A 113,528-nucleotide genomic window follows, 5' to 3' on the forward strand; every position below is an offset into this window, starting at 1 on the left:
CGTCTGCGCGGCCTCCGTCGAGTCCGTCCCTCTGGCGGACCGGGTCGCCTGGATGGGCGAGATCCACCCGGACGTCACGGTGGTGGGCGCCGTCGACGACACGCACATGGACGTGCATGATCCGGCGGTCTGGGACGCGCACATGACTGTCTTCAGGGCGGCCGTGCCCGAGCGCGTGGACGCGGTCTTCACGTCGGAGGCGTACGGGGAGGAGCTGGGCCGCCGCTTCGGCGCCGCCTCCGTGCTCGTCGATCCCGACCGCACCCTCTTCCCGGTCTCCGGCACCGCCGTGCGCAAGGACCCCGTCGGCTGCTGGGACTTCCTCCAGCCGCCCGTACGGGCCGGCCTCGCGCGCCGCGTCGTGGTCCTCGGCGCGGAGTCCACGGGCACCACCACCCTCGCCCGGGCGCTCGCCGCCCACTACCGGGCGCGCGGCGGGGTGTGGGCACGTACGGGGTACGTCGCCGAGTACGGGCGCGAGTACAGCGAGGACAAGCTCGCCGACCTGCGCGGACGGTGGCCCGGGGCCGCCTGGGAGGACGTCACCTTCACCACCGACGACTTCCCGCTCATCGCGAAGACCCAGAACGGCCGCGAGGAGGCCGCCGCCCGCGCCGGGTCCCCGGTGCTCTTCTGCGACACCGACTCCTTCGCCACCACCGTCTGGCACGAGCGGTACGTCGGCGGACGCAACCCCCTCGTCGAGGAGATCGCCGACCGGGTCGACCACCACCTGTGGCTGCTCACCGACCACGAGGGCGTCGCCTTCGAGGACGACGGACTGCGCGACGGCGAGGAGCTGCGCCCCTGGATGACCGACCGTTTCCGCGCCGAACTCACCCGTACCGGACGCCGGTTCATCGAGATGACCGGACCGCCCGAGGCGCGGCTCGTCGCAGCCGTCGCCGCCGTCGACGAACACCTCGCCACCGGCTGGGACTTCGCCGCACCTCTCCCGGAGAAGCGATGACCACCCCCGTCCCCGACGGCTACGACCCTCACGCCTACGCCCCGTTCGCCGTCACCGTCGACCTCGCCGTCTTCACCGTCCGCGCGGGCCGCCTGCACGTGCTGCTCGTCGAGCGCGGACAGGAGCCGTACGCCGGACGCTGGGCACTGCCCGGCGGATTCGTGCTCCCCGACGAGTCCGCCGAGACCGCGGCGGGACGCGAGCTCGCCGAGGAGACCGGCATCACCGACAGCGCCGGACTCCACCTGGAACAACTGCGCACCTACAGCGAACCGGACCGCGACCCGCGGATGCGCGTCGTCTCGGTCGCCTTCGCGGCCCTCGTCCCCGATCCGCCCGCGGTCCGCGCCGGCAGCGACGCGGCCCGCGCGGAATGGCTGCCGTACGGCACCGAGGGGTCGCTCGCCTTCGACCACGACCGGATCCTCGCCGACGCCCATGACCGCGTCTGCTCGAAGTTCGAGTACACCGGCCTCGCCACCGCCTTCTGCCCGCCCGAGTTCACCCTCGGCGAGCTGCGGCAGGTCTACGAGACGGTGTGGGGCGCCGACCTCGACCCGGCCAACTTCCGGCGCAAGGTGCTCGGCACCTCCGGCTTCGTCGAGGCGGTCCCCGGTGCCGCGCGCCTGACCGGCGGCCGGGGCAAACCTGCGGCCGTCTACCGGGCGGGCCCGGCCACCGCCCTGCACCCGCCCCTCCTGCGCCCCTCGACCGTCCCCTCGGAAGGAAAGCCCTCATGAAGCGTGCCGCCACCGGATCCCTCATAGGCCTCGCCCTGGGGGACGCGCTCGGCTTCCCGACCGAGTTCAACGACGTGCCGTCGATCCTCGCCAAGTGCGGGCCCTGGCGGGAGATGGAACTGCCCCGGCCCGCGATCGTCACGGACGACACGCAGATGACGCTGGCGCTCGGCCGAGGTCTGCGGACCGCCATGGACCGGGGACTGCTCGGGCCGAAGCGGATGGAGCGGCCGGTGCGCGAGGAGTTCGTGGAGTGGTACCAGTCGCCGGAGAACAACCGCGCGCCCGGCAACACCTGCCTCAAGGCCTGCTACCTCCTGAAGACCGGCAAGCCCTGGGAGGAGGCGAGCCAGATCCACTCCAAGGGCTGCGGCGCCAACATGCGCGTCGCGCCCATCGGGCTCGCCCCGGGCCTGAGCGACGAGCAGCGGGCGGGCGCGGCCCAGCTGCAGTCCGCGCTCACCCACGGCCACCCGACGGCCCTCGCCGCGTCCGACCTGACCGCGCACGCCGTGCGGCTGCTCGCGGAGGGCGCCGAGCCGACGGGCCTGGTCGGGCTGCTGCGCTCGTACGCCTACGAGAACCGGCAGACCTACCACGCGCGCTGGCTCGGCGAGCTGTGGACGCGGGACGACGACCCGACACCGGGGATGTTCATCGCCCGCGGCTGGGACGAGTGCCTCGCCGTCCTCGAACGCCTGGAGGCCGCGCTGAGGGACGCCAACCCGGAGACGGACCCCTGTCTGGCCACGGGCGAGGGCTGGATCGCCGAAGAGGCGCTCGCCACGGGCCTGCTGTGCTTCCTGCAGTTCGTGGACGAGCCCCTCACCGCCCTGCGCAGGGCCGCCTGCACCTCCGGCGACTCCGACTCCATCGCCTGCCTGGCCGGGGCCTTCGCGGGCGCCCACCTGGGCGCGGACGCCTGGCCCGCCGAGTGGGCCGAGCGGATCGAGTACCGGGGGGAGCTGCTGGAGCTCGGGGCGCTCTGGGACGGCGATGGCGCCCAGATCACCTAGGCCGCTGCCGCCGAAGCGCGCCGCACACGGAACAGGAAGTCCGCCACGCGCTCCCGGTCCGGCTCGGCGGGGAGCGGGGTGCGGGTGGCTGCCGCGTCGGCCTCCGCCGCGAGGCGCCGCATCCAGGACTCGACGTCCGCCCAGGACACCTCGCCGCGCTTGACCGCGAGCAGCGGCTCGCGGTCGTCGCCGACGTCGATCGTCAGCCTGCCGGTGCGCAGAAGGTCGCGGCAGCTCGTCAGAAGGCGCAGGAGATGCATGGCGTGCTTCCAGCGGGGTGCGCCGTGCAGGCGTACGTCCGCCTCCAGCTTTTTGTGCTGTCCGAGCGAGTAGCCCACGAAGGTGGTGTGGGCCTGACGGGACAGGAACGCGTCGCGCAGGTCCAGGAGCTCGCGGCCGGTGTCCGTCACGTGCTCCACGAGGGGGGAGTGCAGGCACTCCAGGACGTTCGGGTTGGCGCGCAGGGCCAGCTCGCAGAAGCGCTCCAGCTCCCAGCTGAACTGCTCCGGCGCCGGGCCGTCCACGTGCGTGGGCGGCTTCTCGAAGTGCCAGAAGAGCGGCGTGGGGGCCAGGAAGACGCCCCTGCGGTCGGTGTCACTGCCGTCCGTGGCCAGGCCGAAGGCGCGCGAGCCCATCACGCAGGCGTAGACGGTGTGGTCGCGTACGAGGTCCAGGTCGGTGTCCGTGGGGCGGTGCATGCCGGGAGCGTACGGCCACCGGCTAGCCGCGCGTGATCGAATTTCCGGTGACCTTGATGGTCTCCGGGGCGAGCGGGCGTGGCGCAGGGCCGCCCGCCACCGAGGCGTCCGCCACGCGGTACTTGCTGCCGTGGCAGGCACAGTTGATCGTGCCGTCCGCGACGTCGCTGACCGTGCAGCCCGAGTGCGTGCAGACCGCGGAGAAGGCCTTGAAGTCGCCCTCCTCGGGCTGGGTCACGACGATCTTCTCGTCCTTGAGCACCTTGCCGCCGCCGACCGGGATGTCGGAGGTCTTGGCCAACTCCTCCGCCTTGGGCGGGGGCTCGTCCTTCCCGTCCTTCCCGCCGGACTTCGAGGGCCCGGCAGAGGTGGCCTCCGCCTCCGACTTCGGCGGCTCCGGCTCCGCGCCCTCGTCCCCGTACTTGCTGCACCCGGCGGTCAGCGCGACCACGCCGCCCGCGGCGAGGACGGTGCGCCGTGACGGCGCTGCGCCGCTCATGTCGTCACCCCGAACGTACGGAAGAACCACAGGGCCGACGTCCACCAGACCACCGTGAGGACCACGAACACCAGACCGCCGATCACCGGAAGCAGCCAGCCCGGCAGCTTCTCCGAGCGCAGCAGCAGCATCTTGGCGCTGAACGCCCCGAAGAAGAAGCAGCCGAGCAGCGAGTGCCACATCACCCGCGACGAGTACGTCTGGTAGCCCAGGGCGTAGAGGCAGTGGACCGCCACCGGGACCGACACCAGGAACGCGATCCGCCCCGACCAGCGGTGCAGCGCCGACGACCAGGACGGCCCCGGCAGGCGCCCGTACACCATGAGCGCCGAGACGACCTGGACCAGCGCGAAGGCGAACGCCGTCGTGCCGAGCCAGGCCTTGACCGCGCTCGTGCTGCTGAACCCGGCCAGGTTGAAGGCGGTGCCCTCGGGGTCGTGCGACTTGCCGTACACCCCGAGGCCGACCGCGACCGCCCCGGCGACCAGGGCGGGGACGAGATAGCGCGCCGGGTGCGGGCGGCGGTGCTCACCCGCTCCCGGGGGCGGGCCGAAGCCGCCCTGGGTCGCGGCGTTCGGATCGACGCTCATGGTGGCTCCTGTGCTGGTCAGGGCTCGACGGGGCGGGCGGTGAGACGGTCGCCGTCGACCACGACGACGCCGGTCTCCGGGTCGAGGCGCGGGGCCGGCCGCGGCGTTCCGTCGCGCTTGACGATGCCGACCTGCCGTCCGTCGGGCAGGACGATCCAGCCGCCGTCGATCTCGGCGCCGCGCACCTCGGTGGTCGCGCGGTACAGACCGGACGGCTTCTTCGCCCTGGCGGCGGTGAAGTCCCGTGGCTGGTCGCCGACCTCGACCGTGCCGGTGACCGCGTTGCCGGCGAGCGTGCCCTCCAGCTTCGCGCCCTTCTTGCCGGTCAGGCGCATGGAGCCGTCGTCCTCGACGTTCCCCTTCAGCCAGGACTCCGCGTCGCGGCCGTTGCAGTAGTACGCGATGGCCTTGTCGTCACGGATCGAGATGGAGATCGCGGCGGCGTCGTCGGCCGTGCGGCCCGCGTACTCGGACTTGCCGGCCGGCTTCTTCGCGGGACTCTTCGACGGGCTGTTCGACGGACTTTTGGTGGGCGCGGGCGTGCTCTTGGTGGGCTTCGCGGAGGTGGGCGCGGGTGATGCCGCGCCGCCGGGCGAGTCCCCTCCGTACGACGAGTTGCCCGTCCCGGTCGTCGCGTTGAGCGACAGCATGAACAGGGCGAGCAGCAGCCCCCCGAGAAGCGTGTAGAGCGGTCCTGAGCGCTTCATGCGGCCTCCCCCGAGGCGTGGGCCTTGCCGGCCCCTCCATGCAAGCGGACCGTGCCCCCCGGCGTCCATAGTTGAACGGCCACCAATCGGGCCAAGTGGCGACAGGGGGCGATTCGGGTGACATTGACATGGTCTGAGGCGCGCGGCGTCCGTCTCGGCAGACGGGCGCCGCGCACCCGCCCCCCGGGCGCTGACTACCCTTGGTCCGCACAGCAGTCAGAGACACGCGAGCGAGGAGCAGCACAGTGGCGGTACGAGCGGTCCGGGGCGCCGTCCAACTGGAGCGGGACGCGGCCGACCACATGGACGAGCAGGTCAGCGAGCTGCTCACCGCCATCCTCGAGCGGAACGAGCTGACGCGGGACGACCTGATCAGCATCTGGTTCACCGCGACGCCCGACCTGCACAGCGACTTCCCCGCGGCGGCGGCCCGCAAGCTCGGCATCGTGGACGTCCCGCTGATCTGCGCGCAGGAGCTGCAAATCGACGGCGCCATGCCCCGGGTCGTCCGTGTCCTCGCGCACATAGAGTCCCCCAAGCCCCGCGCCGAGATCACGCACGTGTACCTCGGCGCCGCGGCCACCCTGCGCAAGGACATCGCCCAGTGAGAACCGCCCTCGTCATCGGCACCGGCCTGATCGGCACCTCCGCCGCCCTGGCCCTCGCGTCGCGCGGCGTGACCGTGCACCTCGCCGACCACGACCCCGGTCAGGCCCGCACGGCGGCCGCGCTCGGCGCCGGGACCGACGAAGCACCCGAGGGGCGGGTCGACCTGTGCGTCGTCGCCGTGCCGCCCGCGCACGTCGCCGCCACGCTGGCCGACGTCATGCGGCGCGACGCGGCCCGCGGCTACCTCGACGTGGCGAGCGTCAAGGGCGGCCCGCGCCGTGAGCTCGAAGCGCTCGGCGTCGACCTCACCCCGTACATCGGCACGCACCCCATGTCGGGGCGCGAGCGCAGCGGCCCGCTCGCCGGGACCGCCGACCTCTTCGAGGGACGGCCCTGGGTCCTCACGCCCACCCGCGACACCGACACCGAGGTCCTCAACCTCGCCCTGGAACTCGTTGCCCTCTGCCGTGCCGTGCCGGTCGTCATGGACGCCGACGCGCACGACCGCGCGGTCGCGCTCGTCTCGCACATGCCCCACCTGGTCTCCAGCATGGTCGCCGCCCGTCTGGAGAACGCCGAGGAGACGGCGGTGCGCCTGTGCGGCCAGGGCATCCGTGACGTCACGCGCATCGCCGCGTCGGACCCGCGGATGTGGATCGACATCCTGTCGGCCAACCCGGGGCCCGTCGCCGATCTGCTGTCCGCCGTCGCCACCGATCTCGACGAGACGGTGACGGCGCTGCGGGCGCTCCAGTCGGCGGACGACGCGAAGCGGCGCGAGGGCGCCGCGGGCGTCGAGAGCGTCCTGCGGCGCGGGAACGCCGGACAGGTCCGGGTGCCCGGCAAGCACGGGGCGGCGCCCACCGCGTACGAGGTCGTCGCGGTGCTCATCAACGACCAGCCGGGACAGCTGGCCAGGATCTTCGCCGACGCCGAGCGGGCCGGGGTGAACATCGAGGACGTCCGCATCGAGCACGCCACCGGGCAGCAGGCGGGCCATGTGCAGCTCCTCGTCGAGCCGAAGGCCGTGCCGGTGCTCGCGGCGGCCCTGCGGGAGCGGGGCTGGGCGATCCGGCAGTGAAGGCCCGGGGCATCCGGCAGTAAGAGGTGCGCGCGGGAGCCAGTAACCTTGTGCGGGGCGTGTCCGCGCCCCGCTACCCCGTCCCCGCGTCCTGAGAGAGGTTTCGCACCCCGTGGAAACCGTGGAAACCGCCGGTCCGGCGCCCGCAGCAGTGATCGTCGCCATCGACGGGCCCTCCGGCACGGGCAAGTCGAGCACCTCGAAGGCCGTCGCGGCCCAGCTCGCCCTGAGCTACCTGGACACCGGCGCGCAGTACCGCGCGATCACGTGGTGGATGGTGCACAACGGCATCGACCTGACGGACCCGACCGCCATCGCCGCGGTCGCGGGCAAGCCCGAGATCATCTCCGGCACCGACCCGCTCGCCCCGACCATCACGGTCGACGGCACGGACGTCGCGGGGCCGATCCGCACCACCGAGGTCACCTCCAAGGTCAGCGCCGTCAGCGCCGTCCCCGAGGTGCGCGCCCGCATCACGGAGCTGCAGCGCACCATCGCCGCCTCCGCCGAGAAGGGCATCGTCGTCGAGGGGCGTGACATCGGTACGACCGTCCTGCCCGACGCCGACCTGAAGATCTTCCTCACGGCCTCGCCCGAGGCCCGCGCCGCCCGCCGCAGCGGCGAGCTCAAGGGCGCCGACGTCGCCGCGACGCGTGAGGCGCTCATCAAGCGGGACGCGGCCGACTCCAGCCGCAAGACGTCGCCGCTCGCCAAGGCGGGCGACGCCGTCGAGGTGGACACCACCGAGCTCACGCTGCAGCAGGTCATCGAGTGCGTCGTCACCCTCGTCGAGGAGAAGCGGGCGGCGAAGTGACCGCGGCGCCGTCTCAGCGGGGTGCGGAGGTCGGCCGCCGCATCGGCGTCGGCCTCATGTACGGCCTGTGGAAGCCCCGCGTCCTCGGCGCCTGGAAGGTCCCAGTGACCGGCCCGGTGATCCTGGCCGTCAACCACTCCCACAACGTCGACGGCCCGATGGTGATGGGCACGGCGCCCAGGCCGACGCACTTCCTCATCAAGAAGGAAGCCTTCATAGGCCCCCTGGACCGCTTCCTGCGCGGCATCGGGCAGGTGAAGGTGGACCGTGAGATCGCCGACCGCACGGCGATCACCCAGGCCCTCGGCGTCCTCGACGACGGCGGCGTCCTCGGGATCTTCCCCGAGGGCACACGCGGCGAGGGCGACTTCGCCTCACTGCGCGCCGGCCTCGCGTACTTCGCCGTACGCAGCGGGGCGCCGATCGTCCCGGTGGCGGTGCTGGGAAGCACGGAGAAGCGCGGACGGTTGTGGAAGGGGCTGCCCCCGCTGCGGAGCAGGGTCGACGTCATCTTCGGCGACCCCTTCGAGGCGGGCGACGACAGCGGTCGGCGTACGCGCAAGGCCCTCGACGAGGCGACCGTGCGCATCCAGGAGCGGCTCACCGCCCACCTGGCCGACGCCAGGCGCCTGACCGGGCGCTGAGCGAGACTTTCAGTAGTGGATGGTCGCGAGACGGTCCACCGATCACGAATACGACAGAGGTACGGACTTCATGAACGACCAGATCCAGCCCGAAGGCTCGGCTGAACACGAGCACGGGGCGCTTGGCGACGCCGAGTACGCGGAGTTCATGGAGCTCGCCGCGGAGGAGGGCTTCGACGTCGAGGACGTCGAAGGCGCGATCGACGCGGCGGGCCACGGCCCGCTGCCCGCCCTCGCGGTGGTCGGCCGCCCGAACGTCGGCAAGTCGACCCTCGTCAACCGCATCATCGGCCGCCGCGAGGCCGTCGTCGAGGACCGCCCCGGCGTGACCCGCGACCGCGTGACGTACGAGGCGGAGTGGGCGGGCCGCCGCTTCAAGCTCGTCGACACCGGCGGCTGGGAGCAGGACGTCCTCGGCATCGACGCGTCCGTGGCCGCCCAGGCGGAGTACGCGATCGAGGCCGCCGACGCGGTCGTCTTCGTCGTGGACGCCACCGTCGGCGCCACCGACACCGACGAAGCCGTCGTGCGCCTCCTGCGCAAGTCCGGCAAGCCCGTCGTCCTGTGCGCCAACAAGGTCGACGGACCCTCCGGCGAGGCCGACGCCACCGCCCTGTGGGCGCTCGGCCTCGGCGAGCCGTACCCCGTCTCCGCGCTGCACGGCCGCGGCACCGGCGACATGCTGGACGCCGTCCTGGAAGCCCTTCCCGAGGCGCCCGAGCAGTCCTTCGGCGGCGGCATCGGCGGCCCGCGGCGCATCGCGCTCATCGGCCGCCCGAACGTCGGCAAGTCGTCGCTGCTCAACAAGGTGGCGAACGAGAACCGCGTGGTCGTCAACGAGCTCGCGGGCACCACCCGTGACCCGGTCGACGAGCTCATCGAACTCGGCGGCGTCGTCTGGAAGTTCGTGGACACCGCGGGCATCCGCAAGCGCGTCCACCTCCAGCAGGGCGCCGACTACTACGCCTCCCTGCGCACGGCGGCCGCCGTCGAGAAGGCGGAGGTCGCGGTCATCCTGATCGACGCCAGCGAGTCGATCAGCGTCCAGGACCAGCGCATCGTGACGATGGCCGTCGAGGCGGGCCGCGCCATCGTCGTCGCGTACAACAAGTGGGACACCCTCGACGAGGAGCGCCGCTACTACCTGGAGCGGGAGATCGAGACCGAGCTCCTCCAGGTCGCGTGGGCCCCCCGGGTCAACGTCTCCGCCGAGACCGGCCGCCACATGGAGAAGCTCGTCCCGGCGATCGAGACGGCCCTCGCGGGCTGGGAGACGCGCGTCCCGACGGGCCGCCTCAACGCCTTCCTCGGTGAGCTCGTGGCCTCCCACCCGCACCCGATCCGCGGCGGCAAGCAGCCCCGCATCCTCTTCGGCACGCAGGCGGGCACGAAGCCGCCGCGGTTCGTGCTGTTCTCCTCCGGCTTCATCGAGCACGGCTACCGCCGCTTCGTGGAGCGCAGGCTCCGTGAGGAGTTCGGCTTCGAGGGCACGCCGATCCACATCTCGGTGCGCGTGCGCGAGAAGCGCGGCCGCAAGAAGTAGGCACGGATGGACCAATGGGCCGGGCCCCGCCTTCGAGGAGAAGGCGGGGCCCGGCCCATTGGCGGTGATGCGGGCTGCTCAGAGCCCCCGGCGCGGCCCCGGCGGCAGCGCCGCGGGGAACTGCTGGTGCACCGTGCCGTGCTGCTCGTGACCGTGACGGGACACGTGAAGCTGGCTGAAGGTGTTGTTCCGGGGGTCGTGCCGGTCACCGGCACGGTGCATGCCGTACGACATGCCGCCGAACGACGTGAAGCCCAGGTCCTCCTCGCCGGTCCGGTCTCCCGGAAGGGCCTTGAACGACCTGCGGTACTCCGAGTAGAGCGCGTCGTAGATCGGTGTGGCCGAGTACTCGCCCCCCGTGTCCTGCGGCGCCGAACGCATCGACGGGATGGGGGTCTGGTACGCCGGCCGTGGGCGGGAGGGGTCGTATGTGTGCACGTATGTGCCAACGACCCCGTGCTCGTACGGATGCGGGGGCCGCGCCGCTTTCACGGGGCGCCGGGAGCGTGCCCGGCGCGCTCGTGCCCCGGTTCGGGGTGCCGGCGCGGCCCGCACGGGCTCAGGTGCCCGCGAGCGGCATCGCGGCCGCGACCAGACGCCCGTGCGTCGCCGCCTTGTCCAGGGCGCCGCGCAGCAGGTCCTCGCGGGGCTGGCGGCCGATGGAGCCGACCGGCGCCGCGAACAGGAGCACCGACTGCAGCTTGTTCGCCGCGGACCGCCACGCGTCGGTGACCTGGAGCGGGTGGTGGGCCTGCCACCAGGCGACGGGGGCGCCGCCGCCCGCGGCCGGCTGGAGCACCGCGTGCAGCTGGCCCGCGGCGAGCAGCACCGACCAGCCGTGCAGCACGGGGGGCACGTCGTCCAGCGAGGCCGCCGGGGTGAACCCCTGCTCGACCAGGAGCTGCAGGAAGTCGTCGCCGCCGCCGGGCGCGGACCCCGGGCGGGCGATGGCGCCGGTCGGCTCGACGACGAGGGCGGGATACAGCTCGCCGTCGATGAGGACGAGACCGCTGGTCACGCCGAGGACCGCCTGGTCGGGCACTCCTTCGGCGGGGCCGGGTCCCGCGACACCGGCGAGGCCGGTGCCCTCCTCACCGGTGATCGAGCGCACGGCACCCTGCAACTGCTCCTCGGAGACCTGGACGATCTGGGAGGGCAGGCAGGTGGCGTGCGCGAAGGCGAGTACGGCGGTCTCGTCGCCGATGAACAGGACGGTGCTGGTGCGTTCCTGCTCCGTGTCGCCCGGGGTCCGGCAGGACGTGCAGTCGTAACTGCCCGGGGCGTTCTCTCCGGCGAGCAGCCGGTCTGCTTCTTCGTCGCCGATCTCGGCGCGTACGTCGTCGCCGACGTCGAGCATGCGCGGCACGGGGGGCTCCTCGGAATCGTTGCGTGCGGACCGGGGGTGCCCGGCTCATAAGAAGACAACGGGCGATCAGTGGCGCAAGTCACGCGCGAAGGCGAACGGAATCGAACCATCCGCAGCGGAGGGTGAATCGCCCGACGGAATCCGTCACTCCGCGCCAACATCTGCCGCGTACAGGCAAGTTGTGCCGGTGAGCTGGGTCACAGATCGTCATGCTGACAGGTCGACAAATCGTGAAATCAGTGAATTAAGCGGCTGGCTTGAATTCGCCGATACTCCGGGTAACGGCCAACTGGCCTGGAATGACAAGGAGTTGGTTGATATCGGGGCGAGGAGGCGCCTAGATTCCACCGCCGTGTGCAGCGAGCACCGCTCGGGTACGTCCGCCGGCCGCACCAGGCAGCCAGCTCAAGCACCACGGCACGAACGTGCCGAACTCCGGCGGACGGGGTGGACGGGCCTCCGGCGCCAGATGCGCGCGGAGGTCCGGGCCACCTGGGGGACCCCGGGTCCTTCGAGAGGGATATTCATGTCCGCACGTCCCAAGTGCGTTCGCAGGACAGCAGTGATCGGCGGAGCGGCGTTGCTCGCCCCGCTGGGACTGCTCACCGCCACCGGCCAGGCCGCAGCGGCGGACAGCGGAGTGTGGGATCGCATCGCTCAGTGCGAGAGCGGCGGAAACTGGAGCATCAACACCGGGAACGGCTACTACGGAGGGCTGCAGTTCTCCGCGTCCACCTGGCGGGCGTACGGCGGAGGCGCCTACGCGGCGACCGCCGACAAGGCGTCCAAGGCGCAGCAGATCGCTGTCGCCACGAAGGTCCAGCGGGCCCAGGGGTGGGGCGCTTGGCCCAGTTGCTCGGCGCGGGCGGGTGCGTCCGGCAGCGCGCCGGGGGCGGCGGCCGCTCCGGCGGCCCCCAAGGCGGCCAAGGCTCCGCAGGCCCCCAAGGCGGCCGAGCAGCCCGCGAAGCCGCAGAACCGTACGCCGAGTCATGTCGGCCGGGGATCCGGACGCGGTGACTACACCGTTCGGCAGGGGGACACCCTCAGCCGGATCGCGGCCGCGCACGGCGTGAGCTGGCAGAAGGTGTACTCCGCCAACAAGGCGGTCATCGGCGGGAATCCGAACGTGATCCTGCCCGGGCAGCGGCTCGACCTCTGAGTTCCGCCCCTCCCGGGGCGTGGTCCCGCCCGGTCGTCCGACCGGGTGGGGCCTCGCCTGTGGCGGCGCGGCACGGCTTCTCGCCGCGGTGGCGCTGCCTAGCTTGGGCGGATGTACCCGATGCCGATCAAGAGTCTTCGGTCGCTGTGGCCCGCTGGTCTGGTCATCGCCGCTGTCACCTCACTGCTGCTGCCCGCGCCCGCGACCGCGCAGGCCGCTCCGGCTCCGGCCGCGCCCCTGCCGGGGCCCAGGGCCGCCGCCGAGGCGCTCGAATGCTCCCGGACCAAGGGCCCCTGGAACTGCCTCGCACACTGCGAGAGCACCGGCCGGTGGCATGTGAACACCGGGAACGGCTTCTACGGAGGGCTGCAGTTCCGGCAGTCCACCTGGGAGGAGCACGGCGGGCTCAAGTACGCGCCGCGTGCCGATCTCGCCACCAAGAAGGAGCAGATCAAGGTCGCCGAGGCCGTGGTGCGCAACCAGGGGTGGAATGCCTGGCCCGTCTGCTCCAAGAAGATCCCCAAGGAGGTCCGGGACGGCTACTTCGCCGTGCACGTCGTGAAGGCGGGGGAGACGCTGAGCTCCATCGCGCGGCGGTACGAGGTGCGGGGCGGCTGGCAAGCCCTGTATCAAGCCAACCGCAAGGTGGTGGGCAGCGAGCCGGACAGGCTGGGCGTCGGTACCAGGCTGGTCATCCCGGGGAAGTCCCCGGCGAAGCCGAAGCCTGGGGGGACCGCGAAGCCCGGGGGGCCGGCGAAGCCTTCGAAGCCTGCCGAGCCGACGAAGCCGGCCGGGTCGAGCAAGCCTTCGAAGACTGCCGAGCCTTCGAAGACCCCCAAGCCTTCAGGGACTCCCGAGCCCTCGGAGACGCCCAAGCCCTCAGAGACCCCCCAGCCCTCAGAGACCCCCAAGGCCTCAGAGACCCCCAAGGCCTCGGAACCCCCCAAGTCCACGGGGGCTTCGGAGCCCGAGCCTGCCGCGAGCCCTGAGCCCGTCAGGACCGCCTCCGGCGGCTGAGTTCGGTTGCCTCGCCGCTGAACACGACCTCGCCACGGCGTAGTTCGTGCACCACCACTGCCGTCCGTCCCGCGTGTCCGCGCAGGCCGGGCGGCAGGCGTTGTTCGGCGGTCAGGACGCAGGCGTGCGCGCTCAGGCCCACCAGGAGGTCGTACGTACGTGACGCGACGGAGGGGGACATCCCCTGGGTGGGTTCGTCGATGAGGATGATCCGGGCGTGGGGCTTCAGGAGGGCGCGGGAGAGCGCCAGCATGCGTTGCTCGCCGCCGGAGAGGGTGCCCGCGCGGCGGGAGAGGAGAGGGCGCAGCTCCGGGTACGCGTCCAGGGCCGGGGTGAGGTCGGGGGCGGCCTCGGGGCCCGCCAGGCCGAGGTTCTCGGAGACCGTGAGGTGGCTGAACACGGCTGGTCCGTCCGGTACGAAGCACAGGCCCCGCGTCGCGCGTTCGTGAGCGGTGAGCCGGGTGACGTCGGCTCCGTCCCAGGTGACGGCCCCGGCGGTGAGGCGCGCGGTGCCTGCCAGGGCCCGCAACGCCGTGGTGCGGCCCGAGCCGTTGCGGCCCAGGAGGACGGTGAGGCCGGGGGCGGGGGCGGCGAGGGTCACGCCGTGCAGTGCTTCGAGGGGGCCGTAGCGGACCCGGGCCGTGTGGAGTTCGATGCCGTTTCTCATGGGGCCGCCCTGTGGAGGACTTCGGCCGGGGGGCCTGAGGTGACGATGCGGCCTGCCGCCATGACGTGCACGGTGTCGGCCAGGTCCGCGATGAGGTCGAGGTCGTGTTCGACCACGAGGAGGGCCATGCCGTCGGCGGCCAGGGCGCGCAGTACGCGGACCAGCGCGGCCACCTCGGCGGTGTCCAGGCCCGCTGCCGGTTCGTCCAGGAGGAGGGTGTGGGGGCGGCCTGCGAGGGCTCGGGCCAGTTCCACGCGCCTGAGGGTGCCGGTGGGGAGGTCCGCGGCGGGGTGGTGACGGGTCGTGGGGTAGTGGAGGGCGAGGAGGCGCAGGGCTTGGGCGGTGGCGGCGGTGTTGGTCCGGGGGTACGGGAAACTCTGCTGATCCGCTCCGACTTGGACGTTCTCCGCGATGGTCAGGGACGGGAACACAGCCACCTGCTGGAACGTGCGGGCCAGGCCAAGGCGGGTCCGGGTGTGGGCGGGGGCACGGGTGATGTCCCGGCCCGCGAAGGTGATGCGGCCCGCGGCGGGGCGAAGGGTGCCGGCCAGGCAATGGAAGAGGGTGCTCTTACCTGCGCCGTTGGGCCCGACAACGGCGGTGATGTGACCCGGGGGCACGGAGAGGGACACACCGCCGAGGGCGGTGAAGCCGTCGTCGTAGGTGGCGGTGATGTGGTGGGCGGTGAGGGCGCGCTGCGGGCGTGGGCTTCCGTGACGGGTCCGGCTGGGGCGCGGGGCGGCCTCGGATCGCCCGCCCCCGCCGTCCGAAGGCGAACGCGCGGCTGCCGCGGCTCCGAAGCCCCGCGAACCACGCTCGGGACGAACCTCCGCAACCGCCTCCTCCGACGAAAGAGGCGTCTGCGCCCTGGCGCCACCTTCCGCGGCTCCGGGGACGCTCTGACGGCTCGCCTGCTCACCGTGGGGCGACCGCTCGGACGGTCGGGTGAGGGCTTTCCGCCAGGGGAGCCGTTGGGTGAGGCCGGCCAGTGCCCCGCTGGGGGCCGATCTCAGTGGGTGGGGGATGGGTTGCTGTTTGTTGCGGGGGGATTGGGTGAGGGCGGGGGGAGTTGGGGGCAGGGTCGTTCGGGTTTGGTGGCCCAAGGGGGTCAGTGTGGGGCGGCGGGACAGGCGGGCGGTGAGGGAACGCAGCGCTTCGTAGGGGCCGCCGGGGAAGCGGCCCGTCAGGACCGCGAGGACGCCGATCAGGGCGGCGGCCACACCGCCCCGCGTCCCCGCGTCCAGGCCCACCAGAAGCGCCGCCGCCAGCAGGGCCCCGAGGAGGCTGTCGGCGCCCAGGACCACCACCGCCGCGAACCACAGGAGCCCCCGCACGGGGTCGTACGCGGCGGGGTCGAAGGCCCGTAACCCCATGCCCAGCATCCCGCCCCCCAGCGCGGCGAGACCCGCGCCGGTCACGAACGCCGTGAGCTTCAGGCCCCGTACCGGCACCCCCGCGGCCGACGCCCCCGCCTCGTGATCCCGCATCGCGGCGAGGGCGCGCCCCATGCGGCCCCGGCGCATCCCGGCCGCGAAGAGCAACGCCGCGGCAAGGAGGAGCAGTTCCAGGACGTAGTACGCGCGGTCGCTGACGAAACCCGCCGGGCGGTCCAGGGCGAGGCCCGACGTCGCGTACGGCTGGGCGAACACGAAGCGGCTGACGCCCACGCCGACCGCGAACGTCGCCAGGGCGAGCGCGAGGCCCCGGCGGCTGATCGCGGGCCAGCCGGTGAGGAGGCCGAGGGGGGCCACCAGGAGGACGGCCACGGCCAGGGCGGGGAGGTGGGGGAGTTCGGGCAGGCCCGGGAAGCGGCCCGCAGTGAGGAGCGCCGTGAAGAGCGCGCCCAGACCGGCGTACGCCGCCTGGCCCAGGGAGATCTGGCCGCCCCTGCCGGTGACGACCACCAGGGAGAGGAGCACGACGGCGAGCGCCGGCACCTGCACGGACGTCGTCAGGTCCGAGCCCGCGAAGCCCAGGGGGATGAGGAAGAGGACCGCGGCCACGATCCACGCGCCCGGCGGCGTGGGAACGCGCGCCGTAGCCGTGCGGGGAAGCGTGCTGTGCGAGCCGACGCCCGGAAGCACGAGGGCCGCGACGAGGAGAGCGACGACGAAGAGGTTCGCTCCCAGGGACTGCAGGAGGGGCTCCGCCCAGCCCGACGGGTGCAGGCGGGTCAACTGGCTCTGCGCCACGCCGAGTCCGAGGGCCACCGTGACCGCGACGGACAGGCTCCGCATACGGGCCGCCACCGCCACCGCCACCACTTCCATCACGAGCAGCGGCATGCCGTAGGGGTCGAGGCGTACGAAGGGGGCCAGCAGCACGCCGGTGAGCCCCGCCGTGAAGGCGCCGAACGCCCAGCCCGCCGACGCCACCCGGTCCGCGTCGATGCCGCTGAGGACGGCGAGGGGGCGGTTGTCGACCACCGCCCGCAGCTCGCTGCCGAAGCGGGTCCAGCGGGTCACCGCCCAGACCGAGGCAGCGAGCGCCACCGTCACCGCCAACTGCACCCAGGGGTCCCCCGGCACGAGGGTCGGCGCGTCCGCCTTCGCTCCCGGCCCCCAGACCAGCGCGGCGCCCCCGACCAGCAGGACGAAGACGCCGATGGACGCCACCAGGGTCTGGGCCGGGTCGCTGCCCAGGATCGACAGGGGGCGGAAGACCGCCTTCTCCAGGAGCAGGCCGATGGCCGGGGCGATCAGGAGGAGCGTGACCGCGGCGGCCAGGGGCAGCGGCCAGTCCCACTCCACCGTCAACTGGCGCAGGACGTACGCGCAGAGCATCGCCATCGCGCCGTGGGCGAAGTTGAGGACGCCGGTCGCGCGGTACGTGACGATCAGGCCGATGCCGGTGAGTGCCGCGGCGCTGCCGACCGCGAGCCCGGCCAGCGTCAGGTCGTAGCTCAGGGAGGCCACCGGATCATCGCTCCGGAGACGGGGGAGACGGGGGAGACGGGGGAGACGCGGGAGGCGGGGGAGACGGCGTGATCGGGGTCGGCCGCGGTTCGCAGATGGGGCACGGGCTCAGGTCGCCGGTCGCGAGGATGTGGGCGTCCGCGGGGACCGCTTCCGGCTTCTCCGCCACCAGGGGGCAGTCCGCGCGGTGCCAGAGCGTGCCGCCGGGGATCATCAGGAGGTCGCCGCTGCTCGCCACCGGGGCCGCTCGCTCCGTCGTGGCGGCGGACGAACCCGCCGTCACCAGGAGCTCGTACAGTTCCTCGACGCGGGCCTTGGCCAGCGTGCTTCTGCCGTGCGCGAAGAGCACCGCCCCGGCGACGATCAGCGCCGCGCCGGGCACGGTGCACGACGCGAGATACGGGAGCTGCCGCTCGGCGAAGCGTTCGCCGGACGTTCCGTACCAGCCGACCACGCACAGCACCGCGCCCGCGGCGAGGGCGGCGAAGGCGACCCAGAGGACGGGGCGCACGGCACGGAGCCGGGCCGAACGGTCTGTCTGATCCGGTTGAGCCGCCCGCATCTGCGCCCCCTGGGACACGTTCGTAGCGTCGGTGGGCTGTCCATGTCAGCCGATGGCTTGCACTATGCCTTCTGCAAGCTGACCCTGAAAGCTCCGGGCCCGGGCGGCCCGGACCGACACCGGTGGTGAGCCAGATGGTTTTCTGGACCAGCCCCAAGCGGGGGAGCGATCTCAGGCGGGGAAGGGTGCGGAGCGCGGCCCTCGCGGCAGCCGCGGTCCTGCTGCTCGCGCCGGCCGCCGTGGCATGCGGTGACGACAGCGGCGGGGGCGGCGACAGCGATCCGCCCGAGCCGTCCACGGACCGGACGAGCCAGGAGGCCTCTTCACCGGCGCCCGAAGAGGACGAAACCGAGGAGCCCGCGGAGGACGAGCCCGCCGATCCGGCGGCGGCCGAGAAGGAGGTCAAGGAGAACTTCGAGAAGTTCTTCGACCCTGCCGTCCCCCTGAAGGAGAAGGAGGCCGTCCTGGAGGACGGGGCGAAGATGCGGGGCGTCCTGGAGAGCTTCAACGGCGACGAGCGCGGCAAGCAGGTCAGCGCCGACGTCAACAAGGTCGAGTTCAGCTCGGCGACCGAGGCGGACGTGACGTACGCCCTGACCCTGAAGGGTGCCACCGCGCTGCCCGACGCCTCGGGCACCTCCGTCAACCAGGACGACACCTGGAAGGTGTCGGTCAAGACTCTGTGCGCCCTGGTGAAGCTGAGCGGCAATGAGTCGCCCGGCCCGGGTTGTTGAGGCGCTGGCCGTAGCCGCGCTGCTCGTGGCGGTGGCGGGGTGCGGCAGCCGGCTCCCCGAGAGCGACTTCGAGGGCAGGAGCACGGCGCCCGCCCCGCCGGGGGCGCCGGTCCGGGTCGGCATCATCACCAGCGCGACGAGCCCGGTCGGCGGCTCCGCCTTCACCGGGCCCCGGGACGGGGCCAAGGCGTACTTCGAGCGGCTGAACGCGCGGGGCGGGATCGACGGACGCAAGGTCGAGGTGCGCACGTGCGACGACGGCGGCAGCGGCGTCGGCAACAACGAGTGCGTGGACAAACTGGTCGAGGAGGAGCGTGTCGTCGCGCTCGTCGCCACCAGCTCCCTCGACTACGCGGGCGCCTCGCGCGTCTCCCGCGCGCGCGTGCCCGACGTCGGGGGCCAGCCGATCGGGTCCGCGTACGACACCTATCCGCATCTGTACGGGATCTACGGCAGCCTCGCCCCGCGCGACGGGAAGCCCGGCTGGGGCGGCAAGCTGATCGGCGGGACCGAGGTCTACCGCTACTTCAAGCGGGAGCAGGGGGCGCGGACGGCCGCCGTCGTCTCCTACAACCAGGCCGCCTCCGCCGCGTACGCCCGGCTCGTCACCCGGGGCCTGAAGGCCGAGGGCTACAAGGTGGTCACCGAGCAGGTCGACTTCGCGCTGCCCAACTTCCGCGCGGCGGCGGCCGATCTGAAGGAGCAGGGCGCCGACCTCGTCTTCGACGCCATGGACACGCACGGCAACGCCCAGCTGTGCGAGGCGATGGACGACGTGGGCGCCGACGTCACCGCCAAGGTCACCAACGTCCAGAACTGGACCTCGGCCGTCGCCGACGACTACAAGGACGCCCCGCGCTGCCGCAACGCCCTGTGGGCCACCGGCGCGAGCCGGAACTACGAGGAAACCGGCCAACCTGCCGTACGGGAGTTCCGCGACGCCATGAAGGGGCACAAGGATCTGTCGCAGTGGCAACTGGAGGGGTGGGCGGCAGCCATGTGGTTCACGGACGCGGCGAAGTCGTGCCGGGGCGACGTCACGCGCGCATGTGTCGACCGCTTCATGAACCGCGGCGAGTCCTACACGGCGCGTGGGCTGCTGCTCCCGGTGAGGTACGAGGAGCGGGCGCGGCCGCCCGACACCCGTAGGACGTGTGTGTCGGTGGCCCGCTGGAAGGACGGTGAGGGCTGGGTCACACAGGGAGACATGGACGACAACTGCTTCGACGTGCCGCAGCTCTCCTACCAGCCATGATGCGTGTACCTAGCAGGAGAGTTCCCGAAAGCGGATACCGATGGCACAACTGTTCAAGAACAAGATGATGATGAAACCCAACCCTGTGGCCGTAATCCCCGTCTAACCCTGCGGTAGGCGGACGAGAAGGACTGTCCGCGGGGAAGCGTGGGATACGGGGACGCATGCACATCTCTTTCCTGATTCACAACGCGTACGGCATCGGCGGGACGATCCGGACGACGTACAACTTGGCGAACACACTCGCCGAGCAACACGACGTCGAGATCGTCTCCGTCTTCCGGCACCGCGACGAACCCGTGTTCGCGCCCGACTCCCGCGTCAGGCTCAGCCACCTCGTCGACATGCGCAAGGAAAGCCCCGGCTACGAGGGGGAGGCCGCCGACGCCCTGCGGCCCGCCAGGACCTTCCCCAGTGCCGAAGGGCGCTACGACCAGTACAGCGCCCTCACCGACCGGCGCATCGCCGAGCATCTCTCCTCGGTCAGCGCCGACGTGGTGGTCGGAACGCGTCCCGGTCTGAACGTGCACCTCGCGCGCGAGACCGCGCGCGGCCCGCTGCGGGTCGGCCAGGAGCACCTCACCCTCGACAGCCACTCCAAGGAACTGCGCCGTCAGCTGCGCAGCGTCTACCCCCGCCTCGATGTCCTGACCACGACGACCGAGGCCGACGCCCGCGCCTACCGCCGCAAGATGCGCCTGCCCGGAGTCCACGTCCAGGCCGTGCCCAACCCCGTGCCCGCGCCCGGCATAGAGCCCGCCGACGGCAATCAGAAGTGGGTCGTCGCGGCAGGCAGGCTCGCCCCCGTCAAGCGGTACGACCTGCTGATACGGGCCTTCGACCAGGTGCGCGCCGAGCGCCCCGACTGGCGGCTTCGGATATACGGCGGCGGCAAGCAGAAGGACAAGCTGCGCGCCCTGATCGACGAACTGGGCCTCTACAACCACGTCTTCTTGATGGGACCCGCCCACCCCATCGAGCCCGAGTGGGCCAAGGGCTCCATCGCGGCCGTCACCTCCAGCCTGGAGTCCTTCGGCATGACGATCGTCGAGGCGATGCGCTGCGGGCTGCCCGTGGTCGCCACCGACTGCCCGCACGGTCCCGGCGAGATCATCGACAACGGTGTCGACGGACGCCTCGTCGAGGTCGGCAACCCCGACGCGATCGCGGGCGGACTGCTCGAACTGATCAACAACGACACGCTGCGCAGGCAGATGGCGGACGCCGCCCTGGAGGACTCCGAGCGCTTCGACCCGGCCCGCATCGCCGAGCGCTACGACGCGATGTTCACCGGGATGATCGCCCGCGGCAGCTCCTTCGGCGGCCGGATGCGCGGCACACTGCACCGCACCCGCGGCGCGCTCCTGAACGGCGCCTACGCGGTACGCGACATCGGACACGGGGTACCGACCAGCGGCATACAGACGAAGGGATCCACCGCATGACGGCCTTGGCCACCTCGGACGCCTCATCGCCCTGCGGCACCGGTGCCGATCATGACGTCGCCGCAACCCCGCGCGCCGACTGCATAGCCGACTCCGCGGGCGGTCTGACCTTCGACGTCACCGACCCCGGAGGCGAGGGCGCCGCCTATCTGCTGCTGCGCCGCCGCGACGCCGCCTCCACCGACGAGGACGTACGCCTGCCGCTCTCCCCGGCCGCCGACGGCCGGCTGCGGGCCGCGCTGCCCAGCAGCGTCGAGCTGGCCGAGGGCCGCTGGAACGCCTACGCGGAGGTCGGCGGCGCCACCCCGCGCCGCCTGGCGCCCGGCGTCAACGACCTGCGCTCGCTGGTGGACCGCGCCCCCAGCGGCGCCCGCGGCCACATCGCCGTCCGCATCCCGTACGCGACCAAGCAGGGCAACCTCTCCGTGCGCAGCTGGCTGCGCGCCCCGCACGCGGAGATCGGCGAGCTGGAGATCACCGGTGTCGCGGTGACCGTGCAGGGCCGCGTGTATGGCACCGCGCTGACCGGCGCCGCGTACGCCGAGGCGACCCGCCGCGCCGAGCCCGAGAAGGCCGAGCGCTACGAACTGACCTCGAACGGCGCGGAGTTCAGCTTCGAGCTGCGGTGCGACGTGCTCGCGGACAGCGGCGTCGGCCCCTGGGACCTCTGGCTGCGTCCGGCGGGGGAGAGCGGCCCGCGTATCCGGCTGGCCCGGCTCCTGGACGACATCCCGGACAAGAAGCAGATCTTCACCTACCCGGCGGTCCGGCTCGACACCGCGGAGCACGGCCCGCTGGAGGCGGGGCCGTACTACACGAACGACAACGACCTCTCGATCCGCGTCCGCGAGGCGAACACGGCCGAGGGCTGACCCAGGGGACATGTCTCCAAGGGCCGGAGCCCTCGCGGACCGTGGCTGTCCGCGACGCCGGGCACAATCGGCCCCATGTTGGAGACCTCCGCACGGCTGCTCCGCCTGCTCTCGCTGCTGCAGGCCCACCGCGACTGGTCGGGCGCGGACCTGGCCGACCGGCTCGGCGTCACCCCGCGCACCGTACGGCGCGACGTGGACCGGCTCCGCGAGCTCGGCTACCCCGTCAACGCCAGCCCCGGCACGGGCGGCGGCTACCAGCTCGGTGCGGGCGCGGAGCTGCCCCCGCTGCTCCTGGACGACGAGGAGGCGGTCGCGGTAGCCGTCGGCCTGCGCACCGCGGCGGGGCAGGGCATCGAGGGCATCGGCGAGACCTCCGTACGCGCCCTGACCAAGCTGGAGCAGGTCCTGCCGAGCAGGCTGCGGCGCCGGGTGGCAGCGCTGACGGCGTTCACCGTGCCCATGCTGCGCACCCCGCGGCAGCAGACCGTCGACCCCTCCGTCCTGACCGAACTCGCCCACGCCTGCCGGGACGCGGAGCGGCTGCGCTTCGACTACCTCGACCACGGCGGCAGTTCGACCCGCCGCACCGTCGAACCGCACCGCATCGTCTGCACCGAGCGCCGCTGGTACCTCGTGGCCTGGGACGTCGACCGCGACGACTGGCGCACGTTCCGCGCGGACCGCATCACGCCGAGGCCGCCGCACGGACCGCGCTTCGCGCCGCGCACCCCGCCCGCCGACGACCTCGCCGCGTACGTCTCCAAGGGCGTCTCCACCCGCGGGTACGCCGCCCAGGCGGTGTTCCGGCTCCTGGTGCCCCTGGAGGAGGCGGCCCAGCGGGTCACCCCGTCGGACGGCACCCTGGAGGCCGAGACCCGGCACAGCTGTCTGTTGCGCACGGGCGCCATGAGCCTGGACGTCATGGTGATCCACGTGCTCCTGATGGGCTTCGAGTTCGAGGTCGTCGAGCCGGCGGACTTCACCGAGCGGATCAGCTCGGCGAGGGACCTCCTGAGCCGGGCCCTGGACCGGGGTGTTCGGTCTGCGGGTCCGGATACTGCGACTGGGGCGGATGGAACGCCGCGTACTCCGGATGGTGCAGGTCGAACGCCGGGGACTCCGAGCGGATCCGGGGCAGCGTGACGAAGTTGTGGCGCGGCGCCGGGCAGGCCGTGGCCCACTCCAGGGAGCGGCCGAAGCCCCACGGGTCGTCGGCGTCGACCTTCTTGCCGTACTTGGCGGTCTTCCAGATGTTGTAGAGGAACGGCAGCGTGGACATGCCGAGCAGGAACGCCCCGATGGACGAGACGGTGTTGAGCGCCGTGAAGCCGTCCGCCGCCAGGTAGTCCGCGTAACGCCGTGGCATGCCCTCGGCGCCCAGCCAGTGCTGGACGAGGAACGTCACGTGGAAGCCGATGAAGAGCGTCCAGAAGTGGATCTTGCCGAGTCTCTCGTCGAGCATCTTCCCGGTGAGCTTGGGCCACCAGAAGTAGAAGCCGCCGAAGGTCGCGAAGACGACGGTGCCGAACACGACGTAGTGGAAGTGCGCCACGACGAAGTACGTGTCGGTGACATGGAAGTCGAGGGGCGGCGAGGCCAGGATGACGCCGGTGAGCCCGCCGAAGAGGAAGCTCACCAGGAAGCCGACCGACCACAGCATCGGCGTCTCGAACGACAGCGACCCCTTGAGCATCGTCCCCGTCCAGTTGAAGAACTTCACGCCCGTGGGGACCGCGATGAGGAAGGACATGAAGGAGAAGAAGGGCAGAAGCACCGCGCCCGTCGCGAACATGTGGTGCGCCCACACGACGACGGAGAGGCCGGTGATGGCCATCGTCGCGCCGATCAGGGGCAGGTAGCCGAAGATCGGCTTCCTGCTGAACACCGGGATGATCTCGGAGATGATCCCGAAGAACGGCAGCGCGATGATGTAGACCTCGGGATGCCCGAAGAACCAGAAGAGGTGCTGCCACAGCAGCGCACCGCCGTTCTCCGAGGCGAAGACCATGGAGCCGAAGCGGCGGTCCGCCTCCAGGACGAGCAGCGCGGCGGCCAGGACGGGGAAGGCGAGCAGCACCAGGATCGACGTGAACAGGACGTTCCAGGTGAAGACGGGCATCCGGAACATCGTCATCCCCGGCGCCCGCATCCCGATGATGGTCGTCAGGAAGTTCACCGAGCCGAGGATCGTGCCGAACCCGGAGAGCGCGAGGCCCATGATCCACAGGTCGGCGCCCACTCCCGGTGTCCGCTCCATGCTGTTGAGCGGCGCGTAGGCGAACCAGCCGAAGGAGGCGGGGCCGCTGGGCACCAGGAGCGAGCCGAGCACCATCAGGCCGCCGAAGAGGAACAGCCAGTACGACAGCATGTTGAGCCGCGGGAAGGCCACGTCCGGGGCGCCGATCTGCAGCGGCATGATCTCGTTGGCGAAGCCCGCGAACGTCGGCGTCGCGAACAGCAGCAGCATGATCGTGCCGTGCATGGTGAACGCCTGGTTGAACTCCTCGTTGGTCATCAGCTGCAGCCCGGGACGGGCCAGCTCGGCCCGCATCATCAGTGCCATCAGACCCGCGACGAGGAAGAACACGAACGACGTGACCAGGTACAGGTGACCGATCTTCTTGTGGTCGGTGGTGGTCAGCCAGTCCACGAGCACCCGGCCCGGAGTCCTCTGCCGGACCGGCGGTGCCGTCGCGCTTGCGGTCTCAGTCCCCATCGCTCGCCCCTTCGCCGTCACGCCACCGGTCCTGTTCGAAGCACCCGCCATGATGCTCGCGTCGCACCCGGCTCCGACAGGGGGCGTACGGGCCCGCTGTGCTGGAATCTTGAATTCCCTATGCGTCGTCACCTCTCGCCGAGGGCCCTGCATTCGGAAATGAGGGAGGTGCGAAAAAGGCGAGTCGGCGATCTGTTCGCCGCGCTATTGAGGTGGTATCGGGGCCCCGCCGAAGGGCCCGCCGGAAATCCGCTAATGGCAGGGGAACAACTCCACAACCGCCCGTACGTGTGACGGAGTTAAGGGGAAACGGGCGTCGTGATCCTGTGACAGAAGCGTGACCGGAGAGGGACCGGTGACGCATGGTGTCCGGCTACGGCCTTCCGTGGCCGCGCCGAGCCGCCTAACGTGGCGGCCATGGCACCTATACCGACCCCTCCCGCCGAACCCCAGGACAGCTTGGACGCCTACGTCGGCCTCGCGGCCGACGGCGCCGAGCGGCAGGCCCGCGAGCGTGGCTGGTCCACCGTCAGGTCGCTGCCGCCGGGCGCGATCATCACCATGGAGTACCTCGCGGGGCGGCTCAACTTCGAGGTCAAGGAAGGCGTCGTGATCCGCTGCTGGAAGGGCTGACCCCCGGCGAGGCGTGACCACGGCACGGCGAAAGGCCCCGGTTCCTGGACGGAACCGGGGCCTTCGCGATGCGGGGGATGGTTGTGCGTACCGGCCCCCGCTGTCCTGGGGCTAGCCGCCCGCGACGGGGCGGGGCGACGTGGCGGCGCGTGTGGCGCGCTCGGAGTGCGGCGGGCGGCGGCTGCCCGCCGGGGTGACCGGGCTGCGCTCGGAGCGCGGTGTGTGCGGGCCCGGGGCGAGGTAGGCCGGGGCGCGGGCGGGGCGCGCGGCGCCGACCGGCTCGCGGAGCGGGGGCTCGTCGGCGGGAGCGGGCGTGGGCTGCGGAACCCTGGCCGGGGCGGGGGCCGCCGGTCCCGCGAGTCCGGCGCGACGGGAGCGCCACAGGTCCCGCAGGCTGAAGATCCAGCCCTCGACCTGGGTGAGCAGCGGCTCCACCCAGGGCAGCGCGAGCAGGACGAGCAGACCCGCGGCCCAGCCGAGGAAGACATCGCTCAGCCAGTGCGTGCCGAGGTACACGGTGGTCAGGCCGACGCTGAGGGAGACCACGGCGGAGAGCGCCGAGAGGTAGCGGCGGGTGCGCGGGGTGGAGGCCATATAGGCCAGGATTCCCCAGGTCACGACGGCGTTGGCGGTGTGTCCTGAGGGGAATATGTCGCCGCCGAGCCACATCTCGTTGGCGCCGATCGTGGTGGCGTAGTGCGGGCCGAGGCGGCCCATGCCGATCTTGGCGGCGCCGACCGTGACGTTCAGGAGCAGCAGGGCGGCGCCGAACGTCAGGAGCGGGCGGATCGTGTGCTGACGCCAGGAGCGCCAGCCGAGCCAGGCCGCGACCATCACGGCGGTCGGGCCGCGCTGGCCGAGGACCACCCAGTAGTCGAGGAAGGCGTGGATCTCGGGCCACTGCTGGTAGGGCCGGAAGAACATGACCTGCCAGTCGAACCGCACCAGCCACGACGTGGTCAGCACGGCGACCACGATCGCGAGGTAGAAGGCCAGGGTCGCGCTGAAGAGCACGATCCTGTGCCTGCTCATCCTCGGCAGATCGAGGCCGGCCGGTCGTTCCGGCTCACGGTCGAGCCGGGCGAAGACCCGGTCCAGACGGGTGAGGTTTCGTTCGGTACGCACCCAATCGACGTTACAGCGAGTGAGTGCGGGACTAGGCCGAATCAGTGGCTTTGTGATGACGATGTGATGTGGCATTGATCTCAGGCGGGGGTTTATTCCTGCGGTTTACCTATTCCGAGATCAGGCCTATACCGAATTCGTTGATCATTGGCGTGGCCGTTTTATGGCCCTTATTAATTCGTTCACCGGGGGCTGGTGCGGAATTTCCCGGCCGCTCACCGGAGCCCCCGGAAACGATCATGGCGGACCCGAGCCGTTCAGCCAGAACGCCCCGTAGACCGCGCTCGCCGCCGCCACGGCCCCGAGAACCGGCGCCGACCTGGACGTACGCAGCCGGGCGAGCACCACCGCGAGGGGCAGCAGCAAGGGGAAGGCGGGCAGCAGGAGGCGCGGCTTCGAGCCGAAATAGCCCGCGGCGCACAGCGCGAGCGCCACGACGATCCCGCAGTACACGAGGAGCGGCAGCGGCTGCTTCCGCCGTACGCCGATGACGTACAGCCAGACCACCAGGGCGACCCCGACGATCAGGCCGACCCCCGCGAGGGCCCCCGGGAAGCCGGTGAACTTGTCGGCGACGAAGCGGGCGAAGGCGTAGCCGAAGTCGAAGCCGTTGCCCCAGCCGGCCTGTACGTCGAGATAGCCGAGGACGCCGTCGCCGGTGCGGTGGCCGACCCACAGGACATAGCCCGCGGCGCCGAGCGGGGCGAGGACCACCCCGAGGATCACGCGCGGGTCCGGCCTGCGCTCCCGGTCCTGCCTGCGCTCCCGGTACAGATGGACGGCGGCCGTCACCCAGATCGCGGCGACCACCGCGGCGCCGACCGGCCGGGTCAGGCCCGCGAAGGAGGCCAGCACACCTGCCCACACCCAGCGTCCGGTGAGCACCGCGTACAGCGACCAGGCCGCGAGCGCCGTGAACAGTGACTCGCTGTACGCCATCGACTGCACGACGCCCACCGGGAGCACCGCCCACAGCACGACCGCGCAGACACCGGCCCGGCGCCCGTACAGATGGTCGGCGATCGCGAAGATCCCAGCGGCGGCGCAGAGCGAGGCGAGCCAGCTCACCACCAGGCCGGCATCCGCGTACGACAAGGGGCTGACCGCCGAGACGAGGCGCTCCAGCCAGGGCAGGAGCGGGAAGAACGCGAGGTTCGAGTGGACGCTGCCGTCCGGGAGCGTCACCTCCCAGCCGTAGCCGTGCTCGGCGACGCGGGTGTACCAGAGCGAGTCCCAGCGGGCGGTGAGCAGCGTGTGGGCGCTCTTGCCCGAGGCCGCGCTCCACACGGCGAGCACCGCGAGCCCCAGGGCACGCACCCCGGCATAGGCGAGCAGCGCGGGCGCCGCACGGCGCAGCGCGGCGCTCGCACGGGCGCCGAGGGACGGCGGGGGCGGGCGTTGGTCCAGGTCGGTCACGGGCTCGATTATCGGCGCTGGCGGGAACCGGCCACCCTGCCGGGGGCGTGGTCCATGCGTGGGCAGCGTGGCGTATGCCACACCGTCTCCGCTCAACCGTGAGAGGTCCGCCACGCGCCACAGCCGTGAACTCGCGTACTCTGACGGCTCACTCGCCTTTTCGTTGCCGCCAGCTGGGAGATCACGTCCCGCGGGGCCGCCGATGCGAGGGATCACTGGGAGGTATCGCACATGTCGGGTTCAACCACGGCCACCGCTCCTTCCGGCCGTCGGGTACCCGGGTCGCAGGGCGGCGCCAACCGCTGGCTGGTGCTCGTCGTCCTCTGCGTAAGCCTGTTGCTCGTCGCCGTCGACGCCACCGTCCTGCACGTGGCGGTGCCCGCCGTCACCGAGGACCTGAAGCCCGGTGGCATCGAGCTGCTGTGGATCGTGGACGTCTATCCACTGGTCTGCGCCTCGTTGCTCATCCTCTTCGGCACGCTCGGTGACCGGGTGGGCCGCAGACGGGTCCTGCTCCTCGGGTACGCGCTCTTCGGCGTGGCCTCCGCCGTGGCGGCCATGGCGGACAACGCCCAGGTGCTGATCGCGGCCCGCGCCCTGCTCGGCGTCGGCGGCGCGATGATCATGCCCGCGACTCTCTCGATCCTCCGCCAGGTCTTCCCCGACCGGCGTGAGCGCGCCGTCGCCATCGGTGTCTGGAGCGCCGTGGCCGGCATCGGCGCGGCGGGCGGCCCGCTGCTCGGCGGATTCCTCCTCGAGCACTTCTGGTGGGGCTCGGTCTTCCTGATAAACATCCCGCTGATGCTGGTCAGCCTGCCCATCGGGCGCCTGCTGCTCCCCGAGTCGACGGGGGACCGCGACGGACCGTGGGACGTGGTCGGCGCGCTGATGGCCGCCGGCGGCCTCTTCGGCATCGTCTTCGCGGTGAAGCGGGCGGGCGGCGGCGAGTCGCCGTTCGGCATGACCACCCTTCTCTCGTTCTTCCTGGGCGCGGCCCTCCTGGTCGGCTTCGTCCGCAGGCAGCGGCGGCGCAAGCATCCGCTCATAGACCTGTCGATGTTCGCGCGGCCCGCGTTCAGCACCTCGCTGGGCTGCATCGTGCTCGCGATGCTCGCCCTGGTGGGCCTCGAACTGGTCGCGGCGCAGTATCTGCAGCTGGTGCTCGGCCTCTCCCCGCTGGAGACCGGCATGCGGCTCGTGCCGCTCACCGTCGCCGCGATGGCCGCGGGCCTGGCCGGATCGAAGCTCCTGCACCGCTTCGGCCCGCGCACGATGGTCGCCTCCGGCTTCACGCTGACCGCGGCGGCCGTGGTGGTGCTCACCGGGATGGGCGACCAGCCCAACGACCCGCTCCTGCTCGTCAGCTTCGTGCTGCTCGGCCTCGGTCTGCAGACCACGCTCTTCGGTTCGTACGAGTCGATGCTCAGCGAGGCGCCGCAGGCGCAGGCGGGCGGCGCCGCCGCGATCGGCGAGACGTCCTACCAGCTGGGCGCCGGCATCGGCATCGCGCTGCTCGGCAGCGTCATGAACGCCGCGTACGCGCCGGGCCTCTCGTCCGTCCAGGGCGTGCCCGCCAAGGAGAGTGCCGCCGCCAGTCACTCGCTCGGCGAGGCGTACGAGGTCGCTTCGAGCCTCGGTGGCGGGGCGGGCGCGGCGCTGCGTGACGCGGCGCGCGAGTCCTTCGTGCACGGGCTGCACGTGACGCTGCTCGTCAGCGCCGGGCTGCTGCTGCTCGGCGCGCTGATGGCGCTGAAGCTGCCGCGGACCATGGAGTGCGGGACGCCCGCGGCGCAGCGTGACCAGGGGGTGCCTGCCCCTCGGGGCGAGGCCGCGGTCCCGGCGGAATCCGTCCGCTGACGTGCTTCTCCGGCCTTCGGCCGGGGAATTCCCGCCTTCGGCCGGGGAATTCCCCCACCCGTCCGCCCTTGTTCCTGCGTGACCCCGCGTCGTAACGTCAACGCGAGCCGTAAGTAACTACCACTGCTAGTTTTTGCGCCGCCGGAGGCCCGAGATGTCCGCACGCAGCCGCACGCCCCTGCCGCCCTTCGACCCCACCGACCCGCTCGGCATCGACGATCTCCTGGAGCCGGAGGACCTCGCGATCCGCGAGACCGTCCGCACCTGGGCGGCCGACCGCGTCCTGCCGCACATCGCCGACTGGTACGAGAAGGGCGAGCTGCCCGGCATCCGCGAGCTCGCCCGGGAACTCGGCTCGATCGGCGCGCTCGGCATGTCCCTGGAGGGCTACGGCTGCGCGGGGGCCAGCTCCGTCCAGTACGGGCTCGCCTGCCTCGAGCTGGAGGCCGCCGACTCCGGCATCCGCTCGCTGGTCTCCGTGCAGGGCTCCCTCGCCATGTACGCCATCCACCGCTTCGGCTCCGAGGAGCAGAAGCAGCGCTGGCTGCCCGGCATGGCCGCGGGCGAGATCATCGGCTGCTTCGGCCTGACCGAGCCCGACCACGGCTCCGACCCGGCCTCGATGCGTACCTTCGCCAAGAAGGACGGCACCGACTGGGTGCTCACCGGCCGCAAGATGTGGATCACCAACGGTTCGGTGGCCGGGGTCGCCGTGGTCTGGGCGCACACCGACGACGGGATCAGGGGCTTCGTCGTCCCCACCGAGACCCCCGGCTTCTCGGCGCCCGAGATCAAGCACAAGTGGTCGCTGCGGGCGAGCGTCACCAGTGAGCTGGTGATGGACGAGGTACGGCTGCCCGAAGACGCGGTGCTTCCCGAGGTGACCGGGCTCAAGGGCCCGCTGAGCTGTCTGTCCCACGCGCGCTACGGCATCGTCTGGGGAGCCATGGGCGCCGCCCGCTCCTCCTTCGAGGCGGCCGTCGAGTACTCCAAGACCCGCGAGCAGTTCGGCAGGCCCATCGGCGGTTTCCAGCTCACCCAGGCCAAGCTCGCCGACATGGCGGTCGAGCTGCACAAGGGCATCTTGCTCGCGCATCACCTCGGCCGGCGCCTGGACGCGGGCAGGCTCCGTCCCGAACAGGTCAGCTTCGGCAAGCTCAACAACGTGCGAGAGGCGATCGAGATCTGCCGCACGTCCCGGACGATCCTGGGCGCCAACGGGATCTCGCTCGAGTACCCCGTGATGCGGCATGCGACGAATCTCGAGTCGGTGCTCACCTATGAGGGCACCGTCGAGATGCATCAACTCGTGTTGGGCAAGGCGCTCACCGGTCTTGACGCCTTCCGGTGAGCGGCCTTGCCCGCTAGCTCTGGTTGAAGAAGCCGTCCGTCGGACGGCTCGTGGCCTCCCCGTTGACAATGTGCGTGTCGGCGGGGGTGAGCAGGAAGACCCGCGTCGCCACGCGCTCGATGGAGCCGCGCAGTCCGAACGTCAGGCCCGCCGCGAAGTCCACGACGCGCTTGGCGTCGCCGGGCTCCATCGACGTGAGGTTGATGATGACCGGGACGCCGTCCCGGAAGAGCTCGCCGATGCCGCGCGCGTCCCGGAAGCTGTCCGGGGTCACGGTCCCGATCCGGCGCCCTTCCTCTTCGGCGGCCTCCGCGACCACCCGCACCCGCGGGTCGGTCACCCAGGCTTCGCCGGGCCCCTCGGCCCCGTCGTCGTCGTAGCCGTCGTAGTAACGCTCGTCATTGTTGTTGTCGTCGACGAGGCCAAGCCAGGCACTCGCCTTGCGCACCGATCCCATGGACGCCTCCTCTCACAGCGGGCTTTCTGCGTTCCCTGTCCCCATGTTCGTCCATGATGCGGATAGTGCGCCAAGTGGATAGTCGCCGCGCGGGGTTTTCGTGACGGTACTGGTGCAGAGTCAACACGCCGTGACGCGTGATTCCCCAAGGGTCCAGCTGTGTACGGCTGCTGACAGTGAGTGAAATATGATTCTTCACGGCGTATGGGTGACGACCGGTGCGTACGGGTGAACGGACCCCTCGATACGATGCCCGAGTTGATCGAAGACAGGCTCACGGGGGAGTCGCATGTTCGGAATCGTCAGGCCCTGCAGCCATCGTCTGGGCGAAGGCCTCAAAACGCAATGGATGGCACACCTCTGCGGCCTCTGCCTCGCGCTGCGCGGTGATCACGGGCAGTTCGCCCGGGTCGTGACGAACTACGACGGTTTGATCATCTCGGTTCTGACGGAGGCTCAGGCCGAGAAGTCGACCGGCTGGCGCCGCACCGCGGGCCCCTGTCCGCTGCGTGGCATGCGCACCGCGTCCGTCGCGCAGGGCGAGGGCGCGCGGCTCGCCGCCGCGGTCTCGCTGGTGCTCGCGTCGGCGAAGGTACGCGACCACGTCGTCGACGGGGACGGCCTCTTGGCGCGCAGGCCGGTGGCCGCCGCCGCCCGCAAGGTCGCACGCAGCTGGGACCGAGCCGGCGCCCGCACCGGCGCCGACGTGGGATTCGACACGGCGGTCCTGCTCGACGCGGTCGAACGGCAGGTCGGCATCGAGGGCTTGGCGGGCCCCGGCACCTCCCTGCTCACGGTCACCGAGCCCACCGAGACCGCGACCGCCGCGGCCTTCGCGCACACCGCCGTCATCGCGGGCAGGCCGGGCAACGCCGAGCCGCTGGCCGAGGCCGGGCGGCTCTTCGGCAGGCTCGCGCATCTCCTGGATGCCGTGGAGGACAAGGAAGCTGACGCCGCGTCGGGCGCCTGGAACCCCCTGACGGCCACGGGCACCGGCCTCGAAGAGGCCCGACGCCTCGCCGACGACGCCCTGCACGGCATACGGCTCGCGCTGCGCGACGCCGAGTTCACCGACGGCAAGCTCGCCCACATGCTGCTCGCGCATGAGCTGGGGCGTTCGGTGGACCGCGCCTTCGGGACCGACGCGTGCGGCCACACCCATGAGGTGACGGCCCATCAGGGCGGCTCCTTCGGGCCCCCGCCGGGCGGACCCTACGACCAGCAGGGTGGGGCCTACGGCAGCGGCAATCCGTACGGGGGCAACAATCCGTACGGAGGCGGCAATCCGTACGGGGGCGGGGCGCCCGGTGGGCCGGCCGGCCCCGGAGGTCCGGGTGGTCCCGGAGGTCCGGGTGGCCCCGGTGGGTTCGGGGGCGGGCCCGGGTTCGAGCCGCAGCCGCCGAAGCCGGGCAAGCGCGGCTTCTGGGCGGGATGTGCGGTCGCCATCGGGCTCTGCTGCACCTGCAAGCTGTGCTGCGCCGATTCGTACGAGGGCCCCTGGTCCCGCAAGAAGCGGGAAGGCTGCTGCAACAACTGCGGCGACAGCGGATGCTGCTCCTGTTGCGAGTGCTGCTCCTGCTGCGACTGCGGTCTGTAGACGCGACCGACGCGACCGGCCGGGTTCTCGCGAGCCCGTGTGGAAGGGTTGATCACATGACCACGGACGCATCGACGGACGCAGCACGCGACTGGAAGCACTGGCACGAGCAGCGGACCCGGACGGTGTCCGCGCCCTACGGCCCGCTCTCCCTCACCGGCACCCACTGGCTCGCGGACTACCCGGATGGATCGCTTCCGGACATCCCCGGGCGCTGGACCGAGGCGGGCGACGAGATCGTCCTGACCGCCGACGCCGACGACGGGCTCACCCTGGACGGACAGCCGTTCGGCGGCGAGGCCCGCCTCGCCGCCGACCCCGGACCGGTCGCCGAGGCCCGCGTCGGGCACGGCGACCGCCGCCTGGTCGTGCTGCGCCGCGAAGGCCTCTGGGCGGTACGCGACTTCGACCCGGAGTCCGCCGCGCGCAGCGCCTTCCGGGGCATCGAGGCCGCGGAGTACGACGACCGCTGGGCCGTGCCGGGGCGGTTCACGCCGTACGCCCCCGAGACCACCACCGACGGGGTGCGCACCGTCCGGGTCGGCAACGCGGACGGGGTGGAGCGGGGGCTCGGTCTCGGCGGTGAGCTGGCCTTCGTCCTGGCCGGAAAGGACCACACGCTCCAGGTGTCGGTGGAGGGCGACGGCTCACTCTGGGCGGTCTTCGCCGACGCGAGCAGCGGGGTCTCCAGCTACCGGTTCCGGTTCCTGCGGCCCGCCGCTCCGGACGCCGAAGGGCGCACGACAGTGGACTTCAACCGCGCGCTTCTTCCCCCGTGCGCCTTCGCCGACCACTTCATCTGCCCCTTCCCGCCCCCGGGGAACACCCTCGGCGCCGACATCGCCGCGGGCGAGCGGAACCTGCTCGGCCGCTGACCGCTATGGGCCCGGCGACGGCCGAAAGGCGCCCTTGTGCGCGGTGTCCGTGGCCCGAATACTCCCGAGCAGCGCTTGTCAGGGGCACGGCGTAACCGGAATCCGGCTTGCCTTTTGTCCATTGGCTGCGCCTCACGGGCCCCAACCCACCGGGCCCACTGACTTCCCCTCGGGAGGAACAACAAGTGAGGAACAAGCGCACCACCCCCCGCAGCGGCATAGCGAGACGTACTCGTCTGCTCGCCGTGGCCACCGGACTCGTGGCCGCCGGCGCGCTCGCCGTCCCCGCTGCGAACGCCAATGACGTCACCACCTTCAGCTCGGCGCAGCTCACCAAGGCGAGCGACGCGGTCCTCGACGCGGATGTCGCAGGCACCGCGTGGAGCGTCGACAAGGCGACGAACCGTCTGGTCGTCACCGCCGACAGCACCGTCTCCAAGGCCGAGATCGCCAAGATCAAGGAGGCGGCGGGCAGCAACGCGGGCGCCCTCAAGGTCGAACGCACTCCCGGCAAGTTCAGCAAGCTGATCTCCGGCGGCGACGCGATCTACGCGTCGAGCTGGCGCTGCTCGCTCGGCTTCAACGTCCGCAGCGGCAGCACCTACTACTTCCTCACCGCCGGGCACTGCACCGACGGCGCGGGCACCTGGTGGTCCAACTCGGCGAAGACCACGGTGCTCGGCAGCACGCACGGCTCCAGCTTCCCGACCAACGACTACGGCATCGTCCGGTACACCAATACCGGTGTCACCAAGTCGGGCACGGTCGGCAGCCAGGACATCACCAGCGCGGGCAACCCCACCGTGGGCCAGACCGTGACCCGGCGCGGCTCCACCACCGGCACCCACAGCGGCAGGGTCACCGGCCTGAACGCGACCGTCAACTACGGCGGCGGTGATGTCGTCTACGGCATGATCAAGACCACGGTCTGCGCCGAGCCCGGCGACAGCGGCGGTCCGCTCTACGCGGGGACCAAGGCCCTCGGCCTCACCTCGGGCGGCAGCGGCAACTGCTCCTCGGGCGGCACGACCTTCTTCCAGCCGGTCACCGAGGCGCTGAGCCGGTACGGCGTGAGCGTCTACTGATCCACGTACGGCCAGAACTGATCCACGTACGGCAGTTCGCAGCCAGCGGCTGAGGAGAGCCCCCGTCCGGCAGTCCGGGCGGGGGCTCTCTCCTGTCTCCCGTCTCCCTTTGTGCGCCGTGCGGCGTTACCTTCGAAGGGCACGCCCAACACGCCCAATTCGGACCCTGGGGGGCCGGCATGGTCGAGGAGCTGGTGGCGGCGGGAGTGGCCGTCGGATGTGCCGGAGCGGTCTATGTGATGGCCGCGGCGCGTGTGGTCAAACAGTACGAACGGGGCGTGGTGCTCCGGCTCGGGAAGCTGCAGCGCTCGGTGCGCGGTCCCGGGTTCACGATGATCGTGCCGTTCGTGGACCGGCTCCGCAAAGTGAACATGCAGATCGTGACGATGCCGGTCCCGGCGCAGGACGGCATCACCCGGGACAACGTCACGGTGCGCGTGGACGCGGTCATCTACTTCAAGGTGATCGACGCGACCGAGGCCGTCATCCAGGTGGAGGACTACCGCTTCGCGGTCTCGCAGATGGCGCAGACGTCGCTGCGTTCGATCATCGGCAAGAGCGATCTGGACGATCTGCTCTCCAACCGCGAGAAGCTCAACCAGGGCCTGGAGCTGATGATCGACTCTCCCGCGGTCGGGTGGGGCGTGCAGATCGACCGGGTCGAGATCAAGGACGTGTCGCTCCCGGAGACCATGAAGCGCTCCATGGCCCGGCAGGCCGAGGCCGACCGTGAGCGGCGGGCCCGCGTGATCAACGCGGACGCCGAGCTGCAGGCCTCCAAGAAGCTGGCCGAGGCCGCCCATGAGATGGCGGAGGAGCCGGCCGCGCTGCAACTGCGGCTGCTGCAGACCGTGGTGGCCGTCGCCGCCGAGAAGAACTCGACCCTCGTCCTGCCCTTCCCCGTGGAACTCCTGCGCTTCCTGGAGCGGGCCCAGCAGGCGCAGCAGCCGGCCGCGACCGGGGGCAGTCCTCCCGCCGCGGTCACCGAGTCACCCGCCGCGGTGACCGAATCCCCCGTCGTCGCGCTGCCGGATTTCGGTGCTCCGAATCCAGAAGCCGGTGAACGGGACGCGCCGGGAGCGTCGAAAACCAGACAGGACTAGTCCTTACCCCCTGCCGATCACCCGCTCGCAGGCGGTGTTTGCAGAGGGAACCGAAGTGGTGAGACCGGCGTCGGTGAAGACCCGGGGGGCGCACGGTGTTTGTCGCGTGCGCGTCCTGAAGTAGACCTTGTGTGCTACCTGGCGGTATCGGGATAGTGGGCCGCACCCTTTGGCATGGACGCGGCTTTCGCAGCGTGTGCGTCTCCGTGCCGGTACGCCTTCCGGCCCTCAGGTCCCCACACCGAACGGGCCGACCCCCCACAGGAGGACGTGAGTTGAAGCACCGACGCATATCCAAGCGACGTGCCGCCGTGGCAGGTGCGGGCATCACCGCACTGATCGCCGCCGGAATCACCTTCCAGACTGCGAACGCGAGTGAGAGTGCCCCGACCCCCACGCCGGACACCCTCTCGGTCGCGAAGGCCGGAAAGCTCGCCTCGTCCCTCGGCAAGGACCTCGGCCTGGACGCGGCAGGCTCGTACTACGACGCCAAGGCCAAGAACCTCGTCGTGAACGTCCTCGACGAGAGCGCGGCCGACGCCGTCGAGTCGGCGGGAGCCAAGGCGAGAGTCGTCGAGAACTCCCTGGCCGAGCTGAAGAGCGCCCGCACGACGCTGAGCGACAAGGCGTCCATCCCCGGCACCTCGTGGGCGGTCGACCCGGCCACCAACAAGGTCGTCGTCACGGCGGACCGCACGGTCAAGGGCGCCGACCTCGACAAGCTCGGCGCGGTCGTGAAGGGGCTCGGCTCCAAGGCCGAACTCCAGCGCAGCAAGGGGGAGTACAAGCCCTTCATCGCAGGTGGCGACGCCATCTGGGGTGGCGGGAGCCGCTGCTCGCTCGGCTTCAACGTGGTCAAGGACGGTGCCCCGCACTTCCTGACCGCGGGCCACTGCACCGAGGCCGTGACCAGATGGTCGGAGGAACAGGGCGGCCCGGCCATCGGTGAGAACGCGGGCTCCAGCTTCCCCGAGAACGACTACGGCATCGTCAAGTACAGCGGCGACACCGCGCACCCGAGCGAGGTGAACCTCTACAACGGCTCGACGCAGGCCATCACCAAGGCGGGCGACGCGACCGTCGGCCAGAAGGTGCAGCGCAGCGGCTCGACCACGCAGCTGCACGACGGCACGGTCACCGGTCTCGACGCCACCGTGAACTACGGCAACGGCGACGTCGTCAACGGACTCATCCAGACCGATGTCTGCGCCGAGCCCGGTGACAGCGGCGGCGCCCTCTTCGCGGGGGACACCGCGCTGGGTCTCACCTCGGGCGGCAGCGGTGACTGCAGCGCCGGCGGGGAGACGTTCTTCCAGCCGGTGCCGGAAGCGCTGAGCGCCTTCGGCGCGGAGATCGGCTAAATCGCGGCCGGGAGTAATGGGCAGGGTTGGGGCCGGACCTCTTTGGGGGTCCGGCCCCTCTGCGGGTCGTACGTGGCTGGGCGCGCCCACGCGGCGGAGCCGCATATGTCACAGGCTCGCGCCCCTACGGGCGCTGCTAGCGCTTCGGCCAGTACCACAGCGGTTCGTCCAGGAGGCTTTCGCGGCCCGCCACCTCCGTCTGCCCCGACTCCTTGAGCAGTTCTATGGAGTTCACGTCGATCCGGTGGCGTACCGCGCCCTTGGCGACCGCGTCCGCCAGGGGCTGGGCGTGGGTCACCAGGACGATCTGCGTGTCCTTCGTCGCGGTGAGGATCAGGTCCGCGAGGGGACGCAGGAGGTCGGGGTGCAGGCTCGTCTCCGGCTCGTTCAGGACCAGGAGCGAGGGTGGCCGGGGCGTGAGGAGAGCGGCGCTCCACAGCAGATAGCGCAGCGTGCCGTCGGACAGTTCGGCCGCTCCCAGGGGGCGGTTCAGTCCGCGCTGGTGCAGCTGGAGCTCGAAGCGTCCCCCGCTGTCGACGATCCGCACCCGGCTGCCCGGGAAGGCGTCGTCCACCGCGGCGTCGAGCGCCGCCGGGTCGCCGATCTCGCGGATGGTCTGGAGCGCGGCGGCCAGGTCGGCGCCGTCATGGCCGAGGACAGGCGTACGGGTGCCGATGCGGGCGGCGCGGGCGGGCGCCTCGGCGTCGGTGCGCACGTGGTCGTAGAACCGCCAGGAGCGGATCAGTTCGCGCAGCCTGAGCAGGTCGGGAGCGAGCTGCGGGTCGGCCAGCTCGCCGAGCATGCTGTCGTACGGCCTGATGCCCTGGGTGCGGTGCCAGCCGCCGTCGGCGGTGCGGGTGCGCACGGCGGGGCCCGCGCGGTCGCAGAGCAGCGCGGCGGGGCGCAGCACGGGTCCGGCCCAGGTGCACTCGCGCTTGATCTCCGGGTCCAGGTTGAAGAGGGAGGGCTCGGCGCCGGCGCCCGAGGTGGGGATGGGATGGCCGAAGTCCACCGCGTACCCGAACTCGTCGCCCGCGAAGCCGAGGCGGAGGCTGGTGGCCTCCGCCTTCGCCGGGCCTGCCCACAGGGCCGAGGGGAGGCCGCCCTCGCGGGCCAGGGCGGAGACCGCGCCGCCCCGTGCGGAGTCGGCGAGCAGCCGCAGCGCGCGGTACAGGCTCGACTTGCCGGTGCCGTTCGCGCCCGTGACCACGTTCAGCCGGTCCAGCGGGACGATCAGTTTGCGCAGGGAGCGGTAGTTCTCGACGGCGAGAGTGGTGATCATCGCTCAAGCCTCGCACCCGGGTCCGACAACGCCCGGGGGAAGCGGGTCTTCACCGGCGGTGGGCGCCGGTGTCCGTGTCCGTCTCCGGCTCTTCCATCGCCGGGCGCTGACCCGGCTGGCGGTCCCCGCGCAGCGCGGACATGACCAGGGTGACGACGGTGCCGAGGACCGCCCAGGCGGCGAGCACCAGCATCGGTCCGGTGATCGCGTTGCCCTTGAAGTACGCGATGGAGCGGGCCACCCAGGTACCGGCGCCCGGCGGCAGCCAGGGGCCGATCTCCTTCCAGAACGGCGGCAGCATCGGCAGCGGGAAGGCGCCGCCCGCGCTCGGGTTGCCCGCGATCACCACGAGCAGGACGGCGAGGCCGATGCCCACGATGCCGGTCAGCGACTGCAGGGCGAGCGTGATCATGCCGACCGAGAAGACGACCAGCGAGCCGAGGCCCCACAGGCCCATGACGCTGCCGGGCAGGGCGCCGAGGACCGGCCCGATGATGAGTGCGCCGCCCAGACCGCCCGCGATCGAGTAGAGCGCCATGACGCCGGTCCTGATCAGGGCGCGCTGCCGGTTGGTGGCCCGGGCGCCCGCGCTGATCGCCAGGATCGACGCGCACAGGTAGCCGCCGACGCACCAGCCGACGACCAGGTAGAAGGACGAGAGCCCGTCGAAGTCCTTGCTGGACGCCGGGGCCACGTCCACGGTCTTGACCGTCCGCTTCTCGGCCCCGTCGGCCTCGGTGGCGATCTTCTCCAGCGCGGTGGCGAGGACGGTGCCGCCGCCCGAGCCGACCAGGAGGGTGTCGGTCGTGCCCCGGGGGTCCACGATCAGGGCGCCGTCGATGTCGCGGTTCATGATCTGGTGCCGGGCGGCGGCCTCGTCCTCGACCACGCGCGGGTCGAGCGGGTCGCCGGGGAGCTTGCCGAGCTTGTCCGAGGTCTCCTGGGCCGCGGGTCCCGGGGCGACCACTCCGAAGGGCACGTCCTTCGGCTTCGGGTCGTGCAGGGCCCCTACGTAGGAGGCGATGAACAGCAGCTGCAGGGCCAGTACACCGATGACCAGCAGGGCTGCTCGCGGGGTGACGGCGCTCTTCAACTCATCGGTGAAACTCATGCCCCCACGCTCCGTGCCCCTTGTCGTTCCCGCAGGTGGGCGGGGCCGAATGGGCGAAGAGGGGTGCGGTTCGACTCGGCTGTCGTACACGCGTTCGAAACTTGGTCTATGGTGGAGGCGGGGGATGTGAGGTCGGATCGGTTCAGGGTTTCAGGAGGTGCGTGTGCCCGGGTTCACGCATCTGCACACCGTCTCCGGGTTCTCCCCGCGGTACGGGGCCTCGCACCCGGAGCGGCTCGCCGAGCGCGCCGCCGAGCGGGGCATGGACGCCCTCGCGCTCACCGACCGGGACACCCTCGCGGGAGCCGTCCGGTTCGCCAAGGCCTGCGCGAAGGCGGGGGTACGGCCGCTCTTCGGGGCCGAGCTCGCGGTGGGAGAGCCGGCACCGCCACGCGACGCGCGACGGCGGACCCCGGTGCGCGGAGGTGCCTTCATCGACGAGTCGACCCCCCGCGTGACCTTCCTCGCCCGCGACGGCGCCACGGGCTGGGCCGCGCTCTGCCGCCTGATCACCGCCGCGCACCGGAGCGGCGAGGGGCAGCCCGTGCTTCCGTGGGAGGAGAACCACGGCGACGGCCTGACCGTCCTGCTCGGCCCCACCTCCGACGTGGGGCGCGCACTGTCCGCCGGGCGCCCCGACCGGGCCGCCCGCCTCCTCGCACCCTGGCGCGAGCGCTACGGGGACGCGCTGCGCCTGGAATCCGTGTGGCACGGCCGCGAAGGCACCGGACCCGGTTCGCTCCGGCTCGCGGCCCGCACCGTCGGCTTCGCCGCCGAGCAGGGTGTCCGGCCCGTCCTGAGCAACGCCGTCCGCTACGCCGATCCGGGCATGGGCCCGGTCGCCGACGTGCTCGACGCCGCGCGCCGCCTGGTCCCCGTCGACCCGACCAAGGAACTCGACAGCGGGGAGCGGTGGTTGAAGGGCGCCGACGCGATGCTGGGCAACGCCGAGCGGATCGTGGAGGCGGCCGGATTCCGCCGTGACACCGCCCGCCGCCTCGTCGAACAGACCCGTTCGGTCGCCGCCGAGTGCCTCGTCGACCCCCAGGAGGACATCGGCATCGGCTCCGTCCGCTTCCCCGAGCCGCACCTGGTGGGCGCCGGACGCCGCAGCGCCCAGCGCGTGCTCGCCTCGCGGGCGGCGGCGGGAATGGTGCTGCGGGGCTACGACAGACGCCGTGAGTACTGGGAGCGGATGCACCACGAGCTGGACATCATCGCCCACCACGGCTTCGCCTCCTACTTCCTCACCGTGGCCCAAGTGGTCGACGACGTACGCGACCTGGGCATCCGGGTGGCGGCGCGCGGCTCCGGCGCCGGGTCCCTGGTCAACCACCTCGTCGGCATCGCGCACGCCGACCCCGTCGAGCACGGTCTGCTCATGGAGCGGTTCCTCTCCACGCGGCGGGCCGTCCTGCCGGACATCGACATCGACGTGGAGTCGGCCCGCCGCATCGAGGTCTACCGCGCGATCATCGACCGCTTCGGCGCCGAACGGGTCGCGACCGTCGCCATGCCCGAGACCTACCGGGTCCGCCACGCCATCCGCGACGTGGGTGCCGCCCTCTCCATGGACCCGGCCGAGATCGACAGGATCGCCAAGTCCTTCCCGCACATCCGCGCGCGGGACGCCCGCTCGGCGATGGAGGAACTGCCCGAACTGCGGGCGGTGGCGGGGGAGTCGGACCGGCACGGCCGGCTGTGGGACCTCGTCGAGGCCCTGGACGCGCTGCCGCGCGGGGTCGCCATGCACCCGTGCGGGGTGCTGCTCTCGGACGCCTCGCTGCTCGCGCGTACGCCCGTCATGCCCACCAGCGGCGAGGGCCTGCCCATGTCCCAGTTCGACAAGGACGACGTGGAGGACCTCGGGCTGCTCAAGCTCGATGTGCTCGGCGTGCGGATGCAGTCGGCGATCGCGCACGCGGTGGGGGAGGTCGAGCGGGCCACGGGGGAGCGGGTGGACGTGGACGCGGCGCCGCAGGACGACCCGGCGACGTATCAGCTCATCAAGTCCACCGAGACGCTCGGCTGCTTCCAGATCGAGTCGCCGGGCCAGCGGGACCTGGTCGGGCGTCTTCAGCCCGCGACCTTCCACGACCTGGTCGTCGACATCTCGCTCTTCCGCCCCGGACCGGTCGCCGCCGACATGGTGCGGCCCTTCATCGAGGCCCGGCACGGCCGCGCGCCCGTCCGCTACCCGCACCCGGATCTGGCGGGCCCGCTCAAGGAGACGTACGGCGTCGTCGTCTTCCACGAGCAGATCATCCAGATCGTGGACATCATGACCGGCTGCGGACGCGACGAGGCGGACCGGGTGCGGCGCGGGCTCTCCGACCCCGAGTCGCAGGGACGCATCCGGTTCTGGTTCGCGCAGCAGGCGGCGGCGCGGGGCTACGAAGCCGAGACGATCGCCCGCACGTGGGAGATCATCGAGGCCTTCGGCTCGTACGGCTTCTGCAAGGCGCACGCGGTGGCCTTCGCCGTGCCGACATACCAGTCGGCGTGGCTGAAGGCCCATCACCCGGCCGCGTTCTACGCCGGGTTGCTCACGCACGACCCCGGGATGTACCCCAAGCGGCTGCTGCTCGCGGACGCGCGGCGGCGAGGGGTGCCGATCCTCCCGCTGGACGTGAACCGGTCGGCGGTCGCTCACCGTATCGAACTGGTGTCTGGTTCCGGCTCCGGTTCCGGTTCTGGCTCCGGTTCCGGCTCCGGTTCCGGGCCGGCTCCGGACCGATGGGGCCTGCGACTCGCGCTCCGCGACGTCCACGGCATCAGCGAGGCCGAGGCCGAGCGGATCGAGGCCGGACAGCCCTACGCCTCGCTCCTGGACTTCTGGGAGCGGGCCAGGCCCGGCAAGCCGCTCGCGCAGCGGCTCGCGCAGGTCGGCGCGCTCGACGCGTTCGGCGCCAACCGCCGCGACCTGCAACTGCACCTGACGGAACTCCGGCGGGGCTCGCGGGGCTCGGCCGGGGCCCAACTCCCCTTGTCCGGCGGGCGGAAGACGGCCCCCGCCGGGCTTCCCGACCTGGGCGACGCCGAACGGCTCAGCGCCGAACTCGGCGTCCTCGGCATGGACTCCTCACGCCATCTCATGGGCGACCACGCCGAGTTCCTCCGGGAGCTCGGCGTGCACAGCGCCCGCCGCCTGCGGGAGGCCGAACACGGGGCGACCGTCCTGGTCGCGGGCGCCAAGGCGGCCACCCAGACCCCGCCGATCCGCTCCGGGAAACGGGTCATCTTCACCACCCTGGACGACGGCACGGGCCTGGTCGACCTGGCCTTCTTCGACGACGCCCACGAACGCTGCGCGCACACCGTCTTCCACTCCTGGCTGCTCCTGGTCCGCGGAGTGGTGCAGCGGCGCGGGCCGCGCAGCCTCAGCGTGGTCGGCACCGCCGCGTGGAACCTGGCGGAACTGGTCGAGCTGCGCCAAGAGGGCGGGCTCGAAGCGGTGGGGGCACGCCTCGCCGAGCCGGGACCCGGGCCGGGACCCGAGGGAGAGCCCGACGCGCCCCCGGCGGACGGCGGCCGCCGCATCCGGATGTCCACGGGGTACGAGATGCACCCCTGGGCCGACCTCAAGCCGCCCGGCGAACGGGCGGCCACCGGACGGAAGTTGTGGCACCAGAGCCCGGGGAGCGCGGGATGAGCACTCTTTGCGTACGTTTTCTGCTGACGCCCATGTACGAGGCCGCCGTGCCCCGGCTGCTCGCCCTGCTCGGCGAGTTCAGCCCTGTCGTCGAGGCCCTGCCGCCCGACGCCGCGCTCGTCGACGTACGGGGAGCGATGCGCTACTTCGGGCGGGACGCCGTCGAACTCGCCTCGGTGATCCGGGTGCGGGCGCTCGCCCTGTACGGGGTGGACTGCGTGATCGGCGCGGGGCCGGGGCCGATGCTGGCACGGATGGCCGCACGGGAGGCCGCACCCGGGATCACCCGGTTCGTGGGCCCGGGTCCTGACGCCGTCGCGGAGTTCCTCGGGCCGAGGCCGGTCGCCGAACTGCCCGGGGTCGGCCGCGCCACCGCCCGCACCCTCTGCTCGTACGGGCTCGACACCGTCGGCAAGGTGGCCGCCGCGCCCCTGTCCACGCTGCAGCGCCTCGTCGGCGCCCGAGCGGGCCGCGAGCTGCGCGAGAAGGCGAACGGCATCGACCGCGCACACGTCGTGCCGAACGCCGCCGCCCGCTCCCTCGCCGCCGAACACACCTTCCCCCGCGACGAGTTGGACCCCGCACGGCACCGCAGGGCGCTGCTCTCGCTCACCGAGGAACTCGGCGCGCGGATGCGCGACGAGGACCAGGTCTGCCGCTCCCTGACCCTCACCGTGCGCTACGCGGACCGCTCCACCACGAGCCGCACGCGTGCGCTGTCCGAGCCGACCGCGCACTCCTGCGCCCTGACCGGCTCCGCGTACCGCATGTACGAGGCGCTCGGCCTCCAGCGGGCCCGGGTGCGCGGCATCTCGCTGCGCGCCGAAGGCCTCGCCCCCGCCGAACACGCCGCCCACCAGCTGATGTTCGACCCGGTGGACGACAGGACCCGCAAGCTGGAGGCGGTGGCCGACCGGGCGCGCGCGAAGTTCGGGCCGGGCGCGATCGTGCCGGGAACGCTGGCGGCGTAGCACCGGGCTCCTCACAGATCCCTGCGTCGCACGGCGAGCACCATGACGACCACCGCGGCCACCGGCCACGCCGCGAACACGATCCACGCCTCCGTGATCGTCTCCGGGTACTTGTCCGGCGGGTAATCCATCGCGGGGTTCTCGATGAGGGCGTTCCACGCCGTGATCGGCATCGTGTTGCCGAGCTCCTTCACCCACCGGTACGTCTCGCCCTGGAGGAAGGCGGGCACCAGGACCAGCGTCACGAGGGTCGTGACGATGCTGCCCGTGGCGTGCCGGACGAGCGCCCCGACGGCCATCCCCACCAGCGCGCTCAGCGGTATGAGCAGCGCGGACGCCACGACGGCGCGCAGTGCGCCCGGGTCGCCGATGGACACACCGCCGTGCTCCCGCAGGATCGCCTGCGTCACGCCGAACGAGGTCACCGAGACGAGCGCGCCGAGCGTGGCCGTCACCGCCGTGATGACGACCGCCTTGGCCAGCATCACCGCACGCCGGTCGGGGACGGCCGTGAACGTCGTACGGATCAGACCGCTGGTGTACTCGCCGAAGACCGCGAGAGCGCCCACGCTGCCCGCGAGGACCATGAGGATCTGCCAGGCGGGGTCGACGAACGCGGTGGACAGCGTGTCGAACCGCATCCGCGGGTCCGTCGGCGCGGGCGCGTCCCGCTGTGCGAGCCAGTCGAGGTTCGTCAGCGCGGAGTTCACGTTGATCCCGGTGACCGCCAGCGCGCCGGCCGCCAGGACCCAGTACGTGGACCGCAGCGACCACAGCTTGATCCACTCGGCGGCGACGAGGTCGCGGAAACGGGCGCGCGGTTCGGCGACCGCGGGAACGGCGAGGGTCGTCATCGCGTCTCTCCCGCCAGGTATTCGACGCTGTCGGCGGTGAGTTCCATGAACGCCTCCTCCAGGGATGCGGTGCGGGTCGTCAGCTCGTGCAGCAAGGCCCGCTCATGCAGGGCGAGTTCACCGATGCGGGCCGCGGGAAGCCCGGTGACGGTGAGCACGTCGCCGTCCGTCTCCACCGAAGCGCCCTCGGCGATCAGTACGTCCGTCAGCTTCAGGGCGTCCGGAGTACGCACCGTCACGCTCAGCCGGGTGCCCCGCGCCGCGAAGTCGGTCAGGCTCTCCGCCGCGATCAGCTCGCCCCGGCCGATCACGACGAGCTGGTCGGCGGTGTTCTCCATCTCGGACATGAGGTGGCTGGACACGAAGACCGTGCGACCCTCGGCGGCAAGGCGCCGGAAGAGCCCGCGCACCCACAGCACTCCTTCCGGATCGAGGCCGTTGAGGGGCTCGTCGAAGAGCAGTACCGGCGGATCGCCGAGCAGCGCGGTGGCGATGCCGAGCCGCTGCCGCATGCCCAGCGAGAAGCCGCCGGTGCGTTGCCGGGCCACCTCGGCGAGGCCGACCTCGCGCAACACCTCGTCGACCCGGGCCCGCGGGATGCGGTTGCCGCGTGCCAGGGCGGCCAGGTGCGCCACCGTCGGGCGGCCACCGTGCACGTCGCCGGCGTCCAGCAGCGCGCCGACGTGGCGCAGTCCGCGCGGCCGGGACGCGAAGGCGCGGCCGTCGATGGTGGCGGAGCCGCCGCTGGGGGACACCAGGCCGAGCAGCATCCGCAGGGTGGTCGTCTTGCCCGCGCCGTTGGGGCCCAGGAACCCCGTGACGTGTCCGGGGCGCACGGTGAAACTCAGGTCCTTGACGGCGCTCTTGTCGCCGTACCGCTTCGTCAGTTCGTTGACTTCGATCACCCGGACCACGGTGCCGTCCGCCGGGCCGCGCGGCATCGGGCCGAGGGCCACACCCGTCGCGGGCTCCGGTAGCCCACGGGCGTAGGTCCGCGGGCCAATACCCCTGCGCGCACAGGGAACATACGATCGGCGCATGGACATCGACCCAGGTCAGCCCGTGGCCGAGGAGGGGCGCGGCCGACGCCCGCACCGGCGCCCGTGGCCGCCGTTGCGCACGGGCCTGGCCTGGAGCGGAGCCGTCGTCTACCCGGCCGTCACATACGTGACCTTCGACCACGGACAGCAGGGCTTCGACGCCCTGATGGTCCTCGCGTCGATCGCGCTGACGGCCGTGGTCGCCTCGCTCCTCAGGCGCAGACCACTGCCCGCGCTGGCCTTCCTGCTCCTGGGCGCGGTGGCGGCCGGCATGGAGATGCGCAAGACCGAGGTCAGCTACCTCCAGACGCTGGCCGGCGCCTGCGCCGTCGGCTATCTCGCCGCCACCCGCTCGCGCCGCGTCTCGGTCACCGCGGCCCTCATGGCCTTCGCGACCCAGGCCGTCTCCCTCTTCGCCTTCCCGCCCGACGGCGGTTGCCGGCCCCCCGAGCTGTACCGGGCCGACGGCTGCCGGCCCGCGGGCTGGGCGACCAACAACGGCGAGACCGTGGCATTCGTCGCCGTCGCCCTCATCGCCGCCTGGATGGCGGGCAGTTCGGCCCGCGAGCGCCGTACGCACGCCGACGCGCTGCGCGCGCAGGCCACCGCCCGTGCCGTCACCGCCGAACGGCTGCGCATCGCAAGGGAGTTGCACGACATGATCGCGCACAGCATCGGGGTCATCGCCATCCAGGCGGGCGTGGGCAGCCGGGTCATCGACACCCAGCCCGCGGAGGCCCGCAACGCGCTCAGAACCATCGAGGCCACCAGCAGGGAGACCCTCGCTGGCCTGCGCAGGACGCTGGTCGCGCTGCGCAGGCCGGAGCCGGGCCCGGAGGCGGTGGACGAGCGACGTGGCGGCGCCCCCGCCACGTCCGCGCCGCCCCGCGAACCGGCTCCGGGGCTCGCGGACGTCGACCGCCTCGCCGCGGCGGCGCGGGACGCCGGAGTCCGCGCGGAGATCCGGTGGCGCGGGGAGCGCGGGCCGCTGCCCGCCGACATCGACCTGGCCGCGTTCCGCATCCTCCAGGAGGCCCTGACCAATGTCGTACGGCATGCCGGAACGGACGCCTGCCGGGTGACCGTCGACCGGCGGGAGACCGAACTCGCCCTGGAGGTCGAGGACGACGGCCGCGGCGGGCTGCCCGCCGGCACCGGGTTCGGACTCGTCGGCATGCGTGAGCGAGTGGCCCTGCTGCACGGCCGGTTCACCGCGGGGCCGCGCCCCGAGGGCGGCTTCCGGGTGACGGCGCTGCTGCCGCTGCCACCGCTGTCATCGCTGTCGTCGGCGTCATCGGGGGACGCCCGATGACCGCCCCCGCCGTCAGGGTCGTCCTCGCCGACGACCAGCCGCTCGTCCGCGCGGGCCTGTGCGTCCTGATGGCAGACACCCCCGGCATCGAGGTCGTGGGGGAGGCGGGAACGGGCGCCGAAGCGGTCCAACTGGCGCGCGACATACGCCCCGACGTGGTCGTCATGGACATCCGCATGCCCGGCATGGACGGCATCGAGGCCACCCGGCTGATCACGGCGGAGATGGAGTCGACGCGCGTCCTCGTCCTCACCACCTTCGATGACGACGACTACGTGTACGGGGCGCTGCGCGCGGGCGCCAGCGGGTTCCTGGTCAAGGACATGGCACTCGAGGACATCCTCGCGGCGATCCAGGTGGTGTCCGCGGGGGACGGCCTGATCGCGCCGAGCGTCACCCGGCGCCTGATCGCGGAGTTCGCCGCGCGGCCCGTCCAGGAGCAGCGGGCGCCCCGGACGGTCGACGGCATCACCGACCGGGAGTGCGAGGTGCTGACGCTGGTCGGCCGGGGACTGTCGAACGCGGAGATCGCGGCCGAGCTGTTCATCACCGTGGCCACGGTGAAGGCGCACGTGGCGCGGCTGTTCGCCAAGCTGGACGCCCGCGACCGGGTCCAGCTCGTCATCATCGCGTACGAGGCGGGGCTGGTCGCGCCGCTGCGGTAGGCCGTTGCCGGGGTGGGGCGGGCGACGGCAGAGGGCCGCCGCCTCCCCGTGGCGCACGGGAAGACGGCGGCCCTCACACCTGCCGGCCCGACTCAGCGGCCGTGGCGCGCCGTACGACGGCGGGCGGTGCCGAACATGGCCGCGGCGCCGATGGCGAGGGCGGCGGCGCCGCCGATCGCGATGTACGGGGTGGTGCTGTCACCGCCGGTCTCGGCGAGGTTCTCGTCGGCGGCGACGGGCTTCGCGTCGCCGCCGTTCACCTCGGGCTGGTTGGCGGCGGCGTCGTCACCCGCGCCGGTGTCGCCACCCGGGGCCGGGGCCGCCTCGGTGACCTCGGCGCCCGTCTTGTGGTCGCTGTCACCGTGGCCGTTGTGCTCGACGGTGGACTTCTCGGCGCCCGCGGCGATGTCCTTCTCGGAGGGCGCGGAAGCGGCCGGGGCCGGGGCCGCGGCGTCGCTGCCGCCGCTGTCCTTGCCGAAGACGACGTCCGAGCAGGTGTAGAAGGCCTCGGGGGAGTCCGAGCGCTGCCAGATCGAGTAGATCAGGTGGCGGCCCGACTTGGCCGGGACCTTGCCGTCGAAGACGTAGTCGCCGTTCTCCATCTTCGGGTCGGCGACGTCGACGAACGGCTTCTCCTCCAGGTCCGACCACTTCAGGGGCTTGGCCGGGTCGTACGAGTCCTTCGTGATGTACAGCTCGAAGGAACCCTTGTGCGGGGCGGTGCCCTTGTAGCGGAAGGTGTGGTTGCCGCCGGACATCTTGCTGGACGGCCAGTCGGCGCGCGGCAGGTCGAGGCCCTTGTACTTGTCGTTGCCCGCGCTGCACAGCTTGCCGTCGGGGATGATCTCCTTCGACTTGCCGGCGGCGTTGGCGATGTTCACGCCGTTCCAGTCGTAGAAGGCCTGCGTGCCGCTCGCGGCGACAGCGGCCTTGCAGGCGGCCGACTTCGGAGCCTCGGGGCCCTCCTGGAAGCACGCGGAGACACGGCTCACCGGGTCCGTCATCGAACCGTGCGCGGCGGCCGGGGCGGCCGACAGGGCGGTCAGGGCGAGCGGGGCGATGCCGGCGGCGGCGATCGCGGCGACCTTGCGACGTGCGGTCATGAGTGGTTCTCCTCAGCGGCGGTTCAAGGGGGGTGGGGGACACGAGACGGTTGCGAACGGCCGGTGCCGCCCCCCGATCACGTGCGGCGCCGACGGTTCGTAACCGGCCCGGCGACGAGAAAACTAGCCGCTGAAATCCCCGGATTCGCCTGCTGGGAGGGGGTGATGGCGATCTTTATGGTGCGGTTAAGGAAGGGCTAACCGGGGGCTGAGGCTGGGCGGTTGTGGGAGGCATCGCGTGGCGCGAAAGGCGTGATCCACTCTTGTGACGCGAGGTGCCCGACGGAAGCATGAGGGCATGGCCGACAAGAGATGCGTCCACGAAATGCTGGTGGAGCAGTGCACGGAGTGCGCTCCGGCCCCCGAAGGGCTGCCCTCCCACGTATTCGTCACCGCAGGCGGGTCGGTCTTCCACCGCACGACGCGCTGTGCGGGGCTGCTCGACGGGCAGCGGCAGGCCGCTGCCCAGGGCAAAGAGATCCACACTCCCGTACGGAAGCCGCTGGCCGAGGCGAGGGGCGCGTACGGTGCCTGTCTGGTCTGCTGCCAGAGCTACCGGCCCGGTGCGACCCGCCACTGACCTCGCGCCCCGGGACGGGGACGGCTCACCCCTGAACTTCGCGCACCGGGACGGGACGGCTCACCGCACCCACCGATACCGCCGCTCCGGCCGCCCCGTCCCCCCGTACCGAAGCGTCACCTCGACGCGGCCCGTGTCCGCGAAGAACTCCAGGTAGCGGCGTGCGCTGACCCGGGAGAGGGTGCCCTCCTGGGCGCACTCCGAGGCGGAGAGGCCCCCGGGGTGGCTCCGCAGCGTCTGCTCCACCAGGTCCGCCGTGTGTGCCGCCAGGCCCTTGGGGAGCTCGCGGGAGCCCGGCGGGCGGGTGCCGAAGATCTGGTCGACGTCCTCCTGACGCGCCTCGTCGAGACCGTCGAGACGCGCCCGCACCGCCGCCACGTGCAGCAACTGCTCGCGCAGCGCCGCCTGGTTGAACGGCTTGATCAGATAGTGCAGCGCCCCGGCCCGCAACGCCGACCGCACGATCTCCGCGTCCCGCGCCGCCGTGATGAACAGCGCGTCCAGCGGCTGCCGGTCCCGGTCGCGTTCCTCGACGGCCCGCAACTCCCGCAGCACCGCGATGCCGTCCATGTCGGGCAGATAGATGTCGAGCAGGACCAGATCGGGGCGCAGCCGCTCCACCGCCGCCAGCGCCTCCGCGCCGCTGTGCGCCACCCCCACCACCGAGAATCCGTCCACCGCGGACACGTATCGGCTGTGCAGTTTGGCGACCATGAAGTCGTCGTCCACGACCAGCACCCTTGTCATCGCCGCAGGCTATGGGCGCGACCACAACGACCACAACGTCCGTTGATTCCGGAAGAGAGACAGCTTCTTAACGCGCAGGCAACATGTGGGCCACCTCACAGGTATCCCGAGGCATCCCCGTCCCCGCGGACGGCGGCCGGGTTCCCTCCCCCCACGGGGAGCCCGGCCGCTCCGACTCCCCGTACCGACCAGGTACCCGACTACGTACCGACAGGTGGTGGCACACGTGCGTCTGCGCACACCCCTTGCCCTGCTCGGGGCCGCGCTGCTCGTGCTCGCAGGGCCGCCGCTGCTCTCCACGGGCAGCGGCACCGAGACCGGCACACAGATCCCCGGCCTGCGCTTCATGGTCCCCAACACGCCGGGCGGCGGCTACGACATCACCGCCCGCACCGCGGCGAAGAACGCCGAGGACGCCGGACTCACCCACAACATCGAGGTGTTCAACCTGCCCGGCGCCGGCGGCACCGTCGGCCTCAGCCGCCTCGTCGGCGAGCACGGCAACGGCAAACTCGCCATGTCCATGGGCCTCGGAGTCGTCGGCGCCGCCCGCTCCAACGACTCGCCCAAGACCCTCGCCGACACGACCCCGATCGCCCGCCTCACCGAGGAACCGGACGTCGTCGTGGTCGCCAAGGACTCCCCGTACAAGGACATCAAGCAGCTCGTCGCGGCCTGGAAGAAGAACCCGGGCAAGCTCCCCGTCGGCGGCGGCTCGTCCCCCGGCGGCCCCGACCACCTCGCCCCGATGCTGATGGCGCGCGCCGCCGGGATCGACCCCAAGAAGGTCAACTACGTCCCCTTCGACGGCGGCGGCGAACTCCTCGCCTCGATCCTCGGCAAGAAGGTCGCCTTCGGCGTCTCCGGCGTCGGCGAATACCTGGACCAGATCAAGTCCGGCGAACTGCGGCTGCTCGCGACCACCGGACCCAAGCGGGTCAAGGGACTGGACGGGCCGACCCTCAAAGAGTCCGGCTACGACGTGAACTTCACCAACTGGCGCGGCATCGTCGCCCCGCCCGGCCTCTCCGACGCCGAACGCAAGAAACTCACCGGCCTGGTCAAAAAGCTCCACGACTCCCCCCAGTGGCGCAAGTCCCTCAAGACCAACGGCTGGGACGACGCCTTCCTCACCGGCGACAAGTTCGGCGACTTCCTGACCGCCCAGGACAAGAGCGTGGTGTCCGTGCTGAAGGAGCTGGGACTGTGACGACCCCGACCCCCACCACCGGAACCCCGCCCGCAGAGCGCGGAAGCGGCGGCAGCAGCCGCCGGACCTGGCTGCGCGAGCACTCCGAACTCGGCGTGTGCGTCATGCTGCTCGCCCTCGGCGCCCTCGTCCTCACCGACGCCCTCACCATGGACGTCGAGATCGCCCAACGCGGCCCGATCGGACCCAAGACCGTCCCGATCGCCGTCGGCATCGGCCTCCTCGTCGTCGCCGTACTCCTCGCGATCGACGTCCTGCGCGGTGGCCGCGGCGAGGCCGAGGGCGGCGAGGACATCGACCTGTCCGAACCCGCCGACTGGCGCACCGTGCTGCTCCTCGCCGGAGTCTTCCTCGGCGCGGCCGTCCTCATCGAACCGCTCGGCTTCCCCGTCGCGGGAGCCCTGCTCTTCTGGGGCGCGGCGTACGCCCTCGGCAGCCGCCACCTGGACCGCGACCCGCTCATCGCGGCCGGGCTCTCCCTCCTCACGTACGTCGTCTTCAACAACCTGCTCGGGGTGCCGCTGCCCGGCGGTCCCCTGATGGGAGTGCTGTGACATGAACGCCTTCAACTCCCTGATGGACGGCTTCGGCACGGCCCTCACCCCCATGAACCTGCTCTGGGCGGCCATCGGCGTGCTCCTGGGCACCGCCATCGGCGTCCTGCCCGGCATCGGCCCCGCGATGGCGGTGGCACTCCTGCTCCCCGTGACATACGGCCTCGAGCCGACCGGCGCGTTCATCATGTTCGCCGGCATCTACTACGGAGCGATGTTCGGCGGCTCCACGACCTCGATCCTCCTGAACACCCCGGGCGAGAGCGCGGCGGTGGTGGCCGCCATGGAAGGCAACCCGATGGCCAAGTCCGGCCGGGGCGCACAAGCGCTCGCGGCCGCCGCCATCGGGCACTTCGCGGGCGGCATCATCGGCACGATCCTCCTGGTGGCCCTCGCGCCGAAGGTCGCGGAGCTCGCGGTCGACATCGGGGCGCCCGACTACTTCGCCATCATGGTCCTCGCGTTCATCGCGGTGACGTCCGTCCTCGGTTCCTCGCGCGTACGAGGACTGGCATCCCTCCTCATCGGCCTCACCCTCGGCCTGGTCGGCCTCGACCAGATGACCGGACAGCAGCGTCTGACCTTCGGCTCGCTCCAACTCGCCGACGGCATCGACGTGGTGATCGTCGCGGTCGGCCTCTTCGCGATCGGCGAGGCGCTGTGGGTCGCGGCCCACCTGCGGCGCACCAGCAGTGAGGCGATCCCGGTCGGCCGCCCGTGGCTCGGCAAGTCCGACGTGAAGCGCACCTGGAAGTCCTGGCTGCGCGGCCCGCTCATCGGCTTCCCGTTCGGCGCGATCCCCGCGGGCGGCGCGGAGATCCCCACCTTCCTCTCGTACGTCACCGAGAAGCGCCTGTCCAAGCACAAGGATGAGTGGGGCAAGGGCGCGATCGAAGGAGTGGCGGGCCCCGAGTCGGCCTCCTCGGCATCGGCCGCGGGCACCCTGGTCTCCATGCTGACGCTGGGCCTGCCCACGACGGCCGTGGCCGCCGTGATGCTCGCCGCCTTCCAGCAGTACGGCATCCAGCCGGGCCCGCTCCTCTTCGAACGCGAGCCGGACCTGGTCTGGGGCCTGATCGCCTCGCTCTTCGTCGGGATGGTCCTCCTCCTGGCCCTGAACCTCCCCCTGGCCCCGGTCTGGGCGAAACTGCTCCGCATCCCGAGGCCCTACCTCTACGCGGGCATCCTCTTCTTCGCCGCGGTCGGCGCGTACGCGGTCGGCGGCGAGGCCCTCGACCTGGTGATCCTGCTGATCATCGGCCTGATCGGCTTCGGCATGCGGCGCTACGGACTGCCCGTCCTGCCCGCGGTCATCGGCGTCATCCTCGGCCCGAACGCCGAGCAGCAACTGCGCCGCGCCCTGCAGATCAGCGACGGCAGCGTGAGCGGCCTGATCGACACGCCCTTCTCGATCACGGTGTACGCGATCGTGGCGCTGATCGTGCTCTGGCCGCTCCTGAAGAAACTGCTGGTGCGGGGGAGGAGCGGTGACGTAGACGTAAAGGCATGACCCAGGAGAACCCGGAGCACCGGGAGGACCCCACCGCCGTCCGCCTCGCCGTCGCCGCCGACGTCCCCGCCGTGAAGGCGGTGACGGACGCGGCGTACCACCCGTACATCGAGCGCATCGGTGTCGTGCCCGTCCCCATGGAGGCGGATCATGCGGCGGATGTGGCGGCGGGGCGGGTCTTCGTCACCGGTGATCCGGTGGTGGGTCTTCTGGTCCTCGTCCCACACGAGGACCACCTGTTCCTGGACAGCATCGCGGTCCACCCCGAGGCGGCAGGCCAAGGGGTGGGCCGCCGCCTGCTCGCCTTCGTGGACGAGCGGGCGCGGTCGCTGGGTCTTGCGGAGGTCCGGCTCTACACGAACGCGATGATGTGGGAGAACCAGAAGCTCTACCCTCGGTACGGCTACGAGATGGTGGAGCGCAGGGTGGACGGGCCGTACGACCGCTACCACTACCGGAAGAGGCTCTAGACCGCTTCCCGCCCCGGGACTCTCACCCGTCCGGCCACCAGGTCCGCTGGATGTCCTTGCGGACCTCGGTGCGCTCGCGAGGGCTCTCCCGCTCCTCGGACTTCTCCCGGATCTGCCGATTGGTGGGCTTCCCGACGGTCTTGTGCACGGTCACACGGCGCATGGCTGCCTCCCTGTACTACCGATGTCCAAGGTGGGACGTCGGTAGACCTCTGCCGGGAGGGTTTCTCATCGAAACCCGATTGTCAGTGGTGAGTGTCACCATCGCCGGATGACGATCGACTGTGACGAGGTCCCGCCCGCAGCCCGCCGCCACAAGGAAGTGGTGGACGTCCACCTGATCCTCCGCCGTGGCGACGAGGTGCTCCTGGCCCGCCGCGCCAACACCGGTTACGGCGACGGATTGTTCAACGTGCCCTCCGGTCACGTCGAGCCCGGCGAGGACGTCCGCACGGCGGTGATCCGCGAGGCCCGGGAGGAGATCGGCCTGTCCCTCGCCCCCGACGAGGTCAGCGCCGAACTGGTCCTGCAGCACCGAGGCCCGGGCGAGGAGGCCCGCATCGGCTGGTTCTTCGAGGCGACGTACGGCGCGGGCGGCGAGCCCTTCAACGCGGAGCCCGACAAGTGCGCCGAACTGAGCTGGCACACCATCGCCACGCTGCCGGACGACATGGTGGCGTACTGCAGGGCGGCTCTGCAGGCATGGCACACGGGCGAACGCTTCGCCCTGCACTGGCAGCAGGAGGGGGACGCGGTGCGGTTCGAGAGGGGCGGGGCCGAGCGGCTGGTGGCTCTTGCCCCGCTGTCCCGAGGCTGAGGTCAGTCCGGTGCGGCCCCGGGGTGGGGCGGGGAGAGGAGGCCTCCGGTACGGGCCAGGTGTTCCAGTTCGTCCAGGGCGGACAAGGCTGCGGATGCTGCTTCTGGGTCCGTTGTGGTGAGGTTGCTTTCGGTGAACTCGTCCTCGTCCAGGCGGAGGATTGTTTTGCCGTCTGCCGAGCACCACAGGTCCAGGTCCAGGTCTTCCACCGTGAGCGTGGTGCCGTTTCGTGTCGCGGGGCGGGTCACGTCGCAGTACCAGCCCTTCAGGACGCCCGTGGACGTGCGGACCTCCTTCACGGCGTACCAGCGGTCACGCCAGTAGTGCTCCGTGAAGACGTCGCCCGGCTCGAAGCGTACGAAGCCGAAGTCCCGTGTCCCGGCGGCCGCCCACGGTGCGCGGACCGTCACCACCGTGCCGTCGTCCGCGATCACCTCCGCCGGGTAGCGGATCTTCGTGCGGCCCGCTTTCATCAGGACCACCTCCACCGTGTCAGCCGTGTCAGCCGCGTCAGCCGAGGTTTCGGACATGGCGGACCTCCGTTGCGCAGATCTCGTAGCCGAACCACTTGTTGATCGCCAGCATCGGCTCGTTGCCGGCGTCGTTTCCGGTGAACGCCTCCGTGTATCCGGCGGCCCGCGCCCGGTGCAGGGAGTCGTTCTTGGCGAGCTTGGCGAGACCGCGTCCGCGGAACGCGCGGCCCGTGCCGGTCATGCCGCTCGCGTAGCGCGACGCGTCGTCCGTGCGGGCCAGCGTGAAGGCGGCGGGACGGCCGTCCACCACCGCCACCGTGGTCAGTTCGCGGTTCACCAGGGGGTGGTTCCACGTCTCGGCGAGCCAGTGCCCGTAGTCCGTGAACTCCGCGGCCACATCGCTCGGTTCGTCCGCCACCGTCTCCGCGTCCAGCTCGAAGAGGGCGCGCGGGTCGCCCCCGAACGACGCCCCCGTACGCAACTCCACCCCGTCCGGCGGCTCTTGGCGCGGCGGCAGCGGCCCACCGGCCAGGTCGAGGCGCAGGAAGTGGGCCGAGCGGCTCGCGCGGTAGCCGCGCGCGGCGGCGAAGGCGAGGTTCGCGGGCTCGTCGAGCACCCAGGAGTAGACCGTGGTGGCCCCCTCGTCCGCCAGGTACTCCTCCGCCGTCCGCAGGATCAGCGAGCCCGCGCCGAGCCCGCGCCGCTCCGGGAGCACGTAGACGTTGGCGAAGCCCTGGCCCGGCTCGGGGCTGTCGTGGGCGATGCCCACCTGCGCCGTGCCGATGATCTCCCCGTCGGCCTCGGCGACCAACTGGCGGTAGCGGGAGTCGGGATGGGCGTGCGCCAGGTCGAAACGGATCGAATCGGCGGTGGCGAGCATGGCGGGCACGCAGGCGCGGCGTACGACGGCGAACGCCTCGGCGTCCGGCGTGTCACCGGCGCGCAGGGCGCGGACTAGGACGGTCATGGGGCCGCACGCTACGCGCGGGGCGCGCCTGGCTGCCTCTCATTTTCCGGGTGCGGTGCGTGACAATCGCCGGGTGCGGTGCGGGACAATCGCCGCGTGACTTTGAAGATCGAGATCGACGGTGGCGGCGCCGGCGCGGGTGGCGTGCCCTCCTACGAGCAGGTGCGGGCCCAGATCGCCGAGCAGGCGCGGGGCGGAGCCCTCCCGGTGGGGTACAAGCTGCCGACCGTGCGGGGGCTCGCCCAGGACCTCGGGCTCGCCGCCAATACGGTGGCCAAGGCGTATCGGGCGCTGGAGGCGGACGGGGTGATCGAGACGCGGGGGCGTCACGGGACGTTCGTGGCAGCCGCGGGGGACGCGGCGGCGCGGGAGGCTTCGGCCGCCGCCCAGGCGTTCGCCGAGCGGGTGCGAAGGCTGGGCCTCTCCGAGGATGCCGCGCTTTCCGCTGCGCGGGAGGCCTTGCGGGCCGCCTACGGGGACTCGGGGTAACCCTCTGCCGCGAGGCGGGGCGGTGCTTGACGCCTTGCTGCATCGGCACCCAGTAGCTTCGTGTTGTGCCCACCCTTCCCCAAGCTCTCGGCTTCGCTCGAGCAGGGGAGGCCCCAATCGCCCTTGCGGAACGCCTGCCCACAACGGAGCAGTTCAGAGGTAGAGCCCCGCATCCGCCCCCTCCCGGGGGTCCGGCACCGACGTAGGTGACGTGCCGCGGCGCAGCGCGTACAGCTCCGCCAGCGTCGCGCCCTCGCGGGAGATCCCCTCGTCCGTGCCGAGCCAGTCGATCGACTCGGCGCGGGTCAGGCCGCCGACCTCGATCCGGGCGAGGCACCGGCCGGGGCGGACCACCGCGGGGTGGAGCCGCTCCAGGTCTTCGTTGGTGGTGACGCCGACCAGGACGTTGCGGCCCTGCCCGAGCAGCCCGTCCGTCAGGTTCAGCAGCCGCGACAACGCCTGCCCGGCGGTGTGCTTCGCCTCCCCGCGGATCAGCTCGTCGCAGTCCTCCAGGAGCAGCAGCCGCCAGCGGCCCTTGGCCGTGCCGTCGTCCTCGCCGATCGCGATGTCCATCAGATAGCCGACGTCACTGAACAGCCGCTCCGGGTCCAGGACGCAGTCGACCTGGCACCAGTCGCGCCAGGACCGCGCGAGGGTCCGCAGTGCCGACGTCTTGCCCGTGCCCGGCGGCCCGTGAAGCAGCAGGAGGCGGCCCGAGATGTCCTCGGGGGTGGTCTTCATCAGGGAGTCCATGGCCTCGGCGACCGGCGCGGTGTAGTTCTCCCGCACCTCCTCCCAGGTGCCGGCGGCGATCTGCCGCGTGGTGCGGTGCGGGCCGCGCCTGGGGGAGACGTACCAGAACCCCATGGTCACGTTGTCCGGCTGCGGCTCCGGTTCGTCCTGGGCGCCGTCCGTCGCCTGCTTCAGGACCTTCTGCGCGAGGTCGGCGCTCGTCGCCGTCACCGTGACGTCGGCGCCGCGGTTCCAGCGCGAGACCAGGAGCGTCCAGCCGTCGCCCTCGGCCAGCGTCGCGCTGCGGTCGTCGTCGCGGGCCGCGCGCAGCACCGTCGCGCCCGGCGGGAGCAGTGTGCAGCCGGACTTGACGCGGTCGATGTTGGAGCTGTGCGAGAAGGGCTGCTCGCCGGTGGCGAAGCGGCCGAGGAAGAGGGCGTCCACGACATCCGACGGGGAGTCGCTGTCGTCTACGTTGAGCCGGATCGGCAAGGTGTCCTGAGGGTTCGCAGACATGCCGCCATGATCCGGCACGCCAGTGCCCGCGTGCATCCCGGTTTACGCACTCCGCCGTACTCCCGCCGTACTCCCGCCGCGCTCCGTCGTACCTCGATCGGTTGCGAACCCGTGGTGCGGAACCTGTCCCACCGGCAACTCCCCCGGATACTCTTGTCCTTGATGGGACGTCATGGGTGGAATTCGGGGGCACAGCGGTGGCGGCTCACCGCGCTGCTCGGCGTTGGTCTGGTCGCACTGGCCCTGATCCTGACCGTCATCACCACGCTTCCCGATGACGGCAAGGGCACCGAGGGCACCACCCGCGACGGCGACAAGGTGCACGGCACCCCCGCCGTCCCGCCCGGTGACGCGGAGCCGGCCGTCGGCTGGGGCTTCACCCACACCCAGTACAGCGCGGACGAGGGCGGCGCCGCGGCCACGGAGCGCGCCGAGGAACTGCTCGCGGGCAAGCCGCGCCCGCTGCCGCAGATCCAGCACATCATGGGCTGGGGCGCGAGCAACCCCGAGCCGGTCAAGGGGCGTTACGACTTCGAGGAGATGGACCGGCGGATGGACTTCATCCGCGCCACCGACGGCACGCCGGTCGTCACCCTGTGCTGCGCCCCGGACTGGATGAAGGGCGGCAAGCCCGGCGCGGACAACACCGACTGGAGCCAGCAGGCCCTGGAGACCGCCCCGGAGCGCGCCCACTACAAGGACTTCGCGAAGCTCGCGGCGACCGTCGCCAAACGCTATCCGGACGTCCGGCACTTCATCGTCTGGAACGAATTCAAGGGCTTCTGGAACAACGAGGAGGCCCGCTGGGACTACGAGGGCTACACCGAGCTCTACAACCTGGTCTACAAGGAGCTCAAGAAGGTCAACGAGGACATCATGGTCGGGGGCCCCTACCTCGTCATGGACAGCGTCGACCCGCGCCAGACCGAGGGCGCGTCGAAGACGGTCAAGGGCCCCTGGGGGCGCATGGACCAGCGGGTGCTCGACGCCTTCGACCACTGGAACAAGAACAAGGCGGGCGCGGACTTCGTCGTCGTGGACGGTTCCAGCTACACCGTGGACGACGAGATGCTCCCCGACGAGTTCAAGGCCACCGACAAGCTCACGGCGGTCGGCGAGTGGGTGCGGGAGCGCACCGGAGACCTGCCCCTGTGGTGGGCCGAGTACTACGTGGAACCGGGCGACAGCGAGGACAACCGCGACGACTGGTCCGAGCCGCACCGCGTCGCCGTGCAGGCCTCGGGGCTGATGGCGATGGCCCGCGGCGGCGCGAGCAGCGGTTTCTACTGGAACCCGCAGAACAGGGGCGAGAGCTGCGCGGGCTGCCTGTGGCGCTCCACCGAACTCGACGACGGCGGCACGGAGTTGCCGATGCTGAAGATGCTCGCGCGGTTCAGTGACGCGTTCCCGCCCGGCACGCGGTACGAGAAGGTGCCGGTCGCCGCCGACGACGTACCGAACGTGCGTGTGCTCGCCGACAAGGAGACCGTGCTCGTCGTGAACACCCTGGACCGCCCGATCGACGCGAAGGTCGACGGCAAGCGGTTCGCGATGAAGGGGTACGAGGTGAAGTGGCTGAAGCGGTGATCCGCCCCAGCCCTCTCCGTCCCCGTGTCACGCCATGGTCAGGAACCGCTGGACCAGCGAGGCGAGCAGCACCGCGAGCAGTGGCAGCGAGAACCAGAAGCTGCTCTGCAGCCAGCGCAGTTGCCGCACACTCGGCTCCACCGCCACCCGTACGACCTCCCGTGTGACGAGCAGCAGGATCACGGCGATCGCCGCGAGGGCCCCGACCACCGACCACGGCGTCCAGGTCACCTGGGGGCCGATCGGGCCCGGTTCGGCCTTCTCGGCCTTGCCGTCCGGCTGCTTGCGCAGCGTGTAGAGGGTCGCGTCGTCGTTCGTGAAGACCTTCTTCAGCTCCTGGCGGTTGTCGAGGTTCGTGAGCAGCCGGGTGTCCCAGGTGGCGGAGTAGCCCACGTCCATCTGGAGATAGACCGTCTGGCTCTTGTTGATCATCAGATACGAGTGGGGGCCCGCGTCCTTGAGGGCCTTGACCAGGCCGGACACCAGGACCGGGTCGGCCGGGGCGAGGGTCGGGACGTACTGGACCTTCTCCATGTCCCGTGCGCCCCACGGCATCGCGGGCGTCACGTTGTTGAGCGTGTCGTCGCTCATCCACAGCAGCCGGACGGTGGGGTCGTCGTGCTCGTACACGTACTCCATCGCGGCGACCTCGCCGGCCCGGGTGCGCTCGAAGGGTTCGTTGCCCCAGCGCGCCACCAGGAAGCCGCCCATCAGGACGAGGCCCGCAAGCAGCGCGGCCAGGGGCGCGAGGCTCACCCGGTCGCGGTCCCGCTCCTTCGCGGTGATGCCCGCGCGCGGGAAGAACGCGAGTCCGGTCAGGAGCGCGGCGCCGGGCAGCGCGAACATGAAGACGCGCAGGGCCATCTCGCCGCCGTACGACTGCATGCCGAAGCCCAGGAACGGGACGAAGGTCAGGACGAGCAGCGAGCGTTCGGTGTACTTGTGGTCGCGCCGCCGCCACCAGCCCCAGCAGGCGAACGCCATGACACCGCCGGCCAGCGCCACGCGGGCGTACAGCACGAGCTGGTGGGTCGAGCTGCCGCCCTCGATCCGGCCGGACACCGACGACGACACATTGCCGCCGACGCCGCCGATCCCGCCGAACAGCTCGTCGAAGTGCCCCGACCAGTACGGCTCCGCGAGGAAGCCCACCCAGACGGCGACGAGGACCGCGAAGAGGATCGGCAGGCCGCGCAGCTCCGAGCGGCCCACCAGGACGAGCGCGGCAAGGACGCCGAGCATCACGAACGGCGTGAGCTGGTGTGCCGGGACCGTCGCCGCGAACAGGGCGATCAGGACCACCAGAAGCACCGCGCGCTGGCGCCGGTCTGCGGGTTCGACCTCCAGCTCGCCCGGGCGCCGCTTGGCCCACAGCACGTGCGGCGCGCGGAACCACACGAGGAGCACCGCGACGAACACCAGATAGAGCAGATACGTGAAGCCCTGCGGGGAGAAGTAGTCCTGGCCGACCCAGCCGCTCAGCGCGAAGATCCACAGGCCGGCCCACTTGGCGCGCCAGGACGCCCGCATGGAGCGCACGAGCAGGAGCATCGGCGCCAGGTAGAGCAGTTGCATGGCCAGCGGCCACCAGCGGATCACCTCGGTCATGTCCGAGACGCCGCACGCCTTCGCCACGAACGTGGCCGCGGCGAAGAACCCGGGCCAGCTCCAGCGCGCGTCCAGGTCCGGCACCGCGGAACCGGTCCTGTCGATGTACTCCATGAAGCCCAGGTGCTGCCAGGCCGTCGCGAACCGGGGCTCGTCCTCCAGGACGGCGGGCAGCGCGTGCAGGCACACCACCGTGGCGAGCAGGGTCACCAGGAGCAGGGCCTGGTGCGGCCGTTCCGCCCAGAGCAGCGAGGCGAAGGCGACGACGAGCAGCGCGGCCCCGAGCAGGGTCGCCGTGGGCAGCACCGAGATGAGCCCGAGCCCGCCCATCGTGTCCAGGTCGGCCTCGGTGATGTCCAGGGCGGGCAGCCAGTAGAGGGCGAGCGCGAGGGCGAGGAACAGCGCCATGAAGACGGTGCGGCGGCGGGGGAGCGGTTCGTCGGGCGCGTCGGCGGGCTCGGGCGGCGCCTCGCTCGTGCGCACGGCCGTGGCCGGCTCCTCGGCGGGCGGGGTGACGGCGGAGGACACCGAGGAGGACAGCGGCGAGGGCCGCGCCACCGAGGCATCGGCACCGGGCTTTACCTCGACCTCGGCCTTGACCTCGGCCTCGGGTCCCGGTGACTTCAGCGGTGATCTCAGTGCCCAGGTCGGCCGGTGCTCCATGTCGTCCACCTCGTCCCCCTCGTCCCCCGTGCCCGCGGGCTTCCCGCCCCCGGGCCTTCCCGCGGCGGCCCGTGTGACAGCGGGCGTCCCGGCTGCGGGGGTCCCCGGCCCCGGCCGCATGTCTGGCCTGCGCTCCGGATGCTCGAAGTCGGGCTGCACGGCCAGTTGCAGCGTGTCCGAGTCGAGCGACTCGCGCAGCGCCCAGGCCGGCCCGCGCCGCTCCTTCTTGCGGTCCGCCTCGGCCGCGGCGGGTACCGGCGCGTCCTCGGGCGTGCCCAGGTCCGCGAGATCCCCGTCCGGCGCTCCTCCGTCGTCCGGCGAGGACGGCCCGGCCCCCCGCGCCACCCGGTACAGCTTCGGCGCGGCGATCGCCACGATCACCGCGAGGCTGCAGATCTCCGCGACGCCCGCCCCCGTCAGGCCCATCCGAGGCAGCAGAAGCAGCGTCAGGCCGAGCACCAGGAAGCACAACAGGCCCTGCATCCAGGCGATCCCCGACGTACGGCTCTGCGCGCGCTGCACCGCGAAGTACGTCTCCATGACGACCCGCAGCGCCGCGCCCACCGCGAACCAGCGCAGCAGCGGGGTCGCCGCGTCCGCGTACTCCTGGCCGAAGACCCGCAGGACGTAGGGCGCGCCGATGAAGAGCAGACCGCAGACCGGCAGCATGATGCGGGCCATGCGGCGCAGCGCGGCCCGGGTGTTCGCGGCGAGCCGCGCCGGGTCGTGCGCGCCCTCGACGGTCAGCGAGGCACCCATGTTGATGGCGAGCAGATTGATTGTGCCGCCGATCGTGGTGGTGATGTAGAAGTACGCGTTGTCGACCGAGCTGACCTGCGAGGCGACGATCACCGGCACGAGATAGACCACGGCGAGCGAGAAGAGCGAGCCGGTGTAGTCGCCGGCCAGGAAGCGGCCCATCTCGCGCAGCGTGGGCGGCTTGGTCTTGTCCTGCGTCGCCTTCACGTGCCGCGGCACGAGCCGGCGGAACACCAGCCAGCCGAGCGGGACGACCGACATGGCGATCGCGGCGACCCACGACACGAAGACACCGGCCGTCGGGATCGCCGCGGCCACCGCGATGAGCAGCCCCAGCTTGACGACCGAGAAGATGGTGTTGCCGACCGGCACCCACAGCGCGCTGCGCAGCCCCGTGAGCACGCCGTCCTGGAGGGTGAGCAGCGACCAGGCGATGACCGCGGCGATGAAGCCGAGGCCGTTCAGCGGGCCGTGCAGGAACTTGTACGAGGGTCCCCACAGGTCGAGCGTGAACAGGAAGATCAGCGCGGCGAACGCGACGACCACCGAACTGCCCGCGTACGTACGGAAGATCAGCCTGCCGGTGGCGCGCCCCGCGATGGGGATGAAGCGGGCGAGGGCACCCGTCAGGGTGAGGGCGGTGAGCCCCGCGAGGAGTTTCATGGCGGCGATCGCCGCCGAGCCCTGGCCGACCGCCGACTCGGAGTAGTACCGGGCGGCGGCCAGCCAGAAGCCGACGCCGAGCACGCCGGAGATGCCGGTGTTCAGCATCAGCGCGTAGGCGTTGCGGAACAGCGGACTTCCGCCGCCGGAGCCCCCCGAGCTGCCGAAACCGCCGAAACCGCCCGAGCCGCCGAGCAGGCGCGGTCTGCGCGGCCTGCCCGGCTTGCCGGACGTCGGCTGCTGTTCGGTGCCGGGACTCCCAGAGACGTGTGCCTGGGCGGTCGACGTGTCAGACACGGGTACGAGTTGCCTTCCGGCGGGCCTGTCGTGCTCTGCGGACCACGGCGTACCCCTTGGTGTGGGCACGGTCCCTTGCGAAGTTGAGGGCGATCGAGCGGCCCTCGACGAGCCGCGCGAACTCCTCGATGCCGGTGGAGCGGCGCACGGTCACCCGCTGCAGGGCGTACGGCCCCTGGGTGCGCCGCGCGAGGCCGTTGCCGACCGCGAGCGACTGGGAGAATCCGGCACCGCGCACCGTGTTGCGCACCCGGCGGCTCGAATAGCCGTACGGGTAGGCGAAGGAGGCGGGCCGGGTGCCGAGTTCATCGGTGACGATCTCCCTGCAGCGCAGCAGCTCGGACCAGAGGTCGTCGTCGGCCAGCTGGTCGAGCTGCGGGTGCGTGTGACTGTGCCCGCCGATCTCCGTGCCCGCGGCGGCCAGTTCGCGCACCTGGTCCCAGTCGAGCATCACGTCGAGCCCGCCCCCGGTGTCGTGCGCCCCGCGCAGCCAGCCCGTGGAGACGAAGAGCGTGGAGGCGAAGCCGTGCTTGGCGAGCACGGGCAGGGCGTGCCGGTGCACGCCCTCGTAGCCGTCGTCGAAGGTGATCAGGACGGGGCGTGCGGGCAGCGCGCGGCCGGGAGTACGCCAGATCGCGGCGAGCCCGGCCGTGGTCAGCGGCGTGAATCCCCGCTCGCCGAGCAGTTCGAGCTGCTCGGCGAACGCGCCAGGGGAGACCGACAACTCCCGTGTCTCCAGGGTCGGTTCGTGCGCGACCGAGTGATACATGAGTATCGGCACCGGAGTGTTCATGGCTGCCCCCCTTCACCGTCCGCGTCCGTCCCGGTCCCGATCTCCGCGACCGAGAAGGAGGCGCCCGCCCTGCGCGCGCGGACACTCCCGAGGACGTACCCCCCGGCCGCCGTGACCACGCCCGCCACGATGGCCCCCGCGCGGCCCGCGCCGCCGGGGCGGGCGAGCAGCGCGTCCCGCAGCCCGCGCCCGACCCCGGCAGGCAGGACGCGCGTGGCATACCGCCGCTCGGACTCAAGGCCCTTCTCCGCACCGACACTACGGGCCACGAGCGCCTTGGAAAGGCCCTCCGCGTACGTCCGGGTGCGGAAGTACGCGAAGCGCTCCCGCGCCGCGGGCACGCGGTGGTGGATGACCGCGCGGTCGTCGATGAGCAGGATCGCGTCCGGCCGCGCGCGGGTGAGCCGGATGCACAGCTCCGTCTCCTCGCAGCCGAGGGGGCGCTTGTCGCCGTCACGCCCGATGCCGGTGGCGAAGCCGCCCGCCGCCTCGAAGGCGCTGCGGCGGAAGGAGGCGTTGCCGCCCAGAACGTTGCGCACCCGCACGCGCCCCTCGGGCAGCCCCTTGTACGTACAGCCGACGACCCAGTCGAACTCCTCGGGGAACCAGGCGGGCCTGCGCCGGGACTCCCAGATGGGCAGGGTGCGTCCGCCCACCGCGAAGACCTTCGGATCGGCGTACCCCTCGGCGAAGTGGCGCAGCCAGTCCCGCTCCGCGACGGCGTCGTCGTCGAGGAACGCGATGATCTCGCCGCGGGATGCGGCGATGCCGGTGTTGCGCCCCGCGGAGAGGCCGCGGGGGCCCGCGTTCGCGAGTACCCGCACCCCTTCGGTCTCCTTGTACTCCTTGCCGAGGCGCTCCAGGAGCGAGGCGTTGTGATCCACCACGAGCAGCGTCTCCAGGGCCGCCAGGGACTGCGCGCGCACCGAGGCGACCGCCGCGAGGATGTCCTCCCAGCGGTCCTCGGTGTAGACGCAGATGACGACGGAGATACCCGCGACCGTGCCTCCCCCGTGGTGGTGGGGACCGCTCAAGACACCTCTCCCTGACGCGTGCGGAAGGGCACACCACGGCTGCCGCGCCGCTGCCCGCGGCGGTTGGAGCGCTCCGTGAGGATCACCTTCAGGACGCGCAGACCGTCGCGCACGGCGCTGAGGTTGCTGGCGCCGTGGATGCGCAGATACTCGTGGCTGGGGATCTCCTGCACCTTGAGCCCGGCCTTGACCACCCGGATGTTCATCAGGGTCTCCACCTCGAACCCCGTGCAGTCGAGGTCTATCTTGTCGAGGCAGTGCCGCCAGAAGGCGTTGTAGCCGTAGCACAGGTCGGTGTAGCGGGCGCCGAACTTGGCGTTCACGACGGAGCACAGGACGTGGTTGCCGAGCTTGCGGATCGGCGTCATGTCGTCCGTGGCGCCGCCGTTGGCGAAGCGTGAGCCCTTGGCGAAGTCGGCGCCCGAGACGAGGGCGGAGACGTAACTGACGATCTCGTGCCCGTCGGCCGAGCCGTCCGCGTCGACCATCACGATGATGTCGCCGGTGCACGCCTCGAATCCGGTGATCAGGGCGTCGCCCTTGCCCTTGCCGAGCTGTCTCACGACCTTGACGTCCGGCCACAGTTCGCGTGCGACCGCCACGGTGTCATCGGTGGAATTCCCGTCCACGAGAACGACCTCGTGGACCCAGTCGGGGAGTGTCTTGAAAACATAGGGAAGATTCTCCGCCTCATTCATGGCGGGAATCACGACGCTCACCGGCGGAGTGATCGCCAGGTGTGAGGAAATCGGCCGGTAGTCGGCGGACAGTGCCGGCTTGTCCAACGGGTCCGGCTCGGTGGCCGGGCGCACAACGGAACTCATGAGTCTGATCCCTCTCGTCCGGTGGACCGCCCACCCCCGGGCGGTCCGGCTTGGTATCCGGTTCGAAAGGGGGGTTGTCACTTGCGCATGACGAAATGGATCTCCGTGCATGCCGAGTGAGCTGGCATCGCGCGGGACGTGACCCGGCAAGAATTCAGTCGCCGGGCACGGCACCCCCCTACCGCGCCCCGCGCCGGAACCACCGCGATCTTGAGCCCTCCCCTAGATCGCATTGCGTGATGGACCGATGCGGGTGGATGTAAGACGGTATTGATGGTTGAGACCGTATGGCAAGGCCTGGAACATGGCCTCACGTTTTCGATGATTTGGCCGGTCTTGGCGGGCACAAATGGAGCGCCCTGTTCCTGTCTCCGGCCTTTATTCCTTCTTTCTTGATCGTATTTTTCCCACCTGTTTCAGCAGCTTGTCGGCCGGTTCAAAGAATTCCGGCCTGGACAAGACGGTGTTGCGCAGCGCCCTGACCGGAGCGCGCCGCGCCCGGTGGCCGATCGCTGCCGGATGGCGCAGAGCCACCCACCCCTCGTACACGGTGAGTTCGCGTGTCTTCAGGGAGTCCTTGTACTGCTTCTGACCCCGGCCGAGGTCGAGATACGCGATGCCGTCGGCGGCGGCCGCCTCCGCCATGTGCAGATGCATGATCAGACCGGGGGAGTACTTGGCGAACGCCGGGTCGTAGGCCGGGAACCACTGCGCGATGATCCGCTCGGAGCGCAGTCCGAAGTGCGCGGCGACCGGCACCTCGTCCACGTACAGCACGGAGAGCAGGCCGGCGAACTGGTCGGACCTGGTGTGGAACAGCTGGTGCACGAGCTGGGTGATCCAGGCCTGCGCGAAGCGGTTGCTGCGGCCGGTCCTGCGGTACTGGGCGGCCTTCCACTCCATCAGGGTGCGCAGGACCGTGGGGTCGCGTTCGTCGTGCACGTAGCGCACGGTGCCGTGGTCGCGCCCGAGCCTGCGCTCCTTGGCGCGGGTCGTGCGGGTGAACTTCGGCGACTTCTCCTTGAGCTGGGCGAGATAGGCCTCGTACCCCTGGTCGATGTCCATGACGGGGGAGGCGAAGGAGCCGGAGGCGCCCGCCTCGAACGGCTCCTGCCCGTTGGTCAGATGGTCGAACTCGTACAGCGCGAGCCCGCAGGCCCGCAGCAGCTCCCGCGCGTCCCAGGTGAAGCCGGGCCGGTGCACCAGGCCCTGGCAGTCCGAGACGCCGAGGCCGATGGCCCGGCCGACGCCGGTGATGGATCTCTGGAACGGGAAGAACGCCGCGGGCTCACCGTCCTCGCGTACGACCGCGATCCGCACCCCGCGCCGCCAGTGGCCCACCGCGAGGGTGAACTCGGGGGAGAGGAAAGGATTGGCCAGCTCCGGAGCGCCGTGGAGGTGGGCCTTGGACTGCAGTGCCGTCCAGGCCATTCGGTCCGCGGCGGTGAGCTCTCCGGGGCGGTGCACGGTGATGTCCACGTCAGGAGGTCCGCCTCGTCGGGGTACGGCGTCGCAGGTGCCGTACCAGTACCAGCAGATAGATGAGCGACCCGATCACGGTGATGGCGACCACTCCGCCGCGCACCGACCACATGTGGAGGGCCAGCATCGCCTGGGCCACCAACAGATTGACCGCGACGGCCCCGGAAACGGAAGTAATGATCCGGCCCCATGGATCAAGTCCCCTGAGCGCGGCGCCGATTGCGGCCGCGGGGGCGGCCAGCAGGAAGAACAGGGTGAAGGGGGCGCGCAGCGGCGATTCGATGTCCGTGAGCGCCAGCATCGCGCCGACCGCGCCCACCGCCACCGCCGTGCCCGCGAGCAGCGCGGGCGCGTCCTCGTGACGTCTCGGCCGCTCCCCGGGCTCGGGCCCGGTGTCTGATGAAGGTGCCTTGATCCTGATCGTCTGCATTGGCGACTTTGCCCCCCGACGCGCCGGATGCCGGGCTTCAATGTCGCGCAGTCTGCGGCGGCGCGTCAAGATGCGGAGGGAGTGTGCAGATGTTCGCCGATACACCCCTGAACCTGAGCGGAACTCCCGGCGTGGGCAAGGGAATTGCCGGGGAACTTATTGACATGAACACTATCGACGCCCTGAGGGGAGTGGTACCACAGTCGAGGCAGAAATCCTGCTAAGGGAGGTTCCATGAGATTGTCCCGAATCACGGCATACGCTTCCTCACTCCTCCTCGCCACCGCCTTCGCCCTCACCGGGGCCACCGCGGCTCAAGCGGACCAACGATCGGACCAGCAGGCCGCGGCCACCGGCTATGTGGCACTCGGCGACTCCTACTCGTCCGGAGTCGGAGCCGGCGCCTACGACAGCACGAGCGGCAACTGCAAGCGCACCCCACGCGCGTACCCCGCACTGTGGGCGGCCGCCAACTCACCCTCCAGCTTCGACTTCACGGCTTGCTCGGGCGCTCGTACGGGTGATGTCGTGTCCGGTCAACTCGGCCCGCTCAACTCCGGAACAGGCCTTGTCAGCCTCTCCGTGGGCGGCAACGACGCCGGCTTCGCCGACGTCATGACGACCTGCGTGCTCCAGTCCGAGAGCAAGTGCCTCGCACGCATCGAGCAGGCCCGCAGCTACGTCGAGACGACGCTGCCCGGCAACCTCGACCGGGTCTACTCGGCGATCAGCGCCAAGGCACCGGCCGCCCAGGTCGTCGTGCTCGGATACCCCCGCTTCTACAAGCTCGGCGGCGGCTGCCTCGCCGGGCTCTCCGAGAAGGAACGCGGCGCCATCAACAGTGCCGCCGACTTCCTCAACTCCACGACGGCCAAGCGCGCCGCCGACCACGGCTTCACCTTCGGCGATGTGACCTCCACCTTCACCGGCCACGAGATCTGCTCCGGCGACGCGTGGCTGCACAGCGTGAACTGGACCAACATCGGCGAGTCCTACCACCCCAAGGCCGCGGGCCAGTCCGGCGGCTACCTCCCCGTGTTCAGTGCCGCGGCGTCCTGACCCCCGCCGTCCCTGATCCGCTCCGCCGGGCGATGTCCGTCCGGCCGGCCCTACTCGTCCGGCGCATAGGAGGAGGCCCCGCCCGTCGGGGTCTCCTTTTCGCATGTCACGGAGTACGCGACCGAGTTCGAACCGGCCTTCACCGGACTGCGCACCTCCACGCTGATCTCGTTCTGATGGGTCGAGCCCGGTTCCCCGGTGACCGTCTCCGTGTGATGCGCCTGCTTGGTCTTTCCCCCGCCAGAGGCGAAGCTGAGCGTCTTCCAGCCGGGATCGCTCGGCTCACCGGACTTGGTCACCCAGCGGTAGTCGACGGTGGCCGGAACCCGTCCCACGGTGAAGCTCGCCGTGAACGACGGCGCCTGCCCGGCGGCCGGCGGACAGGCGCCGCTGTACTGCGTGTTCGCGCCGGTGACCGTGACCTTGACGGACTGCGCCGGGTGCGTGGTCGAACCGCCGTTGCCGCCACCCCCGTCGGTGCCGCTTCCGCCTCCGCCGCCGTCCGTGGAGCCGCCGCCGGTGGAGCCCCCGTCGCTGCCGCCGCCGTCGGAGCCGCCGCTGCCGTTGCCCCCGCCGTCGCTTCCGCTCCCCTCGGACGCCCCGCTGGTGTTGCCGCCCCCGCCGTCACCGTCGCGGTTGACCAGGGCGTACAGAAGTCCGCCCAGCGCGAGCGCGAGAGCGACCAGGCCCGCGGTGAGGACAAGGACCGTGCGGCGTGAGCGGGGCGGGGGAGCGGTGGTGGTCGTGGTGACGAGGGGGTCCTGCCCGTCCGGAGTCGGCGGATACGGCGTGGGCGCCTGCTGTTGCTGCTGCGACGTGACCGTCGGCATGTACGGCAGCGGCGTCGCCGCCTGCGGGGTGCCGCCCGCCGCGACGAGCCGCAACTGGTCCTCGGCCTCGGCGGCGGAGATCCGGGCGGCGGGGTCCTTGCGCAGCAGCCCCTCGATGACCGGGACCAGCGGACCCGCGTACCGGGGCGGCGGCAACTGCTCGTCGACGACCGCGCGCAACGTGCTCAGCGGGGTGTCCTGCCGGAAGGGAGAACTGCCCTCGACGGCCGCGTAGAGCAGCACGCCCAGCGACCACAGATCGGACTCCGGACCAGGACGCTGCCCCAACGCCCGCTCCGGGGCCAGGAATTCGGGCGAGCCGACCACCTCACCCGTCATGGTGAGGGCCGAACTCCCCTCCACCATGGCGATCCCGAAGTCGGTGAGCACGACCCGGCCGTCGTTCGCGATCAGTACGTTGCCGGGCTTCACGTCGCGGTGCAGCACCCCGGCGTCGTGGGCGGCGCGCAGGGCGGCGAGCACCTCGGCGCCGATGCGGGCGACCCGCTGCGGCGCCATCGGCCCCTCCGCGTCCAGGACGTCGGACAGCGAGAGCCCCCGCACGATCTCCATGACGATCCACGGGCGCCCGTCCTCGCTCGCCACGTCATAGACCGTCACCACATTGCGGTGCGGGATACGGGCGGCGGCCCACGCCTCGCGCTCCAGGCGGGCGTACAGCCGGTCGACGTCAGGGGCCGGGAGTCCGGCGGGCGCGCGCACCTCCTTGACCGCGACCTCACGGCCGAGGACCTCGTCGCGGGCCCGCCATACCGTGCCCATGCCGCCCTCGCCCAGAGGGGCGAGCAGGCGGTAGCGCCCCGCGATCACACGCTCGTTCGCGCTCACGGGCGTCCCCCATCCGCAGCAGTGCGATTCTCCACAAAACTACCTCAACCGAGCGCGGTTGCCGCCCCCTTGAACACCAATCCACACCCAAGGGCCACCACGACAAAGGCGGATCCCAGCGGAAGGAATCGATGCGTGGCCCGGTGCAGCCACCGCGGCCCGCGCACCCGCCGCCCGGCCAGGGACCCGACCCGCACCAACAGGAACCCCGCGGCCGTCAGCGTGACGGCGAGCCCCACCCCGTACGCCAGGACGAGCAGCAGCCCGAACCAGGCCTCGCCGAGCGCCGCGGCCCCGACGAGCACGACCACGGCGGAGGGGCTGGGCACCAGGCCGCCCGCGAAGCCGAGGAAGAGGGCGCCCCGCACCGTGGGCGGCGCCTCGTGCGTGTGGTGGTGATGATGGTGGTGAGCGTGGTGTTTGCGCCGCCGCCAGGCCCTTCTCAGCAGCAGCGCCCCCGCCCCGGTGACGAGCACGCCGCTGACCACGCCCAGCCAGGCGATGACGGAGGGAGCGGCGGCCGAGCCCCCGGCCACCAGCAGCCCGAGCGCGGTCACGCCCAGGGTGTGCGTGACGGTCACCGACGCGGCGAGGGGAAGGACGTCCCGCAGGGAGGCGCGCCCCCGGGCGGCGGCGCTCGCGGCCATCAGCGTCTTGCCGTGCCCCGGCGCGACCGCGTGCAGCGCGCCCAGCAACAGGGCGATGGCCAGAGCGAGTCCGGCGAAGCCGGGGGTGAGGTCATGGCGCGCCACGAGCCCCGTCAGGGCCTGCGTCCACCGGTCAGCGCCGCGCGGCAGCACGGAGGCCGGCGCTTCCGGCTCCTCCTCGCTCAGCGCCGGGCCGCCGGGAGTGATCCGCAGCGTGGCGGAGTCCTCGCCGGGCGGCGAGTCGAGCAGCCGCTCCGGGTAACGGGTGAGGCTCCTCGACACGGACGCCTCCGGCACGTCGGACGCGCGCAAGGTCATCCGGTCCCCCCGCGCGGTGACCTCCCGCCACCCCGGCCCCGCGTCCCCCGCGGCCTCGAACCGCGCCGCGAGCTCGGCGCCCCGGGGGAGCGGGGCACCGAGCTCGCACTCCACGCGCAGGGTCGCCAGGCCCGCCTGCCCGTCCCGGGTGACCGCCCTGGCCTCCCGCACGCGGAGTTCCGTCGCCCGCCCGTCCACCTGCAGCCGACTGTCACGGGCGGCGTCCGCACACCGCTCGTCGGCCCAACTCGCCATGCCCACACGCTTGATGCGGGACATGGCCTGGGTGGCCGGGATCTCGGCGAGATCCTCGACGTGGTCGACCCGCAACTGCCCGGGGCCCACCACGAGTCCGTCGTACCGATTGACCGTGAAGTTCCCCAGCGGGTGGGCGTGCGCCTCGGCGGCGGGCAGCAGCAGGAGAGCGAGGCCCGCGAGCAGGACACCCCCGTGGGCGAGGGCGCGCCGCCTCACCGCTCCTCCACCGGAGGAACGAACCCGGGGTTCAGGTCCCGCGCCGCCGACAGCCAGCGCCGGGCGGCGGCCGCGTTGCCCGCCGCCCCCTCGATCACGCCCCGGTGGTACAGGAACGACGCCTCGCGAAAGCCGGTTGCCGTGGCCTCGCGGGCGTACGGGAGCGCCTCCTCGGAGCGGCCGTCGACGTGCAGGGCCCAGGCCAGCGCGTCCGCCGTGTGGACCGTGTGGCGCCGCCCCCACTCCGCCTTCGCCGCCCGCAGCGCCGCCTTGCGTTCGGCACGGTCCCCGTGGTCCGTCAGCGCGAGGGCCGCGTCCAGGTCCGCGTTCACCCCGTTCGCCCGGGCCAGCGACACCCAGGCGGACACCAGCGCGTACTGCTCCCGGGCCTTCGCCTTGTCACCCGGCCCGCCCCGCGCCTCGTACAACTCGCCGAGCGCGACCAGCGGCCCGGGCAGCGGCGCCCGCGCCACCACGTCCCGCAGCGCCCGTATCGCCCGCTCCGTCTCGCCCTGCCCGGCCCAGGCCCGAGCCCGGCACTCCAGCGCCGGAAGATACGTGGCGTCGGCCTGCAGCGCCTTGCCGCACTGCTTCAACGCCTCCCCGTACTCGCCCTGCCGCCAGGCGAGCTGCCCGAGCGCGGTGGTGACGTAGGCGAGGTCCCCGCCGGCCCCCGAGCCGGTGCCGACCGCCCGCGTCAGCGCCCGCCGGGCCCCCGCCACATCGCCCCGCAGCTCCCGCACATACGCGTACCGCGTGAACACCGGCACCCCGGGCCGCCGGGCATCGGCCTCGTCGGCGGCCCGCGCGGCGGCCTTGTACCGCCCCAGCTCGACCAGCGCGTCGATCCGCGAGGCCAGCGCGCCCTCGCTGTAGGGGTTCACCTCAAGGGCGGCCTCCGCATGACGCAGCGCCCCGGTGAAGTCATGGCGGGCGGCGGCCAGCGCCGCCCGCCCCGCGAGCCCCGCGTCATTGCGAGGCCGCAGTTCCAGGGAGCGGTCCAGGGCGCGCTCCGCCTCGCGGTAGCGCGACGGGTCACCCCGGGTACGGGCCTGCTCGACGTAGGCGGTGCCCAGCGTCGCCCACCCTCCGAAGTCCTCAGGCTGGTCCCGCAGATGGGCCTGCAGCGCCTCGACGCCACGATCTAGACCGGCACCCCGCAGCGCACCCGGCGCCACGGCGGCGGACGACGACGGCGACCGGCCGGGACCGTCCTCGCCGCCGGCCACGACGGCGCCCCCGGTGATCGCGAGCGCAAGGGCGACGGCCGCCACGACGGACCGTCCACCAGGACGAGGCAGTGCCATCACGGAACCTTCCGGTAGGAGTTGCCGAGCCAGGAAGAAGAAAGGAAGAAGAGAGAGGGCGCGGCCCGCAGGGGGATGAGTGTGCGGGCCGCGCCGGTCGGGGAACGGGCTCAGCCCGCGATCCCGGAGGTGCCGCGCCTGCGCCACCACGCGAGCCCGAGGCCGACAAGGAGCACCCCTGCCGCCCCCGCGGCCGCCGAGGCGATCAGCACGGCATCGGTGTCATCGCCGCCGGACGCCGGACGGCCGGGCACGGCCCCGCCGTTCAGCGCGTCGCGCGCCGAGGTGCCGCTGCCCCCGCCGCCCTTGGCCAGCGGGCCCCGGGAGCCGGACGTGGGAAGCGCCAGGTACGGGAAGGTGTCGCCGAACTTCTGCTCGTTGGCGTTGACCGCGTCACCCAGGTCGTTCTTGTTCCCGACGAGTTCGCCCGCGACGGCCTGGAGTTCGATGTCGATCACGTCATCGGCGAGCCGCCGCCCGTTCGGGAACCCGGCGTTGTCGCCGTCGAGCACCCCGAGCCGCTTGGGCGAGGCCGCGGGCTTGATGGACGTGTTGAGCCGCAGCGCCTCGGCGGGCCTGACGCCCGGCGGCTGGTTGAGGTCCTTCACGCCCGTCAGGAACACCGACACGAGATCGTTGCGCGGCTCGGCCGGGGCCTTCAGCTTGTAGATCTTCTCCAGGAGCTTCGGCAGCTCGGGCTTGGTCACGTACTTCAGGAAGTCCGCGTCGTTCCAGGGCGAGGACGCGTTGAACTTGTCCTTGTCCTTCCGCGGCACGACGACCTCGTTGACCAGCGGGTTGCCGAGCCGTGAGACCTGGGTCCACTTGCCGTTGGCGTTCTTGCGCTGGGTCGTCGACCAGATCCCGACGGTCGGCTGCTTCGCCGACTGCCGTATCTCGGAGGTCGGAACCTGAAGGGCGACGGAGTTCACGTTGTAGCCCTTGAGGGTGTCGTTCCCGACCTCCGACAGGTCACCGCCGTACAGCAGGTCGAACACCCGCAGGTCGGCGAAGAACGGGTCGTCGGCCTGTCCGGCGAACGTCGAGCCGCCGCCCTTGACCTGCTTGACGGCCTGGTCACGCAGCTTCTTGTAGTTCGGCATGGACGCCTTGCCGACGTGCGACGGCGCGGCGGGCGCGTCGTCGGCGAGCTTCGTCGTCGAGGTGACCTTCTGGTCCTTGAGCTTCAGCAGCTCCAGGTCGTACGTCTGCGTCACGTTCAGGTCGGGATCGTCAAGGCTCGTCACGGGCCCGGTGTTGTAGAGGAACGTGTCGCCGTTCTTGGTCTGGGTGTCGAACGTCCACCGGTAGAGGAGATCGCCCTGCGCGTCACCGTCGCTGTCGATGTGGACGTCGTACTGCGCGTCATCGGCGAACGGATAGAAGGTCGGCCCGCCCGTGGGCTCCTCGAAGGGCAGCCAGTTCGCCACGATCGTCGTGGAGTCGGGCTTGTCCGGGCTCACGAACGCGTACACGTCCGTGGTGTCGTACTGGGGCTGCCCCGAGATCAGCGGGGCCTCCCGGTGGCTGGAGGCGTCGGCCGCCTCCGGTGCCAGTGCCGTCACGCCGGCGGCTGCGAGCCCCCCGGCGGCCAGCGCGCCACACACGAGCGCGGCGAGGCCGCGCGTGCCGCGGCGCCTCGACCCGCTCCTGGCGATAGCTGTCATCGCGTCCGTCCTTACTGTCCTTCGCGCGACCCCGCGCGGTGCGCGCAAGCCGCCTGACGCACGCCATTCGGGGCTAAGGGCCCGGCGGATTGGCCTCGTTCCCAATCCGGTGCCTTCTTCCGCCCCGAATCCCGGTGCGACCGCACGGCGCGGCACCCGGCGGGAACGGCATGAGCCGCCCGGACGGAACGAGGGGGAGGGGACGCGCATGGAGTCCGACGAGTTGCTGCCACTGATCGCCCGGGGCGACCAGCAGGCGTTCGAGAAGCTGTACGACCAGGTGTCCGGGCCGGTCTACGGCATGGTCCGCCGCGTGCTTCGCGACCCCGCCCAGTCCGAGGAAGTGGTCCAGGAGGTACTGCTCGAACTCTGGCGTACGGCGGCCCGCTTCGACCCGGCGCGCGGCAGTGCCCTCTCCTGGATTCTCACGCTCGCCCACCGCAGGGCGGTGGACCGGGTCCGCAGCGTCCGCGCGGCGAGCGACCGCGAACAGCGCGTGGCCGAGCGCGGCGAGGGGCCCGCCTACGACCAGGTCGCCGAGGCGGTCGAGGGCAACCTGGAGCGCGAATGGGTGCGCCGCTGCCTGCGGCGCCTCACCGACCTCCAGCGCCAGGCCGTGACCCTCGCCTATTACGACGGCTACACGTACCGCGAGGTCTCCCGGCGCCTTTCCGTGCCCCTCGGCACCGTCAAGACGCGGATGCGGGACGGACTGCTGCGGCTGCGCGACTGCCTGGGCGCCGCCGCGTGAGGCGCGTCCACTCCCTGGCCGTCCCCTACGCCCTGGACGCCCTCGACCCCCGTGAACTGCGCGGCTTCGAACGGCACCTGGCCCGCTGCGCACCCTGCCGGGCGGAGACCAGGGAGCTGGGCGAGGGCGCCGTACGCCTCGCGGGCGCGGCGGCGGCCGTTCCGCCGCCCGCCCTGCGCGAGCGGGTGCTGACCGCCGTACGCGCGACGGAGCAGGAGCCGCCCCCGCGGGCGCCCGTCACCGAGAGCGCGCCCCTTCGCACTCGGAGGCTTCAAGTCGCCGTCGGAGCCTTCGCGGCCCTCACCGCTCTCGCGCTCGCCGCGTCCGCGGTCTTCGCCCTCCAACTGGTCCGAAGCGACCGCCGGCTCGACGAGGAGCGCGCCGAGGCACGTGAGATCGCCCACGTCCTGGCCGCTCCGGACGCCCGCACGGGCGGAAGTCAGGACGCGTGGGGGCGCGGCATCAACGTCGTCACGTCGGAGTCCAGGCGGCGCGCCGTGGTGACCGTCACAGGGCTTGGAGCGCCGCCCCGGGGCCGCACGCACCAACTGTGGCTGCTGCGGCCCGCCTCCCGGCCCCGTTCCCTGGGCCTGCTGGACGGCGAAACGCCCGTGATCGCCGCGGGCTTGCGCGGATCCACCGCGTCACTGGCCGTGACGACCGAACCCGACGGTGGCTCAGAGGGGCCCACTTCCGCCCCTCTTGTCCAACTCGCCCTGGAATCAGTTGGATTCGGAGAGTAATCGTCAACCTCCTTACGGGGTAGGTGAATCCTGTGACCGGGATACACGAGTGTCGGGACGGGGCGATAGGGTTAACCTGCCCTGGGCCGGGTGCCCTCGTACGGGTGGGGAGTGACATGGAACAGATAACGGTGCGCAGCAGGGCGCGTGTCCCTGCGATCACCTGCGGGAGCAGCGCGACCAGCTCGCGTCTCGACCGCCATCTCTCAGTGCTGGGCGGCCCCGCCGTCCCGCAGCGGGAGACGGCGGAGGCGACGCTGCTGATGCGTGAGCTCACCTCACGGGGCGCGCATGACCGCAGCGGCCACGGTGCACGTGTGCGGAGGGTCTCCCTCTTCGCCCCCTTGCGCAGGCTGCGTCGGTCTCTCTTTGGGGGTCGCTGACCACGGGTGGTCGGGGGTTCGGCCGCCGCTCAGCGGCGGATTGCCTCCACCCACCCGCCCCTTCCCTCCGGATACGTCACCCCTCACGCACCCCGAGTAACACCCTTGTCATGCGCACCTGTTGACGCCGCAACTTCCCGGCCCCAGTGTGGCTGGTCGATTGGCTGATACACCCAACCTCACCCCCGGAGGTGCGCGTGTGTGACCTGCACGACCAGCATGAGCATGAGGCACTCCCCGCGAGCGGCCCGTCCCTGAGCCGCCGCCACATCATGCAGCTCCTCGGCGCGGCCGGTGTCACCGCCGGCGTCATGACCGCCGACGCGGACCCGGCGATGGCCGCCGGAGCCGACGACAGCCCCGCGGCCTACACGGCGCCCGAGGGCCTCGCCGCCGACACCCCCGCCAAGCGCGCGGCGCTCGACTGGATCACCTCCCACGACGACCGGATCACCGGCCTGAACGCCGAGATCTGGGACAACGCCGAGCTGTCCCTGCGCGAGTGGAAGTCCTCCATCGCCGAGGCCGACTTCCTCGAACAGGCCGGATTCGACGTGCGGTTCGGCACCGCGGGCTTCCCGACGGCCTTCACCGCGACGTACACGCACGGCAAGGGCGGCCCGGTCCTCGGCTTCAGCGGCGAGTACGACGCGCTGCCCGGCCTCTCGCAGCACAAGGGCGTCGGCCACCACGACCCGCGCGAGTACATCCACGACCCCTTCGCCCCCGGCTACGGCCCCGGCCACGGCTGCGGCCACAGCGCGCTCGGCACGGCGGCGGCAGCCGCCGCGGCGGCCGTCGCACACGCCGCGAAGAAGCACCGCGTCCCCGTCACCGTGAAGTTCTTCGGCTCCACGGCCGAGGAGGCGCTGATCGGCAAGACGTACGCCGTCAGCAAGGGGGTGTACGACGGGCTCGACGCGTTCCTGGACTGGCACCCTTCGACGGCCAACGCGACCGGCTGGGGCACCACCACCGCGATGACCGCCGTCACCTTCACCTTCCTCGGCGTGGCCGGACACGGCGGCACTCCGCTAGGCAACAAGTCCGCCTTGGACGCCGCGGTGATGATGGCGACGATGTCGGAGTTCCTGCGCGAGGAGAACCTCGCGCCGAGCGGCCGCCTGCACTGGGTGATCAACAACGGCGGCGACATCCCGAACGTCACCCCGGAGATCGCCGAGATCTCGTACTACGTGCGCGAAGGGAGCCCCGCCCGCGTCCAGGTCCTCCTGGACAAGGTGATCGCGGTCTCCGAGGCGGCCGCGAAGGCGTCCCAGACGACTGTCCGCCACCGCGTCACCTCCGCCTGCTGGAACCAGCTCCCCGCCAAGGCGTTCGCCGAGCTCCTGCACGCGAACATGCGCGAGATAGGCCCGCCCGACTTCACCTCCGAGGCCCATGAGCTGGCCAAGGAGCTCCAGGAGTCCCTGGGCCTGCCGCAGAAGGGCATGCACGACAAGATCGGTGAACTCACCCCGCCCAACCCGGTGTTCATGGGCGGCGGCTCCACGGACGTCGCCGACATCAGCTGGAACGTCCCCACTGTCTCGATGGGCGCCGCCCTCGCGCCCATCGGCACCAAGATGCACACCTGGTCCACCGCTGCCTGCGCGGCGGCCGCTCCCGGCCAGGCCGCGGTGATCGCCGCCGCGAAGTATCTGGCGGCGACGGCGGTCGACCTGATCACGCAGCCCGAACGCCTGAAGGCGGTCAAGGACGAGTTCAAGGAGCGCACGAAGGACGTCAGGTGGAAGACCGCGCTGCCGGACGGATATGAGCCGCCTATGTACGAACCCCCGGCGTGGTTCCTGAAGAAGACGGGCCAGAAGTGGCCGCCGCCGAACATCACCTGGCCGCCGAAGCGCGTGGTGTCCCGGGAGAAGTTCTCCTCGCTGGGACCGGAGCTCGCGCCGCAGAAGTAGAGCGTCCCGCAGAAGATTCCGGCAGTCCGCTCACCGTCCGCCGCGCGTGTACCGGCGGACGGAGAGCGGCACGCACACGGCGAGCAGCGCAAGGGACCAGAGGACCGCCCCGGCCACGGGATGCGCCACCGGCCAGGCGGCGTCCACCGGGACGGGCGCGTTGCCGAACAGGTCACGCACCGCCGTGGCGACGGCGCTGATCGGATTCCATTCGGCGACGGTACGCAGCCACGCGGGGAGCCCGTCCACGGGGATGTACGCGTTCGAGAGCAGCGGCAGCATGAATGTCGCGCCGCCCAGCTGTCCGGCCGCCTCCTCGCTCTGCGAGACGAGGCCGAGCAGGATGCCGATCCAGGTCGTCGCGAACCGGAAGAGCAGCAACAGGCCGAAGGCGCCGAGGGCCTGGAGCGGCCCGCCCTCGATCCGCCAGCCCATCGCGAGCCCGACGAGCATCAGCGGCACGAGACCCACCGCGGTGGTCAGCAGATCGGCGACGGCCTGCCCGAGCGGCACGGCCGAGCGGCTCATGGGCATCGTGCGGAACCGGTCCATGACACCCCGGTGGGAGTCCTGGGCGGCGGTGAACATGCCGGTCATGATGCCGTTCGCGGCGGTCGCCACGAGCATGCCCGGGACGAGGAAGGCGCGGTAGTCGGCGCCGGGCATGGCGAGGGCGCTGCCGAAGACGTAGCCGAAGAAGAGCAGGAAGACGACGGGCATCGTCTGCGTCATGACGAGGATGGCGGGCGCATGCCGGATGCGCCGCAGATGCCGCCCGAGAACGGCGGAGCCGTCGTAGAGGATGGCGCTCAAAAGGGACCTCCAAGGGTCGGACGATCACCCGCCCCGCCCTCAGCCGACGTGTGTCGGGCTGCGGGGTGCTCGGGTGGGTGGGCGGGAAGAAATCCGCCGCGAAGCGGCGGTCTAGGAGACGCGGGCAAAAAGCCGAAGAAAGACCTCGTCGAGAGTCGGCGCCCGAAGCGTCGCGTCCACGACAGGAACCCCGGCGGCATCAAGCTCCCGGACGATCCGTGGCAGCGTGAGAGTCGGGTCCAGGGCCACGGCCCCGGCAGTGCGCCGGTCGGCGTCTAGGACGGGCTCGGAGCCGGTGAGTTGATCCAGGACGACCGCGGCGGCGGCCAGCGCGTGCCCCGCCGAGTTCTGCTCCAGGACCACCTCGACGTAACTCCCGATCTGCGCCTTCAAGGCGGTGGGCGTTCCACGATGCGCGACTCGCCCCCCGTCGATCAGGACGACCTCGTCGGCAAGCTGGTCCGCCTCCTCCAGATACTGCGTGGTCAGCAGCACCGTCGTCCCCTCGGCGGCCAACTCCCGTACGGCGTCCCAGATGCCGCCCCGGCTGTGCGGATCGAGCCCGGTGGTGGGCTCGTCGAGGAAGAGCACCCGTGGCCGCACCAGCAGGCTCGCCGCGAGGTCGAGCCGCCGCCGCATGCCGCCGGAGTACGTCCGCGCGGGCCGGTCGGCCGCGTCGACGAGGCCGAACCGGTCGAGCAACTCGTCGCCGCGCGCCCGCGGAGCCCGCAGCAGCCGGGCGAAGAGCCGCAGGTTCTCGCGCCCGGTCAGATCCCCGTCGACGGAGGCGTACTGCCCGGTCACCCCGATGAGCCGCCGCACCGTGGCCGCCTCGCGCACCACGTCGTGCCCCGCCACGAACGCCCTCCCGGCGTCCGGTGCCTGGAGCGTGGTGAGCAGGCGCACGGCGGTCGTCTTGCCCGCCCCGTTGGGGCCGAGCAGCCCGCAGACGGTTCCCTCCGGGACGGCGAGGTCGAGCCCCCGCAGGGCGTGGACGTCCCCGAAGCGCTTCTCCAGACCCTCACTAAGTACAGCGTACGTAGAAGTCATGTCGGCACGGTATCTCACTACGTACGCTGTACGTAACTAACATGGTGGGCGAGGTGATGATCAATGGCGGGCCGAGCGGCCGAACCGGAAGTGATCTGGGCGCGCCCCGAGCGTGCGGGCCGTGGCCCGAAGCCCGCGTACAGCAGGGCGGACATCGCGGCGGCGGCCGTCCGTATCGCCGACGCGGACGGCATCGACGCGCTCTCCATGCGCAGGGTCGCGGCCGAGCTGGGCTGCGGCACCATGTCGCTCTACAACTACGTGCCGCGCAAGGAAGACCTGAACGAACTGATGGTCGACGCGGTGAGCGGCGAGTACGTGCTGCCCGCCGGACCGCCGGGCAGTGACTGGCGCGCCGAGATGCTGGCGCTCGGCCGCCAGACGCGCGCGATCATGCGGCGCCACCCGTGGCTGCCGCGGATCATGTCGACGCTGTACGGCTTCAGCCCGAACGCCCTGCGCTACCTGGAGCACTGCCTCGGCGCACTGGAGGGCCTCGACGCGCCCTACGGCACCAAGATGGAACTCATCGGGATGATCAACGGCTCGGTCATGACGTACGTCGTCAACGAGTTCGCCATGGCGGAGCGCGCGCGGGCCCTGCCATGGACCGAGGAGCAGGAGCAGCAGGTGCGGTTCGCGTACCTCGCGGGACAGGTCGCCGGTGGGGCCTATCCGCGTCTCGCGGAGGCACTGGCGGAGGGGCCCGCGCCCGGGGACGCCGAGGAGCTCTTCGACCGGATGCTGAACCGGCTCCTGGACTCGTTCGCCTGAGCGCCGACGCCGACGCCGACGCTCAGGCCGTGGCCTCCTCCTGGTCCCGGAACCGCAGGCGGGCCAGCTCGCCGCGCGATGCCACGCCCAGCTTCGGATAGGCGTTGTAGAGGTGGTACCCCACCGTGCGCGGCGACAGGAAGAGCTGGGCGCCGATGTCCCGGTTGGTCATGCCGGTCGCCGCGAGGCGCACGACCTGCCGCTCCTGCGGGGTGAGTCGTTCCAGGGGCGCCTCGTCGCCGACGTGCCGCGCCCTGCTCTCGCCGGTCGCCCGCAGCTCCGCGCGGGCCCGCTCGGCCCACGGCGGCGACGCCAGCAGCTCGAAGGTGTCCAGGGCCGAGCGCAACGGCACACGGGCCTCGCTCCTGCGGCCCGCACGGCGCAGCCACTCCCCGAAGAGCAGCTCCGTGCGGGCCCGTTCGAAGGGGCGGCTGTCGTCGACGTGCAGCGCGAGGGCCTCCTCGTACGCGGCCTGCGCCTCCGTCTCCGGGGCGAGCAGCGCACGGCAGCGGGCGGCCAGCGCCCGCGCCCAGGCAGCGCCCGAGTGGTCGGCCCACTCACCGAACGCCCTCGCCGGGTCCCGTACGGAATCCGCCTTCCCGGACCGGACGGCTGCCTCGACCCGGTCCGGCACGCAGTACAGGACGACGATCGTGTGGCCGGACGGGCTCGCCGCCACGTCCTCGTACGCCCGCAGCGCGGCCTCGTGGTGGCCGAGGCCGAGTTCCAGCATGGCGACCGCGATCCCGCCCCACACCTGGCCGGGCAGCACCTGCCGCAGATCACCCTTGGCCGCGAGCTCGCGGCAGCGCTCCTCGTCGCCGTCGAGCGCGGCGAGATAGGCGAGGATGCCCGTCAACTGGCCCACATAGTGCGGCTGTCCGGTGTCCTGGGCGATCCGCAGGCCCTCCGTCGCGCCCATCAGGGCACAGCTGTGGCGGCCCAGGAAGATCCGCGCCCGGGTGCGCAGGAGGAGCACGAGCGGCAGCGGGCCCAGAGCGCCCTGCTCACGGCACTCGCGTTCCAGCTCGGCGGCGAGGTCGTTGCCGGTCTCCAGCGCGCCGAGCGGCGAGAACCAGGAGGCGATCGAGACGCGTTCGCGCAAGGTGTGCCCGGCGTCGTGCCGCTCGGCCCGCAGGCTGTCGAACAGCGCGCGCAGCGGCGGGAGCCCGCTGCCCGGATCGCCCGCCGCGAGCCGGGCGAGACCCTCGGCGGCCGGCAGATAAGGCAGGGCGTGCGGGGGAGTATTGAGGTCGAGTCCGGCGATCCGGTGGCTCATCTCGTCGATCGACTGCCGGTGCCCGGAGAGCCAGGCGGCGGTCATCGCCTCGTACGCCATGAACGCCGCCGTCTGAGGCGCGTGCGGGGCGATGTCGGCGGCCGTGTCCAGGAGCACCGAGTACGAGGCCTCAAGGCGGCCCTGTTCGCGGGCCACGGCGGCGCGCACCTGCGCGAGCTGCGCGAGGACGGCCGGGTCGGTCAGGTGCGGGGCGGCGCGCAGGGCCAGTTCGGCGGCGCGTTCGTTGTGGCCCGCGTCCGCGGCGGCCGACGCGGCGAGCGCGAGGCGCCGGGCGCGGTGCGCGCCGTCCGGGCTGAGCTGGGCGGCGCGTTCGCAGGCGGCTGCGACGGCCGCGTAGCCGCCGCGGGATCGCGCGTGTTCGGCGGTCTGCTCCAGGACACCGGCGACGTACTCGTCGGGCTCCGTGGTGGCGGCCGCCAGATGCCAGGCGCGGCGGTCCACGTTGCCCACGCAGGGCAGGGCGTCGGCCAGTGCGCGGTGTGCGGCGATCCGGTCGCCGGCCGGGGCGCTCTGGTAGGCGGCGGCGCGGATCATGGGGTGCCGGAAAGTGAGGCGTCCGCCGTCCAGGCTGAGCAGTTCCTTGCGTTCGGCGGGCTCCAGATCGGTGACTCCGGCGCCGAGCCGGCTCGCTGCGGCCGCCGTCACGGTCAGGTCGCCGGTGCCTTCGGCCGCCGCGATCACGAGCAGGGTGCGGGTGGCCCGGGGCAGCGACGACATCCGGTCCGCGAAGGTCCGCAGGAGGCGGGAGTGGCTCGGCAGGGAGCTCAAGTGGCCGCCGTAGCCGGGTATGTGGCCCTCGCGCTGGGCGGCGGGCAGCTCGCGCAGGGCGAGCGGGTTGCCGCCGGACTCGGCGCGGATCTGTTCGCGTACGTAGCGGGGGAGATCGCCCGCGTGTTCGGCGAGGAGATCCCCGGCGGTCTCGTCGTCCAGGCCGGTGAGCCGCAGCTCGGGCAGGCCCTCGGCGGGGAAGGGCGGTGCGTGGGCGTCGCGCGCGGCGAACAGCATCACCACACCGTCGGCGGCGAGGCGCCGGGCGGCGAAGAGGAGGGCGTCCGCGGATGCCTGGTCGAGCCACTGGGCGTCGTCGACCAGGCAGAGGAGGGAGCCTGCCTCGTCGGCGAGGTCTGCGAGGAGGGTCAGCACGGCCAGGCCGATGAGGAAGCGGTCCGCCCGCGCGCTCGGAGCGAGACCGAGTGCCGCGCGGAGCGCCTTGGCCTGCGGCTCCGGCAGGGCGTCGATCCGGTCGGTCACGCGGTGCAGGAGCAGGTGCAGCCCGGCGAAGGGGAGTTCGCTCTCGGCCTCGATGCCGGTTGCTTGCAGCAGGCGGGTGTCATGGCTCCTTGCGGTGGCCGCGGCGTGCGCGAGGAGGGCGGACTTGCCGATGCCGGCCTCTCCTCGCACGACGAGGGCAGCGCTGTGGCCCTGCCGGGCCTGGGCCAACAGGGCGTCCAGCTGGGCGATTTCGTCGCCGCGTCCGTAGAGCATGGCTTGACCTTAACGGGGCGCCTGCCTTGGCCCGCCGCCGTCTGTTCCGCCCGCTTCGCGGCGGATCTCTCCCACCTGCCCACCCGTTACCCCGGAGCGCAGAATCACCTTGCCCCGGCCATGCCCCCCTTCCACCTCCCGCTGTGCGTCCGCCGCCCGCTCCAGTGGGTACTGCGCCCGGATGTGGACCCGCAGCGCCCCCTTCGCGTACAGGGTCGTCATGTCCGCGAGGCGGGACGCCGTTCTCGTGCCGGTCAGTTCGGGCAGGCCCAGGCGGCGGGCCTCCTCAGTGTCGACCATCGTGATGACCCGGTCGGGGTGCTTCGCCACCGCCGCCGAGGCGCGCAGCGCTGCCCCTCCCGCACCGTCGAGCGCCGCGTCCACGCCCTCCGGGGCGATCGCGCGCACCCGCTCCTCCAGGCCCTCCCCGTACGTCACGGGAATCGCGCCCAGCGACCGCAGATGGTCGTGGTTGGCCTCGCTCGCCGTGCCGATCACCGTCGTCGCGCCCCACGCCCGCGCCAACTGCACCGCCAGCGTGCCGAGTCCGCCTGCCGCCGCGTTGACCAGGACCGTGTCGCCCGCGCCCACCCGCATCGCGCTCAGCGCCATGTGCGCGCCCTGCGCGTTACCCGAGAAGCCGCCCGCCACCGCCCACTCCATCGCGTCCGGCTTGGCGACCAGATTCCCCTCCGGCACGACGACGTACTCCGCGTACGAGCCGAGCAAGGAGAAGCCGAGCACCGGATCGCCCGGCCCGAAGCCGCTCACCCCGGCGCCTGTCGCGTCGACCGTGCCCGCGAACTCATTGCCCGGCACCACGGGGAACACCACCCCCGGCGGCCGGATCTCGCCCTTCCGCAGCCCGATGTCGAAGGGCATCACGCCGGCCGCCCGCACCCGTACACGAACCTCGCCCGGACCGGGCTCGGGGACGGGCAGATCGACCGGACGCAGCACCTCCGCCGGGCCGTGTGCCGCGAACGCGGCGGCTCGCATCGTGTTCACGGCGTGAGCACCACCTTTCCCACCGTCTTCCGGCCCAGCAGCGCCGCATGCGCCGCCCCCGCGTCCCGCAACGGGAACGTCGTCACCGCCGGTACGAGCGTGCCGCGTGCCGCCTCCTCCAGCGCCCGCTCCTGGAGGCCCCGCAGGCCGCCGGGGACCCGCGCGATCCGCGGGCCGAGTGCGTACGTCGCCGTCAGGAGCCTGCTCTGGAGGTCCTTCGTGCCCAGTTCCGTGGGCGCGCCCGAGGACCAGCCGTACATCACGAACCGGCCGCCGAAGCCCAGGAGTTCGAGCGCGGCACGCCCCGCGTCACCGCCCACGCTGTCGAAGGCGACGCTCACCTCGCGGCCGCCGAGCGCCGTGCGCACCTTCTCCGGCCAGTCGGGCTCGTTGTAGTCGACGGCCACGTCCGCGCCGAGCTCACGGACCCGCGCGGTCTTCTCGGGACCTCCCGCCGCGCCCACCACGGTCACGCCCGCGTTCCTCGCGGCCTGCACGAGGAGGGTGCCGATGCCGCCGGCGGCGGCCGTCACCAGAGCCACGTCGTCGGGTTCGAGCGCGGCGACGTGCAGGACGCCGAGGGCCATCCGGCCGGTGCCGACCATGGCGATCGCGGCCTCGTAGGAGAGCTGCTCGGGCAGGGCGAACAGGGCGTCCGTCTCCCGTACGGCCAGCTCCGCGTAGCCCGCGTTGACCAGGCCCAGATGCGTCACCACCCGCCTGCCGAGCCACTCCTCGTCCACTCCCTCGCCGAGGGCGTCGACCACGCCTGCCACCTCCCGGCCGGGCGTCATCGGCAACTCCGGCATCGGGAAGGGGAGTTCGTCTGCCGCCCCCTTCTGGAGCGCGGTGTCCAGGAGGTGGACCCCCGCGGCCTTGACCGCGACACGTACCTGGCCGGGCCCTGGCTCCGGATCGGCGACCTCCTCGTACCGCAGGTTCTCGGGCCCGCCGAAGGCGTGCAGCCGGATCGCTCGCATGGTCGACTCGCTCTCGTCGTAGGGAGATGAGGCGGCGGGTGGTTCTCGCCGACACCGGGAAAGCTACGGAGAGGACCGGCTCCGGGGCCTCTGTCAGGTGACCGGGAGCATGACTGGGCCGTGACCGGGTGGTGACCGGGCGATGACTGGGGTGGGCCCTGCCGGTCACCCCAGTCGTACGACAGAGGCGGCGCACGGGCCCCGATTCCTAGCGTCAACCCCATGACGCACGCGACCCGTGACACCACGCCTCCTGCCGGAACCGGCCTCACCAAGACCCGCTGGACGCCGGTCGCCGTCATGGCGCTCGCCATGCTGATGGTCACCCTGGAGCTGAGCCTCTCCTCCGTGACGCTGCCCGCGATCGGCGCGGACCTCGGTGTCGGGACCTCCGCGACCCAGTGGGTGCTCCTTGCCTACGCCCTGCCGACAGCCGCCCTCGCGATCCCCGCCGGGCGGTGGGCCGACCGCGTCGACCTCCGCGCGGTGTTCCTCTTCTCCGTCCCGGCCATCGGACTCACCAGCGTCCTCGCGGCCGCCGCGCCGAACCTCCCCGTGCTGCTCGCCGCCCGCGTCCTCCAGGGCGTCGCGGGGGCGCTTGCCGTCGCGGTCTATCTGCCGGTGGTCGCCGCCGTCGTACGGCCGGAGCAGCGGGGCCGCGCGATGGGCTACATCGCCACGATCATGCCGATCGGGTCGATGGGCGGCTCGTCCCTCGGCGGGATCGTCGCGGACGCGTACGGCTGGCGGCCCGTGCTGCTGATGAAGGTGCCGGTCCTGATCCTCGTGATCTGGCTGGGGGCGCGGCACATCCCCTCCACCGGCCGCGGGCTCTCCCGGCCCGACCGGTCCCTGGTGGGAGACGGCCTGGTCCTGGGCGGCTCGGTGACCGCGCTCCTGGTGGCCTTCGACCGGGTGGAGGCCGAACAGCCCCTCGTCGCGGCGCTGTTCGCGGTGGCCGCGGCCGCGCTCGCGCTGTGGTGGACGCGGCTGCGCTCGGCGCGCCCGGTGACCGGCCTGCTGCGGCGCAGGGCCATCGGTCTCCCCGTCCTCTCGCTCCTGCTGACCGGCACGTTCGTGGGGCTCTCCTACTTCCTGCTGCCGTTCTACGTCGCCGACGTCCTGCACGGGAGCGCCGCCATGACCGGCCTCGCGATGGTCTTCTTCATCGGCGCCGTGGCCGTGTCCTCGCCGCTCAGCGGTCAGCTCGCCGACCGGCTGCCCGGCAGATTCCTCGGGGCGGCAGGGCTGCTCCTGGTCATCGGCGGCCTGTTGAGCATGCTGACTCTTGGGCCCGGCTCCGGGCTGTTCGACATCGGCTGGCGGCTGGCCGTGATCGGCGTGGGTCAGGCGCTGTTCGGCACCCCGGTGAACGCCTCGATCCTGGCCGCCGCGCCCCCCGATCTGGTGGGCACGAGCGGCGGGGTCGGCAACACGTTCCGCACCCTCGGCTTCACCGTCGGCCCGGCGGTGGCGGCCCTCGCGTACGGCCTGGGCGGCGGAGGGGCGGACGGCTTCCGGGCCGGGGTCGTCACACTGGTCCTGCTGCAGGTGGCCGGTCTGGTGGCGTTGCTCGCCTCCGGCGGCGGCTCCCGCGAGGCGCGGGCCACGTGACCCCGGCCGGGGTCAGATGAGGGCGAACTGGCCGCCCGGGCCCTCCTCGTGGTGATCGAGAACCGATGCCGGACGGCGGGCCGCCTCGGGTACGGGGAGTACGCCCGCCCGGTGCAGCTCGTCCGCGGAGATGCCGGGACCGGAAGACTTCAGCGAACGCGTCAACTCCTCCTGGAGCGGCCGGAGTTCCGCGAGGAGCGCGAGTGCCGTGATCAGCTCCAGGAGCTCGGACGTCCAGGTCTGCGGCCACTCCTTCGGACGGATCGCCTCCAGGGAGCCCGCCTCGCCCGTCTCCGTACGCCGCGCGAACCACAGCTCGAGGACACGCACCCCGCTCACCTCGAAGTCCCACGCCTCCCGCGGCACCGGTGAGATGCGGCCCGCGTCCACGCACAGGGCCTCCTCGTCGGCGTCGTACGCGACCTCGGCGGGGCGGGCGGGCAGGGGTGCCCGGACGTAGGGCCGCCGGCCACCGGGAAGCTTCGGCCGTGATCCTTCACCGCGGGCCTGGAGCGCGAGCATGCGGCGCCCCAGCTCCGTGCCCCGCGCCCAGAGCTCCGCGTCGGACGTCAGCGGCACCCGGCACCCGGCCGGTGACGCCTGCGCGACGGCCAGCGTCCAGGCGAGGAGGTCACCGGCGCCGACGTCCGTGCCGAGTGTCGCGGAGAGGTGGGCGAGCAGGCCGGGCGCCGCATTGGGTTCGTCGCCGCCGGGGCGGCGGAACAGCGGGCGGATGCGCCCCGGCCGCCCGGCGGGGGAGCGCCCGTCCGGCAGCACGGCGGAGGCAAGGACCGCGGGACCCGTGGAACCGGCGACGTGACCCTGCTCGACGAGGAAGAGCTGACCCTCGCCCGCGACCCGCCACAGCTCCGGGCGGGCCGCGTCGATCAGCCGGTGGTCCGGGATCAGCCACTGCTCGTCGAAGGGACCGTGCAGGACCCGCACCGGCTCGGGGCAGGGACCGGACTCGGCGGACAGGGGGACCGTGCCGCCCGGGTGGCCCGGGAGTTGGGCGACCGCGGTGTGCAGGGTGCGTGAGCGCGAGGGGAAGAGCAGCTTCTCGCGTTCCGCCGCGTCCGCCCGCACGAACGCGGCCCAACGGGCTCTGAGGGATGCGGCGTCCGGTCCCATCGGCCACCCGCGGCCCGGCCGGAGCGGTGCGACGGACCACGGCATGAGGTCCGCGAGCAGCGGCGCTTCGTCGTGCGTCACGCCCGGCATCGTACGTCGAGACCCTTACGTCGCGTCGAGGGTGACCGTGAAGGAGAAGCGGTCCCCGCGGTAGTGGATGCGCGCCACGTCCAGGGCGCGGCCGTCCTCGTCGTACGTGATGCCCGTGTAGTGCAGGATCGGGCTGAGCAGCGGCACTTCGAGGAGGCGGGCCGTCTCCGGGTCGGCGAGCGTGGCCTCGACGGTGTCGGTGATGCGGCTGATGCGGACGCCCACGACATCGCGCAGGACCTTGGTCATGGGCCAGCGCGCCAGGTCGTCGAGGTCGACGCGGTCCGCGAGTTCGGGACGTATGTAGTTATGGGCGTGATTGGTCGGTTCGCCCGTCTTCTCGTCGCTGCGCAGCCGGTGGTACGTCGCCACCTCGGTCAGGTCGGGGAAGTGCTCGGTGAGTTCGCCGGGGACCGGGGCCGTGCCGTGCGCGAGCAGGTGCGTGCTCATGCCCGACTGCTGGGCCACGATCGCGTCGACCGAGCCGAGCAGCCGGACCGGTGAGCCGCGCTGGGCGCTGGGCTCGATGAACGTGCCGCGCCGCCGGTGCCGGGTAATCAGACCCTCGTCCTCCAGCTCCTTGAGCGCCTGGCGCATGGTCAGGACGCTCACGCCGTAGTGCCCCGCCAGCTGCTCCTCGGTGGGCAGCCGGAGCGGGGCATCGGGAGTACGGCCGAGTATCGAGGCGCGCAAGGACTGCGACACCTGATACCAGAGCGGCAGCTTGCGATTCAGGACGATCGAGTCCGGGGCGAAAGCGGTCACGGTCTCTCCGAATCAGTTGCCGACCAGTTGCCGATCAGTTTCGAAAATGGCGCTCCAGACCCTCCCACACATCGTCGTATCCGCGCTGCAGATGGGCGGCCTGAGCTGCCTGTTCGGTCGCGGTCACCGGCCAGCGCGTCTCGAACATGAAGGCAAGCCCGTCGTCGATCTTCTGGGGCTTCAGCTCGGCGGCCGAGGCCTTCTCGAAGGTGTCGCGGTCGGGGCCGTGCGCCGACATCATGTTGTGCAGGGAGCCGCCGCCGGGCACGAAACCCTCCGCTTTCGCGTCGTACGCGCCCTCGATCAGGCCCATGTACTCGCTCATCACGTTCCGGTGGAAGTACGGCGGCCGGAAGGTGTTCTCGCCGACCAGCCAGCGCGGCGCGAAGACCACGAAGTCGACGCCCGCGAGGCCCGGGGTGTCGGACGGCGAGGTGAGGACCGTGAAGATCGACGGGTCCGGGTGGTCGTAGCTGATGGTGCCGATGACGTTGAAGCGGTGCAGGTCGTACACGTACGGGACGTGGTTGCCGTGCCAGGCGACGACGTCGAGCGGCGAGTGGTCGTAGGTCGCCTGCCACAGGTTGCCGCAGAACTTGTTCACGACCTCCACCGGGCGGTCCTCGTCCTCGTACGCGGCGACCGGGGCCCTGAAGTCCCGTGCGTTCGCGAGGCCGTTCGCGCCGATCGGGCCCAGGTCGGGGAGCTGGAAGGCGGCCCCGTAGTTCTCGCACACATAGCCGCGCGCGGTCCCGTCCAGCAGTTCCACGCGGAAGCGCACCCCACGCGGGATGAGCGCGACCTCGCCCGGCTCGGCGCGCAGCAGGCCGAACTCGGTGCGAAGGAGCAGGCCGCCCTGCTCGGGTACGACGAGGAGTTCGCCGTCCGAGTCGCTGAACACCCGGTCCCGCATGGAGGAGTTGGCGTGATAGAGGTGCACGGCCATGCCGGTGCGCTGGGTGGCGTCTCCGTTGCCGCCCAGGGTCCACAGGCCCGCGAGGAAGTCGGTGCCGGGGGCGGGGTCGGGCAGCGGGTTCCAGCGCAGGCGGTTGGGGTCGGGCGTCTCGGTGAAGGGCGCCGTCCGCAGGGCGCCGTTGTCCACGCGGGTGAACGCAGGGTGCGCGGCCGAGGGGCGGATGCGGTAGAGCCAGGAGCGGCGGTTGTGCGCGCGGGGCTCGGTGAAGGCGGTGCCGCTCAGCTGCTCCGCGTACAGGCCGAGGGGGGCGCGCTGGGGCGAGTTCCGGCCGTGCGGCAGGGCGCCGGGCACTGCTTCGGAGCTGTGTTCGTTGCCGAAGCCGGAGAGGTACGTCAGTGCCTCGGCCGTCTTGCGCGGGTCGTTCCCGTCCCCACGGCTGGCGTCGCTGGTGTGTTCCCGGCTCATCATCGCTCCCTCGTCAACGATTCCTATGGGACACCGTAGGATTCACGTTTTCCTTCCGCAAGGGGGTCCATGAATGTGAACAGTGCTCTACTCTCCCGGGGATGTCCCACCGTGATCGGCCCAAGCCCCCGCCGCCCCCTAAGACCCTGCGCCGCGTGCCCGTGCAGGAGCGCAGCGCCGAGCGTCTGACCCGCATCCTCGACGCCTGCGCCGAACTCCTCGACGAGGTCGGCTACGAGGACCTGAGCACCCGCGCCGTCGCCACCCGGGCGGGCGTCCCGATCGGCTCGGTCTACCGCTTCTTCGGCAACAAGCGCGCCATGGCCGACGCCCTGGCCCACCGCAACCTCGACGCCTACGGAGAGCGCGTGGCGGCCCGTATGGCCGGAGTGGAGCGCGGTGACTGGCGCGGCGCCGTCGACGCGGCCTTCGACGAGTACCTCGCCATGAAGCGCAGCGTCCCCGGTTTCGGCCTGGTCGACTTCGGCATCCCCTCGGCCCCCGGCGCGATGCCCGACGCCAACTCGGACGTCGCCGAGCGGGTGGCGGGGCTGCTCGCCGGGCACCTCGACCGGCCGCTGGACGAGAAGCTGCGCCGCACGGTGCTCGTCGGCGTCGAGGCGGTGGACGCCGTCCTCCAACTCGCCTTCCGTGCGCACCCGTCGGGCGATCCCGGCCTGATCGACGAGACGCGGACCCTGCTGCACTCCTACTTCGCGGGTTCACTGGACTGAACCCGGGGCCGGTCCCGCGAATCCGGGGGATGCCATTCCGCGAATCCAGGGAGTCGCGGTTTCGCGATCCGGTCCCTCGCGGGGCCTGACGTCATGCATACCGGTCGGTATGGTGAGAGCGCACGTGCGCCGTAGCCGCCGCCCTGGAGGGTCCCCATGCCCAGCACAGCCCTGCGTATCTGCCCTCTCTGCGAAGCCACCTGCGGGCTCACGCTCACCATCGAAGGGCCCCCTGACGGCACTGACGCCGCGCGCGTGACCGGAGCGCGCGGGGACCGGGACGACGTGTTCAGCCACGGCTTCATCTGCCCCAAAGGCGCCTCCTTCCCGGAGGCCGACGCGGACCCCGACCGCCTGAGGGCCCCCCTCGTACGCAAGGACGGCGTACTCCGGGAGGCAAGCTGGGACGAGGCGTTCGACGCCGTCGCCGCCGGGCTCCGCCCCCTGATCGAGCGGTACGGGCCGCAGGCGGTCGGCGTGGTCCTCGGCAACCCGAACGTGCACACCATGGCCGGCGGCCTCTACCCGCCCGTGCTGCTCGGCTCGCTCGGCACCCGCAACATCTTCACCGCGAGCACCGTCGACCAGATGCCCAAGCACGTCTCCAGCGGGCTCCTCTTCGGCGACGCGTTCGCCATCCCCGTGCCCGACCTGGACCGCACCGACCATCTGCTCCTGCTCGGCGCCAACCCCCTGGACTCCAACGGCAGCCTGTGCACCGCCCCCGACTTCCCGGGCAAGCTGAAGGCGCTGCGCGCGCGGGGCGGCACGCTCACCGTCGTCGACCCCCGCCGCACCCGCACCGCCAAGCTCGCCGACCGGCACCTCGCGATCCGGCCCGGCACGGACGCGCTGCTGCTCGCCGCCATGGTCCAGGTCCTCTTCGAGGAGAAACTCACCGACCTCGGGGCGCTCGAAGACCAGGTGGAGGGCGTCGAGGAGGTGCGGGAGGCCGTGGGCCACCTCACCCCCGACGCCGTCTCCGCGGCCTGCGACGTGCCCGCCGACACCATCCGCGCCCTCGCCCGCGACCTGGCCGCCGCGCCCACCGCCGCCGTCTACGCCCGCGTCGGCGCCAGCACCGTCGCCTACGGAACGCTCACCAACTGGCTGGTCGACGTCCTGAACGTACTGACCGGCAACCTCGACCGGCCCGGCGGCGCCCTCTTCCCGCTCTCGGCCACCGACCGCGCTCCCCGCCCCGCGGGCCCCGGCAAGGGCTTCGCGCTCGGCCGCTGGCACAGCCGCGTCAGCGGGCACCCCGAGGCCAAGGGCGAACTGCCCATCGCCGCGCTCGCCGAGGAGATCGACACCCCCGGCGACGAGGCGATCCGCGCGGTCGTCGCCATCGCGGCCAACCCCGTCCTCTCGGCACCCGACGGCGACCGCCTCGACAAGGCCCTGGCCTCACTGGACTTCATGGTCAGCGTCGATCCGTACCTGAACGAGACCTCCCGCCACGCCCACGTGGTGCTGCCGCCGCCCCCGCCCTCCCAGAGCCCGCACTTCGACTTCGCCTTCAACGGATTCGCCGTACGCAACCAGGTCCGCTACACCCGCGCCGCTCTGCCCCTGGCGGACGGCAGGATGGCGGAGACCGAGATCCTGGCCCGGCTCGTGCTCGCCGCCGGGGGGATGCACGGCGCCGACCCGGCGGCCGTCGACGCGATGGTCGTCGACAAGGCCATCGGCAAGGCCGTCGCCGAGCCGCACTCCGCCGTGCACGGCCGTGACCCCGGGGAACTGGCCGCCCTCCTCACCGGCGAGAGCGGCCCCGAGCGGCGGCTCGACCTGATGCTGCGCCTGGGCCCCTACGGCGACGGATTCGGCGCCCGCGAGGACGGGCTGACCTTGGAACGGCTCCTCGCCCACCCGCACGGCATCGACCTCGGGCCCCTGGAGCCCCGGCTCCCGCAGGTCCTCAGGACGCGCAGCGGCCGGGTGGAGCTCTTCCCCGCCCCGATCGCGGACGACCTGCCGCGCCTGACGAACGCGTTGCGCACCGCCCCGGACGAGCTCGTCCTGGTGGGCCGCCGCCACCTGCGCTCCAACAACAGCTGGATGCACAACGTGCGCGCCCTCACCGGCGGCTCCAACCGCTGCACCCTGCACGTCCACCCCGACGACGCGGCCCGTATCGGCCTGGAGAACGGCGGCCACGCGCGCGTGGAGGCCGCCGGAGGCTCGCTCACCGTCCCCGTGGAGGTGACGGACGCGGTGCGCCCCGGAGTGGTCAGCCTGCCGCACGGCTGGGGCCACGACCGCCCCGGCACCCGCCTGGCCGTCGCCGCCGAGAACCCCGGGGCCAACGTGAACCAGCTCCTGGACGGCACCCTGCTCGACCCGCTCTCCGGGACGTCCGTGCTCAACGGCTTCCCGGTGTCCGTCACCGCCCCCGTTCCGGAAGGAGTTCCGGCAGCAAGTCGTTGACCTGGAGTTTTGCGCTTATTGCTCACACGTCAACATCTTGTTAACAGATCGAGACGGGTCCTAACGTCAACCGGACCGCCAGACCTGGTGGGAGTTCGATGGTGAACGTTAGGTAGCCCCCATGCTGACAATCCTCGGATTCGTCATGATCGCCACCTTCCTGGTGCTGATCATGATGAAGAAGATGTCGCCGATCGCGGCACTGGTGCTGATCCCCGCGCTCTTCTGCGTGCTCGTAGGAAAGGGAGCCCATCTCGGGGACTACGTCCTCGAAGGCGTCGGGAATCTGGCGCCCACGGCGGCCATGCTCATGTTCGCCATCGTGTACTTCGGCGTCATGATCGACGTCGGCCTGTTCGACCCGATCGTCCGGGGCATCCTGCGCTTCTGCAAGGCGGACCCCGTGCGCATCGTGGTCGGCACCGCGCTGCTCGCCGCGATCGTCTCGCTCGACGGCGACGGCTCGACGACCTTCATGATCACGGTCTCGGCGATGTATCCGCTCTACAAACGCCTCAAGATGAGCCTCGTCGTCATGACGGGTGTCGCGGCCACCGCCAACGGCGTCATGAACACCCTGCCCTGGGGCGGCCCGACGGCTCGCGCCGCGACCGCCCTCAAGGTCGACGCCGCCGACATCTTCGTGCCGATGATCCCGGCGCTCGCCATGGGCCTCGTCTGCGTCTTCCTGCTCGCCTACGTACTGGGCCTGCGGGAGCGCAAGCGGCTCGGCATGCTCTCCCTGGACGAGGTCCTGGAGAAGGAGACGGCGGGCGAGACGGTTCTGGTGGGTGCCGGTGCCGGTGCCGGTGCCGGTGCCGGTGCGGGTGGCGACGGGCGCATGTCGCTCATCAAGAAGACCGCCGGGGGAGCGGGCTCGGGTACGGACGCCTCGGCTTCCGGTGGCGCCGGCGCCGGAGCCACCTCCGACGACGCCGACGAGGACGACGGCTTCCAGGGGCTCGACCCGAACCGCTCCACCCTGCGCCCCAAGCTCTACTGGTTCAACGCCGGTCTCACGGTGGTCCTGCTCACCGCCATGATCATGGAGTGGCTGCCGATCCCGGTCCTCTTCCTGCTCGGCGCCGCGCTCGCCCTGACGGTCAACTTCCCGCACATGCCCGACCAGAAGGCCCGGATCGGCGCCCACGCCGAGAACGTCCTCAACGTCACCGGCATGGTCTTCGCGGCCGCCGTCTTCACCGGCGTCCTCCAGGGCACCGGCATGGTCGACAGCATGGCCAAGTGGCTCGTCGACGCGATCCCGGAGGGCATGGGCCCGCAGATGGGCCTGGTCACCGGCCTCCTGTCCCTGCCGCTCACCTACTTCATGTCGAACGACGGCTTCTACTTCGGCGTTCTGCCGGTCCTCGCCGAGGCGGGCCAGGCGCACGGCGTCGGCACCCTGGAGATCGCCCGCGCCTCCATCGCCGGACAGGCCCTGCACATGTCGAGCCCGCTGGTGCCCGCCGTGTACGTCCTCGTCGGCATGGCCAAGGTCGAGTTCGGCGACCACACCAAGTTCACCGTCAAATGGGCCGTGCTCACCTCGCTCGTGGTGCTCGCCTCCGGCATCCTCTTCGGCATCATCTGATGCCATCGACACCGGTGCTGCCGTCACCACCGGGCCGGGCCTGGTTGCTGCGCCTCGTCATCGCCTTCAGCTTCGCGCAGGGGGCGGTGTCGATGGCGCGTCCGGCCGTCTCCTACCGTGCGCTCTCGCTCGGCGCCGACGAGCGGGCGATCGGCGTCATCGCCGGTGTGTATGCCCTGCTCCCGCTCTTCGCCGCCGTACCGCTCGGGCGCAGGACGGACCATGGGCGGTGCGCGCCGCTCCTTCCGATCGGCGTCGTCCTGATCGCCGGAGGGTGCGCGCTCAGCGGTACGGCGGGGTCGCTCGGCCCGCTCGCCGCCTGGAGCGGTGTGATGGGCCTCGGTCACCTCTGCTTCGTGATCGGCGCCCAGTCGATCGTCGCCCGGCAGTCCGCCCCCGACGAACAGGACCGCAACTTCGGGCACTTCACGATCGGCGCCTCGCTGGGGCAGCTGATCGGGCCGATCGCGGCGGGGGCGCTCATCGGCGGGGACATGGGGCGTACGAGTGCGTTCGCCCTGCTGGTGTCGGGTGGGGTCGTGGCGGTCGCGCTCACCTCGCTGTGGCGCATCGAGCACGTCCGTTCCGGCGGGGGCTCGCCGAAGCGGGGCGACAAGGTCCCGGTGTTCGGCATCCTGCGTACGCGCGGTGTCCCCGCGGGGATCTTCATCAGCCTCGCGGTGCTCTCCGCGACGGACATCCTCACCGCCTATCTGCCGGTGGTCGGCGAGCACCGGGGCATCGCGCCCGCCACGGTCGGCGTGCTCCTCTCGCTGCGGGCCGCCGCGACGATCGCCTGTCGGCTCGTGATGACGCCGCTGATCAATCTGCTCGGGCGGACGGCGCTGATCGTCGTCACGTGTCTGCTGGCTGCCTTGCTGTGTGCGGGGGTTGCGTTGCCGGTGCCTGTGTGGGGGCTGGCGGTGATGCTGGTGTTGCTGGGGTTCTGTCTCGGGGTCGGGCAGCCGTTGTCGATGACGACTGTGGTGCAGGCTGCTCCTGAGGGGGCGCGGTCCACTGCGTTGGCTTTGCGGCTTACGGGGAATCGGCTGGGGCAGGTGGCTGCCCCTGCGGGGGCGGGGCTTATTGCCGGGGTGGCGGGTGTGGCAGCCCCGTTCGTGATGCTCGGGGGGCTCTTGCTTGTGGCGGCGGGGTTGGGACTGAGGCGTAACCCTGCGGGGCCTTCCCCAATCCCACCCCTTCCCGGCAGTGACATCAGCGGCTCCGCCGCGGAGGGGGCTCCGCCCCAGACCCCGCTCCTCAAACGCCGGAGGGGCTGAAGGAGATCGCGGGTTGCTACTTCACCCGCACCTCACACCGCATACGCCGCTCATGGCCCACGATCCGCTCCGGGCCCGTCAGGGTCAGTGGCACCCGGCCGTGGGTTGTCGCGCTGGAGGGGCCGAAGCGGAGTTCCAGGGCGCCCGGGTCCACGACGCGGTGGCCCTCGGGGCCCGTGTACGACGCCAGGTCGGCATGGAACGTGGCCTCGACCTCCGCGGACTCGCCCGGTGACAGCGGCACGCGGGCGTAACCGATCAGGCGGGTCACCGGGCGTGCCACCTGGCCCACGGGATCGTGGAGGTAGAGCTGGACGACCTCCGTGCCGGGAACGGGCCCCGTGTTGGTGACCGTCAGCCGCAGCGTCACCTCGCCGTCCGTGGGCAGCTCGGCGGGGACGGGGGACACCTCCCACCCGAACGTCGTGTACGAGAGGCCGTGCCCGAAGGGGTACAGCGGCGTCGGATCGAGGTTGCTCGCCTCGCCGCGGTGGCCCAGCGGGGGAGCCAGGTACGTCCAGGGCTGGCCCGACGGCTCACGCGGCACGCTGACCGGCAGTCGCCCCGACGGATTGACCCGGCCCGAAAGGACCCCCGCGACCGCACCACCGCCCTCCTCGCCCGGGAAGAACGCCTGCACCACCCCCGCGAGACGGTCCGCCCAGCGCCCGAGCGCGTACGGCCGGCCGGAGAGCAGCACCAGGATCGTGGGTGTTCCCGCGGTGAGTAGCGTGTCCAGCAACTTGCCCTGGCCGTCCGGCAGTTCCAGGTCCGCCGCGTCGCAGCCCTCGCCCGACGTGCCCCGTCCGAAGAGGCCCGAGCGGTCGCCCACCACCGCCACGCAGACCTCCGCGTCGGCCGGGTCGTCGACGAACACCGCGTCCGGGAACTCCGCTCGCAGTGCCTGGAGCAGGGTCGCGACCGCGACGCCCATCGGCAACTCCGGGTGTTCCACGCCCACATGGCGCGGGAAGGTGTAGCAGCCGAGCATCGCCGCCGGGTCGTCGGCGAGCGGGCCCACCACGGCGACACGTGTGCGGGGGCGGAGAGGGAGGGCCCCGCCCGGGTTGGCGAGCAGGACCACCGACTCCTCGGCCAACTCACGTGCCAGCAGCCGCATATGGGGCGGGTCCAGGTCCAGCGGCCCCGCCGGGGGAGCCGGCGTCCAGTCCGGGTCGAGCAGACCCAGTTCGCACTTCTGGGTCAGTACGCGAAGTGCGGCACGGTCCACCGCGTCCCCGGGGGCGGCGGCCCCGGCGCCGAAGCACCGTACCGCCGGGAGTTCCACGTCCACGCCCGCGGCCAGGGCGAGCGCCGCCGCCCCCGCCCTGGAGTCCGTCACCCCGTGGGCCGACTCCAGGAAGGACACCCCGAAGTAGTCGGAGACGACGGTGCCGGTGAAACCCCACTCGTCGCGCAGGAGTTGTGTGAGCAGCGCCCGGTGGGCGTGGGCCGGGAGCCCGTCAAGGTCGTTGTACGCGGGCATGACGGACCTCGCGCCCCCGTCACGTATCGCCATCTCGAAGGGAGGGAGTATGACGTCCGCCAGTTCGCGCGGGCCGATGGACACCGGCGCGTGGTTACGGGCCCCGCGCGATGCCCCGTAGCCCGCGAAGTGCTTGAGCGTGGCCACGATCCCCGCCGATTGCAGGCCCTGGACGTACGCCGTGCCGATGGTCGCCACCAGATACGGGTCCTCGCCGATGGACTCCTCCGTGCGGCCCCAGCGGGGGTCGCGCACGACGTCGAGGACCGGGGCGAGCCCCTGGTGGATGCCGACCGCGCGCATCGACGTACCGATGGACTCGGCCATCCTGCCGACCAGTTCGGGGTCGAAGGACGCGCCCCAGGCGAGCGGAGTGGGGAAGACGGCCGCCTGCCAGGCCGTGAAGCCGGTGAGGCACTCCTCGTGCGCGACCGCGGGCAGGCTGAAGCGGTTCGCGGCGCGGACGCGCTCCTGGAGGGCGGCGAGCCGGGCTGCGCCCTCGGCGGGTTCCACCGGGGCCGTGCCGAAGGGCCGTGTCACTTGGCCGAGGCCGTGGGGGAGCAGCGCCTGAAGGTCGACGCGTTCGGCCACCTCGTGCTGGAGCGGCGCCACATCGGCGCTCTCCTCCTGGGCGTCCGAGCCGGGCCAGACGCTGTAGAGCTGGGCGAGCCGCTCCTGTGCCGTCATCCGGGCGAGCAGGTCCGCGGCCCGCTCGGAGGCGGGCAGCGTGGTGTCCTGCCAGGGGTGGACCATGGAACTCCTCAAGTCAGCGGCCGCCCGCGCCCATCAGACCGTCGACCAGCTGACGGCGGGCGAAGAGGTACACGGCGAAGATGGGCACGATGGAAAGGACCACGGCGGCGAGCAGCGCCGGCACGTCGACGCGGAACTCGCCGACGTAGTCGTAGAGCCCGAGGGTGAGCACCCGGGACTCGGGGGATTGGGTGAGGATCAGCGGGAAGAGGAAGCCGTTCCAGGCCTGGAGCGCGGTGTAGACGGCGGCCGTGGAGATGCCCCCGCGGGACATCGGGACGACCAGGCGCAGCAGGATGCGGGTGGGCCCGGCTCCGTCGAGGGCCATGGACTCGTACAGCTCCTCGTCGATGTCCCGCATGGAACCGGCGAGGATCAGCACGCTCACGGGCAGTGCGAACGCGGCCGTCGGCAGGATCACCGCGAGCAGCGAGTCGTACAGCTGCAACTTCGTGATCAGCAGGAACACCGGGATGATCACGGCCTGGGCGGGGATCGCGAGGCCGAGCAGGAACATCTGGAAGAGGCGCTGGGCGCCCCGGCCCCGCGCCCGCACCACCGCGTAGCCGACGCACACCCCGAGCACCAGGACGATGGCGACGCAGGCGACCGTGACCACGGCGGTGTTGAGGAGGTAGGTGAAGAAGCTGCTGTCCAGGACGCGGCGGTAGTTGTCGAGGGTCGGATCGGTGGGCACGGAGAGCGGGCCGCGGTCGAAGTAGGCGTCGCGCGACTGGAGGGTCGTGGCGAGCAGGACGTACAGCGGCAGCGCGATGATCACCAGCCAGATCAGCGAGGCAGCTCCGGCCGGGAGGTTGGGGCGGGCGCGCCGCCGAGTGCCGGTCTTGCGCGGCGGCCGTACGGGGGTACGTGTGCCCGGCCGCTCGATGGTGCTGGTCACAGGCCCTCCCGTGTGGAGCGCATCGCCGTGAAGCCGGTGAGGCGTACGAGGAGCAGGGAGATGCCCGTCGCGACCACGACGAGCGCGGTGGCGATGGCGCTCGCGTAGCCCATGTCGCGGGAGACGAAGCCGGTCTCGTACATCCAGTAGGGGACGATCGTGGTGTCCGTGCCGGGGCCGCCCTCGGTGAGGATCAGCACGGTGTCGAAGAACGTCAGCGCGCCGACCACCATCAGGACGGACGAGGTGATGACGGTGTTGCGCAGCTGCGGCAGCGTGATGTGGAAGAACTGCCGCACCGTGCCCGCTCCGTCGATCGACGCCGCGTCGTAGAGGGAGCGCGGGATCTGCCGGGCGCCGCCCTGGTAGAGCAGGGTGTGGAACGGGATGAACTGCCAGGCCGCCACGAAGAGCACCGCGCCGAACGCGCCGCGCGAGGAGCCGAGCACGTCGCCGTCCGCGAAGCCGATCCAGGGCCCGATGTCGGCGATCAGGCCGAAGTTGGGGTCGAGGAGCGTCTTCCAGAGCAGCGCGAGCGCCACGGAGGAGGCCAGCAGCGGCAGGAAGAAGATGGCGCTGAGCACCGCGCGGTTCTTCTGCCTGCCCGCCGCCCAGACGCCGAGCAGCAGTGCGATCGGCGTCTGGACGAGCCAGGTCAGCGCGGTGAGCAGCAGGCTCAGGACGATCGCCCCGCGCATCGTGGAGTCCTCCCACAGGCGGCGCCAGTTGCCGGTGCCGCTGAAGGAGGGCAGGCCGCCGAGTCCGTCCCACTCGGTGAAGGAGAGATAGCCGACGAGGAGGAGCGGGCCGAGCGCGAAGCAGAGGAAGAACAGGGCGCCGGGCGCGGCCCACAGCAGGCCGGGGCGGCCCACGCGGCTGCCGGTGGGGGCCGGGCTCACCGCACGCGCCGCATCGCGTCGGCGAAGCCCTTCGGGCTCAGGTCGCCGTTGAAGAGTTTCTGCAGGTTGTTGGTGAGCGGGGCGGTGAACTTGGCGGGGAGCGCCTGGTCCCAGGAGAGCGTGAAGGACGGGGCCTCGCTCACCATGTCGTACTGGTAGGTGGCGTACTCGGGGCTCTTGTGCGCGCTGAGCTGCTTCTTCGCGTCCGAGGTCGCCGGGACGTCCCCGTTGGCGACGAGATCCTTGGCGTAGGCGTCCTGGGAGGCGAACTTCAGGAACTCCACGGCGGCGTCGCGCCGTTCGCCCTTCTTCACCTGGGTGGCGTTGACGGACCAGTAGTTGGTGGGGTTGCCGACGACGTCCTTCGGGTCGCCCTTGCCGTCCGGCACCGCCGGGAAGGACGTCCAGCCGAGTCCCGACTTGGCGAACTCCTTCTGGTTGGCCTGCTGGTTGGCGTACTCCCAGCTGCCCATCAGGTGCATGGCGGCCTTGCCGCGCGCGAACAGGGTGGACGCGCCGTCGGCCGTGTAGTTGACGGACTTGTAGTTCTTGCCGAAGGCCCCGCGGTCGACCAGGTCCCGGATCATCTCGCCCGCCTTGATCATGGCGGGGTCGTTCCAGGCGGACGCGTCGCCGTCCATGATCTTCTGGAAGACCTCGGGCCCGCCGATCCGGTCGAGGAGGTACTCGAGCCACATCAGTTCGGTCCACGGGTCGGCGCCCGCGAGCGCGAAGGGCGTGACGTCCTTCTCCTTGAAGGTGTCGATCAGGTCGAGCATGTCGGCCCAGGACGACGGCGGTTGGGCGCCCGCCTCGCGGAAGACCTTCTTGTTGTAGAAGAGGATCACCGGCTGCATGCCGCGCATCGGGACGCCGTAGTACGTCCCGTCGATGCGGCCCGCGTCCAGGATCGAGGGGATGAACGCCTTCTTCAGCGCGGGGTCCTTCTTCATGTACGGGCCGAGGTCGACCAGCATGTCCTTCGCCGCGAAGTCGCTGATGGAGCCGCCGCCCCAGTTGAAGAAGATGTCGGGGGCGTTGGCGGTGCCCATGGAGGTGCGCATCTTGTCCTGGTAGCCCTCGCCGGGGATCTCGACGAGCTTCACCTTGATGTCCGAGGTCTTGTTGAAGCGGTCGACGACCTTGCGCTGTACGGCGGCCGACGGGTCGCCGTAGACCCAGGCCTCCAGCGCGGCGCCACCACCGCCCGCGCTGTCCTGGGGGCCGCCGCTGCCGCAGGCGGAGAGGCCGGTGGCGGCGAGCATCAGGGCCGCGGTGGCCAGGGCCGTACGTATGCGTCGGCCCGGACGGCCCGGTCGGCACAGTCGGCGCAGGGGAGGGTTAGGCATCGCAGCGCACCTTCCGGAAGGGTTCCGAAAATTATCGGTCGATGCGCACGGAAGTTACGGGCGGCGTCCGGGCATGTCAACGCTCCTGACAGGAAAGGGAGTTCGCGGTACCAGCGGGAGGAGGCGAGAGGAGGCGGGAGGAGGGAGGAAGGGGGCGGGGCTCAGACGCGGGCCGCGGTGCTCGCGCGCACCACCAGCTCCGTGGCCAGCTCGATGCGGGGCGACGCGGGCTCCTCGCCGAGCGCGAGCCGCAGCACCGTACGGGCCGCCAGTTTCCCCATGTCGGACAGCGGCTGGCGCACCGTCGTCAGGGGCGGCGCCGACCAGCTCACCTCCGGCAGATCGTCGAAGCCCACCACGCTGAGGTCCTCGGGAACCCGCAGGCCGCGCCGCCGCAGGGCCTCGATCGCGCCGAGCGCCATCTGGTCGCTCGCGGCGAAGAGCGCGGTCGGCGGCTCTGCGAGGCCGAGGAGTTCACCCGCCCCGGCGAACCCGGACGCGTGGTAGAAGTCGCCCGGCACGATCAGCGCGTCGTCGACCGGCACGCCCGCGCTCTCCAGGGCCGCACGGTAGCCGTCGAGCCTGGCCCGGGAGCACAGGAGCCTCGGCGGGCCCGCGATGAAGCCGATCCTGCGGTGGCCCAGGGAGAGCAGATGCTCCGTCGCGGCCATCCCGCCGGCCCAGTTGGTGGCGCCCACGGTCGGTGCGTCCAGGGCGGGCGATCCCGCAGGGTCGATCACGACGAGCGGTACGCCGAGCCGCCGCAGCTCGTCGTGGAGCATCGGCTCCAGGACGGAGGTCACCAGGATCACGCCGTCCGACGCGCGGGCCCGCAGGTTCTTCATCCACTGGCGGGCCGAGCCCGACGCCCCGTGGATCGCGGAGACGACCGTGCCCGCGCCTGCCGCGTGCGCCACTTCCTCCACGCCGCGGATGATCTCCACGGCCCAGGGGCTGTCGAGGTCGTTGAAGACCAGGTCGACCAGGGCGGCGCGGCTGCCGGGCGCGCTCGCCCGCCGTTCGTAGCCGTGCTCGCGCAACAGGTCCTCGATGCGCGCGCGGGTGTCCTCGGAGACATCGGACCGGCCGTTGACCACCCGTGACACCGTCGGCACCGAGACGCCCGCCTGCCTGGCTATCTCCGTGATGGTCACCTTGCTCCTGGACCGGCTCACTTCGCACCTCCGTAGAACTCCGTCGAAACCTTGCAGAAGTCTTCCGGAACACCGGAGTTGACGAGAAGCCTAGAGGAGAGGATAGGTCTCGCACCGCAAAGTTCCCCGGAGGCGCCGGCTGCCTCCGGGGAACGGGGTGCTACTGGTTATCTACTTGTCGACTACGGGACGATCTTGAGCAGCCTGTTCGGCGAACCGCTGCCCGGGCTCGTGACCTTGCCCGTGGTGGCTCCGTTCACCAGCGCGGACGCGACCTGGGCGGGCGTGGCCGAGGTGTGGCCCGCCAGGTAGACCGCCGCGGCACCCGCGACGTGCGGGGTGGCCATCGACGTACCGGAGATGGTGTTCGTGGCCGTGTCGCCGGTGTGCCAGCCCGCCTTGATGGAGACGCCCGGCGCGAAGATGTCCAGGACCGAGCCGTAGTTGGACCAGCTCGCCTTGGCGTCCGTGTTGCTGGTGGCGCCCACCGTGATGGCCGCGGGGACCCGTGCCGGGGACGACGAGGAGGCGTTGACGCCCTCGTTGCCCGCGGCGACCGCGTAGCTGACACCGTCGGCGATGGAGTTCTTCACCGCGTTGTCGAGGGTGGTGGACGCGCCGCCGCCGAGCGACATGTTGGCCACGGCGGGAGCGCCCGCCGTGTGGTTGCCCGTCACCCAGTCGATGCCCGCGATGACACCGGCGGTCGTGCCGGAGCCGTTGTTGTCGAGCACGCGGACGGCCACGATCTTGGCCTTCTTGGCGACGCCGTACGTCTTGCCCGCGATGGTGGTGGCCACGTGCGTGCCGTGGCCGTTGCCGTCCTGGGCGGTGTTGTCGCGGTCGACCGCGTCATAGCCGTTCACCGCGCGCCCGCTGATCTCGGAGTGCGTGATGCGCACGCCGGTGTCGATCACGTACGCCGTGACGCCCGAGCCCGCGGTGTCCGGGTAGGTGTAGCTGCCGGACAGCGGCAGGCTCGTCTGGTCGATGCGGTCCAGGCCCCAGGGGGCGTTGGTCTGGGTCGCGTCGGCCTTGACCGTGCGGTTCTGCTCCACCGAGGCGACGGCGGGGTCGGCGGCGAGGCGTCTCGCCTCCGCCGCGCTCAGTTCGACGGTGTACCCGTCGAGCGCGGACTTGAAGGTCTTCTTCACCGACCCGCCGTACTCGGATATCAGGCCCTTGCCCTGGGTCGAGGCGGCCTTGAAGCCCGAGTCCTTCTTCAGCGTGACGATGTAGCTGCCCTTGACGGCGTCGGCCGAGCCGGCCCCGATCACGGTGCCCTCGGCGGGAGCGGCCTGGGCCGGAAGGGCGGTGACCGCACCGAACAGGGTGGCGGCGGTGGCGGTCGAGATCGCCGCGGCGATCACAGTCTTCTTGCTGCGCAGCATTGCCATTACGAGGGAGTCCTCCTCATAGGCGGCGCTCGCCCTGGGGTCGGGCGGCGCAACTGTGGGGGCGTGTGCGTGATCGCACACACAGCCGGGAGCGGTGCGTTCCGCTCCCGGCGCGCTCAGCAGAATGTCGGCTCTACGGGCGTAGATCAAGAGAGTTGACGACTTGACATGTGTCTGTCACATGCATGAAACGGAATTTCGGCGGACCGTATGGGGGGTAGGTGTCGCGCCGGGGTGAATGTCCCTGGTCCGCACCTGGCCCTGACGCCCTTCCGACGCCCCTGGTGCCGAAAAACTATCAGCGCTAGTTTGGGGTGCGGACGACTATCTGAGGAGTGCGATGAAGGCCCACGACGGCATGTACATCGGCGGCGCCTGGCGGCCCGCCGTCGGCACGGACACGATCACGGTCCTGAACCCGGCCGACGAGCAGCCGATCGGTCAGGTCCCGGCAGGCACGGCACAGGACGTCGACGCGGCGGTGCGCGCCGCCCGCGAGGCCTTCCCCGGCTGGGCGGCGACCCCGCCCGCCGAGCGCGGCGCGCTCATCGGCGCGCTGCGCGACCAGCTGGTCGCCCGCAAGGACGAGATCGCCGAGACGGTGACGGCGGAGCTCGGCTCGCCGCTGCCGTTCTCGCAGATGGTGCACGCGGGCGTACCGATCCTGGTCGCCGGTTCGTATGCCGAGCTGGCGGCGACGTACGCCTTCGAGGAGAAGATCGGCAACTCCACGGTCTACATGGAGCCGGTCGGTGTGGTCGGCGCGATCACCCCCTGGAACTACCCCCTCCACCAGATCGTCAACAAGGTCGCCCCCGCGCTCGCCGCGGGCTGCACGGTGGTCCTGAAGCCCGCCGAGGACACCCCGCTCACGGCCCAGCTCTTCGCCGAGGCCGCGCACGAGGCGGGCATCCCCGCCGGTGTCTTCAACCTGGTCACCGGGCTCGGCCCGGTCGCCGGACAGGCGCTCGCCGAGCACGAGGACGTCGACCTGGTCTCCTTCACCGGCTCGACGGCGGTCGGCAAGCAGATCGGCGCCACCGCGGGCGCGGCCGTCAAGCGCGTCGCCCTGGAACTCGGCGGCAAGTCCGCCAACGTCATCCTGCCCAGCGCCGACCTGGCCAAGGCGGTCAACGTCGGCGTTGCGAACGTCATGTCCAACTCGGGCCAGACGTGCAGCGCGTGGACCCGCATGCTGGTGGACTCGGAGCGCTACGACGAGGCGGTCGCGCTCGCCTCGGCCGCCGCGGTCAAGTACGGCTCCCGCATCGGCCCCGTCGTCAACGCCAAGCAACAGGCGCGCGTGCGCGGTTACATCGACAAGGGCGTCGAGGAAGGCGCACGCGTGGTGGCCGGTGGCTCCGAAGCGCCGCGCGAGCAGGGCTACTTCGTCCAGCCGACGGTCTTCGCCGACGTCACCCCGGACATGACGATCGCCCAGGAGGAGATCTTCGGACCGGTCGTCTCGATCATCCGGTACGAGGACGAGGACGAGGCCCTGCGGATCGCCAACGGCACCGTGTACGGGCTCGCGGGCGCGGTCTGGGCGGCCGACGACGCGGAGGCGGTCGCCTTCGCCCGCCGCATGGACACGGGCCAGGTCGACATCAACGGCGGCAGCTTCAACCCCCTCGCCCCGTTCGGCGGTTACAAGCAGTCGGGGGTGGGGCGCGAGCTGGGCCCGCACGGGCTCGCCGAGTACCTCCAGACGAAGTCCCTCCAGTTCTGATCCCTTCCCGCCCGCCTTTCAAGGAGTACGTCACCGTGGTCCGCGCCGCCGTTCTGCCCGCCGTCGGTTCTCCGCTGGAGATCACCGAGATCGACCTGCCCGAGCCGGGTCCAGGCCAGGTGCGGGTGCGCCTCGCCGCCGCCGGGGTCTGCCACTCCGACCTGTCCCTGACCAACGGCACGATGCGGGTGCCCGTGCCCGCCGTGCTCGGTCACGAGGGCGCGGGAACGGTCGTTTCCGTGGGGGAGGGGGTCACGCATGTCGCCCCCGGCGACGGGGTCGTCCTCAACTGGGCGCCCTCTTGCGGCAGTTGTCACCCCTGCTCGCTCGGCGAGGTGTGGCTGTGCGTGAACGCGCTGGCCGGCGCCGCCGACGTGTACGCCAAGCGCGCCTCGGACGGCGCCGACCTGCACCCGGGCCTGAACGTCGCCGCGTTCGCCGAGGAGACGGTGGTGGCGGGCAACTGCGTGCTGCCCGCCCCGGACGGCGTCCCGCTGACGGACGCCGCCCTCCTCGGCTGCGCCGTGCTCACCGGCTACGGCGCCGTGCACCACTCCGCGAAGGTCCGCGAGGGCGAGACGGTGGCGGTCTTCGGGGTCGGCGGCGTGGGCCTCGCGACGCTCCAGGCGGCACGGATCGCCGGTGCCTCGCGGATCATCGCGGTCGACGTGTCCCCGGAGAAGGAGGAGCTGGCGCGCTCGGCCGGAGCGACGGAGTACGTCGTCGCCTCCGAGAAGACGCCCAAGGACATCCGCAAGCTGACCGGCGGCCAGGGCGTGGACGTGGCCGTGGAGTGCGTGGGCCGCGCGGTGACGATCCGTACGGCCTGGGAGTCCACGCGGCGCGGCGGGCGTACGACGGTGGTCGGCATCGGCGGCAAGGACCAGCAGGTCACCTTCAACGCCCTGGAGATCTTCCACTGGGGCAGGACCCTTGCCGGGTGCGTGTACGGGAACTCCGACCCGGCGGTGGATCTGCCGGTCCTTGCGGACCATATCCGCGCGGGGCGCTTCGATCTGAGCGGCCTGGTGACGGACCGGATCGCCCTGGACGGCATCCCGGCGGCCTTCGAGAACATGGTCGCGGGGAAGGGCGGCAGGGCGTTGGTGGTGTTCTAGGGGCGGTCCCTGCGGGGCTTTCCCCAATCCCGCCCCTTCCCGAAACTGCGGCTCCGCCCCAGACCCCGTACAAGATGTCCTCAAACGCCGGACGGGCTGGATGTCCAGCCCGTCCGGCGCGAACCGTTGACCACATACCCACCGGTCGGTACGGTCCCTGCAATCACACGCCCACCCCCCGTCCCGTCCCCGGACCCACCGGAGTGTGCACCACAATGGACCCCGCACCGTCCGCCCCCACGGCGGCCCCCCACGCCCCGTCCGCTCAGGCCGCGAACCCGTCCGATCCCCACCGCCGCAAGGTCGCCACCGCGGCCGCCCTCGCCTCGGCCGTCGAGTGGTACGACTACTTCGTCTTCGGCATCGCGGCCGCCCTCGTCCTGGGCGACCTGTACTTCCCCTCCGGCAGTTCCTCCGCCGGAGTCCTCGCCGCGTTCGCCACCTTCGCGGTCGGCTTCCTGGCCCGTCCCATCGGCGGCATCATCGCCGGGCACCTCGGCGACAAGCGTGGCCGCAAGCCCATGCTGGTCCTCGCTCTGACCTTGATGGGCCTCTCCACCACGGGAATCGGCCTGCTCCCCACGTACGAGACCGTCGGCATCGCCGCGCCGATCCTCCTCGTCACCCTCCGCGTGTTCCAGGGCATCGCGGTGGGCGCACAGTGGGGCGGCGCGATGCTGATGGCCACCGAGTACGCCCCCGAGGGAAAGCGCGGCCTCTACGGCAGCCTGGTCCAGCTCGGTGTGCCCATCGGCGTGGTGAGCGCCAACACGGTCTTCCTGATCGCCGGTGCCGTCACCAGCGAGAGCACCTTCGAGTCGTGGGGATGGCGGGTGCCCTTCATGGTCGGGCTCCTCGTCCTCGTGCTCGCCTGGTACATCCACACGCGCGTGGAGGAGACCCCGGAGTTCCGTGAGGCGGAGAAGGCCCTCGCGGAGAAGGAGAAGGCCCAGAAGGGCGCGGGCGGCGAAGGGGGCAACTCGCCCCTGCGGACGATCCTGCGCCACCACCTCGGCACCGTCTTCCTGGCGGGCGGCTCGTTCGCGGTGAACACGGCGACCTTCTACATCATCATCACCGGCGTCCTCGACTACACCACCCGCGAACTCGACATGGAGCGCAGCGCGGTCCTCACCGTCTCGCTCTGCGTGAGCCTCACCCAACTCGCCCTGATCCCGGCGTCCGCCGCGCTCTCCGACCGCATCGGGCGGCTGAGGATCTACGCTCTGGGCGCCGCGGGGCTCGCGGTCTGGGCGGTGCCGATGTTCCTGCTCATCGACACCGGTTCGCTGCTGTGGCTGGCCGTCGGCACCTTCGTCACCAGCTGTTTCCTCAGCATCATGTACGGGCCGCAGGCCGCGCTGTTCGCGGAGCTGTTCACCGCCGAGATGCGCTACACGGGAGCCTCGCTCGGCTACCAGATCGCGGCCGTGTTCGGCGGTGGGCTCGCGCCCTTCGTGATGGTGCTGCTCCTGGAGGCGACGGGCACCTCGATGGCCGTCTCCGCGTACATCATCGGCCTCGCGGTGATCGCCCTGATCTCAATCAAGGTGCTTGCGGGGCGGGCGAGTTCCCGCTGACGGAGGCGCTGCCCGGTCGCGGCGCCGTCTTCGACGACGGAGCCGCGGCCGGTTCGCCCAGGCGTGAGAAGGACTTGGCCGCGGCCAGGAACGCGAGGGTCGTCAGCACGAACGGCCAGGTGAACGCGTGCCCGCCGGACGGCGCGAGGAGCGCCGTCATGGCCGAACCCGCGAGGGTCGCCGTGGCGGCGCCGACAAGCGCGTACACGAGTGTCACGCCCCGGGAGGGCAGGAAGACGCCGCACAGCGCGAGCGCCACAAGGACCGCGTTGTATCCCATCGTGCCGTCGGCGATCCGCGCGGCCGGGGCGCCGAGCGCGACCGCCGTGCCGATGCCGGTCAGGCTGCCGAGGCAGGCCACGGCGCCCGCGCGACGGCTCGCGACGAAGAGACCCACGAGCAGGATCACGCCGACGTACCACTGCGGCATGAAGAAGATCTGGGCGAAGCCCGCGAAGAACCCGCGCGTCAGATCGACGAGTTGCAGCGCTGTCGGACCACGCGCCGCCTGCGTCAGCGCCGCCGGGTCGACCCGGTGGTGCCAGACCCGCTCGAATCCGGGCGCGGCCATCGTCGTCACGCTCGCGAGCAGGCAGTACGGGAGCGTGAGCGAGGGCAGTTCCCAGACGGCGAGGAGGTTGACGGCCGCCGCCGTCACCACCGTGACCACCACGCAGCCCGCGAGGGCGAGCACGGCCGTGGACAGGTGCCCGGCCCCGAGGAACACCGCGAAACACAGGGCGGTGAGGCAGGCGTTGAACCCTTCGAGCCCCGTGGAGACGCGGTCGTGCGCCGCCCCGAGGAGCCGCGCCGTCCCCGTGCCGACGGCCGCGCCCGCGAGCCCGTAGAGGCCGTAATGCCATCCCGCCGCGAAGAGCGCAACGCCGAAGACCGCGCCCGCCGCCGCGCTGGGCAGGAAGGTGACCTGCGCCTGGCCGCGCAGGACGTGGGCGGCGAAGGGCAGGGCCCGAAGTGGCAGGCTCTTGGCATCCGTTGAGTGCCGCACGGCTCACTCCCGTGTTACGTCCATGTTTCCCCCGACAAGGCAGGTGCACTTTACATCTACCTGGCGGGGTGCGGCGATACCGAGGAGCGTCTGCCGTGCCCGCGCACCCGTGGGCGTCACCTTGGCCGCCCGGCCCCCGGTTATACGGCGGGTGCCGCCACCTGCGCGTACTGCAGCGCCAGCCCGTCGAGCAGCGCCCGCAGGCCCGTCTCGAAGGCGCGCTCGTCGATCTCCTGCTGGCGGTCGGCAAGGAGGTGGGCCTGACCGAGGTGCGGATAGTCGGCCGGGTCGTAGGCGGTCGCGTCGTCCACGAAGCCGCCGGCGAAGGAGCCGAGCGCCGAGCCCATGATGAAGTACCGCATCAGCGCGCCGATCGACGTGGCCTGCGCGGCGGGCCAGCCCGCGTCCACCATCGCCCCGAACACCGCGTCCGCCAGGCGCAGTCCGGCCGGGCGGCGGCCGGGGCCGCTCGCGAGCACCGGAACGATGTTGGGGTGCAGGGTGAGCGCCGCACGGTAGGAGACGGCCCAGTCGTGCAGCGCCGTCCGCCAGTCGCGCCCGTCGGCGGCGTCGAACATCGACAGGTCGACCTGCGCGCTCACCGAGTCCGCGACCGCCTCCAGGATCTCGTCCTTCGTACGGAAGTGGTTGTAGAGCGAGGGCCCGCTGACCCCGAGCTCGGCGGCGAGGCGACGCGTCGAGACGGCGGCGAGGCCCTCGGCGTCCACGAGCGCGCGCGCCGTCTCGACGATGCGATCTCTGCTGAGGAGGGGCTTGCGCGGTCGGGCCATGCGGCACATAGTAGGGCTGCCGCAAGAAACTAGCAGTGCTAATTTAAATCTGGTCCCACGCGTCGATCCGAAGAGGTGCCCCCGATGAACCTGGAGCTCAGCGAGGAGCAGTCCGCCGTCCGGCAGCTGGCGAAGGACTTCGTGGCCCGCGAGATCGCGCCCCACGTCATCGAGTGGGACCGCGCCGAGAGCGTCGACCGCTCGATCGTGAAGAAGCTCGGCGAGGTCGGATTCCTCGGGCTCACCGTCGACGAGGAGTACGGCGGCTCGGCCGGCGACCACCTCGCCTACTGCCTGGTGACCGAGGAGCTGGGGCGCGGCGACTCGTCCGTGCGCGGCATCGTGTCGGTCTCGCTGGGACTCGTGGCCAAGACCATCGCGTACTGGGGGAACGAGGAGCAGAAGCGGCAGTGGCTGCCGGGCCTCACCTCCGGTGAGCTCGTCGGATGCTTCGGGCTCACCGAGCCGGGCACCGGGTCCGACGCGGGCAACCTCTCCACGAAGGCCGTGCGCGACGGCGGCGACTACGTCATCAGCGGCTCCAAGATGTTCATCACGAACGGCACCTGGGCCGATGTCGTGCTGCTCTTCGCGCGGACGAACGACGCCCCCGGACACAAGGGCGTCTCCGCCTTCCTGGTGCCGACCGAGACCCCGGGCCTCAGCCGCCGCACGATCCACGGCAAGCTCGGCCTGCGCGGCCAGGCCACCGCCGAACTGGTCCTGGAGGATGTCCGCGTCCCGGCGTCGGCCATGATGGCGCCGGAGGGCAAGGGCTTCTCGGTGGCCATGTCGGCGCTCGCCAAGGGGCGGATGTCGGTCGCCGCCGGGTGCGTGGGCATCGCCCAGGCCGCCCTGGACGCGGCCGTGACGTACGCGACCGAGCGCGAGCAGTTCGGCAAGGCCATCGCGGGGCACCAGCTGGTCCAGGAGCTGATCAGCGACATCGCGGTGGACGTGGACGCCGCGCGCCTGCTGACCTGGCGGGTCGCCGACCTCATCGACCGCGGGCAGCCCTTCACCACGGAGTCCTCCAAGGCCAAGCTGTTCGCCTCCGAGGCCGCGGTGCGCGCCGCCAACAACGCCCTCCAGGTCTTCGGCGGCTACGGCTACATCGACGAGTACCCCGCGGGCAAGCTGCTGCGCGACGCGCGCGTGATGACGCTCTACGAAGGCACGAGCCAGATACAGAAGCTGGTCATCGGGCGGGCGCTCACCGGGATCTCGGCCTTCTGAGCGCGGCCTCCCGCCGTGCGGGCTGAGTACGTGACCTGAGTACGGCAACGGATGCGGCGCGGCCGCTCCC

General features: G+C 71.7%; 98 protein-coding genes and 1 pseudogene. 50 read left to right on the forward strand and 49 right to left on the reverse strand.

The features are described 5' to 3' along the window. From ACWFRU_RS25405 to ACWFRU_RS25415, 3 genes are all read left to right on the forward strand, one after another. Nucleotides 1-970, forward strand: a 970-nt coding sequence (locus ACWFRU_RS25405; RefSeq protein ID WP_453690479.1) for an AAA family ATPase, incomplete at its 5' end; no start/stop codon positions are given. After that, nucleotides 967-1,710: an NUDIX hydrolase gene (locus ACWFRU_RS25410; RefSeq protein WP_453690480.1), complete on the forward strand. Its 744-nt coding sequence runs from the start codon at nt 967-969 to the stop codon at nt 1,708-1,710. The genes ACWFRU_RS25405 and ACWFRU_RS25410, both read left to right, overlap by 4 nt. After that, nucleotides 1,707-2,726 carry an ADP-ribosylglycohydrolase family protein gene (locus ACWFRU_RS25415; RefSeq protein ID WP_453690481.1) on the forward strand — a complete coding sequence of 340 codons (1,020 nt, stop codon included), beginning with the start codon at nt 1,707-1,709 and terminating at the stop codon, nt 2,724-2,726. The genes ACWFRU_RS25410 and ACWFRU_RS25415 overlap by 4 nt, the downstream gene beginning before the upstream one ends. Here ACWFRU_RS25415 and ACWFRU_RS25420 read toward each other — a convergent pair. From ACWFRU_RS25420 to ACWFRU_RS25435, 4 genes are read right to left on the reverse strand one after another with little or no spacing between them, the layout of a single operon-like run. Next, on the reverse strand, nt 2,723-3,424 hold the full coding sequence (locus ACWFRU_RS25420; protein WP_453690482.1) for a nucleotidyltransferase domain-containing protein: 702 nt from the start codon (nt 3,422-3,424) through the stop codon (nt 2,723-2,725). The two genes, ACWFRU_RS25415 and ACWFRU_RS25420, sit on opposite strands and share 4 nt — an antisense overlap. A 22-nt stretch (nt 3,425-3,446) precedes the next feature. Then, complete coding sequence (locus ACWFRU_RS25425) at nt 3,447-3,923, reverse strand: Rieske (2Fe-2S) protein (protein WP_453690483.1); 477 nt, start codon at nt 3,921-3,923, stop codon at nt 3,447-3,449. Next, entirely contained in the window at nt 3,920-4,513 is a 594-nt protein-coding gene (locus ACWFRU_RS25430) for a DUF6529 family protein (RefSeq protein WP_453690484.1), read from the reverse strand. The genes ACWFRU_RS25425 and ACWFRU_RS25430 overlap by 4 nt, the downstream gene beginning before the upstream one ends. A gap of 17 nt (nt 4,514-4,530) precedes the next feature. Continuing rightward, the gene (locus ACWFRU_RS25435) at nt 4,531-5,220 is read right to left on the reverse strand and encodes a hypothetical protein (RefSeq protein ID WP_453690485.1); all 690 of its coding nucleotides are present in this window, start codon (nt 5,218-5,220) and stop codon (nt 4,531-4,533) included. A 245-nt stretch (nt 5,221-5,465) separates the two neighbouring features. Between ACWFRU_RS25435 and aroH the strand changes: the two genes are divergently transcribed. From aroH to der, 5 genes are all read left to right on the forward strand, one after another. Next, nucleotides 5,466-5,828 carry a chorismate mutase gene (gene aroH, locus ACWFRU_RS25440; protein WP_453690486.1) on the forward strand — a complete coding sequence of 121 codons (363 nt, stop codon included), beginning with the start codon at nt 5,466-5,468 and terminating at the stop codon, nt 5,826-5,828. Further along, nucleotides 5,825-6,910, forward strand: coding sequence for a prephenate dehydrogenase (locus tag ACWFRU_RS25445; RefSeq protein WP_453690487.1), 1,086 nt, complete (start codon nt 5,825-5,827; stop codon nt 6,908-6,910). Before aroH ends, ACWFRU_RS25445 begins: the two co-directional genes overlap by 4 nt. A gap of 112 nt (nt 6,911-7,022) precedes the next feature. Beyond that, a complete protein-coding gene (cmk, locus tag ACWFRU_RS25450) occupies nt 7,023-7,724 on the forward strand; it encodes a (d)CMP kinase (RefSeq protein WP_453690488.1) in 702 nt (233 codons plus the stop codon). Continuing rightward, a complete protein-coding gene (locus ACWFRU_RS25455) occupies nt 7,682-8,368 on the forward strand; it encodes a lysophospholipid acyltransferase family protein (protein ID WP_453690489.1) in 687 nt (228 codons plus the stop codon). Before cmk ends, ACWFRU_RS25455 begins: the two co-directional genes overlap by 43 nt. A 70-nt stretch (nt 8,369-8,438) precedes the next feature. Next, entirely contained in the window at nt 8,439-9,911 is a 1,473-nt protein-coding gene (gene der, locus ACWFRU_RS25460) for a ribosome biogenesis GTPase Der (protein ID WP_453690490.1), read from the forward strand. 78 nt (nt 9,912-9,989) lie between these two features. On the opposite strand, the gene ACWFRU_RS25465 is transcribed toward der, so the two are convergent. Both ACWFRU_RS25465 and ACWFRU_RS25470 read right to left on the reverse strand, forming a co-directional pair. Next, complete coding sequence (locus ACWFRU_RS25465; RefSeq protein ID WP_453690491.1) at nt 9,990-10,292, reverse strand: hypothetical protein; 303 nt, start codon at nt 10,290-10,292, stop codon at nt 9,990-9,992. A 178-nt stretch (nt 10,293-10,470) separates the two neighbouring features. Continuing rightward, the gene (locus ACWFRU_RS25470; protein ID WP_453690492.1) at nt 10,471-11,277 is read right to left on the reverse strand and encodes a hypothetical protein; all 807 of its coding nucleotides are present in this window, start codon (nt 11,275-11,277) and stop codon (nt 10,471-10,473) included. Between the two features lie 526 nt (nt 11,278-11,803). Here ACWFRU_RS25470 and ACWFRU_RS25475 point away from each other — a divergent pair. Beyond that, nucleotides 11,804-12,436: a LysM peptidoglycan-binding domain-containing protein gene (locus ACWFRU_RS25475; protein ID WP_453690493.1), complete on the forward strand. Its 633-nt coding sequence runs from the start codon at nt 11,804-11,806 to the stop codon at nt 12,434-12,436. Nucleotides 12,437-12,547: 111 nt separating this feature from the next. Continuing rightward, a complete protein-coding gene (locus ACWFRU_RS25480; protein ID WP_453690494.1) occupies nt 12,548-13,453 on the forward strand; it encodes a transglycosylase family protein in 906 nt (301 codons plus the stop codon). Here ACWFRU_RS25480 and ACWFRU_RS25485 read toward each other — a convergent pair. The 3 genes from ACWFRU_RS25485 to ACWFRU_RS25495 are packed head-to-tail and all read right to left on the reverse strand — an operon-like array spanning nt 13,431 to nt 17,597. Continuing rightward, nucleotides 13,431-14,120: an ATP-binding cassette domain-containing protein gene (locus ACWFRU_RS25485; protein WP_453690495.1), complete on the reverse strand. Its 690-nt coding sequence runs from the start codon at nt 14,118-14,120 to the stop codon at nt 13,431-13,433. The two genes, ACWFRU_RS25480 and ACWFRU_RS25485, sit on opposite strands and share 23 nt — an antisense overlap. Further along, nucleotides 14,117-17,035, reverse strand: coding sequence for an ABC transporter permease subunit (locus ACWFRU_RS25490; RefSeq protein WP_453690496.1), 2,919 nt, complete (start codon nt 17,033-17,035; stop codon nt 14,117-14,119). Before ACWFRU_RS25490 ends, ACWFRU_RS25485 begins: the two co-directional genes overlap by 4 nt. Nucleotides 17,036-17,039: 4 nt before the next feature. After that, nucleotides 17,040-17,597: a hypothetical protein gene (locus ACWFRU_RS25495; RefSeq protein WP_453690726.1), complete on the reverse strand. Its 558-nt coding sequence runs from the start codon at nt 17,595-17,597 to the stop codon at nt 17,040-17,042. A gap of 185 nt (nt 17,598-17,782) precedes the next feature. Here ACWFRU_RS25495 and ACWFRU_RS25500 point away from each other — a divergent pair, with 185 nt between their 5' ends. From ACWFRU_RS25500 to ACWFRU_RS25520, 5 genes are all read left to right on the forward strand, one after another. After that, the gene (locus tag ACWFRU_RS25500; RefSeq protein WP_453690497.1) at nt 17,783-18,331 is read left to right on the forward strand and encodes a hypothetical protein; all 549 of its coding nucleotides are present in this window, start codon (nt 17,783-17,785) and stop codon (nt 18,329-18,331) included. Beyond that, entirely contained in the window at nt 18,306-19,586 is a 1,281-nt protein-coding gene (locus ACWFRU_RS25505; RefSeq protein ID WP_453690498.1) for an ABC transporter substrate-binding protein, read from the forward strand. Before ACWFRU_RS25500 ends, ACWFRU_RS25505 begins: the two co-directional genes overlap by 26 nt. Nucleotides 19,587-19,750: 164 nt before the next feature. Then, nucleotides 19,751-21,031 carry a glycosyltransferase family 4 protein gene (locus ACWFRU_RS25510; protein WP_453690499.1) on the forward strand — a complete coding sequence of 427 codons (1,281 nt, stop codon included), beginning with the start codon at nt 19,751-19,753 and terminating at the stop codon, nt 21,029-21,031. Further along, a complete protein-coding gene (locus ACWFRU_RS25515; RefSeq protein ID WP_453690500.1) occupies nt 21,028-21,903 on the forward strand; it encodes a hypothetical protein in 876 nt (291 codons plus the stop codon). Before ACWFRU_RS25510 ends, ACWFRU_RS25515 begins: the two co-directional genes overlap by 4 nt. Nucleotides 21,904-21,978: 75 nt before the next feature. Further along, nucleotides 21,979-23,049, forward strand: a complete 1,071-nt coding sequence (locus ACWFRU_RS25520; protein ID WP_453690501.1) for a helix-turn-helix transcriptional regulator — start codon at nt 21,979-21,981, stop codon at nt 23,047-23,049. 1 nt (nt 23,050) lies between these two features. On the opposite strand, the pseudogene ctaD reads toward ACWFRU_RS25520, so the two are convergent. Beyond that, nucleotides 23,051-24,775: pseudogene (gene ctaD / locus ACWFRU_RS25525) on the reverse strand (aa3-type cytochrome oxidase subunit I); the annotation flags it as partial. 264 nt (nt 24,776-25,039) lie between these two features. Between ctaD and ACWFRU_RS25530 the strand changes: the two are divergent. After that, nucleotides 25,040-25,255 (forward strand): I78 family peptidase inhibitor, encoded by a 216-nt coding sequence (locus tag ACWFRU_RS25530; protein ID WP_453690502.1) that lies wholly within the window; start codon nt 25,040-25,042, stop codon nt 25,253-25,255. A 111-nt stretch (nt 25,256-25,366) separates the two neighbouring features. Here ACWFRU_RS25530 and ACWFRU_RS25535 read toward each other — a convergent pair whose 3' ends face one another. Both ACWFRU_RS25535 and ACWFRU_RS25540 read right to left on the reverse strand, forming a co-directional pair. Next, the gene (locus ACWFRU_RS25535; RefSeq protein ID WP_453690503.1) at nt 25,367-26,380 is read right to left on the reverse strand and encodes a phosphatase PAP2 family protein; all 1,014 of its coding nucleotides are present in this window, start codon (nt 26,378-26,380) and stop codon (nt 25,367-25,369) included. A 237-nt stretch (nt 26,381-26,617) separates the two neighbouring features. Further along, nucleotides 26,618-27,796 carry a glycosyltransferase family 39 protein gene (locus tag ACWFRU_RS25540; RefSeq protein WP_453690504.1) on the reverse strand — a complete coding sequence of 393 codons (1,179 nt, stop codon included), beginning with the start codon at nt 27,794-27,796 and terminating at the stop codon, nt 26,618-26,620. A 231-nt stretch (nt 27,797-28,027) separates the two neighbouring features. Here ACWFRU_RS25540 and ACWFRU_RS25545 point away from each other — a divergent pair, with 231 nt between their 5' ends. Both ACWFRU_RS25545 and ACWFRU_RS25550 read left to right on the forward strand, forming a co-directional pair. Further along, nucleotides 28,028-29,653, forward strand: coding sequence for an MFS transporter (locus ACWFRU_RS25545; protein ID WP_453690505.1), 1,626 nt, complete (start codon nt 28,028-28,030; stop codon nt 29,651-29,653). A gap of 154 nt (nt 29,654-29,807) precedes the next feature. After that, the gene (locus ACWFRU_RS25550; protein ID WP_363210736.1) at nt 29,808-31,004 is read left to right on the forward strand and encodes an acyl-CoA dehydrogenase family protein; all 1,197 of its coding nucleotides are present in this window, start codon (nt 29,808-29,810) and stop codon (nt 31,002-31,004) included. Nucleotides 31,005-31,017: 13 nt separating this feature from the next. On the opposite strand, the gene ACWFRU_RS25555 is transcribed toward ACWFRU_RS25550, so the two are convergent. After that, nucleotides 31,018-31,461: a cell division protein SepF gene (locus ACWFRU_RS25555; protein WP_160504177.1), complete on the reverse strand. Its 444-nt coding sequence runs from the start codon at nt 31,459-31,461 to the stop codon at nt 31,018-31,020. 289 nt (nt 31,462-31,750) lie between these two features. On the opposite strand from ACWFRU_RS25555, the gene ACWFRU_RS25560 reads away from it, so the two are divergent. The 5 genes from ACWFRU_RS25560 (at nt 31,751) to ACWFRU_RS25580 (ending at nt 37,482) form a co-directional block, all read left to right on the forward strand. Beyond that, complete coding sequence (locus tag ACWFRU_RS25560) at nt 31,751-33,058, forward strand: DUF5685 family protein (protein WP_453690506.1); 1,308 nt, start codon at nt 31,751-31,753, stop codon at nt 33,056-33,058. 56 nt (nt 33,059-33,114) lie between these two features. Then, complete coding sequence (locus ACWFRU_RS25565) at nt 33,115-33,933, forward strand: DUF1684 domain-containing protein (protein ID WP_453690507.1); 819 nt, start codon at nt 33,115-33,117, stop codon at nt 33,931-33,933. A gap of 185 nt (nt 33,934-34,118) precedes the next feature. Beyond that, nucleotides 34,119-35,018: a S1 family peptidase gene (locus ACWFRU_RS25570; RefSeq protein WP_453690508.1), complete on the forward strand. Its 900-nt coding sequence runs from the start codon at nt 34,119-34,121 to the stop codon at nt 35,016-35,018. A 179-nt stretch (nt 35,019-35,197) separates the two neighbouring features. Next, entirely contained in the window at nt 35,198-36,121 is a 924-nt protein-coding gene (locus ACWFRU_RS25575) for a slipin family protein (RefSeq protein WP_453690509.1), read from the forward strand. Nucleotides 36,122-36,396: 275 nt separating this feature from the next. After that, nucleotides 36,397-37,482 (forward strand): S1 family peptidase, encoded by a 1,086-nt coding sequence (locus ACWFRU_RS25580; RefSeq protein WP_453690510.1) that lies wholly within the window; start codon nt 36,397-36,399, stop codon nt 37,480-37,482. A gap of 136 nt (nt 37,483-37,618) precedes the next feature. Here ACWFRU_RS25580 and ACWFRU_RS25585 read toward each other — a convergent pair whose 3' ends face one another. Together ACWFRU_RS25585 and ACWFRU_RS25590 are read right to left on the reverse strand one after the other, a co-directional pair. After that, nucleotides 37,619-38,764, reverse strand: a complete 1,146-nt coding sequence (locus ACWFRU_RS25585; RefSeq protein ID WP_453690511.1) for an AAA family ATPase — start codon at nt 38,762-38,764, stop codon at nt 37,619-37,621. Nucleotides 38,765-38,813: 49 nt separating this feature from the next. After that, the gene (locus tag ACWFRU_RS25590) at nt 38,814-39,875 is read right to left on the reverse strand and encodes a DUF3533 domain-containing protein (protein ID WP_453690512.1); all 1,062 of its coding nucleotides are present in this window, start codon (nt 39,873-39,875) and stop codon (nt 38,814-38,816) included. A 163-nt stretch (nt 39,876-40,038) separates the two neighbouring features. Here ACWFRU_RS25590 and ACWFRU_RS25595 point away from each other — a divergent pair, with 163 nt between their 5' ends. Together ACWFRU_RS25595 and ACWFRU_RS25600 are read left to right on the forward strand one after the other, a co-directional pair. Next, nucleotides 40,039-43,527, forward strand: coding sequence for a DNA polymerase III subunit alpha (locus ACWFRU_RS25595; protein ID WP_453690513.1), 3,489 nt, complete (start codon nt 40,039-40,041; stop codon nt 43,525-43,527). After that, nucleotides 43,524-44,498: a DNA polymerase Y family protein gene (locus ACWFRU_RS25600; RefSeq protein WP_453690514.1), complete on the forward strand. Its 975-nt coding sequence runs from the start codon at nt 43,524-43,526 to the stop codon at nt 44,496-44,498. Before ACWFRU_RS25595 ends, ACWFRU_RS25600 begins: the two co-directional genes overlap by 4 nt. 11 nt (nt 44,499-44,509) lie before the next feature. On the opposite strand, the gene ACWFRU_RS25605 is transcribed toward ACWFRU_RS25600, so the two are convergent. After that, complete coding sequence (locus tag ACWFRU_RS25605) at nt 44,510-45,352, reverse strand: ABC transporter permease (protein WP_453690515.1); 843 nt, start codon at nt 45,350-45,352, stop codon at nt 44,510-44,512. Then, a complete protein-coding gene (locus ACWFRU_RS25610) occupies nt 45,349-46,257 on the reverse strand; it encodes an ATP-binding cassette domain-containing protein (RefSeq protein WP_453690516.1) in 909 nt (302 codons plus the stop codon). Before ACWFRU_RS25610 ends, ACWFRU_RS25605 begins: the two co-directional genes overlap by 4 nt. Before the next feature lie 133 nt (nt 46,258-46,390). On the opposite strand from ACWFRU_RS25610, the gene ACWFRU_RS25615 reads away from it, so the two are divergent. Together ACWFRU_RS25615 and ACWFRU_RS25620 are read left to right on the forward strand one after the other, a co-directional pair. Further along, nucleotides 46,391-47,704 (forward strand): sensor histidine kinase, encoded by a 1,314-nt coding sequence (locus ACWFRU_RS25615; RefSeq protein WP_453690517.1) that lies wholly within the window; start codon nt 46,391-46,393, stop codon nt 47,702-47,704. Then, the gene (locus tag ACWFRU_RS25620; RefSeq protein WP_453690518.1) at nt 47,701-48,369 is read left to right on the forward strand and encodes a response regulator; all 669 of its coding nucleotides are present in this window, start codon (nt 47,701-47,703) and stop codon (nt 48,367-48,369) included. Before ACWFRU_RS25615 ends, ACWFRU_RS25620 begins: the two co-directional genes overlap by 4 nt. A 92-nt stretch (nt 48,370-48,461) precedes the next feature. On the opposite strand, the gene ACWFRU_RS25625 is transcribed toward ACWFRU_RS25620, so the two are convergent. Next, complete coding sequence (locus ACWFRU_RS25625) at nt 48,462-49,472, reverse strand: lytic polysaccharide monooxygenase auxiliary activity family 9 protein (protein WP_453690519.1); 1,011 nt, start codon at nt 49,470-49,472, stop codon at nt 48,462-48,464. Between the two features lie 298 nt (nt 49,473-49,770). Here ACWFRU_RS25625 and ACWFRU_RS25630 point away from each other — a divergent pair, with 298 nt between their 5' ends. After that, nucleotides 49,771-50,052, forward strand: a complete 282-nt coding sequence (locus ACWFRU_RS25630; protein ID WP_453690520.1) for a hypothetical protein — start codon at nt 49,771-49,773, stop codon at nt 50,050-50,052. Between the two features lie 60 nt (nt 50,053-50,112). On the opposite strand, the gene ACWFRU_RS25635 is transcribed toward ACWFRU_RS25630, so the two are convergent. Further along, a complete protein-coding gene (locus tag ACWFRU_RS25635; RefSeq protein ID WP_453690521.1) occupies nt 50,113-50,799 on the reverse strand; it encodes a response regulator in 687 nt (228 codons plus the stop codon). A gap of 226 nt (nt 50,800-51,025) precedes the next feature. Here ACWFRU_RS25635 and ACWFRU_RS25640 point away from each other — a divergent pair, with 226 nt between their 5' ends. From ACWFRU_RS25640 to ACWFRU_RS25655, 4 genes are read left to right on the forward strand one after another with little or no spacing between them, the layout of a single operon-like run. Then, a complete protein-coding gene (locus tag ACWFRU_RS25640) occupies nt 51,026-52,009 on the forward strand; it encodes a Bug family tripartite tricarboxylate transporter substrate binding protein (RefSeq protein WP_453690727.1) in 984 nt (327 codons plus the stop codon). Further along, complete coding sequence (locus ACWFRU_RS25645) at nt 52,006-52,563, forward strand: tripartite tricarboxylate transporter TctB family protein (RefSeq protein WP_453690522.1); 558 nt, start codon at nt 52,006-52,008, stop codon at nt 52,561-52,563. The genes ACWFRU_RS25640 and ACWFRU_RS25645 overlap by 4 nt, the downstream gene beginning before the upstream one ends. A 1-nt stretch (nt 52,564) precedes the next feature. Then, nucleotides 52,565-54,073, forward strand: coding sequence for a tripartite tricarboxylate transporter permease (locus ACWFRU_RS25650; RefSeq protein ID WP_453690523.1), 1,509 nt, complete (start codon nt 52,565-52,567; stop codon nt 54,071-54,073). Further along, the gene (locus ACWFRU_RS25655; protein WP_453690524.1) at nt 54,070-54,543 is read left to right on the forward strand and encodes a GNAT family N-acetyltransferase; all 474 of its coding nucleotides are present in this window, start codon (nt 54,070-54,072) and stop codon (nt 54,541-54,543) included. Before ACWFRU_RS25650 ends, ACWFRU_RS25655 begins: the two co-directional genes overlap by 4 nt. A 22-nt stretch (nt 54,544-54,565) precedes the next feature. Here ACWFRU_RS25655 and ACWFRU_RS25660 read toward each other — a convergent pair whose 3' ends face one another. Further along, nucleotides 54,566-54,706, reverse strand: coding sequence for a hypothetical protein (locus ACWFRU_RS25660; protein WP_363210756.1), 141 nt, complete (start codon nt 54,704-54,706; stop codon nt 54,566-54,568). Nucleotides 54,707-54,814: 108 nt separating this feature from the next. On the opposite strand from ACWFRU_RS25660, the gene ACWFRU_RS25665 reads away from it, so the two are divergent. Beyond that, complete coding sequence (locus ACWFRU_RS25665) at nt 54,815-55,360, forward strand: NUDIX hydrolase (RefSeq protein WP_453690525.1); 546 nt, start codon at nt 54,815-54,817, stop codon at nt 55,358-55,360. 2 nt (nt 55,361-55,362) lie between these two features. Here the strand turns inward: ACWFRU_RS25665 and ACWFRU_RS25670 are convergent, their stop codons facing one another. Together ACWFRU_RS25670 and ACWFRU_RS25675 are read right to left on the reverse strand one after the other, a co-directional pair. Beyond that, nucleotides 55,363-55,890: a DUF402 domain-containing protein gene (locus ACWFRU_RS25670; RefSeq protein ID WP_453690526.1), complete on the reverse strand. Its 528-nt coding sequence runs from the start codon at nt 55,888-55,890 to the stop codon at nt 55,363-55,365. Then, a complete protein-coding gene (locus ACWFRU_RS25675) occupies nt 55,871-56,800 on the reverse strand; it encodes an N-acetyltransferase family protein (protein WP_453690527.1) in 930 nt (309 codons plus the stop codon). The genes ACWFRU_RS25670 and ACWFRU_RS25675 overlap by 20 nt, the downstream gene beginning before the upstream one ends. Before the next feature lie 96 nt (nt 56,801-56,896). Here ACWFRU_RS25675 and ACWFRU_RS25680 point away from each other — a divergent pair, with 96 nt between their 5' ends. Beyond that, nucleotides 56,897-57,289: a GntR family transcriptional regulator gene (locus ACWFRU_RS25680; RefSeq protein ID WP_453690528.1), complete on the forward strand. Its 393-nt coding sequence runs from the start codon at nt 56,897-56,899 to the stop codon at nt 57,287-57,289. Nucleotides 57,290-57,442: 153 nt separating this feature from the next. Here the strand turns inward: ACWFRU_RS25680 and ACWFRU_RS25685 are convergent, their stop codons facing one another. After that, nucleotides 57,443-58,537: a DUF5925 domain-containing protein gene (locus ACWFRU_RS25685; protein ID WP_453690529.1), complete on the reverse strand. Its 1,095-nt coding sequence runs from the start codon at nt 58,535-58,537 to the stop codon at nt 57,443-57,445. Between the two features lie 162 nt (nt 58,538-58,699). Between ACWFRU_RS25685 and ACWFRU_RS25690 the strand changes: the two genes are divergently transcribed. Next, nucleotides 58,700-60,124, forward strand: coding sequence for a GH39 family glycosyl hydrolase (locus tag ACWFRU_RS25690; RefSeq protein WP_453690530.1), 1,425 nt, complete (start codon nt 58,700-58,702; stop codon nt 60,122-60,124). 27 nt (nt 60,125-60,151) lie between these two features. Here ACWFRU_RS25690 and ACWFRU_RS25695 read toward each other — a convergent pair whose 3' ends face one another. The 6 genes from ACWFRU_RS25695 to ACWFRU_RS25720 form a co-directional block, all read right to left on the reverse strand. Then, nucleotides 60,152-64,114 (reverse strand): lipopolysaccharide biosynthesis protein, encoded by a 3,963-nt coding sequence (locus tag ACWFRU_RS25695; protein WP_453690531.1) that lies wholly within the window; start codon nt 64,112-64,114, stop codon nt 60,152-60,154. Further along, on the reverse strand, nt 64,107-64,907 hold the full coding sequence (locus tag ACWFRU_RS25700; protein WP_453690532.1) for a polysaccharide deacetylase family protein: 801 nt from the start codon (nt 64,905-64,907) through the stop codon (nt 64,107-64,109). The genes ACWFRU_RS25695 and ACWFRU_RS25700 overlap by 8 nt, the downstream gene beginning before the upstream one ends. Beyond that, nucleotides 64,904-65,941 carry a glycosyltransferase family 2 protein gene (locus tag ACWFRU_RS25705; protein ID WP_453690533.1) on the reverse strand — a complete coding sequence of 346 codons (1,038 nt, stop codon included), beginning with the start codon at nt 65,939-65,941 and terminating at the stop codon, nt 64,904-64,906. The genes ACWFRU_RS25700 and ACWFRU_RS25705 overlap by 4 nt, the downstream gene beginning before the upstream one ends. Continuing rightward, nucleotides 65,938-66,765, reverse strand: coding sequence for a glycosyltransferase family 2 protein (locus tag ACWFRU_RS25710; RefSeq protein WP_453690534.1), 828 nt, complete (start codon nt 66,763-66,765; stop codon nt 65,938-65,940). Before ACWFRU_RS25710 ends, ACWFRU_RS25705 begins: the two co-directional genes overlap by 4 nt. A 378-nt stretch (nt 66,766-67,143) precedes the next feature. Further along, a complete protein-coding gene (locus ACWFRU_RS25715; protein ID WP_453690535.1) occupies nt 67,144-68,244 on the reverse strand; it encodes a GNAT family N-acetyltransferase in 1,101 nt (366 codons plus the stop codon). Between the two features lies 1 nt (nt 68,245). Continuing rightward, nucleotides 68,246-68,677, reverse strand: coding sequence for a hypothetical protein (locus ACWFRU_RS25720; RefSeq protein WP_453690536.1), 432 nt, complete (start codon nt 68,675-68,677; stop codon nt 68,246-68,248). A 234-nt stretch (nt 68,678-68,911) separates the two neighbouring features. Here ACWFRU_RS25720 and ACWFRU_RS25725 point away from each other — a divergent pair, with 234 nt between their 5' ends. Next, entirely contained in the window at nt 68,912-69,736 is an 825-nt protein-coding gene (locus tag ACWFRU_RS25725; protein ID WP_453690537.1) for an SGNH/GDSL hydrolase family protein, read from the forward strand. 50 nt (nt 69,737-69,786) lie between these two features. On the opposite strand, the gene ACWFRU_RS25730 is transcribed toward ACWFRU_RS25725, so the two are convergent. The 4 genes from ACWFRU_RS25730 to ACWFRU_RS25745 all read right to left on the reverse strand — a co-directional run bounded on the left by ACWFRU_RS25730 (nt 69,787) and on the right by ACWFRU_RS25745 (nt 75,828). Then, nucleotides 69,787-71,349, reverse strand: a complete 1,563-nt coding sequence (locus ACWFRU_RS25730) for a serine/threonine-protein kinase (RefSeq protein WP_453690728.1) — start codon at nt 71,347-71,349, stop codon at nt 69,787-69,789. 110 nt (nt 71,350-71,459) lie between these two features. Continuing rightward, nucleotides 71,460-72,854 carry an urease accessory protein UreH domain-containing protein gene (locus ACWFRU_RS25735; RefSeq protein WP_453690538.1) on the reverse strand — a complete coding sequence of 465 codons (1,395 nt, stop codon included), beginning with the start codon at nt 72,852-72,854 and terminating at the stop codon, nt 71,460-71,462. After that, nucleotides 72,851-74,161: a tetratricopeptide repeat protein gene (locus ACWFRU_RS25740; RefSeq protein WP_453690539.1), complete on the reverse strand. Its 1,311-nt coding sequence runs from the start codon at nt 74,159-74,161 to the stop codon at nt 72,851-72,853. Before ACWFRU_RS25740 ends, ACWFRU_RS25735 begins: the two co-directional genes overlap by 4 nt. A 110-nt stretch (nt 74,162-74,271) precedes the next feature. Continuing rightward, on the reverse strand, nt 74,272-75,828 hold the full coding sequence (locus ACWFRU_RS25745) for a DUF4331 domain-containing protein (protein WP_453690540.1): 1,557 nt from the start codon (nt 75,826-75,828) through the stop codon (nt 74,272-74,274). A 208-nt stretch (nt 75,829-76,036) separates the two neighbouring features. On the opposite strand from ACWFRU_RS25745, the gene ACWFRU_RS25750 reads away from it, so the two are divergent. The 4 genes from ACWFRU_RS25750 (at nt 76,037) to ACWFRU_RS25765 (ending at nt 79,630) form a co-directional block, all read left to right on the forward strand. Further along, nucleotides 76,037-76,579 (forward strand): sigma-70 family RNA polymerase sigma factor, encoded by a 543-nt coding sequence (locus ACWFRU_RS25750; RefSeq protein ID WP_453690541.1) that lies wholly within the window; start codon nt 76,037-76,039, stop codon nt 76,577-76,579. Further along, nucleotides 76,576-77,322 (forward strand): anti-sigma factor, encoded by a 747-nt coding sequence (locus ACWFRU_RS25755; RefSeq protein WP_453690542.1) that lies wholly within the window; start codon nt 76,576-76,578, stop codon nt 77,320-77,322. The genes ACWFRU_RS25750 and ACWFRU_RS25755 overlap by 4 nt, the downstream gene beginning before the upstream one ends. A gap of 116 nt (nt 77,323-77,438) precedes the next feature. Next, nucleotides 77,439-77,705 (forward strand): hypothetical protein, encoded by a 267-nt coding sequence (locus ACWFRU_RS25760; protein WP_363210773.1) that lies wholly within the window; start codon nt 77,439-77,441, stop codon nt 77,703-77,705. A gap of 197 nt (nt 77,706-77,902) precedes the next feature. Then, nucleotides 77,903-79,630: an amidohydrolase gene (locus tag ACWFRU_RS25765; protein ID WP_453690543.1), complete on the forward strand. Its 1,728-nt coding sequence runs from the start codon at nt 77,903-77,905 to the stop codon at nt 79,628-79,630. Between the two features lie 30 nt (nt 79,631-79,660). Here ACWFRU_RS25765 and ACWFRU_RS25770 read toward each other — a convergent pair whose 3' ends face one another. Beyond that, nucleotides 79,661-80,443, reverse strand: coding sequence for an ABC transporter permease (locus ACWFRU_RS25770; protein ID WP_453690544.1), 783 nt, complete (start codon nt 80,441-80,443; stop codon nt 79,661-79,663). 111 nt (nt 80,444-80,554) lie between these two features. Continuing rightward, nucleotides 80,555-81,493, reverse strand: a complete 939-nt coding sequence (locus ACWFRU_RS25775; protein WP_453690545.1) for an ATP-binding cassette domain-containing protein — start codon at nt 81,491-81,493, stop codon at nt 80,555-80,557. A 63-nt stretch (nt 81,494-81,556) separates the two neighbouring features. On the opposite strand from ACWFRU_RS25775, the gene ACWFRU_RS25780 reads away from it, so the two are divergent. Then, nucleotides 81,557-82,267, forward strand: a complete 711-nt coding sequence (locus tag ACWFRU_RS25780) for a TetR/AcrR family transcriptional regulator (protein WP_453690546.1) — start codon at nt 81,557-81,559, stop codon at nt 82,265-82,267. 22 nt (nt 82,268-82,289) lie between these two features. Here the strand turns inward: ACWFRU_RS25780 and ACWFRU_RS25785 are convergent, their stop codons facing one another. The 3 genes from ACWFRU_RS25785 to ACWFRU_RS25795 are packed head-to-tail and all read right to left on the reverse strand — an operon-like array spanning nt 82,290 to nt 87,040. Continuing rightward, the gene (locus ACWFRU_RS25785; protein ID WP_453690547.1) at nt 82,290-85,052 is read right to left on the reverse strand and encodes a helix-turn-helix transcriptional regulator; all 2,763 of its coding nucleotides are present in this window, start codon (nt 85,050-85,052) and stop codon (nt 82,290-82,292) included. A gap of 9 nt (nt 85,053-85,061) precedes the next feature. Then, nucleotides 85,062-86,051 (reverse strand): NADP-dependent oxidoreductase, encoded by a 990-nt coding sequence (locus ACWFRU_RS25790; protein ID WP_453690729.1) that lies wholly within the window; start codon nt 86,049-86,051, stop codon nt 85,062-85,064. Nucleotides 86,052-86,056: 5 nt separating this feature from the next. Further along, nucleotides 86,057-87,040 carry a zinc-binding dehydrogenase gene (locus ACWFRU_RS25795; RefSeq protein WP_453690548.1) on the reverse strand — a complete coding sequence of 328 codons (984 nt, stop codon included), beginning with the start codon at nt 87,038-87,040 and terminating at the stop codon, nt 86,057-86,059. A 222-nt stretch (nt 87,041-87,262) separates the two neighbouring features. Here ACWFRU_RS25795 and ACWFRU_RS25800 point away from each other — a divergent pair, with 222 nt between their 5' ends. Further along, a complete protein-coding gene (locus ACWFRU_RS25800; RefSeq protein WP_453690549.1) occupies nt 87,263-88,654 on the forward strand; it encodes an MFS transporter in 1,392 nt (463 codons plus the stop codon). A gap of 12 nt (nt 88,655-88,666) precedes the next feature. Here the strand turns inward: ACWFRU_RS25800 and ACWFRU_RS25805 are convergent, their stop codons facing one another. From ACWFRU_RS25805 to hmgA, 3 genes are read right to left on the reverse strand one after another with little or no spacing between them, the layout of a single operon-like run. Then, nucleotides 88,667-89,875 (reverse strand): type ISP restriction/modification enzyme, encoded by a 1,209-nt coding sequence (locus tag ACWFRU_RS25805; RefSeq protein WP_453690550.1) that lies wholly within the window; start codon nt 89,873-89,875, stop codon nt 88,667-88,669. Between the two features lie 15 nt (nt 89,876-89,890). Then, nucleotides 89,891-90,640: a GntR family transcriptional regulator gene (locus ACWFRU_RS25810; protein WP_453690551.1), complete on the reverse strand. Its 750-nt coding sequence runs from the start codon at nt 90,638-90,640 to the stop codon at nt 89,891-89,893. 34 nt (nt 90,641-90,674) lie between these two features. Further along, on the reverse strand, nt 90,675-92,021 hold the full coding sequence (gene hmgA / locus ACWFRU_RS25815) for a homogentisate 1,2-dioxygenase (RefSeq protein ID WP_453690552.1): 1,347 nt from the start codon (nt 92,019-92,021) through the stop codon (nt 90,675-90,677). Between the two features lie 101 nt (nt 92,022-92,122). On the opposite strand from hmgA, the gene ACWFRU_RS25820 reads away from it, so the two are divergent. The 4 genes from ACWFRU_RS25820 (at nt 92,123) to ACWFRU_RS25835 (ending at nt 98,059) form a co-directional block, all read left to right on the forward strand. Next, nucleotides 92,123-92,755, forward strand: coding sequence for a TetR family transcriptional regulator (locus ACWFRU_RS25820; protein ID WP_453690553.1), 633 nt, complete (start codon nt 92,123-92,125; stop codon nt 92,753-92,755). 156 nt (nt 92,756-92,911) lie between these two features. Further along, nucleotides 92,912-95,185 carry a molybdopterin-dependent oxidoreductase gene (locus ACWFRU_RS25825; RefSeq protein WP_453690554.1) on the forward strand — a complete coding sequence of 758 codons (2,274 nt, stop codon included), beginning with the start codon at nt 92,912-92,914 and terminating at the stop codon, nt 95,183-95,185. Nucleotides 95,186-95,306: 121 nt separating this feature from the next. Beyond that, on the forward strand, nt 95,307-96,779 hold the full coding sequence (locus ACWFRU_RS25830; RefSeq protein WP_453690555.1) for a CitMHS family transporter: 1,473 nt from the start codon (nt 95,307-95,309) through the stop codon (nt 96,777-96,779). Beyond that, a complete protein-coding gene (locus tag ACWFRU_RS25835; protein WP_453690556.1) occupies nt 96,779-98,059 on the forward strand; it encodes an MFS transporter in 1,281 nt (426 codons plus the stop codon). The genes ACWFRU_RS25830 and ACWFRU_RS25835 overlap by 1 nt, the downstream gene beginning before the upstream one ends. 16 nt (nt 98,060-98,075) lie before the next feature. Here ACWFRU_RS25835 and ACWFRU_RS25840 read toward each other — a convergent pair whose 3' ends face one another. The 6 genes from ACWFRU_RS25840 to ACWFRU_RS25865 all read right to left on the reverse strand — a co-directional run bounded on the left by ACWFRU_RS25840 (nt 98,076) and on the right by ACWFRU_RS25865 (nt 105,998). Then, nucleotides 98,076-100,298 carry a beta-xylosidase/alpha-l-arabinosidase gene (locus ACWFRU_RS25840; RefSeq protein WP_453690557.1) on the reverse strand — a complete coding sequence of 741 codons (2,223 nt, stop codon included), beginning with the start codon at nt 100,296-100,298 and terminating at the stop codon, nt 98,076-98,078. Nucleotides 100,299-100,311: 13 nt separating this feature from the next. Further along, entirely contained in the window at nt 100,312-101,199 is an 888-nt protein-coding gene (locus tag ACWFRU_RS25845) for a carbohydrate ABC transporter permease (RefSeq protein ID WP_453690558.1), read from the reverse strand. Beyond that, the gene (locus ACWFRU_RS25850; protein WP_453690559.1) at nt 101,196-102,098 is read right to left on the reverse strand and encodes a carbohydrate ABC transporter permease; all 903 of its coding nucleotides are present in this window, start codon (nt 102,096-102,098) and stop codon (nt 101,196-101,198) included. The genes ACWFRU_RS25845 and ACWFRU_RS25850 overlap by 4 nt, the downstream gene beginning before the upstream one ends. Further along, nucleotides 102,095-103,363, reverse strand: coding sequence for an ABC transporter substrate-binding protein (locus ACWFRU_RS25855; protein WP_453690730.1), 1,269 nt, complete (start codon nt 103,361-103,363; stop codon nt 102,095-102,097). Before ACWFRU_RS25855 ends, ACWFRU_RS25850 begins: the two co-directional genes overlap by 4 nt. 245 nt (nt 103,364-103,608) lie before the next feature. Continuing rightward, nucleotides 103,609-104,601, reverse strand: a complete 993-nt coding sequence (locus ACWFRU_RS25860) for a LacI family DNA-binding transcriptional regulator (RefSeq protein ID WP_453690560.1) — start codon at nt 104,599-104,601, stop codon at nt 103,609-103,611. 182 nt (nt 104,602-104,783) lie between these two features. Further along, nucleotides 104,784-105,998 carry a S8 family peptidase gene (locus tag ACWFRU_RS25865; protein ID WP_453690561.1) on the reverse strand — a complete coding sequence of 405 codons (1,215 nt, stop codon included), beginning with the start codon at nt 105,996-105,998 and terminating at the stop codon, nt 104,784-104,786. 340 nt (nt 105,999-106,338) lie between these two features. Between ACWFRU_RS25865 and ACWFRU_RS25870 the strand changes: the two genes are divergently transcribed. The 3 genes from ACWFRU_RS25870 to ACWFRU_RS25880 all read left to right on the forward strand — a co-directional run bounded on the left by ACWFRU_RS25870 (nt 106,339) and on the right by ACWFRU_RS25880 (nt 110,425). Next, nucleotides 106,339-107,727: an aldehyde dehydrogenase family protein gene (locus ACWFRU_RS25870; RefSeq protein WP_453690562.1), complete on the forward strand. Its 1,389-nt coding sequence runs from the start codon at nt 106,339-106,341 to the stop codon at nt 107,725-107,727. 35 nt (nt 107,728-107,762) lie between these two features. Continuing rightward, complete coding sequence (locus ACWFRU_RS25875) at nt 107,763-108,845, forward strand: Zn-dependent alcohol dehydrogenase (protein WP_453690563.1); 1,083 nt, start codon at nt 107,763-107,765, stop codon at nt 108,843-108,845. Nucleotides 108,846-109,060: 215 nt separating this feature from the next. Beyond that, the gene (locus ACWFRU_RS25880) at nt 109,061-110,425 is read left to right on the forward strand and encodes an MFS transporter (RefSeq protein WP_453690564.1); all 1,365 of its coding nucleotides are present in this window, start codon (nt 109,061-109,063) and stop codon (nt 110,423-110,425) included. On the opposite strand, the gene ACWFRU_RS25885 is transcribed toward ACWFRU_RS25880, so the two are convergent. Beyond that, nucleotides 110,391-111,431, reverse strand: coding sequence for an urea transporter (locus ACWFRU_RS25885; protein WP_453690565.1), 1,041 nt, complete (start codon nt 111,429-111,431; stop codon nt 110,391-110,393). The genes ACWFRU_RS25880 and ACWFRU_RS25885 overlap by 35 nt on opposite strands. A 140-nt stretch (nt 111,432-111,571) precedes the next feature. Continuing rightward, entirely contained in the window at nt 111,572-112,222 is a 651-nt protein-coding gene (locus ACWFRU_RS25890) for a TetR/AcrR family transcriptional regulator (protein WP_453690566.1), read from the reverse strand. 84 nt (nt 112,223-112,306) lie between these two features. Between ACWFRU_RS25890 and ACWFRU_RS25895 the strand changes: the two genes are divergently transcribed. Next, nucleotides 112,307-113,458, forward strand: coding sequence for an acyl-CoA dehydrogenase family protein (locus ACWFRU_RS25895; RefSeq protein WP_453690567.1), 1,152 nt, complete (start codon nt 112,307-112,309; stop codon nt 113,456-113,458). Nucleotides 113,459-113,528 lie beyond the last annotated feature (70 nt).

Source organism: Streptomyces sp. NPDC055099 (assembly GCF_053607685.1).

Bases quoted from the DNA above. Each gene is read 5' to 3' on its own strand.
- ACWFRU_RS25520 (WP_453690501.1), top strand. From the start codon at position 21,979: ATGTTGGAGACCTCCGCACGGCTGCTCCGCCTGCTCTCGCTGCTGCAG.
- ACWFRU_RS25800 (WP_453690549.1), top strand. From the start codon at position 87,263: ATGACGCACGCGACCCGTGACACCACGCCTCCTGCCGGAACCGGCCTC.
- ACWFRU_RS25495 (WP_453690726.1), bottom strand. From the start codon at position 17,597: ATGCGGGCGGCTCAACCGGATCAGACAGACCGTTCGGCCCGGCTCCGT.
- ACWFRU_RS25660 (WP_363210756.1), bottom strand. From the start codon at position 54,706: ATGCGCCGTGTGACCGTGCACAAGACCGTCGGGAAGCCCACCAATCGG.
- ACWFRU_RS25465 (WP_453690491.1), bottom strand. From the start codon at position 10,292: ATGCGTTCGGCGCCGCAGGACACGGGGGGCGAGTACTCGGCCACACCG.
- ACWFRU_RS25480 (WP_453690494.1), top strand. From the start codon at position 12,548: ATGTACCCGATGCCGATCAAGAGTCTTCGGTCGCTGTGGCCCGCTGGT.
- ACWFRU_RS25515 (WP_453690500.1), top strand. From the start codon at position 21,028: ATGACGGCCTTGGCCACCTCGGACGCCTCATCGCCCTGCGGCACCGGT.
- ACWFRU_RS25690 (WP_453690530.1), top strand. From the start codon at position 58,700: ATGGGACGTCATGGGTGGAATTCGGGGGCACAGCGGTGGCGGCTCACC.
- ACWFRU_RS25790 (WP_453690729.1), bottom strand. From the start codon at position 86,051: ATGCGAGCCGCCGCGTTCGCGGCACACGGCCCGGCGGAGGTGCTGCGT.
- ACWFRU_RS25605 (WP_453690515.1), bottom strand. From the start codon at position 45,352: ATGACGACCCTCGCCGTTCCCGCGGTCGCCGAACCGCGCGCCCGTTTC.
- ACWFRU_RS25880 (WP_453690564.1), top strand. From the start codon at position 109,061: ATGGACCCCGCACCGTCCGCCCCCACGGCGGCCCCCCACGCCCCGTCC.
- ACWFRU_RS25825 (WP_453690554.1), top strand. From the start codon at position 92,912: ATGCCCAGCACAGCCCTGCGTATCTGCCCTCTCTGCGAAGCCACCTGC.
- ACWFRU_RS25855 (WP_453690730.1), bottom strand. From the start codon at position 103,363: ATGCTCGCCGCCACCGGCCTCTCCGCCTGCGGCAGCGGCGGCCCCCAG.
- ACWFRU_RS25725 (WP_453690537.1), top strand. From the start codon at position 68,912: ATGAGATTGTCCCGAATCACGGCATACGCTTCCTCACTCCTCCTCGCC.
- ACWFRU_RS25550 (WP_363210736.1), top strand. From the start codon at position 29,808: ATGTCCGCACGCAGCCGCACGCCCCTGCCGCCCTTCGACCCCACCGAC.
- ACWFRU_RS25750 (WP_453690541.1), top strand. From the start codon at position 76,037: ATGGAGTCCGACGAGTTGCTGCCACTGATCGCCCGGGGCGACCAGCAG.
- ACWFRU_RS25740 (WP_453690539.1), bottom strand. From the start codon at position 74,161: ATGGCACTGCCTCGTCCTGGTGGACGGTCCGTCGTGGCGGCCGTCGCC.
- ACWFRU_RS25720 (WP_453690536.1), bottom strand. From the start codon at position 68,677: ATGCAGACGATCAGGATCAAGGCACCTTCATCAGACACCGGGCCCGAG.
- ACWFRU_RS25425 (WP_453690483.1), bottom strand. From the start codon at position 3,923: ATGAGCGGCGCAGCGCCGTCACGGCGCACCGTCCTCGCCGCGGGCGGC.
- ACWFRU_RS25590 (WP_453690512.1), bottom strand. From the start codon at position 39,875: ATGAGTTTCACCGATGAGTTGAAGAGCGCCGTCACCCCGCGAGCAGCC.
- ACWFRU_RS25600 (WP_453690514.1), top strand. From the start codon at position 43,524: ATGAGCACTCTTTGCGTACGTTTTCTGCTGACGCCCATGTACGAGGCC.
- ACWFRU_RS25870 (WP_453690562.1), top strand. From the start codon at position 106,339: ATGAAGGCCCACGACGGCATGTACATCGGCGGCGCCTGGCGGCCCGCC.
- ACWFRU_RS25435 (WP_453690485.1), bottom strand. From the start codon at position 5,220: ATGAAGCGCTCAGGACCGCTCTACACGCTTCTCGGGGGGCTGCTGCTC.
- ACWFRU_RS25775 (WP_453690545.1), bottom strand. From the start codon at position 81,493: ATGACTTCTACGTACGCTGTACTTAGTGAGGGTCTGGAGAAGCGCTTC.
- ACWFRU_RS25630 (WP_453690520.1), top strand. From the start codon at position 49,771: ATGGCCGACAAGAGATGCGTCCACGAAATGCTGGTGGAGCAGTGCACG.
- ACWFRU_RS25760 (WP_363210773.1), top strand. From the start codon at position 77,439: ATGGAACAGATAACGGTGCGCAGCAGGGCGCGTGTCCCTGCGATCACC.
- ACWFRU_RS25650 (WP_453690523.1), top strand. From the start codon at position 52,565: ATGAACGCCTTCAACTCCCTGATGGACGGCTTCGGCACGGCCCTCACC.
- hmgA (WP_453690552.1), bottom strand. From the start codon at position 92,021: ATGAGCCGGGAACACACCAGCGACGCCAGCCGTGGGGACGGGAACGAC.
- ACWFRU_RS25585 (WP_453690511.1), bottom strand. From the start codon at position 38,764: ATGATCACCACTCTCGCCGTCGAGAACTACCGCTCCCTGCGCAAACTG.
- ACWFRU_RS25820 (WP_453690553.1), top strand. From the start codon at position 92,123: ATGTCCCACCGTGATCGGCCCAAGCCCCCGCCGCCCCCTAAGACCCTG.
- ACWFRU_RS25670 (WP_453690526.1), bottom strand. From the start codon at position 55,890: ATGTCCGAAACCTCGGCTGACGCGGCTGACACGGCTGACACGGTGGAG.
- ACWFRU_RS25615 (WP_453690517.1), top strand. From the start codon at position 46,391: ATGGACATCGACCCAGGTCAGCCCGTGGCCGAGGAGGGGCGCGGCCGA.
- ACWFRU_RS25830 (WP_453690555.1), top strand. From the start codon at position 95,307: ATGCTGACAATCCTCGGATTCGTCATGATCGCCACCTTCCTGGTGCTG.
- ACWFRU_RS25505 (WP_453690498.1), top strand. From the start codon at position 18,306: ATGAGTCGCCCGGCCCGGGTTGTTGAGGCGCTGGCCGTAGCCGCGCTG.
- ACWFRU_RS25560 (WP_453690506.1), top strand. From the start codon at position 31,751: ATGTTCGGAATCGTCAGGCCCTGCAGCCATCGTCTGGGCGAAGGCCTC.
- ACWFRU_RS25475 (WP_453690493.1), top strand. From the start codon at position 11,804: ATGTCCGCACGTCCCAAGTGCGTTCGCAGGACAGCAGTGATCGGCGGA.
- ACWFRU_RS25530 (WP_453690502.1), top strand. From the start codon at position 25,040: ATGGCACCTATACCGACCCCTCCCGCCGAACCCCAGGACAGCTTGGAC.
- ACWFRU_RS25510 (WP_453690499.1), top strand. From the start codon at position 19,751: ATGCACATCTCTTTCCTGATTCACAACGCGTACGGCATCGGCGGGACG.
- ACWFRU_RS25685 (WP_453690529.1), bottom strand. From the start codon at position 58,537: ATGTCTGCGAACCCTCAGGACACCTTGCCGATCCGGCTCAACGTAGAC.
- ACWFRU_RS25865 (WP_453690561.1), bottom strand. From the start codon at position 105,998: ATGGCAATGCTGCGCAGCAAGAAGACTGTGATCGCCGCGGCGATCTCG.
- ACWFRU_RS25780 (WP_453690546.1), top strand. From the start codon at position 81,557: ATGGCGGGCCGAGCGGCCGAACCGGAAGTGATCTGGGCGCGCCCCGAG.
- ACWFRU_RS25785 (WP_453690547.1), bottom strand. From the start codon at position 85,052: ATGCTCTACGGACGCGGCGACGAAATCGCCCAGCTGGACGCCCTGTTG.
- der (WP_453690490.1), top strand. From the start codon at position 8,439: ATGAACGACCAGATCCAGCCCGAAGGCTCGGCTGAACACGAGCACGGG.
- ACWFRU_RS25795 (WP_453690548.1), bottom strand. From the start codon at position 87,040: ATGCGAGCGATCCGGCTGCACGCCTTCGGCGGGCCCGAGAACCTGCGG.
- ACWFRU_RS25565 (WP_453690507.1), top strand. From the start codon at position 33,115: ATGACCACGGACGCATCGACGGACGCAGCACGCGACTGGAAGCACTGG.
- ACWFRU_RS25805 (WP_453690550.1), bottom strand. From the start codon at position 89,875: ATGCCGGGCGTGACGCACGACGAAGCGCCGCTGCTCGCGGACCTCATG.
- ACWFRU_RS25730 (WP_453690728.1), bottom strand. From the start codon at position 71,349: ATGGGCACGGTATGGCGGGCCCGCGACGAGGTCCTCGGCCGTGAGGTC.
- ACWFRU_RS25410 (WP_453690480.1), top strand. From the start codon at position 967: ATGACCACCCCCGTCCCCGACGGCTACGACCCTCACGCCTACGCCCCG.
- ACWFRU_RS25710 (WP_453690534.1), bottom strand. From the start codon at position 66,765: ATGAGTTCCGTTGTGCGCCCGGCCACCGAGCCGGACCCGTTGGACAAG.
- ACWFRU_RS25545 (WP_453690505.1), top strand. From the start codon at position 28,028: ATGTCGGGTTCAACCACGGCCACCGCTCCTTCCGGCCGTCGGGTACCC.
- ACWFRU_RS25655 (WP_453690524.1), top strand. From the start codon at position 54,070: ATGACCCAGGAGAACCCGGAGCACCGGGAGGACCCCACCGCCGTCCGC.
- ACWFRU_RS25555 (WP_160504177.1), bottom strand. From the start codon at position 31,461: ATGGGATCGGTGCGCAAGGCGAGTGCCTGGCTTGGCCTCGTCGACGAC.
- ACWFRU_RS25620 (WP_453690518.1), top strand. From the start codon at position 47,701: ATGACCGCCCCCGCCGTCAGGGTCGTCCTCGCCGACGACCAGCCGCTC.
- ACWFRU_RS25485 (WP_453690495.1), bottom strand. From the start codon at position 14,120: ATGAGAAACGGCATCGAACTCCACACGGCCCGGGTCCGCTACGGCCCC.
- ACWFRU_RS25835 (WP_453690556.1), top strand. From the start codon at position 96,779: ATGCCATCGACACCGGTGCTGCCGTCACCACCGGGCCGGGCCTGGTTG.
- ACWFRU_RS25420 (WP_453690482.1), bottom strand. From the start codon at position 3,424: ATGCACCGCCCCACGGACACCGACCTGGACCTCGTACGCGACCACACC.
- ACWFRU_RS25840 (WP_453690557.1), bottom strand. From the start codon at position 100,298: ATGGTCCACCCCTGGCAGGACACCACGCTGCCCGCCTCCGAGCGGGCC.
- ACWFRU_RS25415 (WP_453690481.1), top strand. From the start codon at position 1,707: ATGAAGCGTGCCGCCACCGGATCCCTCATAGGCCTCGCCCTGGGGGAC.
- ACWFRU_RS25430 (WP_453690484.1), bottom strand. From the start codon at position 4,513: ATGAGCGTCGATCCGAACGCCGCGACCCAGGGCGGCTTCGGCCCGCCC.
- ACWFRU_RS25745 (WP_453690540.1), bottom strand. From the start codon at position 75,828: ATGACAGCTATCGCCAGGAGCGGGTCGAGGCGCCGCGGCACGCGCGGC.
- ACWFRU_RS25675 (WP_453690527.1), bottom strand. From the start codon at position 56,800: ATGACCGTCCTAGTCCGCGCCCTGCGCGCCGGTGACACGCCGGACGCC.
- ACWFRU_RS25700 (WP_453690532.1), bottom strand. From the start codon at position 64,907: ATGAACACTCCGGTGCCGATACTCATGTATCACTCGGTCGCGCACGAA.
- ACWFRU_RS25635 (WP_453690521.1), bottom strand. From the start codon at position 50,799: ATGACAAGGGTGCTGGTCGTGGACGACGACTTCATGGTCGCCAAACTG.
- ACWFRU_RS25625 (WP_453690519.1), bottom strand. From the start codon at position 49,472: ATGACCGCACGTCGCAAGGTCGCCGCGATCGCCGCCGCCGGCATCGCC.
- ACWFRU_RS25890 (WP_453690566.1), bottom strand. From the start codon at position 112,222: ATGGCCCGACCGCGCAAGCCCCTCCTCAGCAGAGATCGCATCGTCGAG.
- ACWFRU_RS25665 (WP_453690525.1), top strand. From the start codon at position 54,815: ATGACGATCGACTGTGACGAGGTCCCGCCCGCAGCCCGCCGCCACAAG.
- ACWFRU_RS25575 (WP_453690509.1), top strand. From the start codon at position 35,198: ATGGTCGAGGAGCTGGTGGCGGCGGGAGTGGCCGTCGGATGTGCCGGA.
- ACWFRU_RS25895 (WP_453690567.1), top strand. From the start codon at position 112,307: ATGAACCTGGAGCTCAGCGAGGAGCAGTCCGCCGTCCGGCAGCTGGCG.